The sequence below is a fragment of the Tissierella sp. P1 genome (assembly GCF_002266425.1).
Taxonomy (GTDB): Bacteria; Bacillota; Clostridia; order Tissierellales; family Tissierellaceae; genus Tissierella; species Tissierella carlieri.
The window spans coordinates 57,672-173,014 of sequence record NZ_NPMN01000004.1; the positions used below are offsets into that span (position 1 = coordinate 57,672).

At 32.3% G+C, this 115,343-nt stretch carries 101 protein-coding genes, 1 tRNA gene, 4 pseudogenes and 2 riboswitches (1 of these 108 only partly in view); of the genes and pseudogenes, 86 read left to right on the forward strand and 20 right to left on the reverse strand.

The window, feature by feature from the left end; all coding sequences use genetic code 11:
- Window positions 1–122 precede the first annotated feature (122 nt).
- The 4 genes from CIW83_RS03895 (at window position 123) to murJ (CIW83_RS03910) (ending at window position 4,866) form a co-directional block, all read left to right on the forward strand.
- Entirely contained in the window at window positions 123–617 is a 495-nt protein-coding gene (locus tag CIW83_RS03895; protein WP_094899564.1) for an S-layer homology domain-containing protein, read from the forward strand.
- Between the two features lie 35 nt (window positions 618–652).
- The gene (locus tag CIW83_RS03900; RefSeq protein ID WP_094899565.1) at window positions 653–994 is read left to right on the forward strand and encodes a protease complex subunit PrcB family protein; all 342 of its coding nucleotides are present in this window, start codon (window positions 653–655) and stop codon (window positions 992–994) included.
- A gap of 313 nt (window positions 995–1,307) precedes the next feature.
- The gene (locus CIW83_RS03905; protein ID WP_094899566.1) at window positions 1,308–3,344 is read left to right on the forward strand and encodes an EAL domain-containing protein; all 2,037 of its coding nucleotides are present in this window, start codon (window positions 1,308–1,310) and stop codon (window positions 3,342–3,344) included.
- Window positions 3,337–4,866, forward strand: a complete 1,530-nt coding sequence (gene murJ, locus CIW83_RS03910; protein WP_094899567.1) for a murein biosynthesis integral membrane protein MurJ — start codon at window positions 3,337–3,339, stop codon at window positions 4,864–4,866. The genes CIW83_RS03905 and murJ (CIW83_RS03910) overlap by 8 nt, the downstream gene beginning before the upstream one ends.
- Window positions 4,867–5,024: 158 nt before the next feature.
- Here the strand turns inward: murJ (CIW83_RS03910) and CIW83_RS03915 are convergent, their stop codons facing one another.
- The 13 genes and pseudogenes from CIW83_RS03915 to CIW83_RS03975 all read right to left on the reverse strand — a co-directional run bounded on the left by CIW83_RS03915 (window position 5,025) and on the right by CIW83_RS03975 (window position 20,530).
- Window positions 5,025–5,987, reverse strand: coding sequence for an ABC transporter ATP-binding protein (locus CIW83_RS03915; protein ID WP_094899568.1), 963 nt, complete (start codon window positions 5,985–5,987; stop codon window positions 5,025–5,027).
- Entirely contained in the window at window positions 5,987–6,988 is a 1,002-nt protein-coding gene (locus CIW83_RS03920) for an ABC transporter ATP-binding protein (protein WP_094899569.1), read from the reverse strand. The genes CIW83_RS03915 and CIW83_RS03920 overlap by 1 nt, the downstream gene beginning before the upstream one ends.
- A gap of 12 nt (window positions 6,989–7,000) precedes the next feature.
- Complete coding sequence (locus tag CIW83_RS03925; protein WP_094899570.1) at window positions 7,001–7,957, reverse strand: ABC transporter permease; 957 nt, start codon at window positions 7,955–7,957, stop codon at window positions 7,001–7,003.
- Window positions 7,957–8,886 carry an ABC transporter permease gene (locus CIW83_RS03930; protein ID WP_094899571.1) on the reverse strand — a complete coding sequence of 310 codons (930 nt, stop codon included), beginning with the start codon at window positions 8,884–8,886 and terminating at the stop codon, window positions 7,957–7,959. Before CIW83_RS03930 ends, CIW83_RS03925 begins: the two co-directional genes overlap by 1 nt.
- A 115-nt stretch (window positions 8,887–9,001) precedes the next feature.
- On the reverse strand, window positions 9,002–10,675 hold the full coding sequence (locus tag CIW83_RS03935) for a peptide ABC transporter substrate-binding protein (protein WP_094899572.1): 1,674 nt from the start codon (window positions 10,673–10,675) through the stop codon (window positions 9,002–9,004).
- 275 nt (window positions 10,676–10,950) lie between these two features.
- Window positions 10,951–11,922, reverse strand: coding sequence for an ABC transporter ATP-binding protein (locus tag CIW83_RS03940; RefSeq protein ID WP_094899573.1), 972 nt, complete (start codon window positions 11,920–11,922; stop codon window positions 10,951–10,953).
- Window positions 11,922–12,926 carry an ABC transporter ATP-binding protein gene (locus tag CIW83_RS03945; protein ID WP_094899574.1) on the reverse strand — a complete coding sequence of 335 codons (1,005 nt, stop codon included), beginning with the start codon at window positions 12,924–12,926 and terminating at the stop codon, window positions 11,922–11,924. The genes CIW83_RS03940 and CIW83_RS03945 overlap by 1 nt, the downstream gene beginning before the upstream one ends.
- A gap of 14 nt (window positions 12,927–12,940) precedes the next feature.
- Window positions 12,941–13,876 (reverse strand): ABC transporter permease, encoded by a 936-nt coding sequence (locus CIW83_RS03950; protein WP_094899575.1) that lies wholly within the window; start codon window positions 13,874–13,876, stop codon window positions 12,941–12,943.
- Window positions 13,876–14,804: pseudogene (locus CIW83_RS03955) on the reverse strand (ABC transporter permease). Before CIW83_RS03955 ends, CIW83_RS03950 begins: the two are co-directional and overlap by 1 nt.
- Before the next feature lie 107 nt (window positions 14,805–14,911).
- A complete protein-coding gene (locus CIW83_RS03960) occupies window positions 14,912–16,546 on the reverse strand; it encodes a peptide ABC transporter substrate-binding protein (protein ID WP_094899576.1) in 1,635 nt (544 codons plus the stop codon).
- A 242-nt stretch (window positions 16,547–16,788) separates the two neighbouring features.
- The gene (locus CIW83_RS03965; RefSeq protein WP_094899577.1) at window positions 16,789–17,865 is read right to left on the reverse strand and encodes an endospore germination permease; all 1,077 of its coding nucleotides are present in this window, start codon (window positions 17,863–17,865) and stop codon (window positions 16,789–16,791) included.
- A 30-nt stretch (window positions 17,866–17,895) separates the two neighbouring features.
- Window positions 17,896–19,047 carry a Ger(x)C family spore germination protein gene (locus tag CIW83_RS03970; RefSeq protein ID WP_158220006.1) on the reverse strand — a complete coding sequence of 384 codons (1,152 nt, stop codon included), beginning with the start codon at window positions 19,045–19,047 and terminating at the stop codon, window positions 17,896–17,898.
- Window positions 19,040–20,530, reverse strand: coding sequence for a spore germination protein (locus CIW83_RS03975; protein WP_094899579.1), 1,491 nt, complete (start codon window positions 20,528–20,530; stop codon window positions 19,040–19,042). The genes CIW83_RS03970 and CIW83_RS03975 overlap by 8 nt, the downstream gene beginning before the upstream one ends.
- Before the next feature lie 123 nt (window positions 20,531–20,653).
- Between CIW83_RS03975 and murJ (CIW83_RS03980) the strand changes: the two genes are divergently transcribed.
- The 10 genes and pseudogenes from murJ (CIW83_RS03980) (at window position 20,654) to CIW83_RS04025 (ending at window position 33,192) form a co-directional block, all read left to right on the forward strand.
- A complete protein-coding gene (gene murJ / locus CIW83_RS03980; RefSeq protein ID WP_094899580.1) occupies window positions 20,654–22,171 on the forward strand; it encodes a murein biosynthesis integral membrane protein MurJ in 1,518 nt (505 codons plus the stop codon).
- 143 nt (window positions 22,172–22,314) lie between these two features.
- Window positions 22,315–23,598 (forward strand): hypothetical protein, encoded by a 1,284-nt coding sequence (locus tag CIW83_RS03985; RefSeq protein WP_094899581.1) that lies wholly within the window; start codon window positions 22,315–22,317, stop codon window positions 23,596–23,598.
- A 440-nt stretch (window positions 23,599–24,038) separates the two neighbouring features.
- Entirely contained in the window at window positions 24,039–24,749 is a 711-nt protein-coding gene (locus tag CIW83_RS03990) for a DUF5058 family protein (protein ID WP_094899582.1), read from the forward strand.
- A gap of 20 nt (window positions 24,750–24,769) precedes the next feature.
- Entirely contained in the window at window positions 24,770–25,438 is a 669-nt protein-coding gene (locus CIW83_RS03995; RefSeq protein ID WP_094899583.1) for a hypothetical protein, read from the forward strand.
- Between the two features lie 44 nt (window positions 25,439–25,482).
- Entirely contained in the window at window positions 25,483–26,610 is a 1,128-nt protein-coding gene (locus tag CIW83_RS04000) for a M20/M25/M40 family metallo-hydrolase (RefSeq protein WP_094899584.1), read from the forward strand.
- Window position 26,611: 1 nt separating this feature from the next.
- Complete coding sequence (locus CIW83_RS04005; RefSeq protein ID WP_201259667.1) at window positions 26,612–27,952, forward strand: amidohydrolase; 1,341 nt, start codon at window positions 26,612–26,614, stop codon at window positions 27,950–27,952.
- 119 nt (window positions 27,953–28,071) lie between these two features.
- Window positions 28,072–28,653 carry a LysM peptidoglycan-binding domain-containing protein gene (locus tag CIW83_RS04010; protein WP_094899585.1) on the forward strand — a complete coding sequence of 194 codons (582 nt, stop codon included), beginning with the start codon at window positions 28,072–28,074 and terminating at the stop codon, window positions 28,651–28,653.
- 189 nt (window positions 28,654–28,842) lie between these two features.
- Window positions 28,843–30,437: pseudogene (locus CIW83_RS04015) on the forward strand (CTP synthase).
- Between the two features lie 261 nt (window positions 30,438–30,698).
- The gene (locus tag CIW83_RS04020; RefSeq protein WP_143598513.1) at window positions 30,699–32,624 is read left to right on the forward strand and encodes an S-layer homology domain-containing protein; all 1,926 of its coding nucleotides are present in this window, start codon (window positions 30,699–30,701) and stop codon (window positions 32,622–32,624) included.
- A 223-nt stretch (window positions 32,625–32,847) separates the two neighbouring features.
- Window positions 32,848–33,192, forward strand: a complete 345-nt coding sequence (locus tag CIW83_RS04025) for an FMN-binding protein (RefSeq protein WP_094899587.1) — start codon at window positions 32,848–32,850, stop codon at window positions 33,190–33,192.
- A 151-nt stretch (window positions 33,193–33,343) separates the two neighbouring features.
- On the opposite strand, the gene CIW83_RS04030 is transcribed toward CIW83_RS04025, so the two are convergent.
- The 3 genes from CIW83_RS04030 to CIW83_RS04040 are packed head-to-tail and all read right to left on the reverse strand — an operon-like array spanning window position 33,344 to window position 37,358.
- A complete protein-coding gene (locus CIW83_RS04030) occupies window positions 33,344–34,567 on the reverse strand; it encodes an ABC transporter permease (protein WP_094899588.1) in 1,224 nt (407 codons plus the stop codon).
- A complete protein-coding gene (locus tag CIW83_RS04035; RefSeq protein ID WP_094899589.1) occupies window positions 34,560–36,644 on the reverse strand; it encodes a COG1361 S-layer family protein in 2,085 nt (694 codons plus the stop codon). Before CIW83_RS04035 ends, CIW83_RS04030 begins: the two co-directional genes overlap by 8 nt.
- Window positions 36,645–37,358 (reverse strand): ABC transporter ATP-binding protein, encoded by a 714-nt coding sequence (locus tag CIW83_RS04040; protein ID WP_235601217.1) that lies wholly within the window; start codon window positions 37,356–37,358, stop codon window positions 36,645–36,647.
- A 237-nt stretch (window positions 37,359–37,595) separates the two neighbouring features.
- Between CIW83_RS04040 and CIW83_RS04045 the strand changes: the two genes are divergently transcribed.
- The 20 genes from CIW83_RS04045 (at window position 37,596) to prfA (ending at window position 60,174) form a co-directional block, all read left to right on the forward strand.
- Entirely contained in the window at window positions 37,596–40,298 is a 2,703-nt protein-coding gene (locus tag CIW83_RS04045; RefSeq protein ID WP_094899590.1) for a PD-(D/E)XK nuclease family protein, read from the forward strand.
- Window positions 40,288–43,809 carry an exodeoxyribonuclease V subunit beta gene (locus tag CIW83_RS04050; protein WP_094899591.1) on the forward strand — a complete coding sequence of 1,174 codons (3,522 nt, stop codon included), beginning with the start codon at window positions 40,288–40,290 and terminating at the stop codon, window positions 43,807–43,809. Before CIW83_RS04045 ends, CIW83_RS04050 begins: the two co-directional genes overlap by 11 nt.
- An 83-nt stretch (window positions 43,810–43,892) precedes the next feature.
- Window positions 43,893–44,276, forward strand: a complete 384-nt coding sequence (locus CIW83_RS04055; RefSeq protein ID WP_094899592.1) for a hotdog domain-containing protein — start codon at window positions 43,893–43,895, stop codon at window positions 44,274–44,276.
- Window positions 44,277–44,438: 162 nt separating this feature from the next.
- Complete coding sequence (locus CIW83_RS04060; RefSeq protein ID WP_094899593.1) at window positions 44,439–45,257, forward strand: 3-keto-5-aminohexanoate cleavage protein; 819 nt, start codon at window positions 44,439–44,441, stop codon at window positions 45,255–45,257.
- Window positions 45,258–45,456: 199 nt separating this feature from the next.
- Complete coding sequence (locus CIW83_RS04065) at window positions 45,457–45,567, forward strand: putative holin-like toxin (protein WP_201259668.1); 111 nt, start codon at window positions 45,457–45,459, stop codon at window positions 45,565–45,567.
- 171 nt (window positions 45,568–45,738) lie between these two features.
- The gene (locus CIW83_RS04070) at window positions 45,739–46,407 is read left to right on the forward strand and encodes a response regulator transcription factor (protein ID WP_094899595.1); all 669 of its coding nucleotides are present in this window, start codon (window positions 45,739–45,741) and stop codon (window positions 46,405–46,407) included.
- A complete protein-coding gene (locus CIW83_RS04075; protein WP_094899596.1) occupies window positions 46,404–47,021 on the forward strand; it encodes a sensor histidine kinase KdpD in 618 nt (205 codons plus the stop codon). Before CIW83_RS04070 ends, CIW83_RS04075 begins: the two co-directional genes overlap by 4 nt.
- Window positions 46,994–47,290 (forward strand): sensor histidine kinase KdpD, encoded by a 297-nt coding sequence (locus CIW83_RS04080; RefSeq protein WP_158220007.1) that lies wholly within the window; start codon window positions 46,994–46,996, stop codon window positions 47,288–47,290. The genes CIW83_RS04075 and CIW83_RS04080 overlap by 28 nt, the downstream gene beginning before the upstream one ends.
- Before the next feature lie 430 nt (window positions 47,291–47,720).
- Complete coding sequence (locus CIW83_RS04085; protein ID WP_094899670.1) at window positions 47,721–48,401, forward strand: ABC transporter ATP-binding protein; 681 nt, start codon at window positions 47,721–47,723, stop codon at window positions 48,399–48,401.
- Complete coding sequence (locus CIW83_RS04090; protein ID WP_094899598.1) at window positions 48,394–50,889, forward strand: ABC transporter permease; 2,496 nt, start codon at window positions 48,394–48,396, stop codon at window positions 50,887–50,889. Before CIW83_RS04085 ends, CIW83_RS04090 begins: the two co-directional genes overlap by 8 nt.
- A gap of 163 nt (window positions 50,890–51,052) precedes the next feature.
- Window positions 51,053–51,904, forward strand: coding sequence for a class II fructose-1,6-bisphosphate aldolase (locus CIW83_RS04095; RefSeq protein ID WP_094899599.1), 852 nt, complete (start codon window positions 51,053–51,055; stop codon window positions 51,902–51,904).
- Window positions 51,905–52,049: 145 nt separating this feature from the next.
- Window positions 52,050–52,697 (forward strand): fructose-6-phosphate aldolase, encoded by a 648-nt coding sequence (gene fsa / locus CIW83_RS04100; RefSeq protein ID WP_094899600.1) that lies wholly within the window; start codon window positions 52,050–52,052, stop codon window positions 52,695–52,697.
- Window positions 52,698–52,708: 11 nt separating this feature from the next.
- A complete protein-coding gene (glpX, locus tag CIW83_RS04105; protein WP_094899601.1) occupies window positions 52,709–53,677 on the forward strand; it encodes a class II fructose-bisphosphatase in 969 nt (322 codons plus the stop codon).
- 263 nt (window positions 53,678–53,940) lie between these two features.
- The gene (rho, locus tag CIW83_RS04110; RefSeq protein ID WP_094899602.1) at window positions 53,941–55,311 is read left to right on the forward strand and encodes a transcription termination factor Rho; all 1,371 of its coding nucleotides are present in this window, start codon (window positions 53,941–53,943) and stop codon (window positions 55,309–55,311) included.
- Between the two features lie 95 nt (window positions 55,312–55,406).
- Window positions 55,407–55,607, forward strand: a complete 201-nt coding sequence (gene rpmE, locus CIW83_RS04115; RefSeq protein WP_094899603.1) for a 50S ribosomal protein L31 — start codon at window positions 55,407–55,409, stop codon at window positions 55,605–55,607.
- A 505-nt stretch (window positions 55,608–56,112) separates the two neighbouring features.
- Window positions 56,113–56,985, forward strand: coding sequence for a DUF1385 domain-containing protein (locus tag CIW83_RS04120; RefSeq protein ID WP_235601218.1), 873 nt, complete (start codon window positions 56,113–56,115; stop codon window positions 56,983–56,985).
- Window positions 56,979–57,815 (forward strand): peptide chain release factor N(5)-glutamine methyltransferase, encoded by an 837-nt coding sequence (gene prmC / locus CIW83_RS04125; RefSeq protein ID WP_094899604.1) that lies wholly within the window; start codon window positions 56,979–56,981, stop codon window positions 57,813–57,815. The genes CIW83_RS04120 and prmC overlap by 7 nt, the downstream gene beginning before the upstream one ends.
- 19 nt (window positions 57,816–57,834) lie before the next feature.
- Window positions 57,835–58,377, forward strand: a complete 543-nt coding sequence (locus CIW83_RS04130; RefSeq protein ID WP_094899605.1) for a chromate transporter — start codon at window positions 57,835–57,837, stop codon at window positions 58,375–58,377.
- A complete protein-coding gene (locus tag CIW83_RS04135; protein WP_094899606.1) occupies window positions 58,374–58,904 on the forward strand; it encodes a chromate transporter in 531 nt (176 codons plus the stop codon). Before CIW83_RS04130 ends, CIW83_RS04135 begins: the two co-directional genes overlap by 4 nt.
- Before the next feature lie 202 nt (window positions 58,905–59,106).
- Window positions 59,107–60,174, forward strand: a complete 1,068-nt coding sequence (prfA, locus tag CIW83_RS04140) for a peptide chain release factor 1 (protein WP_094899607.1) — start codon at window positions 59,107–59,109, stop codon at window positions 60,172–60,174.
- A gap of 41 nt (window positions 60,175–60,215) precedes the next feature.
- Here the strand turns inward: prfA and CIW83_RS04145 are convergent, their stop codons facing one another.
- Window positions 60,216–60,926 (reverse strand): ZIP family metal transporter, encoded by a 711-nt coding sequence (locus CIW83_RS04145; protein WP_094899608.1) that lies wholly within the window; start codon window positions 60,924–60,926, stop codon window positions 60,216–60,218.
- A 446-nt stretch (window positions 60,927–61,372) separates the two neighbouring features.
- Between CIW83_RS04145 and CIW83_RS04150 the strand changes: the two genes are divergently transcribed.
- The 31 genes and pseudogenes from CIW83_RS04150 (at window position 61,373) to CIW83_RS04300 (ending at window position 90,057) form a co-directional block, all read left to right on the forward strand.
- Entirely contained in the window at window positions 61,373–62,422 is a 1,050-nt protein-coding gene (locus CIW83_RS04150) for an L-threonylcarbamoyladenylate synthase (RefSeq protein ID WP_094899609.1), read from the forward strand.
- A gap of 14 nt (window positions 62,423–62,436) precedes the next feature.
- A complete protein-coding gene (locus CIW83_RS04155; RefSeq protein WP_094899610.1) occupies window positions 62,437–62,892 on the forward strand; it encodes a low molecular weight protein arginine phosphatase in 456 nt (151 codons plus the stop codon).
- A gap of 17 nt (window positions 62,893–62,909) precedes the next feature.
- The gene (gene rpiB / locus CIW83_RS04160; RefSeq protein WP_094899611.1) at window positions 62,910–63,347 is read left to right on the forward strand and encodes a ribose 5-phosphate isomerase B; all 438 of its coding nucleotides are present in this window, start codon (window positions 62,910–62,912) and stop codon (window positions 63,345–63,347) included.
- 54 nt (window positions 63,348–63,401) lie between these two features.
- On the forward strand, window positions 63,402–64,031 hold the full coding sequence (upp, locus tag CIW83_RS04165; protein WP_094899612.1) for a uracil phosphoribosyltransferase: 630 nt from the start codon (window positions 63,402–63,404) through the stop codon (window positions 64,029–64,031).
- A gap of 17 nt (window positions 64,032–64,048) precedes the next feature.
- Window positions 64,049–65,080 carry a glycosyltransferase family 4 protein gene (locus tag CIW83_RS04170; RefSeq protein ID WP_094899613.1) on the forward strand — a complete coding sequence of 344 codons (1,032 nt, stop codon included), beginning with the start codon at window positions 64,049–64,051 and terminating at the stop codon, window positions 65,078–65,080.
- 142 nt (window positions 65,081–65,222) lie between these two features.
- Window positions 65,223–66,371, forward strand: a complete 1,149-nt coding sequence (gene wecB, locus CIW83_RS04175) for a non-hydrolyzing UDP-N-acetylglucosamine 2-epimerase (protein ID WP_094899614.1) — start codon at window positions 65,223–65,225, stop codon at window positions 66,369–66,371.
- Between the two features lie 144 nt (window positions 66,372–66,515).
- Window positions 66,516–67,378: pseudogene (locus CIW83_RS22635) on the forward strand (sigma-54 interaction domain-containing protein); the annotation flags it as partial.
- 282 nt (window positions 67,379–67,660) lie between these two features.
- Window positions 67,661–67,858, forward strand: a complete 198-nt coding sequence (locus CIW83_RS23545) for a helix-turn-helix domain-containing protein (protein ID WP_235601221.1) — start codon at window positions 67,661–67,663, stop codon at window positions 67,856–67,858.
- A gap of 296 nt (window positions 67,859–68,154) precedes the next feature.
- Window positions 68,155–69,333 carry an acetyl-CoA C-acetyltransferase gene (locus CIW83_RS04185; protein WP_094899615.1) on the forward strand — a complete coding sequence of 393 codons (1,179 nt, stop codon included), beginning with the start codon at window positions 68,155–68,157 and terminating at the stop codon, window positions 69,331–69,333.
- Window positions 69,334–69,514: 181 nt separating this feature from the next.
- A complete protein-coding gene (locus CIW83_RS04190) occupies window positions 69,515–70,171 on the forward strand; it encodes a CoA transferase subunit A (protein ID WP_094899616.1) in 657 nt (218 codons plus the stop codon).
- Entirely contained in the window at window positions 70,171–70,821 is a 651-nt protein-coding gene (locus tag CIW83_RS04195) for a CoA transferase subunit B (protein WP_094899617.1), read from the forward strand. Before CIW83_RS04190 ends, CIW83_RS04195 begins: the two co-directional genes overlap by 1 nt.
- 424 nt (window positions 70,822–71,245) lie before the next feature.
- Complete coding sequence (locus CIW83_RS04200) at window positions 71,246–71,473, forward strand: AtpZ/AtpI family protein (RefSeq protein WP_094899618.1); 228 nt, start codon at window positions 71,246–71,248, stop codon at window positions 71,471–71,473.
- 4 nt (window positions 71,474–71,477) lie between these two features.
- Entirely contained in the window at window positions 71,478–71,858 is a 381-nt protein-coding gene (locus CIW83_RS04205) for an ATP synthase subunit I (RefSeq protein ID WP_094899619.1), read from the forward strand.
- Between the two features lie 88 nt (window positions 71,859–71,946).
- Window positions 71,947–72,615 carry a F0F1 ATP synthase subunit A gene (gene atpB / locus CIW83_RS04210; RefSeq protein WP_235601219.1) on the forward strand — a complete coding sequence of 223 codons (669 nt, stop codon included), beginning with the start codon at window positions 71,947–71,949 and terminating at the stop codon, window positions 72,613–72,615.
- 34 nt (window positions 72,616–72,649) lie between these two features.
- On the forward strand, window positions 72,650–72,934 hold the full coding sequence (gene atpE / locus CIW83_RS04215) for an ATP synthase F0 subunit C (protein ID WP_094899621.1): 285 nt from the start codon (window positions 72,650–72,652) through the stop codon (window positions 72,932–72,934).
- 71 nt (window positions 72,935–73,005) lie between these two features.
- Window positions 73,006–73,515 carry a F0F1 ATP synthase subunit B gene (atpF, locus tag CIW83_RS04220; RefSeq protein WP_094899622.1) on the forward strand — a complete coding sequence of 170 codons (510 nt, stop codon included), beginning with the start codon at window positions 73,006–73,008 and terminating at the stop codon, window positions 73,513–73,515.
- A complete protein-coding gene (locus CIW83_RS04225; protein ID WP_094899623.1) occupies window positions 73,503–74,045 on the forward strand; it encodes a F0F1 ATP synthase subunit delta in 543 nt (180 codons plus the stop codon). Before atpF ends, CIW83_RS04225 begins: the two co-directional genes overlap by 13 nt.
- A 19-nt stretch (window positions 74,046–74,064) precedes the next feature.
- Complete coding sequence (gene atpA, locus CIW83_RS04230; protein ID WP_094899624.1) at window positions 74,065–75,570, forward strand: F0F1 ATP synthase subunit alpha; 1,506 nt, start codon at window positions 74,065–74,067, stop codon at window positions 75,568–75,570.
- Between the two features lie 70 nt (window positions 75,571–75,640).
- Window positions 75,641–76,498, forward strand: coding sequence for an ATP synthase F1 subunit gamma (gene atpG / locus CIW83_RS04235; protein ID WP_094899625.1), 858 nt, complete (start codon window positions 75,641–75,643; stop codon window positions 76,496–76,498).
- Window positions 76,499–76,517: 19 nt separating this feature from the next.
- Complete coding sequence (gene atpD / locus CIW83_RS04240; RefSeq protein ID WP_094899626.1) at window positions 76,518–77,915, forward strand: F0F1 ATP synthase subunit beta; 1,398 nt, start codon at window positions 76,518–76,520, stop codon at window positions 77,913–77,915.
- 2 nt (window positions 77,916–77,917) lie between these two features.
- Window positions 77,918–78,343, forward strand: a complete 426-nt coding sequence (locus CIW83_RS04245) for a F0F1 ATP synthase subunit epsilon (RefSeq protein ID WP_094899627.1) — start codon at window positions 77,918–77,920, stop codon at window positions 78,341–78,343.
- A gap of 454 nt (window positions 78,344–78,797) precedes the next feature.
- Window positions 78,798–79,264 (forward strand): annotated as a pseudogene (locus CIW83_RS24770) (YwmB family TATA-box binding protein).
- Between the two features lie 18 nt (window positions 79,265–79,282).
- The gene (gene murA / locus CIW83_RS04260; RefSeq protein WP_094899629.1) at window positions 79,283–80,545 is read left to right on the forward strand and encodes a UDP-N-acetylglucosamine 1-carboxyvinyltransferase; all 1,263 of its coding nucleotides are present in this window, start codon (window positions 79,283–79,285) and stop codon (window positions 80,543–80,545) included.
- Between the two features lie 179 nt (window positions 80,546–80,724).
- Window positions 80,725–81,765 (forward strand): stage II sporulation protein D, encoded by a 1,041-nt coding sequence (spoIID, locus tag CIW83_RS04265; RefSeq protein ID WP_094899630.1) that lies wholly within the window; start codon window positions 80,725–80,727, stop codon window positions 81,763–81,765.
- Between the two features lie 318 nt (window positions 81,766–82,083).
- Window positions 82,084–82,941: a M23 family metallopeptidase gene (locus CIW83_RS04270; RefSeq protein ID WP_158220008.1), complete on the forward strand. Its 858-nt coding sequence runs from the start codon at window positions 82,084–82,086 to the stop codon at window positions 82,939–82,941.
- Between the two features lie 48 nt (window positions 82,942–82,989).
- A complete protein-coding gene (spoIIID, locus tag CIW83_RS04275; protein ID WP_094899632.1) occupies window positions 82,990–83,244 on the forward strand; it encodes a sporulation transcriptional regulator SpoIIID in 255 nt (84 codons plus the stop codon).
- Window positions 83,245–83,371: 127 nt separating this feature from the next.
- Window positions 83,372–83,549, forward strand: a riboswitch (cobalamin riboswitch).
- 238 nt (window positions 83,550–83,787) lie between these two features.
- The gene (locus CIW83_RS04280; protein WP_158220009.1) at window positions 83,788–86,481 is read left to right on the forward strand and encodes a cobaltochelatase subunit CobN; all 2,694 of its coding nucleotides are present in this window, start codon (window positions 83,788–83,790) and stop codon (window positions 86,479–86,481) included.
- Between the two features lie 260 nt (window positions 86,482–86,741).
- Window positions 86,742–87,773: a rod shape-determining protein gene (locus CIW83_RS04285; RefSeq protein WP_094899634.1), complete on the forward strand. Its 1,032-nt coding sequence runs from the start codon at window positions 86,742–86,744 to the stop codon at window positions 87,771–87,773.
- 59 nt (window positions 87,774–87,832) lie between these two features.
- Window positions 87,833–88,873, forward strand: a complete 1,041-nt coding sequence (locus CIW83_RS04290) for a flagellar hook-basal body protein (RefSeq protein ID WP_094899672.1) — start codon at window positions 87,833–87,835, stop codon at window positions 88,871–88,873.
- A gap of 10 nt (window positions 88,874–88,883) precedes the next feature.
- Window positions 88,884–89,678 (forward strand): flagellar basal-body rod protein FlgG, encoded by a 795-nt coding sequence (gene flgG, locus CIW83_RS04295; RefSeq protein ID WP_094899635.1) that lies wholly within the window; start codon window positions 88,884–88,886, stop codon window positions 89,676–89,678.
- A 46-nt stretch (window positions 89,679–89,724) separates the two neighbouring features.
- Complete coding sequence (locus CIW83_RS04300) at window positions 89,725–90,057, forward strand: rod-binding protein (RefSeq protein WP_094899636.1); 333 nt, start codon at window positions 89,725–89,727, stop codon at window positions 90,055–90,057.
- Between the two features lie 35 nt (window positions 90,058–90,092).
- On the opposite strand, the gene CIW83_RS04305 is transcribed toward CIW83_RS04300, so the two are convergent.
- The 3 genes from CIW83_RS04305 to CIW83_RS22095 form a co-directional block, all read right to left on the reverse strand.
- A complete protein-coding gene (locus CIW83_RS04305) occupies window positions 90,093–92,960 on the reverse strand; it encodes a phosphodiester glycosidase family protein (RefSeq protein ID WP_094899637.1) in 2,868 nt (955 codons plus the stop codon).
- Between the two features lie 260 nt (window positions 92,961–93,220).
- Window positions 93,221–93,297: transfer RNA gene (locus tag CIW83_RS04310), tRNA-Pro, on the reverse strand.
- Between the two features lie 198 nt (window positions 93,298–93,495).
- Window positions 93,496–95,526: a methyl-accepting chemotaxis protein gene (locus tag CIW83_RS22095; RefSeq protein WP_158220010.1), complete on the reverse strand. Its 2,031-nt coding sequence runs from the start codon at window positions 95,524–95,526 to the stop codon at window positions 93,496–93,498.
- Window positions 95,527–95,835: 309 nt separating this feature from the next.
- On the opposite strand from CIW83_RS22095, the gene CIW83_RS04320 reads away from it, so the two are divergent.
- The 21 genes from CIW83_RS04320 to CIW83_RS24195 form a co-directional block, all read left to right on the forward strand.
- Window positions 95,836–96,306, forward strand: a complete 471-nt coding sequence (locus CIW83_RS04320; protein WP_094899639.1) for a small multi-drug export protein — start codon at window positions 95,836–95,838, stop codon at window positions 96,304–96,306.
- A gap of 71 nt (window positions 96,307–96,377) precedes the next feature.
- Window positions 96,378–96,479: riboswitch (SAM riboswitch) on the forward strand.
- Between the two features lie 410 nt (window positions 96,480–96,889).
- A complete protein-coding gene (metK, locus tag CIW83_RS04325; RefSeq protein WP_094899640.1) occupies window positions 96,890–98,062 on the forward strand; it encodes a methionine adenosyltransferase in 1,173 nt (390 codons plus the stop codon).
- A 261-nt stretch (window positions 98,063–98,323) separates the two neighbouring features.
- Complete coding sequence (locus CIW83_RS04330; RefSeq protein ID WP_094899641.1) at window positions 98,324–100,549, forward strand: ATP-dependent RecD-like DNA helicase; 2,226 nt, start codon at window positions 98,324–98,326, stop codon at window positions 100,547–100,549.
- A gap of 2 nt (window positions 100,550–100,551) precedes the next feature.
- Window positions 100,552–101,211: a ComF family protein gene (locus CIW83_RS04335; RefSeq protein WP_094899642.1), complete on the forward strand. Its 660-nt coding sequence runs from the start codon at window positions 100,552–100,554 to the stop codon at window positions 101,209–101,211.
- 13 nt (window positions 101,212–101,224) lie between these two features.
- Window positions 101,225–101,641, forward strand: a complete 417-nt coding sequence (locus tag CIW83_RS04340) for a TIGR03826 family flagellar region protein (protein ID WP_094899643.1) — start codon at window positions 101,225–101,227, stop codon at window positions 101,639–101,641.
- Between the two features lie 63 nt (window positions 101,642–101,704).
- Entirely contained in the window at window positions 101,705–102,016 is a 312-nt protein-coding gene (gene flgM, locus CIW83_RS04345) for a flagellar biosynthesis anti-sigma factor FlgM (RefSeq protein WP_094899644.1), read from the forward strand.
- The gene (flgN, locus tag CIW83_RS04350; protein WP_158220011.1) at window positions 102,006–102,473 is read left to right on the forward strand and encodes a flagellar export chaperone FlgN; all 468 of its coding nucleotides are present in this window, start codon (window positions 102,006–102,008) and stop codon (window positions 102,471–102,473) included. The genes flgM and flgN overlap by 11 nt, the downstream gene beginning before the upstream one ends.
- A gap of 2 nt (window positions 102,474–102,475) precedes the next feature.
- Window positions 102,476–103,867 carry a flagellar hook-associated protein FlgK gene (gene flgK, locus CIW83_RS04355; RefSeq protein WP_094899646.1) on the forward strand — a complete coding sequence of 464 codons (1,392 nt, stop codon included), beginning with the start codon at window positions 102,476–102,478 and terminating at the stop codon, window positions 103,865–103,867.
- A 37-nt stretch (window positions 103,868–103,904) separates the two neighbouring features.
- On the forward strand, window positions 103,905–104,261 hold the full coding sequence (locus tag CIW83_RS22645) for a hypothetical protein (RefSeq protein ID WP_201259671.1): 357 nt from the start codon (window positions 103,905–103,907) through the stop codon (window positions 104,259–104,261).
- A gap of 5 nt (window positions 104,262–104,266) precedes the next feature.
- A complete protein-coding gene (gene flgK / locus CIW83_RS04360) occupies window positions 104,267–105,346 on the forward strand; it encodes a flagellar hook-associated protein FlgK (protein WP_201259672.1) in 1,080 nt (359 codons plus the stop codon).
- 5 nt (window positions 105,347–105,351) lie between these two features.
- Window positions 105,352–106,317, forward strand: a complete 966-nt coding sequence (gene flgL, locus CIW83_RS04365) for a flagellar hook-associated protein FlgL (RefSeq protein WP_094899647.1) — start codon at window positions 105,352–105,354, stop codon at window positions 106,315–106,317.
- Window positions 106,318–106,586: 269 nt separating this feature from the next.
- Window positions 106,587–106,934 (forward strand): flagellar assembly protein FliW, encoded by a 348-nt coding sequence (gene fliW, locus CIW83_RS04370; protein WP_304440612.1) that lies wholly within the window; start codon window positions 106,587–106,589, stop codon window positions 106,932–106,934.
- A gap of 1 nt (window position 106,935) precedes the next feature.
- On the forward strand, window positions 106,936–107,160 hold the full coding sequence (gene csrA / locus CIW83_RS04375; protein ID WP_094899648.1) for a carbon storage regulator CsrA: 225 nt from the start codon (window positions 106,936–106,938) through the stop codon (window positions 107,158–107,160).
- 43 nt (window positions 107,161–107,203) lie between these two features.
- Complete coding sequence (locus CIW83_RS04380; protein WP_094899649.1) at window positions 107,204–108,769, forward strand: response regulator; 1,566 nt, start codon at window positions 107,204–107,206, stop codon at window positions 108,767–108,769.
- Between the two features lie 72 nt (window positions 108,770–108,841).
- Entirely contained in the window at window positions 108,842–109,657 is an 816-nt protein-coding gene (locus CIW83_RS04385; RefSeq protein ID WP_094899650.1) for a flagellin, read from the forward strand.
- Between the two features lie 169 nt (window positions 109,658–109,826).
- A complete protein-coding gene (locus CIW83_RS04390) occupies window positions 109,827–110,453 on the forward strand; it encodes a hypothetical protein (RefSeq protein WP_094899651.1) in 627 nt (208 codons plus the stop codon).
- Window positions 110,440–112,299 (forward strand): 6-hydroxymethylpterin diphosphokinase MptE-like protein, encoded by a 1,860-nt coding sequence (locus tag CIW83_RS04395; RefSeq protein ID WP_094899652.1) that lies wholly within the window; start codon window positions 110,440–110,442, stop codon window positions 112,297–112,299. Before CIW83_RS04390 ends, CIW83_RS04395 begins: the two co-directional genes overlap by 14 nt.
- Window positions 112,300–112,312: 13 nt before the next feature.
- On the forward strand, window positions 112,313–113,293 hold the full coding sequence (locus CIW83_RS04400; protein ID WP_094899653.1) for an NAD-dependent 4,6-dehydratase LegB: 981 nt from the start codon (window positions 112,313–112,315) through the stop codon (window positions 113,291–113,293).
- A gap of 11 nt (window positions 113,294–113,304) precedes the next feature.
- Complete coding sequence (locus CIW83_RS04405) at window positions 113,305–114,474, forward strand: LegC family aminotransferase (RefSeq protein ID WP_094899654.1); 1,170 nt, start codon at window positions 113,305–113,307, stop codon at window positions 114,472–114,474.
- An 11-nt stretch (window positions 114,475–114,485) separates the two neighbouring features.
- A complete protein-coding gene (locus CIW83_RS24190) occupies window positions 114,486–115,022 on the forward strand; it encodes a CBS domain-containing protein (protein ID WP_201259673.1) in 537 nt (178 codons plus the stop codon).
- Window positions 115,019–115,343, forward strand: the 5' portion of a protein-coding gene (locus tag CIW83_RS24195) for a sugar phosphate nucleotidyltransferase (RefSeq protein WP_201259674.1). Its footprint extends 191 nt past the window's final position; the window shows 325 of its 516 coding nt (coding positions 1–325); the start codon lies at window positions 115,019–115,021; its stop codon lies beyond the right edge, outside the window. Before CIW83_RS24190 ends, CIW83_RS24195 begins: the two co-directional genes overlap by 4 nt.

A 115,343-nucleotide genomic window follows, 5' to 3' on the forward strand; every position in this document is an offset into this window, starting at 1 on the left:
ATAATAACAATTAACAGGGAACAATTAACAAAGAACAATTATAACATTAATATATTAATTTGTTCTAAAGATTTTCAATTGTTAATTGTTAATTGTCAATTGATTACGAGGGGGATGATTATGTGAAAAAGTTGGTATCAGTAGTTTTAATAATATTGATTCTTTCAACAAATGTGGTTGCTTTTGCTAATATAGATGAAAAGCTAGCTAATCATTGGTCTAAGGATATTATTGAAAAAGGATTTCTAGCTTACTATTTTCCATATTTAGCAAAGGAGAGTTTTGAAAAATTTAATCCAGATGAATATATCTTGAAAAAGGACTTTGAATTATCCCTAGCTTCTTTATCTAAGGATTATGGCTTAGATACCAGTACGAATAATGTTGGCATATATGAAGTCCTAACTAGAGAAGAGATAGTAGAGCTTATTGGAAATAAATTAGTATCTATCGATACAATAAAATACGAAAATCAGGAACTTCCCTTTCAAGATATTAATACTATGAATAAAAATAGCATAGAATTACTAAGGATATTATTTAATTTGAAGATTATTAGTGGTGTTTCAAATACAAGTTTTGCACCAGATAAAAAACTCACTCAGGCTGAAGCATAATAATCTTGCAAAGATTGAAAGGAGTACTGGAGGCAATGAGAGGACTAAAGGAAATATCATTCAATATTACTGGGATTGTTCAATCTTATAATGCAGAAGAGTCAATAATAGTAAAAGAAGAAACAGACAATGTATTAGTAACTATTACTAAACAATTTCCAACACCTGGATATTCCTTGGATGTTGAAAAAATACTAAGAGATAAGTATGAATACAAGGTTTTTCTAAATATCAAATCACCTAAGGAAGGCAGCATATTGCCGCAAGTCATTACTTATAAAACCATGACTTTAGAAATCAATAAGAATCAATTGATGGGATCTTCGCCATATGTCTTTACTGTAGAAGGACTAGAAAGCAATCTATTGAATCAATAGATTGCTTTTTTTTATGACCTAACACAATGAACGATAGTGAGTTGATGTAGGTCAAACGCACCTACGCTGTCCGTTTTGTCTACAATTCGCTATGCTCATTGGACAAAAAGGCAACGAACGCCAACCTTAATATAGAATTTATCATTAGGAGTGTCCGCTAGGACCAAATTCATGCGGGCGGAGCGAGCAAATGAATTTGTGCAGTGAGACTGCAGAAAACTTAATAATAGTTCGACAAGATGAGATAATAGATGACACTAAGAAATAATTTTGGTACAATTACTATGAATACAAGATTATAGTAGGGTGATAAATGGTGAGAGCTGGGAAAAGAGATTTAAAGGATTTATTAAATTTAAAAGATTTGCTACCTAAGAAAGAAGCTCTAAGGACTTCTATTATATATTTCATATTAAGTTTTATTTGGATACAATTTCCGGATGAATTCTTTTATAAGATTATAGGAAATACAAGTAAGTACAAGGATATTCAGAAATATAAGGGGTGGACCTTTATATTTTTAACGACTGTTTTAATTTATTTTTCAATATATGAAAGATTAAAAAAGGTTAAGGATATGGGAATTGCATTACATAAAAGCATGGAAGAATTATCTGCTACAACAGAAGGGCTTCTAACTACTCAAGAAAAATTGAATAGAGAACAAATATTATCTGAGAATATATTTAAAAATTCTACATTAATAATTTTCACTTGGAATTTAGATGGTAGTATAATAAGTTTTAATCCTTATGGAGAAAAGGTTACAGGATATAAGGAAGAAGAGATAATAGGGGAATCTTGGATTGACTTATTTTTATATGAGGATGAGAAGCCAAAGGTAAAAGGATTAGTAGAATACCTTAAAAGTGGAAGGTCTATAAAGAACAGTATAGGAGATGTATGGAGATCTAAGGACAATAGAATTATTGAACTTATATGGACAGACTCTCCCATATACGATGAAGATGGAAATGTGACTCAGATAATTTCTTTTGGGACGGATATAACAGACCATAAGAAACTTTTGAGAAGGCTGAATGAACTAGCATACTACGATACCTTAACTGGACTTCCCAATAGGATTATGCTAAAAAATGAGGCGGGTAAATTAATAAAAGATGCGAAACTTAACAATATCAGATTAGGTTTTCTATATATAGATATAGACAACTTTACACAGATAAATGATACTTTAGGTCATGATGCAGGAGATGATTTTTTAATTCATTTGGCTAAGATATTAAAAGAAGAAAATAAAGATGGAAATATTTTAGCTAAACTAAGTGAGGATGAATATGCTATTATTCTATATAATGTAGAAGATAGAGATGATATAATTAGAAAGACAGAGTATATTCTAAAGGAAATTAGGAAACCGTGGTGCATTGATAAAGAGGAGTTTATTATATCAGCAAGTATAGGAATATCTATTTTTCCTCATAATGGAGATAATTACTCTGATCTAATGAGATCAGCCAATATGGCAATGTATAATATAAAGAGCAAAGGTAAAAACGGATATGCATTCTATGAGGCGGAAATGGGTAAGAGGATAGCTGATAATACCTTTATGATCAATCAAGTAAGAAGGGCTATTGAAGAGGAGCAATTTACTTTACATTATCAACCAGTTATTAATATGGAAGACAATACAATATATGGAGCAGAATGTTTAATTAGATGGTATCATCCAGAAAAGGGCTATATCCCACCAATGGATTATATACCTTTAATAGAAGAGACAGGTCAAATATTTGATGTTACATCATTGATTTTAAAAATGGCATTTAATCAAAAGAAGCTCTTAAATGAAAAAGGATATTCATACCTTAAGTTATCGGTGAATATTTCAAATAAATCTCTTATAAAAGGTGGTTTAGACAATGAAATAGTTAAACTTTTAGAGGAATATAAAATAAAACCTGAAGAAATTACAATAGAAATTACAGAAACATCTTTCATGGGAAATTTAGAGGGCTGTATTTATACTTTAACAAAATTAGAAGAATTAGGCATAGAAATAGCACTAGACGATTTTGGAACAGGTTATTCTTCTTTAGCACAATTAAAGAGACTTCCTATTCATAATGTAAAAATGGATCAAGAATTCATTAAGACTATGAAGAAGAATAGTGAAGAAGAGGTTGTGGTCAAATCCATAATAGAGCTAGCTCATACATTGGGACTAAAGATAATAGCAGAGGGTATAGAGACTAAGGAACAGCAAGAAATACTTTTAGAAAGTAAATGTGATTTGGGTCAAGGGTATTATCTCGGTAAGCCTATGAATGCAGAATCATTCCAAAATATGTTAATGATGAATAAAAGGGTGAATATAAATGAGTAAGAAACGAGAACTTGCGCAATCAGCAGCAATGATTTCCATATTTACACTATTATCAAAAGCTTTAGGATTTGTTAGAGAAGTCATGATAGCCAATAGATTTGGTTCTGGTAAGGAGACAGATACTTATTTCGTAGCTATTACAGCTACAGTGATTATAATGAGCACATTAGGTGCTGCCTTAAATACTACGTTAATACCTATATTTTCTGAAATAGGAGAAAAGTACGGGAAAAAGGGTAAACTAAAATATTTAAATAATATTTTCAATATAGTATTAATAATTACTATTCTTATAGTTATACTAGGATATATATTTTCTCCTATGGTAATTAAAATATTGGCTAAAGGTTTCCAAGATGAACAATTTGATTTAGCTGTGACACTAAATAGAATAGGACTTCCTATAGCAATACTCCTAGGATTTTATTGTGTATTTTCAGGAATACTTCATAGTAGCCAAATATTTGGACCACCAGCTATATCAGGGTTGCCATATAACTTTGTGTTTTTAATCTATTTATTTTTCTTTGCAAAGGATTCCAATGTAATTACCTTAATGATAATATCGGTAATAGCTGCATTTGCCCAATTCTTAATATTGGTACCAGCAGTTAATCATATGGGATATAAATATAAATTTGAAATAAATCTAAGGGATAAGTATTTAAAAAAGGCAATAGTTTTAACGCTACCAGTACTTATTGGATCAGCAGTTCAACAGATAAATGTAATTATAGATAAGACCCTTGCATCGAATCTAATAGAAGGTAGTATATCGGCTCTTAGCTATGCTTCAAAGATTAATGATATGGTCATAGCAGTATTTATTATGGCTATAACTACAGTAATATTTCCAATGTTATCTCAAGCATTTTCTCAAAATAATAATGAAAAGGTAAAGGAAATCTTGGGGCAAGGAATTAATATTATCCTAATTATAACAGTACCAGCTACAATAGGAATACTTGTACTGGCAGAACCAGCAGTGTATCTGTTTTTTCAAAGAAATGCATTTGATGAACTGGCAACATATATGACCAGTCAAGCTCTTATATATTATTCTGTAGGACTAATAGGTTCATCTTTGCGTTTAATGTTAAACAGGGTATATTATTCCTTACAAGACACAAAAACTCCTATGATAAATGGGATGATAGCAGTAGTCATAAATTTAGTATTAAATTTAATACTTGTAAAACCTATGGCGCATAGTGGTTTAGCCTTAGCTACTAGTATATCAGCAACTATAACGACCATTATGTTATTCCTAAGTCTAAGAAAGAAAATAGGAGCAATAGGTTTAACAAAATACTTAATTTGTTTTATAAAAACCCTCGCAGCTTCACTTATAATGGGGGTAGTAGTATTTCTAATATATTATAAACTAGGAGCAATTATAGCAACAACAAAGATTATGAAGATGTTGCTATTGCTAATATCAGTAGCTGTTGGAGTAGTAGTATATTTTGTTTTATGTGTTTTATTTAAAGTGAAAGAGTTAAGAATTATACTGAAAAGATAAAAGTCTAATTCACAATTCACAGTTCACAATTAAAAAACCAAGATCCTTCACTTTTCTCATGGTGACAAATACCTGTCATTCTGAACTCAGTGAAGAATCTTGGTTTTAATGTTTTTATTATTTTAATTGTGCATTGTGAATTGTGCACTGTGCATTGTTTATATTTTTCCCGCCCTATGGCATGCTGCAAAATGCCCTGGTCTTATTTCTTCAAAGGTAGGAGTTACTTCTCTACATTTGTCTATGGAATAAGAACATCTATCTACAAATCTACAGCCTTCTTTAGGATTGATTGGACTTGGTACGTCTCCTTCTAACATAATCCTTTTTCTATTTCTTTGAATATCTGGATCTGGTATTGGTATTGCCGAAAGTAATGCTCTTGTATATGGATGAATAGGATTTTCATAGAGCTCTTCAGATTTTGCTAACTCCATCATATGACCTAAATACATTACACCAACCCTATCAGAGATATACCTTACCATGGATAAGTCATGAGCTATAAACATATAGGTTAGACCAAGTTTTTCCTGCAATTCCTTTAATAGGTTAACTACTTGGGCTTGAATAGATACGTCTAGAGCTGAAATAGGCTCATCACATACAATGAATTTTGGATTTAAAGCTAATGCTCTTGCAATTCCAATTCTTTGTCTCTGTCCGCCAGAGAACTCATGAGGGAAACGCATAGCATGTTCTTCATTTAATCCTACTAACTTCAATAACTCTATTACTCTTTCTCTACGTTCAATTTTATCTTTATAGGCATGATGGATATCTAATGGTTCCGCAACTATTTCTTCTACGGTCATTCTTGGATTTAAGGAAGCATAGGGGTCTTGGAATATCATTTGAAAGTTTTTTCTAACCTCTTGCATCTTATGTCTAGAAAGTTCATAGATATTTTGCCCATTAAATATTAATTCTCCATCTGTAGGGTCATATAATCTTATTATAGTTCTACCAGCAGTAGATTTACCACAACCAGACTCTCCAACAAGACCAAAGGTTTCTCCTGGATATATATCAAAGCTAATACCGTCTACAGCCTTTAGCATTCCCTCGCCTACATCAAAATGTTTTTTAATATTTCTTACAGATATTAAAGGTTCTGCCATTATGCTTCACTCCCTTCAGCGACTTTAGCCATAGGATGGTTTAACCAACAACGGCTTTGGTGTGTACCACTATGATTATCAAACTCAGGTATATGATTTTTACAAACCTTCAGTGCATAATCACATCTATCATAGAAGGAGCAGCCTTTAGGCGGTATATATAAATCTGGTGGCGTTCCTTCAATTGAGTGAAGGGGTTCCTCTCTAGACATATTTAAACGAGGAACTGAAGCTAAAAGCTTCTTAGTATAAGGGTGTTTAGTATTTTTAAATATTTCTTCAGTAGTACCTTCTTCAACAATTTGTCCTGCGTACATAACGATTACTCTATCACTCATATCTGCTACAATTCCTAGGTCATGAGTAATTAGAATAATAGACATATCTAGTTTTTGTTGTATTTCTCTCATAAGTTCCAGAATTTGAGCTTGCACAGTAACATCAAGGGCAGTAGTAGGTTCATCAGCAATCAATAATTTAGGGGCAGATACCATTGCTAAGGCTATCATTACCCTTTGTCTCATACCACCGGAGAACTCATGGGGATATTGATTAATTCTTTTTTCTGGTTGAGGTACTGCTACTAGATTTAACATTTCAATAGCTTTTTTTCTTGCTTCTTCCTTTGATAACTTTCGATGTTTTACAAGACCTTCAACGATTTGTTTCCCAATTTTCATAGTTGGGTTTAGAGAGGTCATAGGGTCTTGGAATACCATGGAAATTTCATTGCCACGAATGGCTTGCATTTCTTTATCTGATTTTTTTAATAGGTTATTACCATCAAATATTATTTCTCCATTTTTAAAGAAAGCAGGTGGCATAGGTAATAACTGCATTATGGAGTTAGCAGTAACAGATTTGCCACAGCCAGACTCTCCAACTATAGCTACAGTTTCAGATTTACCTACATTAAAGCTAATATCACGAACGGCTTCAACCTCTCCAAAGAAAGTCTTAAAGGACACAGATAAATTCTTAACTTCTAATATTTTTTCCATTTTTCCACCTCTTTATTTACGTAGTCTTGGGTCTAATGAGTCACGAAGGCCATCTCCTAGTACGTTAAAAGCAAACATAATAAGAGAAATGAATATTGCTGGTATAATTATTTGATAAGCATTTCCAACCGCAAGTCCTGCCAATCCATCACTAGCTAAGGATCCTAGACTTGATTTTGGTGCTTGCAGACCTAGACCCAAAAAGCTAAGAGTTGCCTCTGCAAATATTGCTCTAGGAATAGTAAGGGTTACATTTACTAAAATAGGGCCTAAGGTATTTGGAATTATATGTTTTTGGAGTATCCATCCCTTTGATGCTCCTAAGGATTCAGCAGCTAATGAATATTCAGATTCTTTCAATTGAAGCACCTGACCCCTGACTAAAATTGCCATTGGTACCCAGTCTGTAAGGGTCATGGCCAATATTAGTACAAATAAAGATGTACCAGAACCTTCATTGGCGAAGACTACTGATAAAAGGATTACAATAAGTAAATAAGGTATGCTATAAACAATTTCTGCAATACGCATCATAATGGCATCTACACGTCTTGTAGCTATACCAGAGATTCCTCCATATAATACACCGACAGTAAAGTCTATGACTGCAGCTAATATTCCAATTATTAGAGAATACCTAGTTCCATACCAAGTTCTTGTAAATAGGTCTCTTCCTAGTTCGTCTGTACCAAACCAGTGGGTGCTATTAGGATGTAAATTAATCTTGTTGTAGTTCTGTTCAAAATAACTAAAACCGTTTATGAATGGTCCTACGATAGACATTAAAATCATAAGTACTATTATTATAAGGCCTGTCATTGCCAATTTATTTTGCTTTAATCTACGCCATACATCAGGCCAATATTTTATACTGGGACGCCTGATTTTTTCTGCATTCCTATCCTCATGGGATGCAGGTTCAAACATATCTGGAGTTAAATTTTTAGTTAAATTAGTTTGAGTTTCCATTAGCGTCCCTCCTGTGTAAGCTTGATACGTGGATCAATAAAGATATATGCAATGTCAACAAATAGAAGTAAAACTATTAGTATAATAGCATAGAAAATAGTGGTTCCCATTATAAGGGTATAATCTCTGTTATTAATAGATTGAACAAAGAATTTTCCAAGACCTGGGATACCAAATATCTTCTCGATAACAAAGCTACCTACTAAAAGGTTAGATATTAGAGTTCCAAGAACTGATATAATAGGAAGTATTGCATTTCTAACAGCATGTTTTAAGATTACTGCAGCTTTGGAAATTCCTTTAGATTTAGCAGTTCTGATGTAGTCTTGTCCTAGAATCTCTAGCATACTGGAACGCATAAGTCTTGCTATATAAGCAAGGGGCATTAGAGATAATGCAAATGCAGGAAGCAGAGTATGTTTAAATTCTCCCCAACCTCCAATAGGAAGCCAAGCTACATTTTTTGCAACAAACTGGATAAGTATAGTACCCATGATAAAGCTTGGTACAGAAATACCTATAATAGCAATTATCATAGAGATATAATCTGGAATTTTATTCTGATATAAGGCTGCCAAAGCGCCTAAGGCTGGACCAAATACTAATGCAATAAGCAGAGCTTCTAAACCTAAATAGGCTGAAACAGGGAATCCTCGTCGGATCATGTCGTTTACAGTCTCTACTTTTGATTTCATTGAATCGCCAAAATCTCCTTTTAGAAGATTTTTCAAATATATAATATATTGTTCTGACAGTGGTTTATCTAAACCATACTTTTTCATAAGATTTTCATAAACTGCTGCTGGCATTTTACCCTCTTTTCTAAAGGGGTTTCCAGGAATAGAGTGCATTAGAAAAAAAGTAATGGTTATAATAGCCCATAGGGTAATAACTGACATAATAAATCGTTTTAAAAGATACTTTTTCATATTCCCCCTCCTTTGCTGTTAATAGAAAGAAAATCGAGAGGGCTGTGTAGCCCACCGATCTTCTTTAATTTAAGCGAATTTCTCGCTTTGAAATCTTTAAATATTAGCTAAATAATTATTTATTTATATCAGCATAAGTTAGTTTTGGATAGTTAACTAGTGGTTTATATACACCTGTTACATATGGTTTTTGTGCATATGGTTGAGTATAGAAGTAAACAGGTACTACAGGCATATCTTCCATAACTATTTTTTCAGCTTTTCTCATAGCTTCGAAACGCTCTTTGGCATCTGGACTGGTCTTAGCTATAGCAACTAATTCATCATACTCAGGATTATTATATTTTGCATCATTGAAACTTGAACTACTTTGCCATAGTTCTATAAAGGTTATAGGGTCCATATAGTCACCAATCCATCCAGCACGAGAAATATGATAGTCACCAGCTTTTTCTCTATCAAGCTTAACTTGGAAGTCAACGTTTTCAAGTTGGATTTCAACTCCTAAATTAACTCTCCACATTTCTTGTGCAGCCTGTGCTATTTTCTTATGAGCTTCAGAAGTATTGTAAAGGATAACCATATTTTTGAAATCTTCAACCTTCATACCTTCTTCGGCTAAACCTTCTAAGAATAATTTCTTTCCTTCTTCAACATTATACTCTATTAAGTCACCAACAGCTTCACGATAATCTTTACCATTTTCGTCTGGAAGACCAAAAGGTACTACACCTACAGCTGCAATTTGCCCTCCTTGAGCAATTTTATCAACTATAGTTTGACGATCAAGGGTCATAGATAATCCTTTTCTAACCTTAGGATTATTAAATGGTTTAACCTTTGAGTTAAGATTATAGTAGTAAGTAGCTACATCTGCACCGATAATTAATTCAGGATTACTATTATCTTTCATTTGAGCTACTACAGCTTGTGGCAGTGGAGTCAAGAAATCATAGTCGCCACCTTCATATTTTTGCCATGCAGTATTTTCGTCATCGATAATGTCAAAATCAATCCCATCAAGCTTAACGCTAGCTACATCATAATAATTCTCATTTTTTCTGATTTTGATACTTGCATTATGTTCCCATTCAGTTAGAGTGAATGGACCATTAGATACATGGGTATTAGCATTTTTTGCCCAATCTGCATTTGATTCAGCCACTTTCTTGTTAACTGGATATAGAGTATAGAATGCAGTTAACTCTAGGAAGTAGGCAGTAGGTGCTTCTAGTGTTACTTCAAGAGTTTTATCATCTAGAGCCTTAACAGCTACATCATCAACTGAACCAGCACCTGTATTATATGCTTCTCCACCTTTGATATAATAGAGTTGATGAGCATAGTCTGATGCCATGTCTGGGTCTAATGCTCTTTTCCATGCGAATTCAAAGTCTTGAGCTGTTACTGGATCTCCATTTGACCATTTGATGTCATCACGTAAAGTAAAAGTATAAGTTAAGTTATCGTCTGATATCTTGTATTCTTTTGCCATACCTGGAACAACTTTCAGACTAGGATCTACTTTCATTAATCCTTCGAAAGTATGGTCAAGTATCCAAGATTCGTGGGTTCCTTGTGCCAAAGCAGGGTCTAAGGAACCTGGCTCACTAGAATTATTAGTTTTCAAAATCTTTGGCTCTGCTGGTGTAGGTGCTGGTGTAGTATCTGTTGTAGCCGGAGTACTTCCAGTATCCTTCGGTGCATCTCCGCCTTTTGGCACACAGCCAGTAAATATAATAGCTGTGATAAGTAATAGGCTTACCAACATTAAAAACTTTTTATTCATTTAAATCCCCCTTTTTAAAATATTATGAAAATTAAAACTGTTTAAATGATTTTACCACTTTCTTGCAGTAAATTCAACATAAATATTTTAGTAGAGTAATAGGATAGCAAAATATATGATTACATCATCCTAGAATTAATATATTTATTTTAGACAGAGAATAGAACTATGGACAATGCACAATTAAAAAACCGAGACCCTTAGCTGCAATCAGGTTGACAATATCTGTCGCTTTAAACGCAGTGAAGAATCTCGGTTTTAATTATTAATTGTTTTTATCTTTCTAATTGTGAATTGTAATTATGGCATGCTACAAAATGTCCTGATTTTACTTCTTCGAATTTAGGTGTTTCTTTCCTGCATTTGTCTGTAGCATAGGGACATCTATCCACAAATCTACATCCTGGCTTTGGATTGATTGGACTAGGGACATCACCTTCTAACATAATTCTCTTTTTATTTCTTTGAATATCTGGATCCGGTATTGGTATTGCTGAAAGAAGAGCCTTAGTATATGGATGGATAGGATTTTCATATAATTCTTCGGAATCAGCTAATTCCATCATATGGCCTAAATACATTACACCAACTCTATCGGAAATATATCTTACCATAGATAAGTCATGAGCTATAAATAAATAGGTAAGACCTAATTTATTTTGTAAATCCTTCAGTAGATTAACTACTTGCGCCTGAATAGATACGTCAAGGGCTGAAATAGGTTCGTCACATACAATGAATTTTGGGTTTAAAGCTAATGCCCTTGCGATGCCTATTCTTTGTCTTTGTCCGCCAGAGAACTCATGAGGGAAACGCATGGCATGTTCATCATTTAACCCTACTAGTTTTAACAATTCCACTATTCTATCTTTACGTTCATCATTATTTTTATAAGACTTGTGTATATCCAGTGGTTCTCCAATAATATCTTCTACAGTCATTCTTGGATTTAAAGAAGCATAGGGGTCTTGGAATATCATTTGAAAGTTTTTCCTAACTTCTTGCATTTCTTTTCTTGAAAGATCATAAACATTTTGTCCGTTAAATATAAGCTCACCTTCCGTTGGCTCATATAATCTTATTATAGTTCTACCAGCAGTAGATTTGCCACAACCAGATTCTCCAACAAGGCCAAAGGTTTCTCCTGGATATATATCAAAGCTAATGCCATCTACAGCCTTTAGCATTCCTGATCCCACATTAAAATGTTTTTTTATATTTTTTACAGATATTAGGGGATTTGCCATTACTTTTCCCTCCTTTCGTCTTTTCTTGCTGCCATAGGATGATTTAACCAACAACGACTACAATGAGTATCACTATGTGATGTATTATCAGGCATATGGTCTTTACATATTTTCATAGCAATATTACAACGGTCATAGAAAGCACATCCCTTTGGTGGTATATATAAATCTGGTGGCGTACCATCAATAGAATGAAGAGGTTCATCCTTCTTCATATCTAAACGAGGAACTGAAGCTAAAAGCTTCTTAGTATAAGGATGTTTAGGGTTTTTAAATATTTCGTCACGAGTTCCTTGTTCTAGGATTTGCCCTGCATACATTACAACAACTCTATCACTCATATCTGCCACAACTCCAAGGTCATGAGTAATTAATATAATTGACATATCAAACTGATCTTGTATTTTTTTCATTAAATCTAATATTTGTGCTTGCACAGTAACATCAAGGGCAGTAGTAGGCTCATCAGCTATAAGAAGCTGTGGATTGCATGCCATAGCCAAAGCTATCATTACCCTTTGTCTCATACCACCAGAGAATTCGTGAGGATATTGATTAATTCTTTTCTCTGGTTGAGGTACTGCTACTAGGTTTAACATCTCAATAGCTATTTTTTTTGCTTCTGCTTTAGTTAGACCTCTATGTTTCACTAGTCCTTCCACTATTTGATCCCCTATCTTCATAGTAGGGTTTAGAGATGTCATAGGATCTTGGAATACCATAGATATTTCATTTCCACGAATATGCTGCATTTCTTTTTCAGTTTTATCTAAAAGATTTTCACCTTTAAATATTATTTCTCCACCTTTGAAAAAAGCAGGAGGCATAGGAAGTAGCTGCATTATGGAGTTAGCAGTAACAGATTTACCACAGCCAGATTCTCCAACTATAGCCACTGTTTCTTTCTTGCCTACATGGAAGCTAATATCACGAACGGCTTCTACCTCTCCAAAGAAAGTTTTAAAAGATATTTGTAAATTTCTAACGTCTAGAATTTTATCCATTTTTTCACCTCTTTCTATTTACGAAGCCTTGGATCTAATGCATCACGAAGTCCATCGCCGAGTACATTAAAGGCAAACATAATAAGAGAAATAAATATGGCAGGTATTAAAATTTGATAAGCATTTCCTACTGCAAGACCTGCCAAACCATCATTAGCTAAAGATCCTAGACTTGATTTAGGTGGTTGAAGACCTAGACCTAAGAAACTAAGGGTTGCCTCAGCAAATATTGCTTGAGGAATAGCCAAAGTAATGTTTACTAAAATAGGTCCTAAGGTATTTGGTATAATATGTTTCTTCAATATCCAAGATTTAGCAGCACCTAAGGATTCGGCAGCTAAAGCATATTCAGATTCTTTTAGCTGTAGTACTTGACCTCTAACTAATATTGCCATAGGCACCCAACTAGTTATGGTCATGGCTAAAATCATTACGAATATACTACTACCTGATCCAGCCTTAGAAAATACAACAGATAATAGGATTACTACCAATAGATATGGAATACTATAGATGATTTCTGCAATACGCATCATAACAGCATCTACGCGACGAGAAGCCATTCCTGAAATTCCTCCATATAATACTCCAAGGACAAAATCTATAAAAGCAGCAGCAATACCTATAAATAAGGAATATCTTGCTCCGTACCAAACTCTTGTAAATAAATCTCGACCAAGCTCATCAGTACCGAACCAGTGAACACTGTCAGGCTTCATGTTAATTAGTGAATAATCTTGTTCATAATATTTAAATCCGTTGATCTTAGTACCCACAATAGCCATTATGACCATTGATATTATTAGAATTAGACCAGTCATGGCAAGTTTGTTTTGCTTTAATCTACGCCATACATCAGGCCAATACTTAATGCTAGGACGACGGATTTTATCTACATTTCTATCTTCACGAGATGCAGGCTCAAATAAATCTTTTGTTAGATTTTCCATTATCGTCCCTCCTTAGTAAGCTTGATGCGTGGATCAACAAACATATAAGCTATATCTACAATTAAAAGCATAATGATTAAAATGATTGAATAAAAAATAGTTGTCCCCATGATTAATGTATAGTCCCTGTTACTAATGGAGTTAACAAAGAACATTCCAAGACCAGGAATACCAAATATCTTTTCAATTACAAAGCTACCTACTAAAAGGTTGGAAACCAAAGTACCAAGTACAGAAATAATAGGTAGTATTGCATTTCTAAAGGCATGTTTTAAAACTACGACAGCCTTAGATATTCCCTTTGACTTAGCTGTTTTAATATAGTCTTGTCCTAGAACTTCTAACATACTAGAACGCATAAGTCTCGCAATATAAGCTAAAGGCATAAGGATAATGCTATAGATGGAAGTATGGTATGACTAAATGTACCCCATCCTCCAATCGGTAGCCAACTAACATTTTTAGCTATAAACTGTATAAAGACAGTACCCATTATAAAACTTGGTACGGAAATACCTAAGATGGCTATGACCATAGAAAAGTAATCAGGCCATTTATTTTGATTTAGAGCTGCAAGAGCTCCTAATGCTGGTCCAAATATCAATGCAATAAGTAGGGCTTGCGCTCCAATACGAGCAGAAACTGGGAATCCTCTATTAATCATATCATTAACAGTTTCAACCCTTGATTTCATTGAATCTCCAAAATCTCCTCTTACAACTTTTCCTAGATATATAAAATATTGTTCTGTTTTGGGCTTATCAAGACCATACTTTTGCTGCAAGTTTTCATAAACTACCTTGGGCATTTTACCTTCCTTCATAAAGGGATTACCTGGCACAGAGTGCATCAATAAAAAGGTAATAGTAATAATTGCCCAAAGTGTGATAAGTGACATAAAAAGTCTTTTTAAAAGATATTTTGCCATTTTATCCCTCTTTCTGTTTGAATATATAAACGAGTAAAGTTCATTTCCATAAATTATATATGCTAATATAAAGTATGGGCGAGCCCTGCTCGCCCGTAATTTATAATCTATTTATTCATATCTGCATAAATGAAATATGGATATCTATTAAGTGGTTTAAATACATCAGTCACATATGATTTTTGAGCATATGGCTGAGTATAGTGATAGATTGGCAATACTGGCATATTATCCATTAATATCTTCTCTGCTTGACGCATAGCTTCCATACGAACTTCTTGATCAGTAGTTGATTTTGCTTTAGCTACTAATGCATCATATTCAGCATTGTTAAATTTAGCATCGTTGAAGCTAGAACTACTTACCCAAAGATCTACGAAAGTCATAGGGTCAACATAGTCTCCAGTCCAACCTGCACGGGAGATTTGGAAATCTCCAGCTTTTTCTCTATCAAGTTTAACTTGGAAATCTACATTTTCAAGTTGAACTTCAATACCTAGATTAGCTCTCCACATTTCTTGAATTGCTTGAGCAATTTTTTTGTGACCTTCAGAAGTATTGTAAAGAATAGCAAATTGGCTGAAATCTTCTGCTTTATATCCAGATTCAGTTAATCCTTCTTGGAATAATTTTTTAGCTTCTGTTAGATTAAACTCAACTAGCTTACCAGCTGTATCTCTATATTCTTTGTTATTTTCATCAAGCATACCGAAAGGTACTACACCTTCAGCAGGGACTTGTCCGCCTTGAGCTATTTTATCAACTATTGTTTGTCTGTCTATAGCCATTGCTAGAGCTTTTCTAATTTTAACATTATCAAAAGGTTTAATCTTAGTATTGAAATTATAATAATAAGTTGCAACGTCTCCACCTATTACAAGCTCAGGATTATTTTGAGCTTTCATTTGTGCCACAACTGCTTGAGGTAGGGGAGTTAGAAAATCAAATTCTCCACCTTCATATTTTTGCCATGCTGTATTTTCATCATCTAATATAGCAAAATCGATACCGTCTAATTTAACATTTGCAGCATCATAATAATTTTCATTTTTCATTATAACAATCTTTGCATTGTGCACCCATTCAGTTAATTTGAAAGGTCCATTAGATACATAAGTTGAAGGACTTTTCGCCCAATTAGGATTAGCTTCTGCTACTTTTTGGTTAACTGGGAAATAGGTGTAGAAAGAAGTTAACTCTAAGAAATAAGCAGTAGGTGCTTCTAGTGTTACTTCAAAAGTTTTATCATCAAGAGCCTTTACCCCTACTTCGTCAACTGAACCGGCACCTGTATTATATGCTTCACCACCTTTTAAATAGTAGAATTGATAAGCATATTCTGCTGCCAAATTTGGATCTAATGCTCGTTTCCAAGAATATTCAAAGTCGTGAGCAGTTACAGGATCTCCATTAGACCATTTAATACCATCACGGAGTGTAAAAGTATAGGTAACTTCATCATCTGCTAAAGTATACTCTTTAGCCATGCCAGGTACCATGGTACCATCTGGAGAATGCTTAAATAGACCCTCAAATATATGGTCCAGAACCCAAGATTCATGTGTACCTTGTGCTAGTGCTGGGTCTAATGTACCAGGTTCACTAGAATTATTTGTTCTTAAAATCTTTTTCGTTGGTTTATTTCCAGTATCTTTAGGTGTATCTGCTGATTTAGAACAAGCAGTAAATACCATTACTGTTACAAGAAGTAAAGATACTAAAATTAAAAATTTCTTGTTCATTCAATTGCCTCCCTATTTAGTCATGTAAAGTAGTGAACTTTTATTTTAAATTTTAGCACATATTATGTAAACCATCAATGGAAATACATGGTATAAAGAGGTGAGAGACTAAAGTATGAAGGTGATAGGTCAAAACCTATCATAGTATGATTACATCATTATTTGATGGTTGTCCAGCAATGAAAAAGATATAAAGGGAAGAGCAATATGAGGAATAAAATAGATAGTTTTCCAAAAAGACATTAATAATGACCTTTTCTCATTGAACCTACAATCAGCGTCAATATAGGAATTACAAATTGGAAAGGTATAACATAATATTTGTATACATTGATGAATTTAAACATTTCCATAGTATCACTATAAATAAGCCTAGAAAAAATAATCATTAAAATACAGAGGATAATAGAGGTATTTCTAATATTTTTTAAATTAAAAAGTTTAATTATTCCAAGACAAGAAGCATATAGGCAAACTGCTATTTTGATAAAGCTACATAACAATAAATTTATTGAAATAATAATTTCTATTCTTTGAACAAAACCATTAATGTGTATCAGTGAAGTAGCATAATGGGAAGGAAAATAAATATTATATAGGTTAGGAAATCCAAGTAATAGAATATTTCTAAAAGTAGCGATCAGAAGTAGAAAACCACCTATGAGGATACCACTGATATAAATCTTAGTAGTATCTTTATTATTATTTAAAGTCCCCAAAAAAACCATAAACACAACAGTTTCAGCAAAAGGAAAAGTAAGTAGGGAATATCCATTGCTTATTACAGGCTTCCAGCCATTATATAGTATTGGCTGAATATATGAATAATTAAATTGAGGAATAGCTAGTATAAAAGTGGCAGAAATCATTATTACAATAAGTGGCAGAACTAATTTTGTCCATGTGGCTAGTACAGAAAATCCCGCATTAATAGCATATAAGGATAGAAGCCCTATAAAAATAGCTGGAATATATTGAGGGGTTTCTGGTAAAGAAACTACTTGAATATATTCAGTTGCATTTCTTATGTCAATAGCTCCAAGATGAAAAAAGTAAAATGTATAGACGAAAATAAAAAACTTTCCAAAAAAATTTCCATAGACCTTTGGCAATATATCTAATAACCCAGTGCCTGGAAAAATTAGAGCTAACTTTCCATAGATAAATGATAAGGGAATGGCCATGAACATAGCCATTAAAAGAGAGATCCAAGTATCTTCCATGGCTTCAGAGCTTCCGCTAATAAGCAGGGAAGTTCCAAGAACAAACATAACTATTGATGATATAAACTGAGAGTTTGAAATATTCTCTGTTTTCATTAACCTCACCGACCTTTGAATTAATTTAAGCTAGTGCATCCTGATAATATCGGATAAATGTCCACTGCTTCTAATATGAACGTCTACATCTATTTTTACATCTAAATCTTTAAAGATTTCACCCCAATTATCATCAATTTCCTTCCAAAGTTTGGGATTTTTTTTCTTTACTATACTTCCAAAACCAAATATATCTAATCCAAAATCTTTTTGCATATTATTTATTAGTTTTGAAATATTATTTTTTAGAAATTCTTCAGCAGTATATTTAATATGTTGAATATTAGATTCCTTCAAAATATTTATAGGAGTATCTGATTCTCCAATAGCTACTTCTGTTTTAATTTTTATATGCATAGAAAGTTTATCATTAGAAACAACAGGAGTAATTTTGGTCTTATTTTTGAAGATTTCTAAAGTTACATTGTCTAATGTAGTATTATCGGTTATGTCAATAGTAAGAAGACCACCTTCAATTTTGTCTCTTACAAATAGATAATATTTAACATCTTCTAAATCCATAAATCCAGCCAATTTATCTTTATTTAAAATAGCTCCTCCAGATAAGGCCATGGTTTGTTTTCCTTCATTAAATACCATATCCACAGTAGGAATTACTGCGCTAATTCCTTTATTAGAGATAGCATTTGTTAGCTCAGAAGCAAGAACATTAGGAACTTGAGATAATCTGTTGTTTGAAGTAATCATGTTTTCTATTTCAAAGGATCGTATTTTGGTAGATAAACTTTGTAAACTTAGTATCTCCTTCGCAGTGGGAGTTTTTGAAATTAGGAGATATAAAGTAAGTCTAGGCTCAGCATCTCTTACTATCCAGTCTAAAATAGGAATAATACCATCTTTAGCTACATCTTCACTAATTATCACAGTAGTGGCATGGCTCCAATATGGAGGCTTAGCAGAGATGTTAATCATATTTCTTACACATTCAAAAACACTTTCTCCATATGATTGCATTCTTATAGAGTCAAATTTTGGCTCTCTAATAGATGCAGATATATCTATTACTTCTGCTGTCATTTCGTATCCTTTACCTGAACTGACTTTATCAATGGCCATACCTGATATAAGAGCCAATTTTTCGATTTCCCTGTAGTTCCAGCATCCTGTAGTTAAAACTGCAATTAAAAGTATAAATAACGTAAACAGAAAAACTTTATTCATTTTTTTTACCTCCATTGCTTCGGATAGGGTCTTTATCTGCAATATGTTCAGGCCTAAATATCATATACCATCTAGGTGCTCTAACACCTGTGTCCTTCAGAGCTTGCATATTGAAAGTAGTCAAATTCGTCATAAATGGTATACCAAAAGATTTAAGTTTTAGTAAATGAATGAGGACAAATGCCATTCCTACTATGTAACCATATAATCCAAGTACTGCTGAAAGTAAGATTAGGGCTATTTTAATAAAGAGTGAAGCTGCTCCAAGGGCAGGAGTTATAAGACTAGTAATACCTGATAGTCCAACTACAATTACAATAGGAGCACTTACAAATCTTGCATCTACAGCTGCTGAACCAAGAACTAAAGCACCTACAATACTTAAAGCCTCGCCAATATAAGCAGGCATACGAGTTCCTGCTTCACGAAGTATTTCGAATACGATTAATAACCCAATAAGTTCAAAAACAGTAGGCAAAGGTACTCCTAACCTAGAAGCATATATACTCATAATTAGAGGTGTAGGGATCATTTCTTGATGATAAGTAACTAAGGCTAGATATATAGCAGGTATACTTATGGTTAAAATAAAACCTAATAAACGAATAATTCTATTTATAGAGGAAAAGTAATAGCTTAAATAATAATCATCACCAGATTGAAAAACCTCAATAAAAAGAAAAGGCAGAGTCATAACTACGGGGGAACCATCCACGAAAAGCAGTATTCTTCCCTCTAATAATTTTGCCATAGCTACATCAGGCTTTTCAGTTGTAGAGGTAGTTTCAAATAAAGAAAATGGTTGCTTATCAATATATTCTTGAATATACTTTACATCTAAAACACCGTCTATACTAATATTATTGAGCTGAGAATATAAGGTAGATAAAATTTCTTCGCTGGCCAGACCCTCAATATAACATATACAAAGCTTTGTATATGTTATTTCTCCAAGGGTCATAAATTTAAATTTTAAATTATTTGTTCTAGCTTTCCTTCTAATTAAAGACAGATTTATAATCAGAGACTCAGTAAAACCTTCCCTTGGACCACGGAGTACCTTTTCTACAGTAGGTTCTTGGATAGCACGAGTTCTCCATCCTTTGCTTCCAATAATAATTCCTTCTGAGAAGTTTTGTAAAAATAATATAGTATCTCCATCTATAATTGCGTTAATAAGATTTAAGACACTAGTGGTTTTTTCACATTGAGGTGAAATTATAACTTGGCTTTGTAAATAATCCACTAAATCTAGTTTAGAGGATTCAATAATGCTATTAGTAATAGGTTTAATTATACTTTCATTTATAATATTGTCATCTACCATACCATCAATGAAAAGAATACAGCATTCCACACTATGGTCATTCCTATTTTCAAATTTTCTTAGTCTGAGGGTATCATCGTCTTTAAATATTTCTTTTATTGTATTTATATTTTCATCCATAGAAGAAGACAGATGGTATTTTTCAAAACTATTCATAATTATTACACCCTTATAACAAAAATATTAAAATCAGTTCTAATTAGTTTTACCTAATAAGGGGTAAATATGCTATAATTAGCAAGAAAAAAAATTTAATATATAACAGCAAGGGTGAAAGATATGAAAAACATAGGCACTATGAAAAGCAGTACATTATATATTATCTATTTTGGAATAGTAACTAAGATATTGTTATTCATTAAAGATATTCTTACTGCATCAAAAATTGGAGTAAACTATAAAATGGATTCATATTTATTGGCTTTAAGTACTATTATGTTAATTACAAAGATAGTAGGGGATGGATTAATTGTAGCTATTATACCTGTACTACAAGAAATACAAGAAAAACACGGAGAGAAAAGAAGAATAGAATATACTAATAATTTAGTAAATGTTACAGTAATACTTTCGTTTATCCTTATTATCATGGGATATTTATTAGCGCCAAAGATAATCATGATATTTGGTCCAGGATTTAAAGGAGTAGAACTAGAAAAAACCATTTTTTTATATAGAGTGGGTTTACCTATTATAATGGTGTCATGGATAAGGTCAATAGGAGGAGGATTTTTACAGGCAGATCATGCTTTTAGGGCAGGTGCAAAGGGAGGAGTTTCCAATGTATTAGTGTATATTATTTATTTAATATTCTTTGCAGAGAAATTTAATTTAACAGGACTTATGATAGCTGGAATTATAGCAGTTATCTCTCAGATATATATTCTCCTAAGGACAATGGAAAAGCATGGTTATAAATATGCATGGAAACTGGATCTAAAGGATAAATATTTATTAAAGGTGGTTAAATTTTTATTGCCTATATTAATAGGGGTAGGAGTTAACGAGTTGAATAATTCAATAGATAATGCAATAGCTTCTACACTTCCAATTGGTAGTATTGCAGAATTAAGCTATGCCAATGAGATAGTCAATTTATTTTTAGGTTTATTTATAACAGCAATAGTTACAGTTATATTCCCAGTTTTATCCGAGAGCCATAGTAAAAAAGACATAGAAAATCTGAAGGCAGGAATAAACCATGGAATAGTTGTTTTATTAAAGATAGCAATCCCAGTATCTATTATATTAATGACAATGGCAGAGCCAATAGTCAAGATAGTTTTTGAAAGAGGGGCTTTTAATGCGGAGGCATCATTTTTTACGGCTGCTGCATTAGGATATTATGCTATGGGGCTTACAAGTATGGCACTTATACCTTTAATTACTAGAGCATATTATTCAATACACGATATGAAGACTCCAGTTGTTATTAGTATTTTGGCTCTTGTGGTGAATATAATTATAGATTTAACTTTAGCTCCAATTATGGGAGCAAGTGGTATAGCATTAGGAACTAGTGCTTCTGTTATATTATCCTCGATAATAGGAATATATGATTTAAATCGAAGGCTACAATTTACAGAAAGAAAAGATATTAGAGGAATATTAGTAAAGTTTTCAGTTGCAGCAGTTATTATGACAACTGGTATACTCCTTACCTATGGAGCCTTTGCAACATCTCTAGATAATGTTTTTTTACACAATGTAATTACCGTAGGACTTTCCATTGCAGTTGGATTAGGTTTATATATATTGGTATGTAAAGTTTTGGAACCCATGACCTTATATTATTAAAATTTAGGATATGTTCTATAAAATATCTCTTAATGGTACTTTTATAATATCTATGTTAGAATAAGCTTTAGAAAACATCTAATTGATAGATTTTAATTTCCTTTTTATATACTAGATAAATTCATTTGGGAGGATACAGAAGGATGAGAATTGCTATAATGGGAGCTTCGGATTCAGTAGAGAAAATATATAAAGTTCTATCTCAAGAGGAAAAGAATATAGAATTTATTAAATATGCCGAAGATGAAATAAAAAAACTTATAGAAATAGCAAGAAATATTGATACTGGAATAGATGGTATATTTTTGACTGGAATAGGTGTTTATTCGGAGCTTTCTTCACAAATAAGATTTGAACAGCCAGTCGTATATACAGAAAGAGGTATAATAGGTATTATTAAAGCTATGTGCGAATTTCGTATGGATTGGAAAGATATTAAAAATGCAAGAATTGCTTTAGATATAATTGAGGAAAAAGATTTACTTGATGTATTTAATGAGTTTAATATAGAAGTCAAAAGTTATGATATTCAAAAATATTTACCTTCTAAGAATGAAGAGGACTATATAAAATATTATCTAGAAAAGTATGAGGAGAAACAAATTGATTGTATCTTTACATCTTTTGGATATATATATAATTATTTAAAAAATCATGATATTCCTGTTTATAGAATACAAGCAACGAATATTGATATTAAAAATCGATTTACTGAATTAAAGAATAGTATCAGATTAAAAAATATGAATGAACGTGTAACTCAAATACAGGTTATTCAAGTAGTTGAGAAGAATGGTGAACTTTATAATAGTATAGAGGGACAGTTTCAATTAGAAGAAGAAATTCTAATGTATTCTAAAGAGATTGAAGGAATGATGCAGACTATTAATACAAATGAATATCTTATTATATCGAATAAAGGTGCCTTATTGAGCCGAGAGAATATAAATTCTTTATCTAAGATAGTAAATAATTGTAAGTTAAATAATATTATACTTGGCATAGGAATAGGTGAAGGTGTAACTCTTTATCAATCTGAAATAAATGCAAGAAATGCCTTAAGGAAGAGTATTTCTGAAAAACAAGGTAATATTTATTTTTATGATGGAGAAAACGTAGTAGGTCCAATTCTTAGAGAAAGTCAAATTAAATACAAAAATTTAGCAGATAAAAAAACTCTACAATTATCTAAAGAAATTGGAATTAGTTACCAATATATTGAAAAAATTAATGGTGTAATAAATAAGTTAGGTAGAGATGAATTTACAAGTCAAGAACTCTCTGAAATCCTTTCTATAAGTGAACGTAGTGCGAATCGTATTCTAAAAAATATCATAGATAAGGGATACGGTGAGGAATCAAACTTGGAGAATTCATTAGGTGCTGGTAGACCCCGTCGTAAGATTAAAATCAAGCTAAAGCCATAGGATATATTTAAAACTCTAATTATTTTATTGATTAGAGTTTTTATAATGTAAGAAATATAAAGGATTATTGACAATTATAAAAAAATGTAATACAATTTAGACAATTAAGGACCTATTTAGGACACGAATGATAAATAATTATCACTTGGTTTTTCATTAGTAGCTTATATTTTATAGAATACTCCTATGAAAAAACATTTTCATTTTCCAAACTAAAGAGTTGTTAAATATTATAAAAGGAAGTGATAAGAAACATAATATATTAAATGAAGATTTAATTGATTAACCAATTTTGCTAACAATGAATACAGAAATTTTATAAAATTGATACTGAATTATAGTAGTTTGGAATATTTAAATGTGTCAAAGAGTATTTCTAAAAATTAAGATATGATTTAAATTAAGTAATTCTACAATTAATGAAAAGGTGGAGGTAAAAGATGGGACAAACAAATCATTTATTTTATGCAAATCACCCTATTATGTGGATTGTATCAATAATTGGTATATCCATTATATTAATCCAATCTGTATTAATAACTAGAAAATCAATTAAAGCTGGTTTAGATATGGGAATGGATCATTCTAGGATAAAAAAAGGTATTAAAACAAGTGCTATTGGCAGTGTAGGTCCAGCACTAGGAGTTGTGGGAAGTCTATTAGCCTTATTAGTTACTATGGGATCCCCTGTATCTGCATTTAGATTAAGTATAATTGGTGGATCTAACTTTGAGGCAATGGCAGCTAATTTTGGGGCTCAAGCCTTAGGATCAGAACTTTCTACTAATATGACTCCTGTTGTATTTACAAATGCTTTATGGACAATGGCATTAGGATCAATTGGATGGATAATATTTGTATATTTATTTGCACATAGAATGGATAAGGTAAATAACCTGTTAACTAGCGGAAGAAAGGCATTATTGCCAGCAGTGAGTGTAGGTGCTATGCTTGGATCTTTTGCCTATTTTAATGTGGGTAATTATTTAAAAGTTAAGACAAATCCAGATATAACGGTTTCAGCAATTTCAGGTCTAATTATTATGATTATTTGTTTGAAGTTAGGAGAAAAGAAATTCACTTGGTTAAAAGAATGGGCTCTAACAATTGCAATGTTTGGAGGAGCAATTATTGGAACTTTAACATTTTAGAGTATAGGAGGACTATATAGATGAACATTTATGATGAATATATTAAAGATATTACAAAGATTGGTAGATTTACTATGCTTCTTGGGCTTGTTGTAAGTTTCCTTCCTCCAGCAGTTATGACTTGGGGATTTGGATTTAATCCTGGACTTGGAGCAATTATAGCTGGAGCAATTTCTCAGATATCGGTTTCGGGAGCTTTTTATTTTAGTGAACCTATTAGTTATTTTCCCATTGTAGGTAGAGCTGGATTATATATGGGATTTCTATCAGGGAATTTGGTAAACATGAGAATACCAGCAGCAGTATCAGCTTTAGAAGGATCAGGTTATAAATCTGGTACTGATGAAGGAGCAATTATGGGAACTATAGGAATCGGAGTTTCTATATGGGTTGGAATTGTATTTTTATTATTAGCTGTATTTGCTGGGCAAACTGTTTTATCTGCATTGCCTGAATCCTTTATGAAAATGTTATCGCTAATTATTCCTGCATTATTTGGTGGAGTTTTTGCTCAATTTGCAATAAAGTCACCAAAAACTGGTGCGTTTGCTCTTGCAATTGCTTTCATAATGACAAAAATTGTAGCTTTTATTCCAGGTCAGCCATCATTTATAGTTACTTTAGTAGCAGTATTTTCAACAATTGCGTTTGCTAAAAATCAATTAAGTAAGCAAATAGATAATAAATAAATCTAAGTAAGTTACTAATAAATAAATATTAGGAGGTCATAGTCTTGAATAAAGAAAGATTATTAAACAACCTAGTTGAGATGTTAAAGATTCATTCACCTTCAAAAAAAGAAGGAAAGTATGCAAGCTATCTTGTTGAACTGCTAGAGGGAATGGGGGCATCAATATACTTGGATGAAGGATATTTACAATATGGTGGAGACTCACCTTCAATCATAGCTAAGTTTTCTGGTGACATAGAAGGTGATGGAATTACACTTGCTGCCCATATGGATGTAATAGAACCTAATTTAGATGTAGAGCCAATAATAGAAGATAATATTATTAGAACTAATGGAACTACTACATTAGGTGGAGATGATAAAGGCGGAATAGCGAGCATTATAGAAGTTTTAAGGACTATTAAAGAAGAGAAGATATCACACAAAGACATTTATGTTGTTTTAACACCTTGTGAAGAAGTAGGTATGCTTGGTGCAAAACATTTTAATTGGGAAAAAGTTCCTAAAGACATGATGCCTTCAAAAAATATGGTAGTTGTAGATAATGCTGGAGCTGCTGGAATTATTGCACATTCTGCTCCAAGTAAGTATGATATTGAAATTAATTTTCAAGGTAGAAAGGCCCATGCCGGAATAGAGCCTGAAAAGGGTATAAATGCTATTAGCCTTGCGTCTTATGCTTTATCTCGTATGGATATAGGCAGAATAGATGATTTGACTACATCAAATATTTCCACAATAAGCTCTGAATTCCCTTCAAATGTAGTTCCGGATATGTGTAGAGTTACTGGGGAGGTAAGAAGTCATTCAGAAGAAAGAATTCTAGAAATTATTGAATCCTATAAAAAGATATGTGAAGATGCAGTCGAAAAATTAGGCGGAATATATAAATTTGACTATAAATGTGATTATCCGGTATTGAAACCAAAGGATGATTTGAGTTTTGCCAAAGAATTCTCTAAAATATATGAAGAAATTAATGTCCCTGCTGAACTTAAGGTGATTGGAGGAGGATCAGATAGCAATATATTTGCTAAACAAGGATTTAATTCAATTATTATTGGAGTTGGAATGTATAAGGTGCATACTGTTGATGAGTATTTAGAGATTGATGAGCTATTTAAAACAACAGAGGCGATTATTAGATATATAAAAAAGGATGAACAGTAAAATGGGCATTGAAAAAGAAAAAATGAAATCTAAAGTAATTTCTGCGATTGAGGAAAATCGAAACTTGATTTTCGATATAGGTAGAAAGATTTATCAAAATCCAGAACTTGGCTATAAGGAATTTGAAACTACAAAACTTGTTAAAGAATTTTTCAAGAATGAATTAAATCTTAATGTAGTTGATAATATTGCCTATACCGGTTGCAAAGCTCAAATAAATGAAGATAAATCTGGCCCAAAGATTGCAGTTTTAGGTGAACTAGATGGTATAGTTTGTAATGGTCATCAAGATGCTTTAGATTCAGGAGCTTCACACACTTGCGGACATAACATACAGATTGCAGGAATGTTGGCTGTGGCAATTGGACTTATAAAGTCAGATGTATATAAGGAATTAGATGGCAAAATTGATTTTATTGCAACACCTGCAGAAGAATTTGTAGAACTGGATTACAGAAATAAACTTAAGGAAAAAGGAATTATCAAATATTTTGGGGGAAAACAAGAATTAATAAGAAATGGCACCTTTGATGATGTTGATATTTCCATTATGTTTCATATTCTAGATACAGGAGATAAAAAGGTATTGGTTGGTCCAGTAAGTAACGGATTTATTGGAAAGGATGTTAGGTTTATTGGTAGAGAGGCTCATGCAGGTAATGCTCAGCACAAAGGAGTAAATGCACTGAATGCAGCATTATTAGCCATGAATAATATTAATGCTCAAAAAGAGACATTCCTAGATAGTGATAAAGTAAGGATTCATCCAATCATAACAAAGGGTGGAGACATTGTAAATGTAGTACCAGCAGATGTGCGAATGGAATCATATACAAGAGCGAGAACCGTACAAGCAATGATAGATGCCAATGAAAAGGTTAATAGGTCATTGATTGCTGGAGCCATGGCTGTAGGTGCAAATATTGAAATCAAGGAATTACCAGGATATTTGCCAATGCTAAAACATCAAAATATGGAAGTGATATTATTTAAGAATCTGTTAAGTCTTGGAATTCCCCAAGATGATATAATACAAGGAGGAGATTTTACAGGCTCCTTTGATTTAGGTGATGTATCCCATATTATGCCGACTTTACATCCTATGTTCGGTGGCATAAGGGGAGAACTTCATTCAAAAGAATATTGTATAGTTGATGAGGAGTACCTCTATCTGGAGCCAGCTAAGGCATTAGCTTTAACCATAATAGATTTGCTCTTTGATAATGCAAAAGAAGCTAAGAATATCCTTAAAGATTTTGTTCCCGCTATGACAAAAGAAGAATACCTTAGTTTTATGGATTCAAATGATAAGATCATAAAAAAGGAGTTTTTAGATAAATAGATTTACATTTTAAAAGGAGTTTTCCTTATTATTACACTCATTTCCTTCTCATTTGGAACCTATCGTTTTTATTTGAATATAATATATTGAGTTATAATTCAAATAAGGGAGGTTAAACCATGGAGATTAATCAAATAACATGCCCTATAGGATCAACACCATATATTATAAAAGCAGGAGATACATTCTTCCAAATAGCTAGAACCTTTGGAATATCTCTTAATGCTTTAATAGCAGCTAACCCTGGGGTGGATCCAAATAGATTGTTTATTGGTCAAGTAATTTGTGTACCAACAGCTGCTCCACCGCCACCTATATCTAGCTGTCCTACTTTAAGTATTGGCAGTAGAGGAGCTTCTGTAGCACAACTTCAAGAACTTCTAAGGAACGCAGGATTTAATCCAGGAGCTATAGATGGTATTTTCGGCACTGGAACACAGGCAGCCGTTATAGCATTCCAAAGAAGTAGAAATCTTGTACCTGATGGAATAGTGGGTAGAATGACATGGACTGCACTTGGTGTAAATTGTGCTCCGACTACAACCTGTCCTCCAGGAACATTTGCCTATACAGTTAGAGCTGGAGATACTTTCTTTACTCTTGCACAAAGATTTAACACTACAGTAGATGCTATTCAACGTGCTAATCCAACTGTGAATCCAAATAGCCTACAAATAGGTCAGGTAATTTGCATACCTTAATCTAAAATCTAAAAATTAATTAGATGATATAAGCTAGGGATATTCTCAAAACTGATGTTGAGAATATCCCTTTGTCTGTTTTATTCACCTTTTTGTAACCATCTAAATAATTGACATATTTTTTTATATAAGATAAACTAATAGGATAGAATATAATTGAAAGAGTTATTTTGAGGAGGTTTTGTTAAAGTGTCCACTAAGTATATATTCGTTACAGGTGGAGTAGTTTCATCCTTAGGTAAAGGTATTACAGCTGCTAGTTTAGGGCAGCTTTTAAAGAGCAGAGGACTTAAGGTTACTATTCAAAAATTTGATCCATATATAAATGTTGATCCAGGGACTATGAGCCTTATCAACATGGCGAAGTGTTTGTTACCGACGATGGTGCAGAAACAGATTTAGATTTAGGTCATTATGAGAGATTTATTGATGTAAATTTGAGTAAATATAGTTCGGTAACTTCTGGTAAGATCTATTGGTCTGTACTTAACAAAGAGAGAAAGGGGGAATACAACGGTAGAACTGTTCAGGTAATTCCTCATATTACAAATGAAATCAAAGAAAGAATTATAAGAGCATCTAAGGAAAGAGATGTAGATATTGTAATTACTGAGATAGGTGGAACTGTAGGAGATATAGAATCCTTACCTTTTTTGGAAGCTATTAGACAAATAAAATATGATGTAGGCAAAGAAAATGTAATGTATATCCATGTAACTCTAGTACCGTTTTTATCTAAGGCAGGAGAGTTAAAGACTAAGCCTACACAACATAGCGTGAAGGAGCTTAGAGGCCTTGGTATTCAGCCTGATGTACTTATTTGTAGGACAGAGGTTCCTCTAGCTAGGGATTTGAGAGAGAAAATTGCTTTATTCTGTGACTTAGCTCCATCAGAAGTCATCGAAAATAGCGATGCTTCTACTATATATGAGATTCCTCTAATGTTAGAGAGAGAAGGTCTTCCGCAATTAGTCATAGATCATCTTAATTTAAAATGCGGAGAACTAGATTTATCTGAGTGGAATGAAATCGTTGATAGAGTAAATAATCCACAAGGTAAGGTGAAAATTGCTTTAGTAGGTAAATATGTTGAATTAAAAGATGCTTATATTTCTGTATCCGAGTCCTTAAATCATGGTGCCATAGCAAATAATGTGGAAGTTGAGATTAAGTGGATACATGCTGAGGAAATAAACAATGATAATTGTAATGAGTTATTGTCTGATGTAGATGGAATTTTAGTTCCAGGTGGATTTGGTGATAGGGGAGTAGAAGGTAAGATATCAGCTATTAAATATGCAAGAGAAAATAAGATTCCTTATTTAGGCATATGTTTAGGTATGCAGTTAGCTGTTATAGAATTTGCTAGAAATGTAGCAAGTCTCAAAGGAGCTCACAGCTCTGAACTTAATTCAAGCACCGATTATCCAGTAATAGATTTGATGCCAGAGCAAAAGGATATAGATACTCTTGGCGGAACCATGAGATTAGGTTTATATCCATGTAAGATTAAAGAGGACACTAAGGCTTTTGAAATATATAATGATGAAATTATATATGAAAGACATAGGCATAGATATGAGTTTAATAATGAATATAGGGATAAGCTAGAGGAAGAAGGACTTGTTATAGCTGGAGTATCTCCTGATGAAAGATTAGTTGAGATGATTGAATTAAAAGATCATCCTTGGTTTGTAGCAGTTCAATATCATCCAGAATTTAAGTCTAGACCAACGAAAGCTCATCCATTGTTTAGAGAATTTATTAAAGCAGCGATAAAATAATGCACAATTCAAAATGAAAACAAATGCACAATTCACAATGCACTAGGTGAACAAACCCTAAAGGACTACCGAATTATACCCTGCGGGGCAAATATCAGTAGCTAAGCGATGTACACAAAATTGAAAATCACAATTTTGGTACCCTGCTTAAATGCACAATTAAAAAAGCGACCACAGGTCGGACAAAAGACCCAATAGCTAGACTTAAACAATTGTGAACTGTGAATTGTAAATTGTGAATTGATTAAAGGGGGGCTATATGTGAAAATTAGAAAAGGCTGGAAAAAGGGAGTTACTACAATTTTAGCTTCAGCAATATTAGTATCATCTATCCCAAGCTATGGTGCAGCACCTAGATTTAAAGACGTATCTGCTAGTCATTGGGCTTATACTTATATTGAAGAAATGGCAAGCTTAGGATATATAGCTGGAACAGGTGATGGAAAATTTTTGCCTGATGCACCTAAAGGTATATTAAACTTTGATGCAGCTATGTCGCTGATGGCAAGATTAACTAATCCTACAACAACAGAGAAAACTAATGCTTCCTATGCTTATAATGCGTTATTGAATGAACTTAAGATAGAAGATTGGGCTAAGGAAGGACTAGCTATTGCTTTATATAAAAATATAATTACAGAATCACAACTGAGAACTATCTCCAAGAATGGACAAATCAAAAAGCCAATTAGTAAAATAAATACATGTGAATATTTAGTTAAAGCTATGGGTTTAGAAGATACTGCTAAAAACAAACAAATAGTATCATTGACTTATAAAGATGTAATGAGTATGTCTGCTATTCAAACTAAATATGTATCTGTTTTAATAGATGCTGGAGTATTAGATCCTAAGGGACAGGGAGATGGTACATTTGGTCCTAATACTCAACTGACAAGAGCTGTAATGGCTAAGATGATGTCCACAGCTTATGATTATATGAAAGGCAATCCTACAACTCCAACAACTCCTACAACTCCCGAAACGCCGAAGAATGAGACTGAGACATTAAGAACTGTAATGATAAAGATTTCAGATGTAGGAGTATATAAATTCCTAATGGTAGAAGATACTAATGGTGGAGAAGTTGCTTATCAAGTAATGAATAACACATCTATAACTGTAGATGGAAAGGCAACTACTTATCTTGGATTGGCCGAGGGGCAAGAAGTAGAGTTGAGTATTAAGAAGGGGACTAAAGAACTTATATCAGTTAAAGCAACATCCCTTGAAGAAGAAATATCAGGTAAGATAAAATATTTAAACTCTACTGCATCTAAAATGACTGTGGAATATACAGAGGATAAGAAGACTATATCTAAAGACTTTACTGTAGACAAAGATGCAGATATATATTTAGATGGTAAGTCGGTATATTTGAAGAATTTAAAAGAAGGAGATTTAGTAGATTTAAAGATTAAAAATGCAGTAATATATGATATTGAAGCTGAGAGTAAGGAAAAGAAGGTAGAAGGTATCATAAAGGAAATAACTCCTGTTAAAGATAGTAGAGATAAAGAATATAATATTACTATAGTTGATTCTAAAGATAACACATATAAGTTTTTAATCGATAGTAAAACTTATATAACTAGGAACAGTAGAGTGGTAAAGCCAGAGGATTTAAAGTTAAAGGATGAAGCTTATATCATAGCTGAATACGATGTGGTTAAGGATATAGAGGCAAAAGTAGTTAAGAAGAACATTAAGGGTCAAATTCGAGGACTAAATATTGCATTTAATCAAAATACGGAAGTAACTATTTTAAATCAAGAAACTAAGAAGGAAGAAAGATACATTTTAGGCAAAGATGTGTATATTAGAGTTGACAGAGTAATTACAAATTCTCGTGACTTGAGTGTAGGCCATTATGTAGAAGTAGTGACAGAAGGCGATGAAATTGTTGAAATAGAGGCAGATTCTAAGGGCCTAGAAGCAAGTATGTTAGGTAAGATACAATATATTAATTCTAGAACTAGGGAGATAACTCTATTAATTGAAAATTTTGATTTAGATAGCTCAAAATATGGTGATGAAATAGCAGTCTATGTTAAATCAGATGTAGTAGTTGCTGATAGAAACCTAAAGTCAATATCTTTTTCAGATTTACGAAGAGGAGATAGGATAAATGTAATTGGTAGCTATGATGGTTTTTCATTTATAGCAAATACTATACAATTGAGATAATATTAAACTAATTAAAATAGTCCAGCAGGTTGTAGATTCAAACCACTGGACTATTCTTTATAGTGGATAGGAGTTCCAAGGAATCACCTCCTAATGCTTCTCTTGGAGGCTTTTTCTTATTATATTTAAAAGAAAATGGAAATTTTTCATAATTTGTTATATAATGATATATGTCTGGCATATCTTAAGATATGCTAAATATGCAAAAAAGGGGGTAGAGAAGATGAAGAAGTCAATATTGGCAGTTGCTCTAGTTTTAGCTATGATGCTTACTCTAGTTGGCTGTGGTGAAAAGGCTCCAGTATATAATGATAGTACATATGAAGGTACTGGACAGGGAAATAATGGAGATATCACAGTTTCAGTAGAAGTAAAGGATGGAAAGATTGCAAATGTAGAGGTATTATCTCATGAAGAGACAGAAGGAATCTGTGAGCCTGCAATAGAACAAGTACCTGCAAGTATAGTAGAGAAAAATTCAACGGAGGTTGATACAGTATCAGGAGCTACTAATACTAGTAACGGTATTATAGAAGCTGTAAAGGCTGCACTTGAAGGTGCAAAATAATAAATAGAATAAAAATGCTGCTTTTATATATGAAAGCAGCATTTTACAAAGGGAGACTAATTAGTCTCTTTTTTAGTCTATTCTGTTCTTATAGCTTCCAATGCGGATAAATTCATAGCACGTCTAGCTGGGAAGTATCCTGACATTATTCCTATAAGGCTGAGACTGCCAAGGCAGCAAAGATTAACCATATTGGGATTATAGATATCTTTGTAGCTCCATATGCACCTATAGCCTGACCAAATTGTCCACTAAATTTATTTATAAGGAAGGATATCAAATAGGAAAATCCTACTCCAAAAACACCTCCCGTAAGGCCTATAAGTGCCGATTCAAATAAGAATAGTCTCTTTATATCCTTAAGGGAAGCACCTATTACCTTCATTACTCCAATTTCTTTAGTTCTTTCATATATGCTCATTACCATGGTATTTGTAATACCTATAGCTGCTACTAAAAGTGATACTGCACCGATACCGCCTAGTACAGCTTGGATTACTGCAGCTTGTTTTTTCATGGATTCTAGCTCATCGTTCAAACTATAGGCTTCATATCCCATTTCTTTGATTTGTTTTTGAACTTCCTGAACATTTTTCATATCGTTGACTTTAACATCTACTTTATTGTATCCAGTTTCTTTTTTTCTGCCTGGCTGAGGTTTTTGATTTTCAGCTTTTTCTTTTTCTTTTAGAAGTTTTTGAACTTCTGTAATAGGCATATAGATTCCATATCCTGTTTGCCAATCACCCTCAGTTAATACACCTGCAACCTTAATTTTATATTCTTTATAGCTTGGTTTCTTCTCACCAGGACTAGACCAACCATAATTTGGGTCTAAGGTAAGGGTCATTCTATCCTTCATAAGGTTTATTTTTGGTTCTCTCCAAACCCTTGACTTCGGTTCATAGAAACTATCTTTCATTCGCCCGCCAAATACTACTGTTAACTCATCATTTTTACTTAGGAGTCTGCCTTCTGCTACTTCGAATCCAAAGGCTTCCATAGAATCAGGATCTATTCCTCTAATAGGAGCATTGGATAGGTATCTCCCATTAATTATGGAACCATAGGCTTCTAGCATTGGACTTACAGCTGCAACATTAGGTATTAATTTAAATGAGGCTACAGCTTTGTCATCTAAGACTGCTTGCTTTTGTCCAGGCTGTTCTACCCAACTCTTTTGAACATTTATAGTAGTCAAGCTGCCCCATTGAGCTATTTGCTCCTCAAAGGATTTACTCATTCCAAAGCCAAGGCTAAGCATTACTATGATGGAGCTAGCTCCTATGATTACTCCAAGGACTGTAAGAAAGGTTCTTAGTTTTCTTCTCCACAGATTTTTTATTCCCATTCTAAATAAGTCTAAATTACTCATCTAGGGCCATTTCCTTTTCTTTTTTCTTTTTCTTGTAGAAAATAAAACCTCCTACTCCAGCTCCTATGATTATTAAACTAATCCATAGCCATTTAGATTTGAGAATTCCCTTGATCCCACCAGGTTTCATATCATCTGGAGTTGGCATTTCACCAGGGAATTCCTCCATTGGAGGCATTTCTGTTACATTTAGTGTAAATTCTTTTCTTAGTTCTTGTTTTTGACCTGTGGAGTCTTCGTAGGTAAATAGTACAGCACCTGTTAATTCACCAGGCTGAGATGGTATTACCATTCCTTCAAAAAATTCACTACTACCACTATCGAAATTACCAACATAATAGCTTCCGTTTTCAGTTTGGAAATCTCCTTCTAATTTAACCATCATATTGTATAGAGTAACTTTACCGGTATTATAGAACTCCAATGATACTGGAAGTGGCTGACCTACCATTGCATCAGGATAAAGCTGTAATTCTGCAGTTTCTAGTCTTGATTGTTGGACTACAGGAACTCCAATTAACTCAATATCTTTTAATTCAGTACCTTCACTATCTTCATATTCAAAGTTTGCTGTTATAGTATGAGTCTTTGCAATGGCATCTGGTACAGTAAACATAGTAATAGTTTTTTCAACTCTACCTTTAGGTGGTATAGAGTCGATATAGAAAGTATTTGAGCTATCTACTGGTGTAAATGCAGAGTTACCAGCCTTTTCAGTATCCTTGGTAGCACCAGATTCTGCTGTTAAAAATATTTTTATGTTTTTTACAGCCTTGTTGCTAGAAGTATTATAGAAGGAAAGAGTCATCTCAAAATTTTCTCCAGCTTTAACAAGTTGTGGCTCGAAACTATATTTATCTATGATTAACTTTGGTTTGCCCTTAGTAGAATCTCCAGTTTCTGGTGCTACTACAAATACACCTACGAATTGTTCAACTGTATCTTCTTTTCCTAAATCATCTACATATTTTACTGTGATTTTAATAGGGTAGTTTTTAGTTTCAGAGGCTTTTGTAGTTAAAAATTTAAAATTAACTTTTTCTGTAGCACCCTTAGCTAAGGAATTAAGTTTTATAGTGCTTACTGTTTTAGGTACTACTCCACTTTGGTCTTCACTGCTAGCTGTGATGACCACATTCTTTGCATCTGCTTGCCCTTGATTTCTTATATCAAAACTTATATCTACTTCTTTATTTTGGCCAATGGAGCCTGTAGGGGAAACTAAGTTCTCTATTATTAGATTAGAAGATTGACCTTTATTTCCAGCAACAGTTATAAAGAAGTTACTTTTATCTTGTATAGCTTGATTTTTTACATCTTTATAGGATAAGTCTAATTTTAGCTCATAACTTCCGCCTGCTAATGTTTTTGAAGACTTCAATTCAAAATATATATAGGTTTTCTTACCAGCTTCTAGAGATTGAACTGTCTTATAGTTTACACCGTTTGCTAATGTAAATCCTTCATTGGTTAGACCTTCTAGAGTTACTCTTAGATCCTTTGCAATGGCACTGCCTATATTTCCTATCTCAAAGCCTACGGCAATAGTTTCCCCTGCATTAACAGTAGAAGAAGGCATGATATCTACTCTATTGACTACTAATTGTGGTGAAGTCTTATCTTGTGCCACTCTGATGTTGATATTTTCTGTTAATGTGAATTTCTGTGGTGGTACATATCCTTCTTCTCCAGGCCACCCATATTCTTCACTATAATAAGTTATATTTAGTGGTAATGAATAATTTTTACCATCAGCTGATTCATCTACTTTTACTCTAAAAGATAAGGTTCCTGTACTGCCATCCCTAAGATTTCTGATACTATCATGTGAAGAGCCATCGATATAGACTACTCCAGTGGATTCACCACTTAAGCTTCCAGAAATATTAGTTGCATAACCATTTCCAGTATTTGTAAGTTTCACTGATACAGAGACAGTTTCTCCTGCCTTTGCAGTATAGGTATTTGAATTACTGATTACTAAATTAGGATTTCCTTCACCATAGGCAAATCCTATATTTGGTACTTGAAGTATAACTAATAATACTGCTAAAAAAATACTTAAAACTCTTTTCATCTAATTTACTGCCCCCTTTATTATGTTTTCATTTTCTGTAATCTTTTCTATATGTCCATCCCTTAGATATACTACCCTATGTGCATAATCAGCGATCTCTACGTCGTGAGTTACTATAATTAGGGTTTGTTTAAATTCGTAAGCCATTCCAGTGATTAGATTCATAATCTCAAGTGTAGTTCTTGTATCTAGATTTCCTGTAGGCTCATCAGCAAATACTATTTGTGGCTTACCTACAAATGCTCTTGCAATACTTACCCTTTGCTGCTGTCCACCACTCATCTCGGAAGGTTTATGGTGAAGTCTCTTTTCTAGTCCTACATCAATTAACATTTGTTTTGCCATTTTCTCTCTATTAGCTTTTGGTATGCCTTGGAAAGTAAGACCTAGACTTACATTTTCTAAAGCTGAAAGAGTAGGGATTAGATTATAGGATTGAAATACAAAGCCCACATATTTCTGACGAAATTTAGTTACATCTCTTTCATTCATCTTGTGTATTGGATATTTACCTATGGTGATTTCACCCTTTGTGGGTTTTTCCAAACCTGCCATCATGTTCAATAATGTAGACTTACCAGATCCAGATGTGCCAAGTAAACATATAAATTCTTCTTTTTTAATGGACAGAGATACATTATCAAGGGCAATAATTTTTTCATCTCCCATTCTATATACCTTTCTTAAATTGCTTAATACAATTAGATCCTCCAAAAATTAGTTCACCCCCATGTAATTATTGCTAATTCCATTTTACCATAATATAGTTTATTAAATAGTTACAATATTATTAAAGTTTATATATCTATCTTACAGTTTTGTAAGAAGCGGTGAAGGCGCATATATGGCTAAAGTTGACTTTTAGGAGTCTATATTTTTGTTAAATTAAAGGATTTTTATTTTTTATGTCGAATATTTATATACCATAAGAAGATAAAAGAGGGTGAGGGTATGAAACTTATAGAATTAAGGGAATTTTGTAAAGAAAATATTTTAGATGAAAAGATATTTATAGTTCCAACAAGAACCATAGGAATGCAAATCGTAAATAAGATGGCTAGAGATGGCTATCCTTCTATAAATCTTAGGACAGTGACCCTAAAGGGTTTAGCTTTTGAGATGTGTGAAGAATATATTGCAAATAACAATAAATTGATAATTGACGATATTCTAGGAAACAATTTGATCATAGGCATACTTAAGGATTTATCTAAGTTAGATTCGGACAGTTTTTTCTTCAGACCAAATCTAATAGATTCAAAAACTGCTGAAGAAGTATATAAGGTAATAATGGAGTTAAAATACAGTGGATTAGAACATTTTCCAGAAGTAAAGAATCTAGACAAAATATATATGGAATACAAAGCCAGACTAAAGAAATTAAATGCTGTAGACTACTGTGACATAATTATTGAAGCATCAAATTCATCAAATATAAATCTATATCGGGAAAAGAAAATAGCTATAGCATCTAATATTGAATTTAATAATGCAGAAGAAATACTATTTAAGAAATTCAAAAATTGTACAAGGATTAAAATGCCTGTTAAATCAGTTGAAGGCCGTCCAAAGAATTATTATTATAAAGAGAATTCAGGGAAGACAGAATTTGAAAATAAAAATATTAAGTTTTATGAAGGCTATGGAACAAAGGAAGAAATAGGGATTATTTTAGAGGACATCAAGAGAAAAATAATCCCGCTTGATGAAGTGGTTATAGCATATACCAATAGTAAATATGTCAATTTAATTAATATTGAATTGGACATACATGGAATACCTGGAAACTTTGGCGGAGGTTTAGATATTGAATCCAGCAGTGTTTATAGATTTATAAATACTATTTTTACATGGGCTGTAAATTATTATAATGTGAAGGAAATAAAACCTATTTTTATCAATGATGACATTAAAATAGATAAATTTTCTGCTCCTGAAATGTATGAGGAACTAGTAGAATGTAAGATTGTATCCTTAAAGAAAAACTATGATAGAGTATTAAAATTACAAGATGATACTAATATAGCCATAGAAAGAGATAAGAATTTAAATAAATTTCAAGCAGAGAAAAGAATTTGGCTAAGAGAATTTTTTAGGGGGATATTTGAAGCTATACCAAGAGATGATTATATTAGATTTGATCAATGTATTCCAAAGTTTATGAGTTTAATAACAAGGTATGTAAAGAATGTAAAAAAATATGATGGAGCTGCGAAACAAGCAGTCTTAGAAATTCTGGATAAAATTGGAGATATTAATATGGAAGTTAGTAGGCATGAGTATTTTGATATAGTTCTATCCTATATTAAACAAAGTAAGATACTTAGATCCCAACCTCAGCCGGGAAGTATATTTATTACAAGTTTTAAAAACGCAGGATATACTGGAAGAAAGAATCTTTATTTAATAGGGTTAGATAGTACTAGTTTATCCAATAAGGCAGTAGAATCACCTATTCTGCTTGATATGATCAGAACTAAAATATCTGACAAGATTTCCTTTGCAAATGATAATTATGAATATAAAAAATATAAGGTAAGAGAATTATTAACGGCTGATTTTGAGAACATATCCATAGGTTATTCAAACTTCGATACGGTCAACATAAAAGTACAATCGCCATCTCAAATATATAATGAGTTAAAGGATATAATGGGAGAAAGAAAACAGGAAAAATATGAGGAAAAGAAAAGAGTAATTCAAGGGAGAGATATGGTTAAATCTGCAACCTCACTGGAGACCTTGGCTGAATGCCCTAGGAAATTTTATCTTAAAAATATAATGGGCTTAAGTGCTAAAGAAGATGCAGATATCAGAGTTGATAGATGGCTTGATGGAAAAACAAAGGGCATCATAGTACATGAAGTATTAGATAGTTATTTTAATTTAAATGAAGAAGAACAGACTAAAGAGAAAATAGTGGAATTAGTGGAGAAACAGTGTATTGAATCAGCAAGGGATAATGTCTGTCTGCTTCAAGAGGTATATCTAAGAGAAAAACAAAATTTAATAAATGCATGTGGAAATATAATAGATATTGCAGATAATGATAGTGAATGGACAGTACTGGTAAATGAATTATCCTTTGGAGATAAAAGGGGGAAGAATAATAAAATATTTGGTGTACTTCCTAAACAGAGGATAGATATTATGGGATTAGAATTAGATATATCAGGATCTATAGACAGGGTGGATATAAATAATATAGATAAGAATGTATTCAGAATTGTGGATTATAAAACAGGAAGTATGGATAACTTTGAAAAAAGATTAAGGTTTTCCACAGGTAGAGGTAAAAATAAAGACTACGATTATTCAAAAACACAAAAACTTCAGTATTATATTTATAAAAAAACATTAGAGAAAATATTAGAATCTAAAAAAGATATATTCTTAAGACCAGAAGTATACAAATTTACTTATATATTTGAAGGTCATGAAAAGAATGGGATTGTTGATTTAGATTTCAGTGAAGAATTTATAAATGTAATAGAAAATAGAATAAAGACTTTATTAGATATGGATATATTAGAGGAACAATCTCAAGTAATATTTGATTCAGAGGGTATATGCAGATATTGCGATTATAGTCCTATATGTATGGTGGACAAGAGGTTAACTAAAGTAGAAGAGGAGGGAGGATATGGTAAATAAAGAGGGACTGATAAGAGAAGAAATGAAAAAAAGAGAAGAAATAATAAACATCTTTGATAAAAATTATCTTTTAGAAGCGGGAGCCGGTGCAGGAAAGACTACCATAATTGTGCAACGGATTATCAATCATATTATTACATCAGAAATAAATCCTGCTAATTTAGTAGCAATTACATTTACTAAAGCAGCGGCAACTGAATTAGCAGAAAGGATTCAATTAAAGGCTCTGGAATATCTTAAAGGAGAAACTAATCCAGAAATAATTCAAAGGCTCAAAGCCGTAGATAAGATATTTATCGGAACTATACACTCCTTTTGTGAGTTAATTTTAAGAGAAATGCCCTTTGATGCTGACATCACTCCGGATTACCAAATAATAGAAGATGCTGAAGAGTTTCATAATGAAATATGGTATAGGTTTTTAAGGGATAGAGAAGAAGAATATAAAAAGATTATAGATTTACTGTCAAAGGTAAATATTGATTATAAAGAATTGAGAAGTAAGGCAATTTTAGCTCTTGAAAATCCAGACATTAGATTTAGTGGCTATGAAGATGATGATTATAAATTTGAGGAAATCGAAAAGGAATTTGAAGATATAAAGAAGGATTATGAGTATTTAAATATAGAGCCTTTTAAGAATAATTCTAATCTAGCGAAATTGTTTCGCTTCATATTAGAAGAAAAACAAAGTCTAATAAATTATCTAGATAGTATTCTAAAGGAATATGGTAAGGAAGAGTTTGATATAGAAGTGATATTTGAAAAAGTCATTGCTAAAAAGTATTGGAACTTAGATAATGCCTATGAATATAAGAATCTAATCGAAGGAATTTATGGTATATATTATAAACTAAATGCTATGGTATATAATTATTGCACAGAGTTTATCAATATGGCTGTAGATTATAAAAAAGAAAGATATCAAGGGAAACTTACCTTCAATGAGTTATTATATAGGGCTTCTAAATTAATTAGGGAATCTTCAACAGCTAGAAAACATTTTAAAAATAAATATAAGTATTTCTATATAGATGAGTTTCAAGATACAGATCCTATGCAGGCTGAATTAGTACTTCACTTAACTGATAAGGAAACGGAGTATAATGGTGTAAAGCGGTGGCAGGATTGTAAGCCCGTGGCAGGTTCTCTATTTGTAGTAGGTGATCCCAAACAGTCTATATATAGATTTAGAAGAGCAGATATTACAATATATAATCAAGTAAAAGAAATAATATCAAATAATGGAGAGGTAATACACTTAGATATTAATTTTAGGTCATCTGATGATATATGTAACTGGGTGGAATCTACATTTAGGAATAAAGATAATATTAGCTTCGGATTTGACGAATATTCTACTGATGTGCAGGCTGGATTCACAGGTATATTGAGCTTATGGAATAACGAGAATTTAGAAGAACGAACAGTAAGAGGAATTTATAAATACAATTATCCAGAAAAGGAAGATCAAGAATATGTAGCTAATATTGTAGGAGATATCTTAAGGAATTACTATATTACTGAAAAAGTTAGAAAAAGAAAAGAAGAAATAATAGATGGGGAGAAGGATTATTATAATATCAATAGAAAAGTAAAAGAAGGAGATATAATGATCCTCACAAAGACCAATGAGGAAACTGGATTTTATCTTAAATCATTGAAGGATAGAGGGATATCTGCTGTATTGGCAGGAGAGAAAAACCTTGGAGACACTAGAGAGGTTCTGAATCTATTTATTTTGATAGATTCCTTAGTTGATTATAGAGATAACATAAAAATAGTATCAGCTCTGAGAAATTCCTTTTATTTAGATTTAGAAACTATAGAATTGTTTATGGAGAATAATAAAAATTTATCACAATTTATTTTCTTAAAAAATAAGATTGATGAAATTAAACACCTGAGCGTTAAAAAGGCATTTACCCATATGAATGAAATTGTTGATTTATCAAGAGGACTTAGCCCAATAGCCTTTATTGAAAAAGTTGTAGAAAGTCAGATTGGTGTTTATGATATTCATAGACAATATGAGAGGTTGGAAAGAAGAGATGCAGATTCTGCTCTTAGGCAAACTATAGAAATTTTAAAGTCGAAAAACTGTGGCAGTATATATGAAATAAGAGAAGAATTAAAAAATTTAATAAGAGCTAAGGTAAATTATGAATTGCCTATAAGTAAAGAAGAAGCAGAAAATGCTGTAAGAATAATGAATATTCATAAATCAAAGGGGTTGGAAGCTAATATAGTTATACTAGTTGGTGCACACAAAAAAAGAACTGTTTCTTCTAGTACTCACTATGTTCAAAAGGATGAGAATAATAGAAGTATTGGATTCATAGTTTATGCAGGAAGTCATAATATCCTTGGACCAAAGGAAATGGAAAGAAAAGAGAAAGAAAAACTCTTTATGGAAGCAGAAGTTGATAGGATTTTATATGTAGCAGCTACTAGGGGAAAATCAGTATTGATTATAGCTGATGCTATTGATGAGAGAAGTTTCTTATATCCTCTATCTAAAAATATAAATAAGGAAATAAAGCTAGAAAATGAAATAGAAACTAAAATAAAAGATTTAATGATATCTGAAGAAAAGAAAAGAGAATTAGATATCACTAAGGATTCAAGAGTAATAAAAGAGATATCTAATCCTAGCTATTTAAAAGTTACTCCATCCCAGTTTGAATTAGCGGGAGATGATGTTAGAGAATCTGGCTACGAGAGGAGAAGAAAAATATATATAAGCCCTAGACTTAGAAATACTAGAATATTAAAACCGAAAGTTATGGGGCCTAGGGGGAAGATATATGGCAGTATTATACATAGAGCCATAGAAATTCTAATTAATAAAAGTAATAAATTAAATAATGTTAGTGAAGATATTATTGATTATGCTTTAGATATATCAATTAATGAAGGTATGGACAATTTAGAAATTAATAAAACAAATATTGGATTATTCTATTCTATTGCTAATAATAGAGTTGAAGAAATACTTAATATTGCAATTGAAAAAGGAAACAAAGGGGCTAGGGGTATAATTAAAAGAAGGATTTACAAATATGCCAGAAAAGTATTAAATAATTTTATAAACAATGAAGATATCTTAGAACTTTTTAGAAATGCAAAGAAAGTATTTCCTGAATTATCCTTCACCATAGCAATAGATGAGAAGAACGAAGCTGCTTTAAATAGGATATTAAGCTTTTTATTTAAAGATGAGACTAAACTTGCAGAGAAAGGTAATAAAACCATACTTATTAATGGAACAATGGATTTGGTAATTCAGTCTGAGAATGATAACTGGACAATCATTGATTATAAGACAGATATTTGCTTTAGTAAAGACATGGATAGAAAGCTGAGGAGAGACTATACTTCACAATTAGAGGGTTATAAAATATTATTTGAAGAGATCATGAGAGATAAAAATATAAAAGTAGATAATTTATTGTTTTATTCAACATTTAATGATAGAGTAATTGATATATATGGTAAGGTATTGATTTAATAAGAGTATAGATTCAATATCTTGTTACTATATTATCAATATGATATAATAAATCCAAATACATAAGCAATGGAGGGGACATTATGGAAAAGGCAATGATTAGACTTAGAATGAGTACTCAAGATGCTCATTATGGTGGGAATTTAGTAGACGGTGCTAGAATGTTGGCGTTATTTGGAGATGTAGCTACAGAATTACTTATTAGACATGACGGGGATGAAGGACTATTTGTAGCTTATGACAAGGTAGAGTTTACAGCTCCAGTATATGCAGGAGATTATATCGAGGCAGTAGGAGAAATTGTAAAGGTAGGGAATACTTCTAGAAAAATGGTATTTGAGGCTAGAAAGGTTATAATACCTAGACCAGATATTAGTCCATCAGCTTGTGATGTACTAGAAGAACCGGTAGTAGTTTGTAGAGCAGAGGGAACTTGCGTAGTTCCAAAGGATAAGATAAGGAAGTAATGCACAGTTCACAATTCACAATTGAAAAGATTAAAATCCAAATGTTTTATTCAGTGTGACAATTATCTTATCACTAGATAAACAAAATAGGCGAAGAATCTGAGAATTTAATTGTGCATCGTGCATTGTGAATTGTTAATTGAATAATAGGGGGGCGTTTATATGGAAAAATTAATTATCACTGCTGCTATTTGCGGTGCAGAAGTAACTAAGGAGCACAATCCAGCTGTTCCTTATACTGTAGAGGAAATTGGTAGAGAAGCAGAAGCAGCATATAAGGCTGGAGCAAGTATAATTCACCTTCATGTTAGAGAAGATGATGGTACTCCAACTCAAGATAAATCTAGATTTAAAGCTTGTATGGATGAAATCTATAAGAGATGTCCTGATGTTATTATCCAACCTTCTACAGGTGGAGCAGTTGGTATGACTGATGAAGAAAGACTTCAACCAACAGAGCTAGGGCCAGAAATGGCAACTTTAGATTGTGGTACTTGTAACTTTGGCGGGGATGAAGTATTTGTAAATACTGAAAATACTATTAAAAACTTTGGCAGACTTATGATTGAAAGAGGAGTTAAGCCAGAGGTAGAAGTATTTGATAAAGGTATGGTTGACTATGCAATCAAATATGCTAAGCAAGGCTTCATAAAAGAGCCAATGCACTTTGATTTTGTATTAGGCGTGCAAATGGCTGCAACTGTTAGAGACTTATCATTTATGGTAGATAGTATTCCAGCAGGATCTACTTGGACTGTAGCAGGAATAGGTAGACATGAATTCCCATTAGCAGCAGTTGCCATTACTATGGGTGGACATGTTAGAGTAGGTTTTGAAGATAATGTATATATAGAAAAGGGAGTATTAGCTAAGTCAAATGGTGAATTAGTTGAAAAGGTTGTAAGAATAGCTAAAGAACTAGGTAGAGAAATAGCTACTCCAGATGAAGCAAGAGAAATATTAGGATTAAAGAAGAGATAGATAATTGAGTAAGTATCAAAATTAGTGGCCGTTTTAGTTAATCAATATGCTAAGGGTTAAGGCTGTACTGATTTTGATACTTATTTTTATTTAATTAATATTGAAAGATAAATATCTTCTATGATATTATTAGGGCAAGGCAATCGATATGCAGGGTGTGATACCATCTCATTTCATAAAAGAAAGGAGGTGGTGTGATATGAGTACATTTCAAGCAATCTCTTTAATGATTTCGTTTGGTATGCTTATTATATCACTAATCTCCTTAGTAGTTATTCTAATAAAGGATAATGTTAAAGGAAAAAAATAATCACCCTGCACCGCCATACAGAGTGATTAGGCTTTAAAATCACTATGAGTGGCAATCACATCTTGTGATGTCGATTGCCTTATTTTATTTATATTATACCAAAACATAGATTAAAATAAACAGTGAAAGATCATATATTATGGCAATTTTTAAATTAGGCAGGTGATAGTATTGAAAAGCATTTTAATAATAGAAGATGACATAGCTTTAAATAAGGGGATTGCTCTATCATTAAAACATGAAGATTATAATTTTTATCAAGGATATAATTTAAGTGAGGGCAGAAAGATATTTTTGGAAAATGACATAGATTTAATTATTCTAGATCTAAATTTACCTGATGGAGATGGAATGGAATTTTGCAAAGAGATTCGCAGAATAAGTGAAGTCCCTATAGTAATGCTAACTGCTAAAGATATGGAGGTCGATATAGTTACAGGATTTGAACTTGGAGCTGATGACTATATTACTAAACCTTTTAGTCTTATGGTTTTAAGAGCTAGAGTTTTAGCACTTTTAAGGCGCTCATCGCAAAAAGTTGTAAATAAATTTGAAATAGATGACTATTCTTTTAATTTTGACGATATGGTTTTTCTGAAGGGTAATAGGGAAATTATTTTGAGTAAAACAGAATATAAGTTGCTAAATATACTAATACAGAATATTGGAAAGGTAGTGTCTAGAGATATATTGATTGATAAAATCTGGTCTGACGGTGCTGAATATGTAGATGAAAATGCTCTTTCTGTTAGTATAAATAGGCTGAGAAATAAATTAGATGCTCATGAATATATTAAAACCATATATGGAGTAGGTTATACTTGGGGGATTAATTCATGAAGATTTTTTTAACTGTGATCATTGTAGTTTTAATAATACATATTCTATATATAAGAAAAAATATGGAACTTATAACTATTAGAATTAATGAAATGTTAGACTTGGCTATAAAGGGGAATTTTACTGAAAAAAGCTTTGACGAATCAGAGTTATCCAAAATAGAATCAAAATTTTATAGATACCTATTGGATTCTCAAGCAACGGAAAAAAACTTATTTAACCAAAAGAAAAATATAGAAGTTTTGATTTCTGACATTTCACATCAATCTAAAACACCAATATCAAATATCATGCTTTATTCACAACTTTTAAAGGAAAATCAATCTATAGAATATGTTGATGAAATCGTCTTTCAAGCAAATAAATTAAGTTTTCTAATTCAAAATTTAATAAAGGCATCTAGATTAGAAACGGGAATAATAAAATTAAATTCTAGTTTGAATAGTGTTAATGATTTAATTAAAAATATCATTAATTCTAGTTTGAAAAATGCGGAGAAAAAGAATATTTATATAGATTTTATAGAAGAGGATGAGCACTTTGCTTCTTTGACTTTAAGTGGACGGAGGAAGCTATATATAATATTGTGGATAATGGGATTAAATATGGATTAGAGGACAGAAATATCCATATAAGAATTATAGAATATACTATTTTTCTTAGAGTTGATATTTTAAATGAGGGAATAGAAATTAAGGAAGAAGAAATCAACAAGATATTCCAAAGATTTTATAGAGGTGAAAATGTAAGAGATAAAGAAGGGTTAGGTATAGGGTTATACTTATCGAGAGAAATAATAGAAGGACAAGGTGGATATATTCAAGTGGAATCTTCCTCTAAACAAACTAGATTTTCTATATTTTTACCAAAGGATAAAAAATAAATATAATTCTTTCATAACTGTTAGAATCTAGAAAGGATTTTGAAAGAGTAGTTTGCTATAGTCTATATTATAAGTTATAGACTATTTTTATGACCTAACTTAGCGAACGATAGTGAGCTTTAGTAGGTCAAACGCAACGAACGCCAAATTCATGCGAATGACAATGAGCAAATGAATTTGTGCGGTGAGACTGCGGAAAATGACCTAACTTAGCGAACGATAGGTCCTAGCGGACACCACTGAATTATGCTACGGGGTAGATAAAGGTTGTGAGCTTTAGTAGGTCAAATGCAACATTCGTTTCGCTGTCCGTTTTGTCTGCGACTCCCGAGTACTCATTGGATAAAAAGGCAATGAGTACTAAATTTGTACGACCAACGGGGGGTGAATAGATTTGGGCTTTGAAATTGAGGAAGATGAGGTGATTTGTATGGAAATTTTGAAGGCTCTGGATTTAAAAAAATACTATGGTGATGATAAGAATTTGGTGAAGGCATTAGATGGAGCTAGTATAGAAGTAAAACGAGGAGAGTTTGTAGCTATTGTGGGAACTTCTGGATCAGGAAAATCTACCTTATTGCATATGCTAGGTGGATTAGACAAACCTACATCTGGAGAGGTTATAATTGATGACAAGAATATATTTAAACTAAAGGATGATGAACTCACTATATTCCGTAGAAGAAAGATTGGATTTATTTTTCAAAATTATAATTTAATCCCAGTTTTGAATGTATATGAAAACATTACACTTCCTATTTCTTTAGATGGAAATGAAATTGACAGGGAATATATTGAAGAGATATTTAAGACTTTGGGAATTGAAGATAAAAGGTATAATATGCCAAATCACCTTTCTGGTGGGCAGCAGCAAAGAGTTGCTATTGGTCGTGCATTGGCTACTAAACCGTCTATTATATTAGCTGATGAACCAACGGGTAACTTAGATAGCAAAACTAGCTTAGATGTCATGGGATTAATAAAGGTATCTAGTAAGAGGTTTAATCAAACAGTTATTATGATTACTCATAATGAAGAAATTGCTCAAATGGCAGACCGTATTATTAGAATTGAAGACGGTAAAATTCTTGGTGGTGAGATAAATGAATAAGGTTAGTAATAAAAAAATTATTAACAAAATCGCCACATCTAGTTTAAAAAACAATCGTAGAAGAAATATTATTGCCTTTATTGCCATTGCATTGACTACCTTATTATTTACAAGTCTTTTTACTATTGGATTTGGTATGAAAAATTCTATGGAACTTGAGACCATGAGAATGGTGGGGACTACATTTCATGGGGCATTTAAACGTATAAATATAGAGGATATAGATAGATTAAAGACTCATCCGTTAATTAAAGAGGCTGGAATAAGGCAAATGATTGGAGCAGTGATAAATGATGAATTTATCAAAGAGCAAGTAGAGATTTCTTATGGGGATGAAAATTATATTAAAAGAGGTTTTAATTATCCTACTACTGGGAGGCTACCCATAGAAAAAAATGAGATAATTACTGATACTTTAGTGCTAGATTTACTTAAAATTCCTCATAGAGTAGGAGAAAAGATTAGATTAAGATATACCATTGAAGAAAATGGAATAGTACTAGAAACTATAGAAGATGAGTTTATACTATCGGGATTCTACGATGCAGATGAGGCTATGATGGCAAGGATGGTGTTTACATCAAAAGAATATGCAGATTCCCTTAATTTGCCAGAAAATATATATTACTTAGATGTAATGTTTTCTAATTCAAAGAATATTGAAGAAAAATTAATTCAGGTTCAATCAGAAAGTGGATACGTTCCTGATGAAGAAGGTCCAGCTATTGATATTGGAGTTAATTGGGGATATATGTCAGGAAAACTGGAAGATGCTGACCCCATTACTATAGGTGGCATGGTATTGATTCTATTGATTATCATCTTTACAGGATATTTGATTATATATAATATATTTCAGATTTCTGTAGTTTCAGATATTAAATTCTATGGACTGTTAAAAACAGTAGGTACAACTAAAAAGCAGATTATGAGGATTATAAGAAGACAGGCCTTTTTTATATCTTTAATAGGAATCCCAATAGGATTAATATTAGGATATTTTGCAGGGAATTTGATTCTTCCTAGAATTGCCTCTACTACATCAATTGGAGGTCGAGTGGTGAAGAGTCCAACACCTTGGATTTTCTTGTTTTCCATATTATTCTCCTTAATTACAGTTTTTATATCCTGTAGGAAACCAGGAAAGATTGCAGGAAAAGTCTCACCTGTGGAAGCTGTAAAAATTACAGATATTGATAAGGTGAATTATGATCATATAAGAAAATCAGAAGCAAGGGTTAATATTAGTAAAATGGCAATGTCCAATTTATTTAGAAACAAAATTAGAACTGTTATTGTTCTTCTATCTATGTCTTTAAGTTTAATTCTCCTTAATTCTGTATATACAATGACAAATAGTTTTGATATGAATAAATATCTAAGTGAATTTATTAATTCTGATTTTGTATTAGGGTCAGCAAAATATTTTAAATCTGATTTTAGATTCAAAGAAGATAGTTTAACTGAGGATGTAATAGGGTTGATAAACAGTAAAAAGGGATTTGAAAATGGAGGTAGAATTTATTATACTCCAGCTGATTCTGTGGAATTTTTAGATGAAAAAGATTTAGAACCTCAAAATCAAACTCCTATTCAACTTTATGGATTAGATGATTATTTAATAGATAGACAAAAAATAATAAAAGGTCAAATCGACGTGGAAAAATTAAAGAGCGGAGATTATATTATCTATGGTGGGTATACCAATAATAATGGGACTCCAGTATGGGATAGGATTAAGTATGATGTGGGAGATAGCGTTAAATTAAATACAGAGAATGGAGTCAAAGAATTTGAAGTAATGGCTATTATATCCTATGACTATACAAACCATGCTAGATATGTAAACTTTATAAGTGATAAGAATGGAAAGGCGATCCATAGCCAATTATTATATTTACCTTCAAATGTTTATAAGGAAATAATAAAAGACCCATTTACTATGGTCTATCAATTTGATGTGGAGGGTGAAAATATAACTGATTATGAAAGTTTCCTAGAGGATTATACGAATAGCATTGACTATACCTTAGACTATGATTCTAGAGACAAACAAAAATCTGATTTTGATAATTATAAGAATATGTTTTTATTAGTTGGAGGTTCTTTAAGTTTTATTGTAGCCTTGGTGGGAATTGTTAATTTTATTAACTCAATAACAACAAGTATCATCACAAGAAAAAGAGAATTTGCATTACTTCAAAGTATAGGAATGACAAGAAAACAGTTAAATTCTATGCTTATAAGAGAAGGGATATTTTATTCTTTGGGAACTATGATTATATCTGCAATATTCTCCATAGTCATATCTATTACTATAATAAAGAAACTAACTAGGGAATCTTTTTTTGCTACTTATAATTTTACCTTAAAGCCACTTGCAATAGCTCTACCTATTATAATTATTCTAGGGATTATTTTACCATATATTATAAATAAATCTATGGTAAGGGAAAGTATAGTGGAAAGAATTAAAAGAGACGATTAAAGAGTTTATAAAACAAATAGGATGTATTATATATTCAATAAGTATCTTTTTTGGTGCTAGTCATCAAAAGATACTTATTGTTATGTTTTTATCCAAATTTCTTACTCTAATAGTTTTGAAATCTGATATAATAGTATATAATAAGAAAAATGGAGGGAATTAAATGTTAGTTACTGGAAGAGAATTGTTATTAGATGCTCAAAAAAATGGATATGCTGTTGGTGCTTTTAATGTAAACAATATGGAGATAGTGCAAGCTATTATTGAAGCTGCTGAAGAAACTAATTCACCAGTGATTCTTCAAGCTAGTCAAGGTGGAATTAAATATGCTGGTATAGAATATATTGCTGGTCTAGGAAAGATAGCTGCTAGAAATGCTAAGGTGCCAGTAGCTTTACACTTAGATCATGGTACTGATTTTGACCAAGTAATGTTATGTATTAGACATGGTTTTACTTCTGTAATGATTGACGGATCTAGATTTGCCCTAGATGAAAATATTGCATATACTAATAAGGTAATAGAGGTAGCTCATGCTGTAGGTGTTTCTGTTGAGGCAGAGTTAGGAAAGATTGGAGGTACTGAGGATCATATTACCGTAGATGAAAGAGATGCTACTTTTACAGATCCAGAGGAAGCATTAAGATTTGTAAAGGAGACTAATATAGACTTTTTAGCAATAGCAGTAGGTACTGCCCATGGTGTGTATAAGGGAGAACCAAAACTTGACTTCGATAGAATAAAGACTATAAGAGATAAGGTAGGAGTTCCCCTAGTGCTACATGGTTCTTCTGGAGTTCCTGAAGAGGCTCTGAGAAAAGCTATATCTTTAGGAATTTGTAAGATAAACATAGATACAGATCTTAGAATAGCATTTGCTGAAGGAGTAAAAGACTTCATTAAAGCTAATCCAGATAATATTGATCCAAGAAAGATATTAACTCCTGCAAAAACTCGAATGAAAGAAAAAATTAAAGAAAAAATGCATATATTCGGCTCAGTAGGTAGAGCGTAAAGCCAATTCACAATTCACGATGCACGATGCACAATTAAAGAAAGCGACCGAAGGTCGCTAAAAAGACCTTATAACTAGACTCCAGTAACTGTGAACTGTGAATTGTGAATTGTGCATTGTGCATTGGAAAAAAGGGGGGTATAGTATGAAGCTTTTTATTGATACTGCAAATATAGAAGAAATAAAAGAAATTAATGAATGGGGAGTTATCTGTGGAGTCACCACCAATCCTAGCTTAATCGCTAAGGAGGGTAGAGATTTCAAGGAAGTTGTTAAAGAAATTGCTGACATAGTAGATGGACCTATTAGTGCCGAGGTTATTTCTTTAGATAAGGAAGGAATGCTGAGGGAAGCTAGGGAGTTAGTTAAAATTCATCCGAATATTGTTATCAAGATTCCTATGACTAAAGAAGGACTAAAAGCTGTAAAGGTTTTAGCTGAAGAAGGAATCAAGACTAATGTGACTTTGATTTTTTCGGCTAACCAAGCTTTACTTGCAGCTCGTGCTGGGGCTACTTATGTAAGTCCTTTTGTAGGAAGACTAGATGATATTAGTAATGAAGGAATTTACATTATTGAAGATATAGTTCAAGTATTTAATATTCACAATATAAATACTGAAATAATTGCAGCAAGTATTAGACATCCTATTCATGTATTAGATGCTGCAAAAGCTGGAGCCCATATTTCAACTATACCATATAAAGTATTTGGACAAATGCTTGATCATCCATTGACTGATATAGGTATAGATAAATTTTTAAAGGATTGGGAAGGCTTACAAATTAAATAGGGAGTGTTAAGATGGATAGAAATTTGGCATTAAATTTAGCAAGAGTAACGGAAGCAGCTGCGTTAGCTAGTGCAAAATTTTTAGGTAGAGGAGACAAGAATGCTGCAGACCAGGCTGCCGTTGATGCTATGAGGCGTATGTTTGATACTGTAAATATAGACGGAGTCGTAGTTATTGGTGAAGGTGAGATTGACGAGGCACCTATGCTATATATTGGAGAACAAATAGGCATAGCAGGTCCAGATAGTTTAAAAATAGATATAGCAGTAGACCCTCTAGACGGAACAAGCTCCATTGCATATGGCCGTCCTGATGCTGTTTCTGTAGTAGCTATAGCTCCGAGGGGTTGCATGCTTCATGCTCCAGATACTTACATGAAAAAAATAGCTGTAGGACCAAAAGCGGCTGGAGTTATAGATATCAATGCTCCTATAGAGGACAATATAGCTCAAGTTGCTAAGGCTTTAGATAAAGATGTATCAGAAGTTACTATAACTATGCTTGATAGGCCAAGGCACAATGACTTGGTGGCAAGTATAAGAAAAGCTGGAGCAAGGATTAGAATGATTACTGATGGAGATGTGATTGCTGCCATAAATACATGTTTTGAAAATACAGGTGTGGATATGATGGTAGGTATAGGAGGAGCTCCTGAGGGAGTTATAACTGCGGCAGCCCTAAAATGTATGGGTGGTGAATTCCAAGGCATTTTACATCCTGTGACAGAAGAACAAAAAAGAAGATGTATAGAGATGGGCGTTGACTTAAATAAAGTATATAAGACAGATGACCTTGTAAAGGGAGATGAAATAGTTTTTGCAGCAACAGGTGTATCACATGGAGAACTACTTCAAGGAGTGAAGTATCTAGAAAATAATGTTGCTTCAACTCATACTCTAGTTTTGAGAGCGGAGACAGGCACTATAAGATTTATTGAGGCTACTCATAAATTAGATAAAAAACCAGAATACGCGAAATAGAAACAATGCACAATTCACGATGCACAATGCACGATTGAAAACATAAATAAAGAGATTGCTATTCTGGGCAAAGCGAGGAATCTAGTCTTTGAATCTTTTAATTGTGAACTAAAGTAGGGAACCAAAATCATGGTTTTTGATTTTGTGTTCATCACTTAGCTACTGATATTTGCCCCGCAGTATAATTCAGTAGTCCTTTAGGGTTTGTTTATCTAGTGAATTGTGAATTGTGAATTGTCAATTGATGAAAGGGGTGTTTATGTTTGACGGAACATGATCTGTCGGATAAAAAAATAGGCGAACTAAGAGAGATTGCAAAATCTCAAGGAATAGCCAGTCCTTATAAATATAAGAAGGACGAGTTAAAGGATATAATACTTCAAAACTTTGCTTCGGAAGAAAAAGAGAAATTGGAAGAAAAAGAGTTATCTGATGAAAATGAAGTAAAAATAAATATTAAAGATATTGAAACTGAGGATTTACCCGAAAAAGTCACGGAAGAATTGGAGAATATGGATAAGATAAACGGGGCTGAAGGAATCCTCGAGTTACATGCAGATGGTTATGGTTTTTTAAGATCTGATAATTATTTATCTGGTGATGAGGATATATACATTTCCCCGTCTCAAATCAGACGATTTAGATTAAGAACAGGAGATAAAATCTTTGGCGTTACTAGAGATCCAAATCCTGGAGAAAGATATAAAGCTCTTCTCTATATAAAATCTGTTAATGGAATGCATCCAGAAACCTGTACAAAAAGACCTAATTTCGATAGTTTGACTCCCATATACCCAACTAAAAGATTAAAACTTGAAACTAATTCCTCTGAGCTTGCTACTAGGATGATTGATTTAATCGCACCTATTGGCAAGGGACAAAGAGGTATGATTGTGTCTCCGCCAAAGGCTGGAAAAACATCTTTACTTAAAATGGTTGCGAATTCTATAGAAAAAAATCATCCTGAAGTAGAAGTGATTGTGCTTCTAATAGATGAAAGACCTGAAGAGGTAACTGATATGAAAAGATCAGTAAAGGGTGATGTAGTTTACTCAACATTTGATGAACTACCACAACATCATACAAAGGTTGCTGAAATTGTATTGGAAAGAGCAAAAAGGTTGGTAGAACATGGTAAAGATGTAGTGGTTTTACTAGATAGTATTACAAGGCTTGCTAGAGCATATAACTTAACGATACCAGCTACAGGCAGAACTCTTTCAGGAGGATTAGATCCAGGTGCATTACATAAACCTAAGAGATTTTTTGGTGCTGCAAGAAATTTAGAAGAAGGTGGCTCTTTAACTATTCTTGCTACGGCTTTAGTTGAGACTGGCAGCCGTATGGATGATGTTATATTTGAAGAATTTAAAGGAACGGGTAATATGGAAATTCATTTGGATAGAAAGTTATCTGAGAAGAGAATATTCCCAGCTGTTGATATTAATAAATCAGGAACTAGGAGAGAAGAATTACTTCTATCTCAAAAAGAACTTGAAACAATATGGGCTATAAGAAAAGCTATGGGAAATGCACCTACACAAGATGTGACTGAGAATTTAATAGAAAACTTAGTAAAAACTAGAAATAACGACCAATTCATAGATGAGATGAGAAATAAAATTTGGTTTTAGTTGAAAAGAAAAAAATTATATGCTATAATTTAATGGTTGAATTATGAAAGAATGTTTTTTTGCTATATATTAGCAGTTGAAGAGAGGTGAAAGGAATGAAGGCGGATATTCATCCAAATTATAAAGAAGCTACTGTAACTTGTGCCTGTGGAAATACATTTACAACAGGTTCTGTTAAAGATGAATTAAGAGTTGAAATCTGTTCAGAATGTCATCCATTCTTTACAGGTCGTCAAAAATTCGTTGAACGTGGTGGACGTGTTGAAAAATTCAAGAAGAAATACAATATGGACTAATTTCTTCAGAAAACTAGGTTAGATGCTTGGGCAACTAACCTTTATTTTTTATGACCTAACACAACGAACGACAGTGAGTTGATGTAGGTCAAACGTAACGAGCACCAAATCTATACGAGCGTAGTGAGTAAATAGATTTGAGTTGCGAGACTACGGGAAATGACCTAACACAACGAACGTTAGTGAGCTTTAGTAGGTCAAACGCACCTACGCTGTCCGTTTTGTCTACAATTCGCTACGCTTATTGGACAAAAAGGCAATGAGCACCAACCCTAATGTAGAATTTCTCATTAGGAGTGTCCGTTAGGACCAAATTTATGCGACCGATAGGGAGCAAATAAATTTGAGTTGCGAGATACCTAACATGACGAAACAAAGTAGTAACAACTCTGCTCAAGAGAAAAGACCAAAAATTCGGGGGTGAATATATGAAAATAAAGAATTTAGATAGAGTACCCAAACATATTACAAGCATTGGAGGACAGGCACTAATAGAAGGGTTATGATGCGTGGACCAAAGGATATAGCTATTGCTGTTAGAAAACCTGATGGAGAAATTGAAATAAAAATGGAAAAGTTAAACACTTTGGGTATGAGGTATAAAATATTCAAACTTCCATTTATCAGGGGAATAGTAGGACTTGTAGAGGCTTTAATGTTTGGTACTAGAGCATTGATGTATTCAGCGGAATTCTATGAAGAGGAAGAAGAAACCTCATCTAAAGAAAGTTTTACTCAAAAGATATTTAAAGATAAAGCAGGAGATATTGAGATGGTCTTTGCTGTAATCAGCTCTATCATACTTGCTGTAGGAATATTTATGATATTGCCTACTCTTTTAACCAATTTCTTTAAGGGTAGAATTAATAGCTCAATAGGTTTAAATCTTATAGAAGGCTTAGTTAGAATAATAATATTCTTAATATATATAATAGGAGTGTCTAAACTAGATGATATTAGAAGAGTATTTGAATATCATGGTGCTGAACATAAGACTATACATTGCTATGAAAATGAAGAAGAGCTTACAGTTGAAAATGTAAAGAAACATCCAATTCTTCATCCAAGATGTGGAACTAGCTTTTTATTTATGGTAATGATAATTAGTATATTGGTCTTATCATTCTTTGGCTGGCCGAATCCATTACAAAGATTTGTTGTGAGGATTTTGATGTTTCCTGTAATTGCAGGTATATCTTATGAAATAAATAGGCTTATTGGGAAAAGCAGTTCAAAATTAGCTTATCTTCTTTCTTATCCTGGCCTAATGATTCAAAAACTAGCTACAGTAAAAGAGCCTGATGGTGAGCAAATTCAAGTGGCCATAGAATCATTAAAAGCAGTTTTAACAGATAATAAGGATGAGGATAAATGGTAACAATAAATAATCTACTAAGGAAGTCGGAAAATTCCATCTTAGATTCAATTCTAATATTATGCAAATTATTAGATGTAGATAAATCCTATATATATACCTATGGAGATAGGGAAGTCTCAAAAGAAGTCGAGGAAAAGTTTTTGTATCTCATGGAAGAAAGAGCTAGGGGATATCCTATACAGTATATATTAGGAGAAAGAGAGTTTATGGGGCTAGATTTTTATTTAGAGGAAGGAGTTCTAGTCCCTAGACCAGATACTGAAATTTTAGTAGAGTATACTATAGACTATATAAATAAAAATTATGGGGATAGAAATATTAAAGTGTTAGATTTGGGCATTGGTAGTGGTGCTATTTCATTAAGTATAGCTCACTATTGTAAAAATGCCTTTGTCTACGGAGTCGATATTTCAGATACTGCAATTAAGGTAGCAAATATTAATAAAGAGAAATTAAATTTGTTCAATGTTAATTTTTATAAAGGTGATTTGTTTAAAGCACTAGAAGGGCTTGATTTAGATGGTGGATTCCAAATAATAGCATCTAATCCACCATATATTGCTTCTAAAGAAATTGAAAATTTAGATACGACAGTAAAGGATTTTGAACCAAGGCTTGCTTTAGATGGTGGATTAGATGGTTTAGACTTTTACAGGAAGATTACACCTGAAAGTAAACAATTTTTAGACGATAATGGACTTTTGATATATGAAATTGGTTACGATCAGGGAGAGGCTGTTGTAGAGATTTTACATTCGGAAGGATTTAATAAAGTATCAGTTTTAAAAGATCTACAAGGACTTGATAGAGTAGTTTTAGGTATTAAATAGTAAAGGAGTTGTGCTTTCAATGAAGTTGCTATTTAAATTATTTTCAACGTTTTTTAAAATAGGTGCATTTACTATTGGTGGGGGATATGCTATGCTTCCTTTAATTCAAAGGGAAGTTGTTGATGAAAACCAATGGCTTACCACAGAAGAATTTATGGATATATTGGCTATAGCTGAGGTAACTCCAGGACCTGTAGCTGTGAATACAAGTACTTATGTGGGATATAAAAAGGCAGGTTTAAAAGGAGCTCTATTTTGTACATTGGGGACTGTTCTTCCTTCTTTTGTGATTATACTCCTTATTGTTAAGTTTTTTTGGGGGTATAGAGGAAATCCTATTGTGGAGAAAATATTTCTAGGAATAAGACCTGCAGTAGCGGCATTAATATTTTCAGCAGTATATAAACTGGGATCAAAAATGAAACTTAGTGTTTCTATGATAGCAGGAGCTTTACTTACAGTTTTGGCTATAATAATATTGGATATTAGTCCTATAATAATAATTCTTATAGCTGCTTTTGGCTCAATTATCTATTTTAAAAATAAGGAGAAGAAAATATGAATGTATTGAAGCTTTTTATATCATTTTTAAAAATAGGGGCCTTTAGTTTTGGTGGCGGATATGCTATGCTACCATTGATAAGAAAAGAGATAATAGATGTCCATGGTTGGTTGACGACTAAGGAATTTATAGATATATTGGCTGTAGTAGAAATGACACCAGGGCCAGTTGCAATAAATTCTGCTACTTTCTTGGGATATAAGGTAGCGGGAATATTAGGATCTGTAGCGGCTACGATTGCTGTAGTTCTGCCATCTATAGTTATAATACTTATTATAGCTCATTTTCTGTCAAAGGTTAAGGATTCTCCTTATATTACTTGGGCATTTACAGGAATAAGACCAGTTGTATTAGGCCTTATTGCTTCTGCTAGTATAACTGTGGCCAAGGATGCTGTTATAGATATAAAGAGTTTGGTATTGATGGTTATCCTATTTTACTTAACCTCATTTAAAAAATTGCATCCTATACTTACAATTGTAATTGCTGGTACAGTGGGAGCGTTTTATTTTTTAATTGGAAATTAATAAAAAATAATTGACAATTGATAAAATAAAATTCATACTTAATAAGGTATGATTAAAGTTAAAAAATAAAATTAAATAGAAATTTTTCAATTAATAATTAAAAGATAAGAGAATAATATTTTTAACAAATTGATTTATTTCAATGTTTTTAATTGTTAACTGAATATTGTTAATCGTTAATTGAATATAGGGGAGTGAGAATATGCTAGATAAATTAGCTGCAATTGAAGAGAAATACATTGAATTAGGCGAAAAAGTAATGGATATGGAAGTAATAAATGACAGAGTATTGTTTCAAAAATTGATGAAGGAACATTCTGATATAGAGCCTATCGTATTTAAATATAGAGAATTTGTAGAAACTAGAGACAATCTTGAAGAAGCAAAAGAAATGCTTAGAGATAAATTAGATGATGAAATGAAAGAATTAGTTAAAGAGGAGATAAAAGACCTTGAAGCTTCTTTAGAAGCTATTGAGGAAGAATTGAGAGTATTATTAGTACCAAAGGATCCAAATGATCATAAGAATGTTATTGTAGAAATAAGAGGTGGAGCCGGAGGAGATGAAGCTGCTTTATTCTCAGGGGTTTTATTTAGAATGTACTCAAGATATGCAGAGAGAAATAGATGGAAAGTAGAAATAATGAGTACGAATGAAATAGGTATTGGTGGATTTAAAGAAGTAATATTTATGATAAAAGGTAAGGGTGCTTATAGTAGACTAAAATACGAATCTGGTGTACACAGAGTTCAAAGAGTACCTGAAACTGAAGCAAGCGGTAGAATACACACATCAACATCTACAGTTGCAGTGTTGCCTGAAGCGGAAGATGTTGATATAGATATACAAGAGAAGGATTTAAAAATAGATATTTATAGATCATCTGGGGCAGGTGGACAGCACGTAAATACTACTGATTCTGCTGTTAGAATCACTCATTTACCTACAGGAGTGGTAGTTGCCTGCCAAGACGAAAGAAGCCAAATCAAAAATAGAGAAAAGGCAATGAAAATATTAAAAACTAAATTATACGATAAGTTATTAACAGATCAAGCAGCAGAAATAGCTGAAGAGAGAAAGGGTCAAGTAGGTACAGGCGATAGATCAGAAAGAATTAGAACATATAATTTCCCGCAGGGTAGAGTTACAGACCATAGAATCAATCTAACGCTATATAAGTTAGATGCCTTTGTAGATGGTGATTTAGATGAGATGATAGATGCTTTAATTACCTCAGACCAAGCAGAAAAATTAAGTTCAGAAGAATAGATAACAAAAACGGTGACCTTTTACGGTTACCGTTTTTTTATTTATTTAAAATATAATACAATACCTAATATAAATCCAACAACAGTACCAATACTAGAAAACCTTCCTCTGTGGAGGGTTTTTCCCGTTGGGATTAATTCATCACAGACTATATATAACATGATACCTCCTGCACTAGCTAAGCAGAGGGAAATAACAGTATTAGAAATATTACCTAAATAAGCACCGATATATGCTCCTATTCCAGTAGTCATTCCCACTAGAACGCTAAATAGCATTATTTTCCAAGTCTTAATCTTATTCATACTTAGAGGTAGTGAGATAGACATCCCTTCAGGAATATTGTGTAAGAGCATTGCCATAGTAAGAACTAATCCAAAATCAGAGATGCCAACTAAGGTAGAGCCTAGAGCCATACCTTCTGGGATACTATGTATAGCCACACTTAATCCCAAAATTGCACCTGTCTTTATGCTCACAAAGCAAGATAACTTATCTAATAAAGTTTCCAATATAATAATAACCAATATACCTATTGTAACACCTAATATCACATTAAGTACCCCACCTATGTAAAATGCTTCAGGAAATAAGTGAAAGCTTACTATAAACATCATAAATCCACCAGTCAATCCTAATAAAAAACTTAACACTTTATCTGTTTTCTTTATATATATTCCAATTATACTTCCTAAACTAATGCCTATGACACCTACTAAAAGTCCAATAATACCTATAATCCATTCACTCATTTTAACCCCTCCCATTAATAAATATGAAAGGTTTCTAATAATTATTATTCTAATTGATGAATGAGTATAGATAAATACACAATAAAGAATTATTGAATTATACTTTGGATAGTAGGTATAAGTAGCTAAGCCAAATTGCTGTAATTATCAAAGTTTTTTGTATAATTACAGTACATAAAAGTTATGTTTTTGGGATTTCTATAGTTTGCAATTTTGGATTCTTACTTATGTGAATTGTGAATTGTTAATTTGTAGGTAATAATATATAATAATATAAAGCAAAAAAGTCAGTGAATAGTTAAAAGTTATAAAATTAGTGAATAGTGAAAAGTTAAAAGTGAATAGTTTTAAGAAGAAGTCCGTGTATTTTGATTTTCAGCTATTAATTATTGACTGTTAATTATTCACTGTTTCCCCATTATTTACAAATAAGGTGAGAGGTAAGTATGAAGACAAAAATAATAAAAATTGATAAAGACAATATAAACAGTGATTTAATAATTGATGCGGTAAATATAATTAAAAATAGTGGATTAGTTGCATTTCCAACTGAAACCGTATATGGACTTGGTGCAAATGGATTTGATGAAAATGCGGCAAAAAAAATATTTGCTGCAAAGGGAAGACCCGAAGATAATCCATTGATTCTTCACGTCTATTCAGTAGAGCAAGTTGAGGAGCTAGTGGAGGAAATTCCAGATATAGCTAAAAAATGCATGGAGGAATTTTGGCCTGGACCGTTAACAATCCTTCTGCCAAAATCCGATAAAGTACCAAATATAATTACTGCAGGATTAGATACTGTAGCAATTAGGATGCCGGAGAATAAAATAGCATTGGAGCTAATAAAAATGTCAAATGTTCCCATAGCTGCACCTTCTGCTAATATATCAGGAAGACCTAGTCCTACATCAGCTAAGCATGTAATAGATGACTTAATGGATAAAGTAGATATGATAGTAGATGGCGGAGAGACAGGAGTAGGATTAGAGTCAACGGTACTAGATTTATCAGGAGATTTACCTATGATTCTTCGTCCAGGAGGAGTAACTAAGGAAGATTTACAGAAAATAATCCCCAATGTAACTATAGACTTTGCTATAATAAAAGAGGATGCAAATATAATTCCTAAATCCCCTGGACAAAAATATAGACATTATGCTCCAAAATCAGAGATGCTTGTTTTTAGCGGTGATATTGATAAGATAACAGATGCTATTATGGCAAAGACTAAAGAATATATGGCTATTGGTAAAAGGGTAGGGGTTATTTGTACTGATGAAACAAAGGAAATTTATAAGGATGGGCTGATAATATCTATGGGCAGCAGGCGAAATAACGAAACCATTGCTCGTAATTTATTTAATACCCTTAGACTGTTTGATGAGGAGAATGTAGATATCATCTTAGCAGAGGGGGTTGAACCATCACATTTAGGAATAGCAATAATGAATAGAATGATGAAGGCTGCTGGCGGTAGAATTATTAAGGTTTAGAAGGAGAGAACTAAATGATAGTTTTGTTTGTATGTACTGGTAATACTTGTAGAAGTCCTATGGCAGAGGGGATTTTGAAATCTATAGCCAAAGAAAAAAAATTAAGCCTAGAAGTCAAATCTGCAGGAATCTCTGTATTCGATGGAGATAATGCATCTAGGAATTCTATAGAAGCTATGAAGAAAATCGGAATCGATATATCGAAGCATAAAGCGAGACAGCTTCATAGAGATTTAGTCGACGAGGCTGATTTGATTTTAACTATGTCTAGACCTCATAAGGAAATTATAATATCAAATTTTCCGTCGGCTAAGGATAAGATTTTTGCTTTATTAGAATATGTTTATAAAATAGATAAAGATATAGCAGATCCCTATGGTGGAAATCTTCTCTTATATGAACATACAAGAGAAGAAATTTATAAAGCAATAAAAAAGATAATTGACAATGGCCAATTGACAATTAATTAAAGAGAGGATGAATATAAATGAAAATAGGCATAGGCAGTGATCATGGTGGTTTTGAATTAAAGGAATATATTAAGGAGTATTTAGATAGAGAGGGAATTTCTTATATTGATTATGGCACAAATTCCATCGAATCAGTGGATTATCCAGATTATGGAAAAAAGGTATCTGAAGCTGTTGTATCCAAAGAAGTGGATAAGGCTATTGTCATCTGCGGCACAGGTATTGGTATTTCTATAGCTTGCAATAAGGTAAAGGGAATTAGATGTGCATTATGTGGAGATACCTACTCAGCCAGAATGAGCAGAGAACATAATGATGCTAATATTTTAGCTCTTGGAGGCAGGGTAATTGGAAGAGATTTGGCTTTAGAAATAGTTTCTATATGGTTAAAAACACAATTTGAAGGCGGAAGGCATGAAAAAAGAGTAGAAAAAATAAGTGAAATTGAAGGCTAGTTTATGATATAATTTTCAAGGAAAATAATTAATGTTGAGAAAGGAGTTTTTCATATGGGAAACGTAGTAGTATTTGACCATCCTCTTATTAAACATAAACTTACATTTATAAGAGATAAAAATACAGGATCTAAGGAGTTTAGAGAATTAGTTACAGAGGTTTCAATGCTTATGGGTTATGAGGTAACTAGAGATTTACCTTTAGAGGAGATTGAAATAGAAACCCCTCTTATGAAAATGAAATCACAAGTTATATCAGGTAAGAAGGTGGGACTTATACCAATACTTAGAGCAGGACTTGGTATGGTTGATGGTATGTTAAATCTTTTGCCAGCGGCTCGTGTAGGACATATTGGGCTTTATAGAGATCCAGAGACGTTAAAACCTGTAGAGTATTATTGTAAATTACCTCAAGATATTGAAGAAAGAGAATTGATAGTCTTAGACCCTATGCTTGCAACAGGAGGTTCGGCTGTAGCTGCAATAGATTTTTTAAAAAAGAGAGGTGCTACAAGCATAAAATTAGTTTGCTTGATAGCTGCTCCTGAGGGAGTGAAGGCTGTAACAGATTCTCATCCAGATGTAGATATTTATGTAGCTGCTTTAGATGAAAAACTAAATGATCACGCTTATATAGTCCCAGGTCTTGGAGATGCTGGTGACAGATTGTTCGGAACTAAATAAAAGGAGAGGGATTTGCTATGAAAAGCTTTATTGCACCATTTTTGCTAGCAACGGTTATTTCATATTTGTCTACTCCTTTGGTAAGGAAACTAGCATTTAAGGTAGGGGCCGTTGATATTCCAAAAGATGATAGAAGAGTGCACAAAGAGGCTATGCCACTTATTGGTGGTTTGGCTATATTTGTAGCAGTAATTGTGGTTACTTTAATATTTTTACCTTTAGAAAAAGAAATTATTTCAATAATAATAGGTGGAACTGTTATTGTAATAGGGGGCATAATAGACGATCTTAAGGAGCTAAAACCTAAAACTAAATTTATGTTTCAAATCATAGCAGGCTTGATACTTATATTTGGTGATGTGAAAGTTGATTTCATTACAAATCCCTTTACAAAAAACAGCTCACTGCTGTACTTAAATTGGTTATCTATACCTATTACTTTGTTTTGGGTAGTTGGTATTACTAATACATTAAACTTCATAGATGGATTAGATGGATTATCTGCGGGAGTTGCTATGATATCAAGTATAACCCTTATGATTGTAGCTAGTAAAGGGTATACTAGCAATTATATCAGTGTGATCATAATGTCAGCTGCTATAGCTGGTGCATGTTTAGGCTTTTTACCATTTAATTTTAACCCAGCGAAGATTTTCATGGGTGATACTGGTGCATTATTCTTAGGATTTATGTTAGCCGCCATAACAATAGAAGGTGTTATGAAGAGCGTAGCAACTATTGCTATTGTTGCACCTATACTTATATTATCTGTACCCATTTTTGATACTACTTTTGCAATATTTAGGAGATTATTAAATGGGCAATCTATATCAGCGGCAGATAAAGGACATTTACACCATAGGCTTTTAAGTAGAGGGTATTCTCAGAGAAAATCCGTGCTAATACTTTATGGCATATCTGCGATTTTTGGCTTATTTGCAATATTAGTATCTCAAGCCAATAGTAGACAGGCTGTATATTTATCTTTAGTGTTACTTATCGTATCAGTGCTAGTAGCCATAAAGCTGGGGATATTTGAAAAGAGATAGCGAATAGTTAAGAGTATTAAAAGCAGTGAATAGTGAAGAGTGAAAAGTGAATAGTTCAGGATAAGGATTTTTGGGGTCTTTTAGTCTTTTCAACTATTCACTATTAGTTATTCACTAAAGAGATGAAAGGATGATTTATCTTATGAAAATAATGACTGTCTTTGGTACAAGACCAGAGGGAATCAAGATGGCTCCAATAATTAAGGAGTTGGAGAAGAGAGAAGGTATTGAATCTGTTATATGCATTACTGCTCAACATAGACAGATGTTAGATCCGGTACTAAATATATTTAATATAAAACCGGATTATGATTTGAATATATTTAAACCTGGACAAACTCTAACAGAAATCACAACAAGGGCCTTAGAAGGTCTAGAGGAAGTAATTATAAAGGAGAAGCCTGACGTACTACTGGTTCAAGGTGATACTACTACAGTATTTGCAGGAGCTTTAGCTGCATTTTATCAAAAGGTAAAGGTTGGGCATGTAGAAGCAGGACTTCGTAGTGGAAATCTATATTCACCATATCCTGAGGAAGCTAATAGGAGATTAGCTGGTTTACTTGCAAATTTTCATTTTGCTCCAACAGAAAGGAATAGGCAAAACTTATTAAAAGAAGATTATTCAGATGAAAAAATATTTATTACAGGCAATACTGTAATAGATGCTTTAAAGTATGTTATCAAAGAAGATTACATATTTGATATTGATTTATTAAACAATCTAGATTATGAGAATAAAAGAGTAATTTTAATTACAGCCCATAGGAGTGAAAATATTGGTAAGCCTATGGAAAATATATTTACTGCAATTAAAGATATTATGGAAAAATATGAAGATGTAGAATTAGTTTTTCCTATGCATCTAAATCCTAAGGTACGAGAAATTGCTAATAAAGTTTTAACAAACAATGATAGGATACATTTGATAGAGCCTTTAGATTATGCACCTATGGCAAATCTTATGGCAAAAGCACATCTAATCGTTACAGATTCAGGTGGACTTCAAGAAGAAGGACCAACCTTTGGCAAGCCTGTACTTGTAGTTCGTGAAGAAACAGAAAGACCAGAAGGAATAGAGGCTGGAACAGCTAAACTAGTAGGTACTAAATATGAGAGTGTATTTAATGAGCTTAATCTTCTGTTATCAAATAAGGATGAATATAATAAGATGGCTAATGCTGTAAATCCATATGGAGATGGAAAGGCAAGTGAGAGAATAGTAGACATATTGATCAATTCACAATGCACGATGCACAACTTAAACAATGCACAATTGGGAAAGCGGTGAACTAGGGGCAAAAGGCCCCAAAAACGTTCTAAAGCAATTGTGAATTGTGAACTGTGAATTGTGAATTAGAGAAGTGAATTGTGCATTAAAAAAGGGGTTGAGATTTTGGTAGATAAATTAACCGAACTTAGGGATAGTTTTGAAATGTTAGAGGATATTTTAAATTATGCATATGAAGGCTATGTATTAGTTGATCCTGAAGGCAAAATAGTTAAGATGAATTATGAAAAGCTTTTAGGAATAAAAGAAGAAGACGCAATCGGAAAACCAGTAGAAGAAATTATCGAAAATACTCGTATGCATATTGTAGTAAAGACAGGGGCTAAGGAGTTAAGAGATGTACAGAGAATACAAGGTCATGATATGATTACAAACCGTATTCCCATAATAAAGCAGAACAAAGTAATTGGAGCCGTAGGCACAGTGCTTTTTAAAGATATCAGCGAAGTAAAGGAGTTGGCTCACCAGCTCCTTGATTTGCAATCAAAGATAAATAAATATAGAGGTGAAATTGAAAGAATAGAAGGGAGTAAGTACTCCTTTGATAGTATTATCACTAGAAATCCAAAGATGGAATATTTAAAAAAGGTTGGTAGGATGGCAGCAGAAACAAATTCAACTGTGCTTATTACAGGAGAATCTGGTACTGGTAAGGAGTTATTTGCACATGCAATTCATAGAGCAAGCTATAGAAAGGGAGAGGCCTTTATAGCTATTAATTGTGCTGCAATCCCCAAAGACTTATTAGAATCCGAGTTATTTGGATATGATAGTGGTGCATTTACTGGAGCTAGAAAAGAAGGTAAGGTTGGAAAATTTGAACTTGCTTCAGGAGGAACCATTTTTTAGATGAAATAGGAGATATGCCTTTAGAAATGCAGGCAAAAATTCTTAGGGTATTAGAATCTAAAGAATTTGAAAGAATTGGCAGTAACAAAAAAGTTTCATTCGATGCTAGAGTTATAGCAGCTACAAATGAAAATATAGAAGAAGCAATAAAAAAGGGTAAATTCAGGGAGGATTTATACTACAGATTAAATGTAATAACTATAGAAATTCCACCACTTCATGAAAGAATTGAGGATATAGAGCCTTTGAGTCAGGATATTCTTGCTTTTTTACTTAGGGAAATGAACCTAGGAGAAAAAGAGCTGGCTAGAGAAACTATAAAAATCCTTAAATCATATAGTTGGCCAGGAAATGTAAGAGAACTAAGAAATGTATTGGAAAGAGCAATTAATCTTTCTACAGGTAGGATTATTTTGCCAGAACATCTACCAGAAAGACTTATGAATAGGGCAAGCTATATAGTGGGAGACCCAGATGATATACCTTTATTAAAGGATGTTGTTTTAGTAGCTGAAAAAGAAGCCATAGAGAAAGCTCTTGTTTTGACCAAGGGAAATAAATCTCTAGCTGCCGAGAAATTGGGAATACACAGGACAGCTCTATATAAAAAGATTGATAAGTATAAAATAGAAAGTTGAAATGTAGCTAGAAATATACAAAATTATTGATGATGTATACTTTTTGCTACATGATTTTTATATAAATATAAGCAAACTGTATAATAAAACGTACACTCTATAAATATTACATCATATCAAAAAAATCATAATTTAATTTATACATCATATACATTAGTGAACTCAACAGTTTTAGTCAATAAAATACTTTTTATATAACTTGGCACAATAATTGCTATTATATTTATTATATGGATTTAATAAAAAATTACAAATAGATTGATTTAAAAAACAAATAAATTATAGGAGGTATAAAAATGAGAGAAGTTGTTATTGCTTCAGCAGTTAGAACACCTATTGGTGCATTTGGAGGTAAGTTTAAAGATGTTTCTGCAGTGCAACTTGGTACTATAGTAGCTAAGGAAGCCCTAAAAAGAGCAAAAGTAGATCCAAGTATGGTAGATGAAGTTATTTTTGGTAATGTATTACAAGCTGGATTAGGCCAAAACGTTGCTAGACAGGTATCAGTACATGCAGGTATTCCTGTAGAAGTACCTTCTTTTACAGTTAATAAAGTTTGTGGTTCTGGACTAAAGACAGTTGCTTGGCAGTCTCAGGCTATTTTAGCAGGAGAAGCAGATATAGTATTAGCAGGTGGTACAGAGAATATGAGTCAGGCTCCATATCTATTAAAATCTGCTAGATGGGGTCAAAGAATGGGTAATGGTCAAATAGAAGATTACATGGTACAAGATGGTCTAACTGATATTTTCAATAATTACCATATGGGAATTACAGCAGAAAATATTGTAGAAAAATATGGCCTTACTCGTGAGGAACAAGATCAATTATCATTAGGAAGCCAAAACAAAGCAGAAGAAGCTGTAAAGAGTGGAAGATTTAAAGAAGAAATTATTGCTGTTGAGATTCCTCAAAGAAAGGGAGATCCAATAGTTGTTGATACTGATGAATATCCAAAATTTGGTACTACCATAGAGACGTTAGGAAAACTTAGACCAGCATTTAAGAAAGATGGTAGTGTAACTGCAGGAAATGCTTCTGGTATCAATGATGGAGCAGCTGCTTTAGTTGTAATGAGTAAAGAAAAGGCTGACGAGCTAGGAATTACTCCATTAGCTACTATTGCATCCTATGCTTCAGCAGGGGTGGAGCCATCCTTAATGGGAACTGGACCTATTCCGGCTACAAGAAAAGCTTTAACTAAAGCTAATATGACAGTAGAAGATTTAGATTTAATAGAAGCAAACGAAGCTTTTGCAGCTCAAGCATTATCAGTTATAAAGGATCTTAACCTTGACACTGATAAAGTTAACGTAAATGGTGGAGCTATAGCTTTAGGTCATCCAATAGGCGCTTCAGGAGCTAGAATATTAGTTTCATTATTACATGAAATGGCAAAGAGAGATGCTAAAAATGGTTTAGCTACCCTATGTATAGGTGGAGGACAAGGAATAGCTATGATAGTTAAAAGATAGTGAATAATTAAAAGTGAATAGTGAATAACAGAAAGTAGTTATATATAATAGTGAATAAATAATAGTTTGAAAGGCTAAAAGAGATGGCTATCCTTATCTTTTAAACTATTGGATTTTCACTAATTCTAAAACTATTCACTATTCTCTCTTCACTATTGACTAAATAAAGGAGGTTGTATTTATGAATAAAGTTATATCTATTGATGCAGCTATAGATCATATTAAAGATGGTATGACTATTATGATCGGTGGATTCTTAGGATGTGGATCACCACACAGATTAATCGACGCTCTTGTGAAAAAGGGTGTTAAAGATTTAACATTAATTTGCAATGATTCTGGTTTTCCAGAAATAGGTGCGGGTAAATTGGTAGTAAATAAACAAATTAAAAAACTTATAGCTTCTCATGTTGGGACAAACCGTGAAACTGGAAATCAAATGAATTCTGGCGAAATGGAGGTAGTATTAGTACCACAAGGAACTCTTGCAGAGCAAGTAAGGGCAGGAGGAGCTGGACTTGGTGGATTTTTAACACCAACAGGAGTAGGTACAATAGTTGAAGAAGGTAAAGAAAAGATGATAATTGATGGAAAGACATATCTTCTTGAGAAACCACTTAGAGCAGACGTTGCTTTAATTGCTGGAGCAACTGTAGATAAATTTGGTAATATCGTATATCATGGTGCTACAAGAAATTTCAACACACTTATGGCTACTGCTGCAGATACAGTAATCGTTGAAGCTGAAAAGGTTTTAGAAATAGGAGAACTTGATCCTAATGATGTTGTTACTTCAGGAATATTTGTAGATTATATTGTTAATGGAGGTGACAAATAATGGATAAGAAAGAATTCATTGCTAGACGTGTAGCTAAAGAACTAAAAGACGGAGACGTAGTTAACCTTGGCATCGGATTGCCAACTATGGTAGCTAACCATGTACCTGAAAATATGACAGTGTTTTTCCAATCAGAAAATGGATTTATAGGCCTTGGACCTGCTCCAGAAGAAGGCAAAGAGGACCCTTATATAGTAAATGCAGGAGCTCAATGTGTAACTATTCTGCCTGGTGGAATATTCTTTGACTCCGCTACATCCTTTGGTATTATTCGTGGAGGTCATGTTGATATGACAGTACTTGGAGCACTTCAGGTAGATGAAAAAGGTAATCTTGCTAACTGGATGATACCAGGAAAAATGGTTCCAGGTATGGGAGGAGCTATGGATTTAGTAACAGGAGCTAAAAAGGTAATAGTAGCTATGGAACATACCATAAAAGGAAGTCATAAGATATTAAAGGAATGCAACCTTCCATTGACAGCTGCGGGAGAAGTAAATCTTATTATTACTGAAATGGGAGTTATAGAAGTAACTAAAGAAGGTTTAGTATTGAAGGAAATTAATCCAGAATTTACTGTAGAAGAAGTGCAAGCAGCTACAGAAGCTAAGTTAATAATTTCTGAAAACTTAATAAAGATGGAAATCTAAATTTTTCTGAAATAGCCCTTAGTACCTAAGGGCTATTTTTTATAACGAATAGGAAAGTTCTATTTTTTCTCTTTTCCATTTTAGAACTTGCTATGATCTAAATATGTTTTAAGCAGATTGCCGAAATCTTTGATTTTGTGTAAGTTGCTTATGTATTGTCCAAAAAAGACTTTCTTTTTCTTTAATATAAGCTTGAATTTAAATAGGTGTAGGAAATAGATTTCTTAATATATTAACGTCTCAATAGAAGTTTTTGTTATATTGTGATAGTCAAATTTTGCAATATTGCATTAAATTACTTGCATAATATTGTAAAATTTTATATAATTGCAATAGTATTTTAAAAATATTCTTTGCGTAATGTGACACGTTAATGTTATAATTATAACATACTAATGAAAAATGTTTACCATGGAGTGAGGAAATGAAGAATAAAAACTATAAGGATATCTTTCAAAACCTAACTTTGATTACTCAAGTTGGCCTCTCTGTTATTACACCTATTTTGCTCGGTGTTTTCTTGGGGCAATTTATAGATAATAAAGTTGGTACGAATGGTATCTTTTCTATTATCTTCATTATTTTTGGTGTTGGTGCAGGTTTTTTGAATATATTTAAATTAGCTGGCAATAAAGGAAACAAAAGGAAGTGAATATATGAATAATGATTTAGTGTTTAAAGTAACAAAACGAGTAAGTATAATTTCACTATTAATTATTGGAAGTGCTGCTTTTATATTTAAAAATTCTAAGCCAATTATACTTGGGTATATATTTGGAGCAATAATTAGTATATTAGGGTTTAAATTGCTTCATAATACTATAAATAAGGCTGTGGAAATGTCACCAGGTAAAGCTGCTGCTTATTCTACTGTACACTATATTTTAAGATATTTGATATATTTTATTGTACTTTCAGTAGCTGCCATAGCAGATTATCTTAATTTTCCTGCAGCTATTTTGGGGCTTTTAATGGTCAAAATTGTCATATTAGGTTCAGGGATATTTGACAAAGATTTTCAGAAATATCAGAAATAAATAATTAATAAATTATTAATTATTTATATATTACATTTAGGAAATAAGAATAAGTAATATATAGCAAAGTATGAAAGGAGGGATATATTTGGAATTATTATTAAAAATATTTGGGATGGAAATAATTGTACCTGACACTATTGTTAATATGTGGATAGTTACAATATTATTAATTATTTTTGCCTTTATAGTTAATAGTAAAATTAAAAAGGCTAATGTAGATGAAGTACCATCAAATTTCCTAAATGTTGTAGAACTAATAGTGGAATCTATAGAGAATCTAGTTAACACAACTATGGGCCCACAAAATATCAAATTTGCACCTTATATTTTAACTCTAGCATTATTTTTGGCAGTAGCTAATTTATTTGGGTTACTAGGATTTTCACCACCCACATCAGATTATTCTGTTACATTTTCTCTAGCTTTAATTACTTTTGCGTTAACGCAGTTTTGGAAATTTAGAAATTCTAGAGGCTTAGGTGGTTATTTAAAGAGTTTTACAGAACCTATGATTTTTTTAACTCCGCTAAATGTAATTGGTGAGTTAGCCAACCCAATTTCATTATCTTTCCGTCTTTTCGGAAATATTATGAGTGGTGGAATTATTATGGGCTTGCTATATCAGGCACTAGGATTAATTGCACCAGTTATTGCGGCACCATTGCATGCTTATTTTGATGTATTCTCTGGATTGTTGCAAACATTTATATTTATAATGCTATCTATGATATTCATAGGTGGGGCAGAAGAGTAAATTATTTTTCTAAAATTTGAGAGGAGGAAACAAAATGTTACAAGGAATTACAAGTGAGGCTTTTATATTAGGATGTTCAGCAATAGGTGCTGGTCTTGCAATGATCGCAGGTATAGGACCTGGAGTTGGTCAGGGTCATGCAGCGGGTCAAGCAGCAGCGGCAGTAGGTAGACAGCCAGAAGCTAAAGGTGATATTACTTCAACTATGCTTTTAGGTCAAGCGGTAGCAGAGACAACAGGTATTTACGGATTAGTTATAGCTATAATTTTACTATTCGTTAGACCACTATTAACAGCTTATATCAATCTAGGATTATAATATCTGATGTTTAATCCCTGGATGTGTTCTAATGGGACACTGGGGGTATCTCAGGCTAAGGAGGTTAGTTTATGTTTGTAGTTAGAGCCTTGCCAGAACTTTCATCTATGATTTTAGCTTGGGTGGCTTTGTTGTTACTCTATCTAATGCTTAGGCATTTCTTATATAAACCAGTTTCACAATATCTAAATGCTAGAAAAGAAAAAATTAAATCAGATATTGATGGAGCAAAGGTATTAAAGGAAGAGGCTATAGCCTTAAGAGATGATTATGAGTCAAGAATTAGCCTTGCCAAGAAGGAAAGTCAAGAAATTATTGAATCTGCTAGAAAGCGTGGAGAAGAATTGAAAGAAGGCATATTAGCAGAAGCTAAAAAAGAAGCTGAAGGCATAGTATCAAGAGCTAGAAAAGAAATAGCTCGTGAAAGAGAAGTAGCTTTTCAAGACATTAAATCCCAAGCTGGCGAAATTGCAATCTTAATTGCTTCTAGGATTATGGAAGAAGAAATTAAAATTGATAAACAAAAAAATTTAATCGATAAATTTATTGATGAGGTAGGTAGTTCAAAATGGCAGAGTTAATTAGTAATAGATATGCTTTAGCCCTTTTTGAAGCCGGATTGGATTTAGAAAAGACAGATGAATTTAATAAGGAATTAGATTTTTTAAAGGTAATATTTGAGGAAGAAAAGAAATTGCTTCAAATATTACATCACCCTAAAATTAGTAGGGTAGAAAAAAGAGATTTAATAGATAAACTTTTCAAAGATAGAATATCACAAGAGATGGTCAACTTTCTATATATTCTCATCGATAAAAGACGTGAAGGATATATTTTAGAGATAATAGACCAATATAAGGAATTATTCAATGAACATGAAAACATAGTTAAAGTTGTAGCTATAACAGCAGTACCTATGGAAGAAAAATCTAAAAATAAGCTTCAGACAGTTTTATCTAATAAGCTAGAGAAGAAAATTGAACTTACGAATGAAGTTGATGGTACAATTCTTGGTGGCGTACTGCTTAAGCTTCAAAACAAGCTTATAGATGGTACAGTAAAAGGTCAGCTAGAATCCATAGGAAAAGCTATTAGTGGTGCAACTAACTAGGGAAGAGTGAGGTGAGAAAATGGAGTTAAGACCAGAAGAAATAGGTTCCATTATTAAGGAACAAATTAAAAGATACGAAAAAACTTTAGATATGGTAGACGTAGGTACTGTTATTCAAGTAGGGGATGGTATTGCTAGAATCCATGGTCTAGAAGGATGTATGGCAGGAGAACTTATAGAGTTCCCAGGAGAAGTATTTGGTATGGCTATGAACTTGGAGGAAGATAATGTTGGATGTGTTCTTTTAGGTTCAGATGATAAGATAAAAGAGGGAGATACTGTAAAGAGAACTGGTAGAATTATAGAAGTTCCAGTAGGAGATGCTATGATAGGTAGAGTTGTTAATGCCCTTGGTCAACCAATTGATGGTAAGGGAGCTATAAACACTACTAAATTTAGTCCTATTGAGAAAATCGCTCCAGGAGTTATCACAAGAAAGAGTGTTAACCAACCTTTACAAACAGGTATCAAAGCAATAGACTCCATGATCCCAATTGGTAGAGGCCAAAGGGAGCTTATAATTGGAGATAGACAAACTGGAAAAACTGCTCTTGCTATCGATACTATTATTAACCAAAAGGATCAAAATATAATTTGTATCTATGTAGCCATAGGACAAAAAAGATCTACAGTAGCTCAAATAGTTGATACATTAGAGAAACGTGGTGCAATGGATTACACAATAATTGTCTCTTCTACGGCTAGTGAATTAGCGCCGTTACAATATATTGCTCCTTATGCTGGTGTAACAATAGGTGAGGAGTTCATGGATAATGGCAAAGATGTTTTAATTGTATATGACGATTTATCAAAACATGCTATTGCCTATAGAGCTATGTCACTATTATTAAGACGTCCACCTGGAAGGGAAGCTTTCCCAGGAGATGTATTTTATCTTCACTCAAGACTTCTTGAGAGAGCTGCAAAATTGGATGAAAAATATGGTGGAGGTTCTATTACTGCATTACCTATTATAGAAACATTGGCAGGAGATATATCTGCGTATATTCCAACAAATGTTATTTCTATTACAGATGGACAGATTTTCTTAGAGACAGATTTATTCTTTGCAGGACAAAGACCAGCTATAAACTCAGGACTTTCTGTTTCAAGAGTTGGAGGTTCTGCACAAATTAAGGCTATGAAAAAAGTTGCAGGTAGGATTAAATTGGAACTAGCTCAATATAGGGAGTTAGCTGCTTTTGCTCAATTTGGTTCCGAGTTAGATAAGGAAACGAAATCAATACTTGATCAAGGTGCTAGAATGCTTGAAATATTAAAGCAGCCTCAATACAGCCCAGTATCGGTTGAGCATCAAGTAATTATACTTTATGCTGCACTTAATAAACATCTTTCAGATATACCTGTAGATAAGGTATCTACTTTTGAAAAAGAATTTTTACAATTTGTGGATAATAATTATCCTGATATTATAGAAAGCATAAGAACAACAAAAGACTTAACTGATGAAAACACTGAAAGAATCGTAACAGCTATAAATGAATTTAAGAAAAGTTTTCAATAATTGTCAATTATCAATTACAATTGTGAATTGTGAATTGTAAATTGTGAATTGATTCAAGGTGGTGTAAATTTTGGCTGAAACAACAAGAGATATTAAAAGGCGAATAAGAGGAATTAGTAATACAAGACAAATTACCAAGGCCATGGAATTAGTTTCATCAGCAAAGTTAAAACGGGCTAGAGAAAGATTAGAAAAATCTAGACCATACTATAATACTGTTCTTAGTAATATTCAAGATATCCTAGCTACTACAGGAAATATGAAACATCCTTTATTAGATAATAGAGAAGTTAAGTCTTCTTTATATATTGTAGTATCTGCTGATAGAGGACTTGCAGGAGGATATAATGCAGGTGTAATCAGGTTAGCAGAGAATAAAATAAGAGAAGATAACATAGATGCTAAAATAATTGCTGTAGGAAGCAAGGCGAGAGATTACTTTAAGAAAAGAGGTTATGACCTAGTTGGTGATTTTGTGGGAATTAGTGAAGAACCAGAATTTGCTGATGCTAGGAAAGTTGGTAATATAGCACTTGAACTATATAAAAACAAGGATATAGATGAGATAAACATAGTCTACACTAAGTTTTTAGGTACTATTTCTCAGGAACCTACGATTTTAAAATTACTTCCATCTACGGAAGTTCACGAGGGATCGAGTGAAAGAAGAACAGTTACAGAGTTCGAGCCTTCTACTGAAGAGGTGCTTAGTTACTTGATTCCCAAATATATACAAAGTACTATCTATGGTGCTCTTATTGAAGCTTCTTCTAGCGAGCAGGCGGCTAGAAGGGTAGCCATGGAGGCTGCTACAGATAATGCTGATGAAATGATTGATGAGCTTAACATCAGCTATAACAGAGCAAGACAAGCGGCAATTACTATGGAAATAACTGAAATTGTCTCAGGTGCTGACGCTCTAAAGTAAGGATGAAAGGAGAGGGCAAATGGAAAAGAACATTGGTAAAATTGTTCAAGTTATAGGCCCCGTAGTTGATATTCGATTTAGTGAAGATAGTCTACCAGAGCTATTGAATGCTATTGAGATAGAGAGAGAAGGAAAAAAATTAGTTGTAGAGGTAGCTCAACATGTTGGTGATGACACTGTTAGGTGTGTTGCCATGGATTCAACTGATGGACTTGTAAGAGGAATGGAAGCTGTTAATACTGGAAAGTCTATAGCAGTTCCTGTAGGTAAGGAAACATTGGGAAGACTTTTCAACGTATTAGGTGAAGCTATTGATGGTAAAGGAGATGTTAATGCAGCACAAACTGCTCCTATTCATAGACCAGCTCCATCCTTTGAAGAACAAGAGACTTCTAAGGAAATATTTGAAACGGGGATTAAAGTAGTAGACCTTATAGCACCTTATTCAAAAGGTGGTAAGGTAGGCTTGTTTGGTGGTGCTGGAGTAGGTAAAACAGTACTTATACAAGAGTTAATAAATAATATTGCGACACAACATGGCGGTTTATCTGTTTTTACTGGTGTCGGAGAGAGAACTAGAGAAGGTAACGACTTATACTATGAAATGATTGAATCTGGAGTAATCGATAAGACTGCCTTAGTATTTGGACAGATGAATGAGCCACCTGGAGCCAGAATGAGAGTAGCTTTAACTGGTCTTACTATGGCGGAATATTTTAGAGATCAAGAAGGGCAAGATGTTTTACTATTCATAGATAATATATTTAGATTTACGCAAGCCGGATCAGAGGTATCTGCTCTATTAGGTAGAATGCCATCAGCAGTAGGTTATCAGCCGACTTTAGCTACTGAAATGGGTGCATTACAGGAAAGGATTACTTCAACTAAGAAGGGTTCCATTACATCAGTTCAAGCTGTATATGTGCCTGCAGATGACTTGACTGACCCAGCCCCTGCGACTACATTTGCTCACTTGGATGCTACTACAGTATTATCACGTCAAATTTCAGAGTTAGGAATTTATCCAGCAGTTGATCCATTAGATTCAACTTCTAGAATTTTGGACCCTGAAATCGTAGGTAAGGAACATTATGAAGTAGCAAGACAAGTACAAGAGATTCTTCAAAGATACAAGGATCTTCAAGATATTATAGCTATTCTAGGTATAGATGAGCTTTCAGATGAAGATAGATTAATAGTTGCACGAGCTAGAAAGATCCAAAGATTCTTATCCCAACCATTTACTGTAGCAGAACAATTTACAGGAATGAAAGGTAAGTATGTTCCAATTAAAGAAACCGTTAGAGGATTTAAGGAAATCCTTGAAGGAAAACATGATAATCTACCAGAGTCAGCCTTCCTATTTGTAGGTACTATTGATGAAGCAGTAGAAAAAGCTAAGGAGATGGAGGGTTAATTATGTCTAACTTTCATTTGGATATTGTAACCCCCGATAAACCATTTTTCTCAGATGAAGTAGAAATGGTTATAGTTAGAGGTATAGAAGGTGATATGGCCATCCTAAAGGGAAGAGCACCAGTTACAACACCTCTTAAGATTGGAAAGGTAAGGATATTCCAAAATGGGGAAGAAAAGGTAGCTGCTGTAGTGGATGGATATATTTCTGTAGTAGATGATAAGACAACTATAGTGACTGAGACTGCTGAATGGCCTCAAGAAATAGATGTAAAGAGAGCTGAGGAAGCTAAGGAGAGAGCTGAAGAGCTTTTAAAAAATAGAAGAGATAGCATTGACGTGAAAAGAGCTGAATTAGCCCTTCAACGTGCGATAAATAGATTGGAAGTTTCCAAATTAAAAAAATTTGATGAAAAATTTGATGAATAAATAGGTATAAAAAGTACCCACCCTTGGTAATACTTTTATCATAGGGAAAGGGTACTTTCTTTATGAAAATGTTTTGTCCCCCTTTACATTTTTTTAGAAAGTACCTACCCTTAAATTTTAAGGAGGGGTATAAGTGAAAAAGTTTATTCTATTTGCAATTATATTATCTTTACTAATTCCAACAATTACAATGGCAGGTAAGAAACATAGCGAGAAAGATGTTCTAGAAGGTATATTAAAAGACCTCAATGGTGAATTCTTTGAAGGTGACCTTAACATGGGAGGAGTACTCATAGATGAATTCATATCTCATGAAACTATGGAGGAATTAGGAGAACTGGTAAAAGAATCACTAGGTATTGTTGGAGAGGAAATAGACATTAATAGAGATATCACAGATGTGGAAGGACAATTTTATTGTAAGGAAATCATCTATGAAAAAGGGTTTAACCAAATGTCAATTTATGGATATGATGCAAATATAAATCCAATAACTATAGTTTTAGCATCCTATCTGAACCCTGAGCTAAATAATGGAGAAACTACTCTATTTATTAACTTAATAAAAAGAGAGCAAAATTTTAGTATTAATGGTATAATAGAGAAAATAGAAAGTATCTTTAAAGATTATGGTAAACCTTTAGAAATTACTACTTGCATTATTGGAACAATTGAGGGAAAATTTAGAGAAGAGGATTTAACTAAAAATGCAGTTAAGGCTATGAGAAGGTTCAAGGCAAAAGTTGTGAGGAGTATACAGACATATCTTTAGTAAGTTATACGGCCTATACACCTCTTATAGAAAGTTCTATATTCTCTGGTGAAAAAAAGGTTAACTTAAATCTAGCAATAAGGTATAATGAAAATGAAGATAAGACTTATATTTGGATAGGAACACCTATTATTACCACTGGATACTAAAATTAGGAGGAGATTTGCTTGGAAAAAATAATGGTGGAAAAAAGCCCCCCACTGAGAGGAAGAGTAAGGATATCTGGTGCTAAGAATTCAGCCCTTCCTATATTGGCAGCATCATTACTTGGAACAGAAGATATAATATTAGAAGATGTGCCGAGGCTTAAAGACGTGGAGGTAATGTGTGAGGTACTTACATCTCTTGGGGCTAAAGTAGAACAGCTAGATATAGGCAAAATAAAAATTAATTCTGCCAATATTAATAATTATGAAACTAAATATGAATTAATGAGTAAAATGAGAGCATCCTTTTTAGTCATGGGGCCATTACTTACAAGACTAGGTAAAACTAAAAATTCTTTACCTGGTGGATGTGCTATAGGCACTAGACCTATAGATTTACATTTAAAAGGTTTCAAAGCTCTAGGAGCTACTATAGATGTAGACCATGGAAATATTAGTGCTTATGCTGATAAATTAATAGGAGATAAAATTTACTTAGACTTTCCTTCTGTTGGTGCAACAGAGAATATAATGATGGCCGCAGTAATGGCGAAGGGTGAAACTATAATAGATAATGCTGCTATGGAACCAGAAATAGTAGACTTAGCTAGTTTTTTAAATAAGTTAGGAGCAGATATTAAGGGAGCTGGAACTTCAACTATTAGGGTTAGAGGAGTAGAAAAGCTAGGTGGAGGAATTCACTCGATTATCCCTGATAGAATTGAAGCAGGTACTTTTATGGTAGCAGCAGCTATAACTAAAGGAGATATAACTGTAGAAAATGTTATAACATCTCATATAAAACCGGTGATAGCAAAGCTTAAGGAGGTAGGCTGTGAAGTAATTGAAAATGGTGACTATGTTAGAGTCATTGGTACTGAGAATTTAAAGGCAATAGATATAAAGACTATGCCTTATCCAGGATTTCCTACAGATATGCAAGCACAGTTTATGGCACTTATGAGTCTCTGCAAAGGAACTTCTGTATGTATAGAAACAGTATTTGAAAATAGGTTCATGCATGTTGATGAACTAAAGAGAATGGGTGCAGATATAAAGATAGATGGTAGATCAGCAATTATACAAGGAGTAAGTAATTTAACTTCGGCACCAGTAAAGGCATCCGATTTGAGAGCAGGTGCAGCTTTAGTATTGGCAGGATTAGTATCTGAAGGAACTACTGAGATAGACAATATCTATCATATAGATAGAGGATATGATAGTATAGAAGAGAAATTTACAAGCCTAGGTGCAATTATATATAGAAAGACAATTGACAATTAATAGATAACAAAGAACAATTAAAACCAAGGTTCTTCGATTGAGAAGAATCTTGGTTTTTTTATCTTTAAATTGTTAATCGCTAATTGTTAACTGTTAATTATATAATATTCAAACTTATAGCATATTGCCTATAAGTTTTGAATATTATATCTTATACTAAAGGTAAAGAGGGGGAGAAGATGAAAAAACTAGGGATGTACATTTCCATGGTCTTGATAATAACTATATTGATACCTACAGTTATTGTTAAGACTTTTAATTTTGTACCTAAAGGTAATACTGCACAAGGGGAGTCTTTAGAACAAGAAGAACAAATAATTGAAAAAGTAGAAACACCAGTAACTATTGATTATACAGATATTACTGTAAAGATTTATAATACAAAGACTGGAATTGTAGATGAGATTAATATAGAAGATTATGTAAAGGGAGTAGTTGCAGCAGAAATGCCTGCTGAATTTCATATAGAAGCCCTAAAAGCTCAGGCAGTAGCTGCCAGAACTTATGCGATAAGTAGAACAATAAAATATAAAGATGGACATCCAGATCATCCATCAGCTCCCCTTTGTGATGGAATTCATTGCCAAGCTTATTTGTCTTTTTCTCAGCTTAGAGAGATAAAAGGAGAAAATTGGATAGAAAAGTATTGGTCTAAGATTGAGGAATCCGTAGATTCTACTAAAAATTTGGCAATTTTTTATAATGGAGAAATCATAGAACCTTTATATCATTCAACATCAGGAGGCAGAACAGAAGATATAAAAGATGTATTTGCTGGGGATGCACCTTATCTTAAATCCGTCTCAAGTCCATATGAAGAGGAGGCGCCAAAATATAGAAACACACTTACTATGACTACAGAGGAATTTATAAATAAGATTAAATCAAAGTATCCAGATGCCAAATTAACTAAAGATAATCTTCATGAAAAGCTTAAGTTAATAGAGAGAACGCTAACAGGCAGGGTAAAGAAAGCAGCTATAGATAAAATTATAATAGATGGTAGAGATTTAAGAGATTTATTTTCCTTGAATTCAACTAATTTTACTTTTTCATTAGATAAAAAATTGAATATTATAGAAATCGAGACCTATGGATACGGACACGGCGTAGGCATGAGTCAATGGGGGGCTAACGGCATGGGAAAACATGGTAGCACCTTTGAAGAAATACTTAAACATTATTATACAGGAGTGGAGATTAGAACAATTGAAAATTGACATAAATATATACCTAAAGAGTACTCTTCTAATTAGCAATTAAAAGAGTATAGGAATATTTGCAGGACATGAAAATAGTTATTAATGAATGAGAATTTAAAATCAGCTAAATAGGCCTTCCTAGCCTGAGATAGCTGATTTTATCTAGTTTTGCAAGGGGGATTGGATCATTAGTAAGTGGTGGATATTCTAGCCAAATGAACTCTAGGGTTTTATGGTATATTTCTATTATTTTTTATATTATTATTTTTTATTTTTTGTATGTTTCACTGTATGTATTTCTTCAATCTGGAAATACTAGGTAATGGAGGTGGAGATATGAAAAATAAATTAATCAAGTTAATAGAAAAGGAAGGATTTATTCTATTTTTATTTGTTTGTGTGTGTGTAGTGGCTGGTGGAACCTTGTTTATATCCATGAAAAATATGAATGTAAACAAAAATATAAGCTCTAAGATAGACAATGATGACCTTATAATCTTAGATGATGAGGTAGCTAAAAAGTCTAGCATTTACGATGAAAATCTTCATGAGGCAAATGTAACTGATGCAGAAATAATTGCTGCAAATGCAGTGGATAATGAAGAGGATATTACAAAAGCAAATTCAGATGAACAAGATATTGCAGAAATAAATTCAGATGAAGAAGATAGTGGAGAAATAAGTTCGGATGAACAAGATATTGCAGAAGAAAATACTGATAAATTAGAATTTGAAGAAGAAGATGAGGAAGAAAAATATATGGAGGATTCTGATTTAGTACAAGAAGCTAAGAACATTTTTCTTCCAATAGATGGGCCAATAATTACAGAATATACTTCTGATTCATTAATTTATTCAGAGACTCTAGATTCATGGGTAGGTCATGGTGCTATAGATATTGAGGCTTCAGAAGGTACTATAGTTAAAGCAGCTGCAGATGGAGTTGTTAAGGAAGTATATGAAGACGAATTATGGGGAATAGTAATAGTGATAGACCATGGAAATGATTTACAAACTAAATATTCAGGTCTTGGGACTAAAGAGATGGTAAAGGTAGGGCTCAATGTCAAAAAAGGAGACCATATATCTAAAGTTGGTAACACAGCAAAAATTGAAATGCTAATGAAACCACATCTTCATTTTGAAGTCATAAAAAATGGAAAATTAGTAGATCCACGTTCTATTAACAATTAAAAAAGCATAAGTATTTAGTGAATACAAAATGTCAGGGGGGTTGATTAAGTGAAAGATTATATAGAAGAACGAACATTAGAAGTTGCAAAATACATAATTTCTAATAAAAGTACTGTTCGAGACACAGCTAAAGTTTTTGGGTGTAGCAAATCAACGATTCATAAAGATTTGACGGAAAGATTACCAAAGATAAATCCAAATTTAGCTCATATGGTAAAAGAACTTCTAGACTTCAATAAAGCGGAAAGGCATATAAGAGGTGGAAGAGCAACTAAACTAAAGTATAGTGCATCTAATGAGTAAAAAGGTCCCGTAATAGGGACTTTTTAGTTTTTGTAAAAATCATATTAGAACTATTAATAAGTAATGGTAAACAGTAAACTATTGACAATGTAAGTAAACTAATATAACATAAAATTAAAATAAATATTAAATATATAAGCATGATTTATCTCTTTGAGACATTAGGGAAATCGGTGAAAATCCGATACAGCCCCCGCTACTGTGAACATGGACGAAGCCTATTAATAAGCCACTTGATTTTTATCTGGGAAGGCAGGATAAGGAAGAAATGTGAGTCAGGATACCTAATTTATGCTTAGCATAGTTTTCGGTGGGAAAATTTTGTGCGTCAATAGTCTTGATTTGTTTTTTACGCATCAAAAAAATAAACAATACATGATAATCAAAACCCTAAAAAGTGGGTTTTGTTTTGCTATTGATTTAAATATAAATCCATTGATAACTATACTGAATTCGGTATAGTTTTTATTTTTATATCCACAAACTGAAAACTATAAATCCATAAGAGAAATGTTTGAAAATATAGACAGAGAGGTGAGTAAGTTGAGGGAAACTAAAAATATAATTAAGAAATATGAACACTTTATAGCAGTAAATAGATTGGATAAATGTAAAGCAAAATATCATTCCCCCGCCTATGGAAAAGCATTAAATGTTATGAAAGACAGGAGAAATATGAGGAATAAGGTATGCAATTTTAATCAGTCAATATATGAAGAATTAAAACAAGTTCATTGTTTAGAAGTTAGGGTTGAAAACCCAAGAAGACTAGATAATTCAAAAAAGAAAATAGCTATAATATTTCATAATCACTTATCAGGAGATTCGGATATAGATAATGTATATGGATTTGATTCTATAGAATCTCTTGTGATTCTTTTAAGTAAAATGAAGATAGAAGGATATGATGTAGAATATTTACCTAAGGATGGAAAAGAATTAATTGATAGACTTCTTAGATATAGCACTAATGAAATAGAATTATCAATAGATGGAAAAAAAGTTTTAATACCAGGGGTTATAAATGGAAATATATTTATAGGTATTCAATATTCAAAGGATCTTGGAGATGAATTACTTGAGGAATATTATAGTTCTGATAAATTAGGTAATGATAAATGCTCCCAAGGAATATTTAAAGCAGATGCAGTGATACATGTAGGAAGTCATGATATCTCAGAATTGCTGCTAGAGAAATCTGGATTATGCAGTGGATATTACCCGAACATAGTATTAGGAATGATTCCTAGGTCTCACTATTATGTTATAAAAAATGAAGGAGATGAGGTTCAATCTAGAGGAAAAAGTTATATATCGATGATAGAATGTATGGTACCACCTTTAAATTTTGTTGGTAGTTATGATGATATTGAAGAGGTTTACAATTTGCTTAGAATGTACTATGATGCGAAACTAAATGGTATGAAGAATTTATATCTTTATAAAAAAATGTTATGGAAAGAAGTATGCAAATTAAACATCCAAGATGATATTGAATATAGTAAGGAACATGCTTTTAAAGATTTTGATAAATTTTGTGAAATTCTAAGCAGTTATCTTAATGAAATAAAATTCAGCTATATTAAAGAAGGATTTCACGTTTTGGGAAGAAGTCTTTATGGTGAAGATCTAGTTAATATGATACTGGTAACAATGAGTAGTAGAAATGATAGTATACCATCTTTACATGAAGTAATATGTGAAGTCTTTGGATATGATTATGAATTTATGCTAAATAATAAGGGAATGATTGTGGAAGGCACATCAAAAACCTATGGTGACTTATTAGGAGAAGTAAGCACTGTTGCAAAAAAGATTATAATTCATTTCTATGATTTTAATTTCAAAACAAAGTATATTGATGGAGTTATACAAAAATATCTAGGAAGTACGAATGATAAGATGGCAGCTATTCTTAGATATATTGCTGAGGAATTGGTACCTAAATTTCATGGAGCAAAATATGAAATATACAATCTTATGAAATTACTTAATGGACAATTTGTACCAGCTGTAAAAAGTGAAAATGTATTTATGGGTGATGTGGATACTTTGCCTCTTGGTAGAAATTTCTATACCTTAAATTCAAGGATTATACTGTCTTCTCTGGCTTGGGAAAAGGGTAAAAAACTTGGTGATGAGGTGCTAAAAGATTATGTAAGTAACAATGGGAGATATCCTAAGAGTATTGCTTTGGTTCCATGCTTAGACCCTACTATTAGAAACAGAGAAGAAGATGTAGCAGAGATACTTTATTTAATGGGATTAAGACCAGTTTGGAATAAGAAAAATTGCGAAGTAGTAGATTTAGAGTTTATATCTATGGAGGAGTTAGGCAGACCAAGAATTGATGTAATCGTAAAAATCTCTGGATCATTTAGAGATACATTTCAAGGTATTATAGATCTGCTTGATAAAGCGTTTGAGAAAGTATCTGAGTTGGAAGAAAATGAAAACTATATATATCAACATGTCAAGGCAGATATAGAGAAGGAAATAAAATTGGGATATAGAGAAGAAGATGCAAAAGACAATGCGCTTCTAAGAATATTTGGATCTAAGGCAGGAACTTATGGAACTGGGATAGACAAAGCTATTGATATTGAGAGATGGAATAATGGAGAAGATTTATCAGAGATATACTTAAATTCTCAAGGGTATGCCTACGGTAGAGGAAAGAATGGTAAATTTGAGAAAGAGCAGCTTATAGAAAAATTGAGAAGAGTAGATGTAACTGTTCAAAATATAATTAGCAGAGAAATTGATATTTTAGATAGTAGTGATTATTATCAATATCATGGTGGACTTGCCTGTGCTGTTAAAGCAATTTCTGGAAAGCAACCTAAGATGTATTATGGAGATAGCAGCAATCCAATTGATATAAAAGCAAGAAATATAGCTACAGAATTAAAATATATATATAGGATTAGAGTACTAAATTCGAACTGGATTAAATCTATGAAGAAACATGGTTATAAATCAGCAGGATATATTTATAATACCATAAGTAACTCCTTTGGATGGGATGCTACTTCTCATATTATGGAAAATTGGATGTATGAAGAATTAGCAGAAAAGTACGTGTTCAGTGAAGATATAAAAGAATGGTTTGAAGAAAATAATCCTATGGCCCTGTATAATATTGTGGAAAAACTTTTAGAGGCCTATAGAAGAAAAATGTGGGACCCAAAGGAGGGTACTTTAGAAAAATTTGTAATGTATATATCTAAAATATAGACACTCTTAAGATGATAAATAACTAGAAGATTATGATTATAGACTTTTATATTACTTAAAAAGGAATTCTAGAAATTAAAGTATGATGAAATGTCTATTGTATAAAATATAACATTATATTTTATGTGATTAGTAAAAAGGTCCCATAATAGGGAGCTTCAGTTTTTGTAAAATTTTGAAGAAATTGCCAAAAAAAGAAGGAGTTTTGGAATTTATGTAGAATATAATATGGGATAAGGATAATTAAGGAGGAATTTTCTATGTGTGGTTTGAGAGCGGATATAGGGATAGATTTAGGAACAGCCAGCGTATTAGTATACGTGAAAGGAAAAGGAATAGTTTTAAAGGAACCCTCTGTTGTTGCTATAGATCAAAATACAAATAAGTTTTTAGCTGTTGGTGAAGAAGCAAGAAAAATGCTAGGCAGAACTCCCGGAAATATTATAGCTATTAGACCTATGAGAGATGGAGTTATATCTGATTATGATATAACTGAAAGAATGTTGAAGTACTTTATACAGAAGGCTGTAGGTAGGTATTTACTTAAACCTAGAGTTATAGTATGTGTACCTAGCGGAATAACCGAAGTAGAAAAAAGAGCAGTTATGGAAGCTAGCAATCAAGCAGGGGCTATAAAGACATATTTGATTGAGGAACCTATAGCTGCAGCAATTGGAGCAGGGATAGATATCACTGAACCAAGCGGTAATATGATAGTTGATATCGGCGGGGGAACTACAGATGTAGCTATCATTTCTTTAGGAGGCATAGTAGTCAGCCGATCTATAAAGATAGCAGGAGATGAATGTGACGAAGCCATATCTAAGTATATTAGAAAAAAATATAATATGATGATCGGAGAGAGATCTGCTGAAGAATTGAAGCTTAGTATTGGATCTGCATATAGAAGAGAAGAAGAGGAATTTAAGGAAGTAAGAGGAAGAAATTTGCTCACAGGACTGCCTATAACTGTAAATGTATCTTCTACTGATATGCTTGAAGCTCTCAAGGACCCTATACAAGAGATTGTAGATACAGTTCATATAGTTTTAGAAAGAACTCCGCCAGAGTTAGCTGCTGATATTAGTAATAAGGGAATATTAATGACTGGAGGAGGAGCTTTACTTTATGGAATGGATAAGCTAATCACGGAAAAAACAGGTATTTCAGTACATGTAGCAAATGAACCAATATCTTGTGTTGCTAGAGGAACTGGAAAGGCTTTAGAGTGGGTACAGTATTTAGATAGTAATATAGTAGAAGATAATACAACAAAAAAATATAGAGGCTAAAGTTTTGATTAGAGTAGCCGATAATATATTAGATATCGATTATTAGGATGTGATAAAAGATGAACAGAAGTCTATATATTGGAGCTACTTCTTTAGTAGCTAATCAAAAGAAGTTAGATGTTCTCTCAAATAATTTAGCCAATATAAATACTGCAGGATTTAAAAGGGATATTTCTCTAACAGAATCCTTTCCAGAGAAATTACTGGCAAAAATGAGTAGAACTCCAGAGTTAAGAAATATAGCAGGAGAGAATAATATTACCTATGAAACTAATGGACAAGTACACACTGCACGAACTCAAGAAGGATATTTTGTGGTAAACACTTCTAGGGGAAAATCTTATGTTAAGGAAATAGAATTTGTAGTAGATGAAGAAGGTTACTTAAAAACTTCTTACAAGAATCTAGAGGATGAGCATAAAACTGATTATGAAAACTATATAATTAATAACAATGGAAACAGGGTACAACAAGCTGGAGATATGGAAAATCTTCTACAGGGTTTAGTTTATAATCCGCCATCATATATTATAGGAACTATGAGTGGAGGAGTTAGATTTCAAAAGCTGTTTACAGATTTTACAAATGGTGGACTTATTGATACTGGTGGGACATTAGATGTTGCCATAAAGGGCAATGGATTCTTTAAAATTCAAGGGGAAAATGGAGAGACTCTATATACCAGAAATGGATCCTTTGCAATAACAGAAGGATATCTAACAGACCTAGACGGAAGAAGAGTATTAGGAAGAAATGGAACAATCTTTTTAGGAAATGGTACTATAGATATTTTATCTGATGGAGAGATTCAGATTGATGGCAATCCAGTTGATACTTTAGATATAGTGGATATTAATAATAAGGAATTCCTAAGAAAACGTGGAGATAATATTTTCTATATGGCAGATAATACCGTAGCAGAAGAGAATATATTTGACGGTGAAATATTACAAGGTTATCTTGAGGGTTCTAATATGAATCCTATATCTGGTATGGTTGAAATGATAAATTTGTTAAGAGAGTTTGAAGCAAATCAAAAAGTAATTAAGATGCAAGATGAAATGTTAGAAAAAGCAGCTAATGAAATAGGAAGAGTGTAGGAGGTATAATATGAGATCATTATGGACTGCAGCTACAGGAATGAAGGCACAGCAATTTAATATAGATACTATATCTAATAACTTAGCAAATGTAAATACGACTAGTTATAAAGTGCAAAGAGCTGAATTTAAAGACTTATTTTATGCAAATATAAAAAGAGCTAATATAAATGATGATCAAGGAAGGCCGGTAAATCTTGAAGTAGGCCATGGTGTTATGCCAGTAGCTACTAAGAGAGATTTTAGGACAAGTAGTTTTATGGAGACTCAAGGAACTTATGATTTTGCTATAAATGGAGAAGGGTTCTTTGCAGTGGAATTGCCAAATGGAGATATAAGATATACTAGAGATGGAAGCTTCAAGTTAAGTATCGACGGAGATGAGGCCACTTTAGTTACTTCGGAAGGATATTTTGTACTTAGTGAAGACGACGATTTAATTACTATAGAGACAGGAATTAAAGATATTACAGTTGATGAACTGGGATATATTTATGGTAAAGATGAAGATGATGAAACAGTTGAGATTGGAAGACTTATGTTGGTTAACTTTATGAATCCAGAAGGTCTTCAATCTGAGGGTCAAAATCTATATAGGGCAACTGCAGCTTCTGGCGAAGAAATACTTTTAGAGGCTGAAGAAATGAGTACTAGGGTAATACAAGGATATTTAGAAGCGTCAAATGTTCAAGTAGTAGATGAAATGGTAAAGATGATTACTGCACAAAGAGCGTATGAAATCAATTCAAAGACAATTACTACCTCTGATGAAATGTTGCAATTAGCCAATAATTTAAAAAGATAATTAATAATTATAGTATAATAATTTAAAAGAATAATGAGGTGAACTAATGGAAATATCACCAACTAATAATATTATAAATACGGATAGAGATCCTTCTTTAGTTCAGAAAAAAATTGAGAATTTGAAACATACTGAAGATGATAAAAAATTGATGGATGTATGTCGTGAATTCGAAAGCATATTTATTTATATGATGCTAAAGGAAATGAAAAAAACCGTTCCTGATGATAATGGTTTAATAGAGAAATCTCAGGGGACACGTATATTTGAAGAAATGCATCTAGAAGAATTATCTAAGGAAATGACTAAAGGAGATAATAGCGTAGGTATAGCTAAGATGCTGTATAATCAATTTAAAAATGGTTATGTAAGATTATAAAATGACTTAGGAATGTATTCCTAAGTCATTTTCATTTACTTACCTACTTTAACTCCTGGCTTCTCAAATAATGGAGAAACGGTGTAAGTTACATCAGAGCCATTTACTGTAAACTCTATAATAGATAAATCATAAATATCTTCTGGTTTTCCTAAAGTTTTAGTATTTAATCCAATATATCTTATGCCATCTTTTAAATCTGAAGTATTGGAATTACCTCCGTGGACAACGAATATATTCTTACCTTTTTCTCTAGTTTCAACTAAATGCTTATGAAGAAGGTCTGCTTCTAAAGTATCTGTAAATCCATTGGAACCGAATATCGGTGTAGGGAATAAAAGAACGATATTGTTTTCAGTTGTTCCATTTAAATCAGCCTTTAATTTATTCCATTGTTCAGCATTAGTTTCCCTAATACCATTCTTCCCAGTATTTACATTTATAAAAGCGACATCTTGATGTTTGTTTCTTTTATAAGCTCCAGATGCATCAATCCTTGCATAATTAGTTAAGCCCTTTACAAACTCATTTGACATACCGTTTAAAGAAATAGCTATTTTGTGAGTATTAATCTTAGATTTAATTTTAGAGCTAGCATCATATTTTACTAATTGATTTAATCCCTTTGGCTCCATGAATACAGCAAAGGAAAAGCCATCTTTATTAACATTAGTTTTAATATTTTTGCTATCCTTTAATGTACTTGGAGTAGGCAATACTATATTACCTAGTGTAGGAGGATAGAATGCTGTAAGACCATCAAATAATAGTTCTCCTGATTGTTTCTTTAGATTATCAGTTTCAACAGGATAAATTTTTTCTAAAACTATAGGGTATGAAACATTTGATGGAATATTAGTTGTTACAAACTGCCATCCAGTCCAATCAATAGTTTTTACAAAGTCAATTGTATGTGAATTACCTTTATTGTCTTTTATAGTTCCTCTTAACCAGCTGCCACTATTATCTCCATTGACCCATAGGCCCAATTTTCTTGGTACACCTTGTATAGGTAGCCCAATATTTTCACCATTCATTAGAGTTAGATATGCTGCTCTAGTGTTTTCTCCTTGAGAGAAATCGTATTTTAATGATATGGATGAATTCCCTTCCTTTGCATCACTACTAAGACCTATTCCACCTATTACTGTTTCTGGATATGCAGAAAATCTTAAATTATCAAGGGACTCAAATCTCTCTACTAATTTACCTTCACTACCAATAGATACTAAGATATTTTCAATTCCTTCGCCTAGTTTAGCAGTAAGAACACCTGCTACAGATGTATCAGCGCTATAAAATATTCCGTTAGTTACGCTTCCGATATTATTTATAGTTGTAAACGTAATATCCTCAGGATATATCTTAGCTTGATATCCATTTTCATCTTTACCATAGAATATAGGTAAGGTTTTTTCACTATTTATATCTATATTGAAGTTAGACATATCAGTAGTTAAATCTTTTACATTGCCTAATACATTGATGTCTATTGAATTAGTTATATTATCATAATTGGCAGTGATTTTTGCTTTTCCTTGGGAAAGAGCTTTGAAACTATTGCCAGCTATGTTACCATTTACTCCCTCTTGAGTAAATACAAGTTTAGATTCATCAATAGTTACAGGATTATGATACTGGTCATATCCCTTTACTGTAAATTCTCTTGTAGTGTTTATAAACATATTGCTATCATCAGTAGACACCTTAATATATGATAATTCGCCTACAGGAGCATTAGAGAATACTCCTACACCATTTACAACAGGTCTCTCAGCACCTTCAGATGGTTTATTTACTATTACGGCTTTTTGAGAATCAACAGGTTTTATAGCCATGGCAGTAGAACCACCACCATCTAAATTTAAGGCATTGTACGCTCCAAGCTCTTTAAAGATTGCTCCAAACATTTCTTGAGTAACTCCCTTAAAGGAAGTATCTCTACCATCTATAGTCACTAAAATTACCTCTGTACCGTCTTTATTAATTCCAATCCCAGTTCTAGGAGCATTTCCAGGAGAATCAAGATCGGGGCGGTTTAATTCGCCATTTTTAAGTATATAACTTCCTCCACCTATGGAAAACTTGATATTGTTAATATCTGGAGTACTGGATATATTAAGCTCTATAGAATCACCTACAGAAAAGGTTTGAAGTTCCTGTGATTTTTGATAACCCCTTACTATCAATACATAACCATCTTCAGGAATATCTATAGCCTCTTGACCGACCCTTACATCTGTTACTATATCATTTTTTACAACTACCTCTACTAAATCATTATGGAATTTAGTTCCTATGGATTTAGGGCCCCAGTGTTTATTTAGAAGAGTTACAGCATCGAAATATGTCGACACATTATTTACGGCATTTATGTTGATTTTATTTCCTTTTGTAAGATTAGTAGCTTCCATTGTCCTCTGGAAATAGTCAATATTAGCATTATTTAAAAAATCTACAAAGAATCCGGGAAGCAAAGGTTTAGCATCATCCCGACGGGCAGTTAAAAGCTCACCATTTTCTATTAATGCACCCAAAGTTGATGGCATGGGGCTGTAATTGAAAAAATCTCCATTTATTCCAGCTACAGCATTATGTTTTTCTACCATGGAACTAACCTTGTCCCTACTTGGCATACCATTTGGATTTATTAGACTTTTTATCTCAGTATGTGGGTCTAATAGATTGATTCTAAGAACATTTATATTCCACCATCCAGCAGTAGTGAAACGCATTATTTTCTCATGGACTACTCCAGAGGAAATATTATTCTTTTCAATATTTTGATATATGGAATATGGCATGTTTACAGTAATTTTATTTGCTAAGACTGGTCCAGTAGATGTAAAAATCGTAGTAGCAGTTAGCAAAGATACAAAAACTTTCTTTAAATTTTTTTTCATAATCTCACCTCGTAATATTTTATGTAATTTTTTGGTAGAAACTTTCAATTCTCCCTTTTTTCCCTGTGATTACTTGTCCATTCTATTATATAATTTAAATATATCAATTAGGTTACAAACATATTACAAGTTGAGGACAATAACAATTGAAAGCTGATAAAGAATGAAATAACAAAGTGTAGGAAACTAATAGAAGAGTTATAGATATTAAAACAAAAAAATAAAAAAATGACTAAAGATTTCTTTAGTCATTTTGTCGATGGTCGGGGTGAGAGGATTTGAACCCCCGGCCCCATGGTCCCAAACCACGTGCGCTACCAAACTGCGCTACACCCCGTCGCTCACTCAACTATTATAGTATACGACGGATTTGGAGAAAATGCAATAGTATAAAATTGGTAGTATTCGACTAAAATAAGATGAATATAAGATATAATGTAAAAAAACGCACTATATTAAAAATAATCTATAAATATCTCTATATATCTCTTGTTTTTCATATGAATCAAAAATAAATAATTTGAATAATACTATTTTAATATTTAAGTTTTGAAATGCTATCATACATTTCTTCTGCTAATTCTAATAAAATTCTAGATGCATTTTCTATTTCTAGCATAGATGCCATTTGTTCTTCTATAGATGCTGAGGTTTCTTCTGTTCCAGCAGCATTTTCTTCTGAGATCGCAGATAGATTTTCAATGATTACTATTATTTCTTCTTTTTTATTTCTCATTTCTTCACCAGAATGATTGACATCTATTATTGCATTTTTCATTTTTTCTATGGCTAAAGCAATACCATCAAATTTTTCGTGAGTTGTTTCTACGCTTTTTACCTGAATTTCTGTGGATTCTTCAACCTTTTTAATATTATCTACTGCATACTCTGTTTTAGTAGTTAATTCCTTTATTATTGTAACTATTTCTTCTGTAAATTCATTAGATCTTTCAGCCAGCTTTCTAACTTCATCAGCTACAACAGCAAACCCCTTTCCAGCGTCTCCAGCTCTTGCTGCTTCTATAGCAGCATTTAATGCCAATAGATTAGTTTGTTCTGCAATACTTTGAATCATATGACTGGCAAGTTCAATTTTTTCTGCACTTTCATTTGTATTTGTAATTATTTCATTTATTTCCTTTACAGAGGACTGATTCATTTTTGTCTTTAATACCAATTCTCTTATAGTATTAATACCTTCATCTTTTAAAATATTCACTTCTTGTGTAGACATATTTAATTCTTCAATGAAATTCTGATTTCTTTCTACTAAATCACCGAGGATATTAACATTTATTGCACCTTGCTCCGTATCATGAGCTTGATCATTGGCTCCTTTTGCTATTTCTTGAACTGTATTTGCTATTTCTTCTGATACTATAGCTGACTGTTGACTAGCATATGTTAGCTTTTGTGACGCTAATTTTAATCTCTCTGAAGAGTCCGCTATATTTTTTGTTGTATCCCTGATAAAATTTTGAACATTTTTCATAGCATTTGCAATTTCACCAAATTCATCGTTTTGGGCAATAAATTTATCGGGAATCTTCGCAGTAAAGTCTCCTGATGTCATAATGTTTAAATGCTCTTTTGTAATATTAAGATTCTTTGCTATACCTCTAGATATAGAATACAATATGATTCCTAATATAGTAAATACTAAAACCCCTATGGTTATAATAATAAAAACATTTCTATTAATTGCTTTATAAGTTTCTTCCATAGAGAAGGCGAGTTCTAATGTTCCTAAATATTTATTGTTCATATTAATAGGCATTAGAACCTCATATACTTCAGTGCCTTCATTATCATATACATAAGAATAAGGCTCTTGGCTGGTAATGGCATTGATAATGTATTCCTTACTTTCTTCCGATCCTACCTTACTTATATCACTGTTGGCTAAAACTTTAGCATTAGGGTCAATAAATCCTGCATAGACTATATTATCTGCTTCGGATAAATCTTCAACAAGATTTTGGTATCCATATTGTTCTGTTAATTGCTGAACCTTATTAGCAAGAATAGCAATTTGCACAAATTCACCATCTTTAGCCTTTATTGCCCCAAATTTAAAATAATTCCCATTTTCTGATGCACCATCTTGTCTAATATCCTCCATTATCTCATTATCATTACTTTCCATAAACCTAGTCAGCGGATGATCTGCAGGTACTTGCCATCCGATATCTCCTCGCACTGTAGAGTAGATGATTTCCATATCTTTATTGTACCAATAGATGGCGTCTACAGTGGAGTTCTCTACAATACTATCGAGTAGCTCGTTACTTAAATTTCCTTGGTTATTAATAGTAGTTTTTGCTGCGGTTCTCATATTTTCTTCTAGGATTTCGTTGATATTTTTAATTGCATTTGAATTATCTTCTATTCTGTCAACTACTTGACTTGCCAGCTCAAAACCACTCACTTTTTTTGCATCTAATAAATTTTTCTTAAATAAACCTGAAGTAATTATAGCTATACTTAGAATTCCAATAAGTACTAATATTAAGGGAATTACAATCAGTTTAAATTTAATTGTTTCTTTGTTGTTTAATTTTATCATTTTTTTCATCTCCTAAGTTATTGATTTAAAAATTAATTGTATAGTTATCTTTATAGGCTTGCAAATAATATGCCATATGGGTTTTATTTCCTTATGAGGCTTTATCATCCATTTTGTATTATTCAGTTTGTATTACTTATAAATATTTATAATACGAAAGACCTATGAAATAAATTCATAGTATGAATTTATTCATAGGTCATATTGTGTGTAGTTTAAATATGTGGGGAATAGTTTTAAATTAAACATAAGTTAATTGAATAAGGCTAAAAAATACCTTATAATTATAGTAAGATTGGAGGAATCTTTATGCTGGAATTATTAGAAGAGTTACAAACAGAGCTAATAGTAATATTTTTTGCAATGCTGCCTATAATAGAACTTAGAGGGGCAGTGCCTTTAGGCATATCTCTAGGACTTAGTCCAATACATAGTACAATCCTTAGTATAATAGGAAATATGATAATAGTACCTTTTTTATTAAAATTACTTCACCCAATCATGGCATACTTTGAAAAGACTGTAATATTTTCAAAAACTGTAGGATGGGTAAAAAGGAGATCTATGAGTAAAGCAGCTATTATAAAGAAATATAGTTTACTAGGACTTTTTATATTTGTAGCCATACCAATGCCAGGTACTGGTGCATGGACAGGGTCAGTTATAGCATCCTTGTTAAAAATGAATTTTAGAAAAGCACTGCTATCTATATCCTTGGGTATAATAACATCGGGAATTATCGTGGCTACTATATCCTATAAGGTATTTTCAATATTTTGATTATTTTTATCATTATTGACTAGAAATTTTCATTGTGATAAAATCTTTGTTAGATAAAAAATCAATATAGTTCCTTATCAAGAGCGATGGAGGGTATGGGCCCGATGAAATCCGGCAACCAGTATTTATACAAGGTGCTAAATCCCACAGAACTATGTTCTGAGAGATGAGGTAAAGCGAATGCTAAAACCTTTTCTCGAGAAGGTTTTTTTTATGACCTAACTTAGCGAACGATAGTGAGCTTTAGTAGGTCAAACGCAACGAGAACCAAATCTATGCGAGCGCAGCGAGCAAATAGATTTGTGTTTCGAGACTGTGGAAAATGACCTAACTTAGCGAACGATAGTGAGCTTTAGTAGGTCAAACGCACCTACGCTGTCCGTTTTGTCTACAACTCGCGAATGCTCGTTGGACAAAAAGGCAACGAACGCAAAATTCATGCGAATGATAATGAGCAAATGAATTTGTGCAGTGAGACTGCGTAATATGACTTAACACAGAGAAGAATATTTTCTCTTTTACATTAAAATTGGAAAATATAAAAGTGCACCTAATAGAAAAATTTAAGGAGGAAGGAAAGCGAATGAAAAAATGGTTATTTACTTCTGAATCAGTAACAGAAGGGCATCCAGATAAAGTATGCGACCAAATCTCAGATTCAATACTGGATGCAATACTTGAAAAAGACCCCAATGCGAGGGTGGCATGTGAGACAACTGTAACTACTGGAATGGTACTAGTAGTAGGGGAAATCACTACTAATTGTTATGTTGACATACCAAAGATTGCGAGACAAACGATAGAAGAAATAGGGTATACAAGGGCAAAATATGGATTTGACTCAGATACATGTGCTGTGCTTACTTCTATAAACGAACAATCAGGGGATATAGCTATGGGAGTAGACAAAGCACTAGAGCAAAAAACCAACTCTAATGATGAACTAGATTTAATTGGTGCAGGAGATCAAGGGATGATGTTTGGTTATGCATGTAATGAAACACCAGAACTAATGCCATTGCCTATATCATTAGCTCATAAATTAGCTAAGAGATTATCAGATGTAAGGAAAGATGGTACATTAGAATATTTAAGACCAGACGGAAAGACTCAAGTAACTGTAGAGTATCTTGACGATAAACCTGTAAGAATAGAAAATGTTGTAGTATCTACCCAACATAGTCCGGATGTGACCTTAGAGACTATTAAAGAAGATATAATAAAACATGTAGTAATGCCAATAATACCTAAAGAGTTATTAGATGAAAATACAAAATACTACGTAAATCCTACAGGAAGATTTGTTGTGGGTGGTCCTATGGGAGATGCTGGATTAACTGGAAGAAAGATAATAGTAGATACTTACGGTGGATATGGAAGACATGGTGGAGGAGCAGTCTCAGGAAAAGATCCAACAAAGGTAGATAGATCAGCTGCATACGCTGCAAGATATGTAGCAAAAAACATAGTAGCTGCAGGATTAGCAGACAAGTGTGAAGTAGGGCTGGCATATGCTATAGGTGTAGCAAGACCTTTATCAATATATGTAGATACTTTTGGAACTGGAAAGATATCCAATACGGAAATTCAAGAACTAGTTAATAAACATTTTGATCTTAGACCAGCAGCTATTATTAGAGGTTTAGACTTAAGAAGACCGATTTATAGACAATTAGCTGCATATGGACATTTTGGCAGACCAGATTTAGATTTGCCATGGGAAAAGATAGATAAGGTTGAATTATTAAGGAGTTAGCAAATTCACAATTCACAATGCACTAGATGAACAAACCCTAAAGGACTACCGAATTATACCCTGCGGGCAAATATCAGTAGCTAAGCGATGAACACAAAATCAAAAACCATGATTTTGGTTCTCTACTTAAGTTCACAATTAAGGAAGCGACCGCTGGTCGCAAAAAATACTGCAAAGCTAGACCTTAACAATTGTGCATTGTGAACTGTAAATTGCGTAAGTGGCCTATGGCTATGAATTGAATAAACAGGAGTGAAATGAATGTTGATTCTAGAGGGTGTAATAGAAGAAATAAGATTTAGAAATGAAGCCAATGGTTATACAGTTGCAAAACTTAATACATCCGATGGACCAGTTACTATAGTAGGTAATACCCCTTTTATAAATCTAGAAGAGACTGTAAAGGTAGAGGGAGAATGGATATATCATCCTACCTATGGTGAACAATTATCATTTACAAGTATATCAACAGTAGTGCCATCTACATTAAAAGGAATAGAAAACTACCTTTCATCGGGTCTAATTCCCCATATTGGTCCTAAGACCGCTAAGAGAATAGTGGAGAAATTTGGTCTGGATTCATTGGAAATCATACAATATAATCCAGAAAGATTAAAGGAAATAAGTGGCATAGGTGAGAAAAAACTTGAAATAATAGTAGAGGCTTATGCTGAGCAAAGAGAACTTAGAGATATAATGGTATTTTTGCAGCAGTACGGTATCACAGTTAACTACGGTATAAAAATATATAAAAATTATGGCAAAGATACAATAAATATAATTAGTGAAAATCCTTATAGACTATCAGAGGATATTTACGGTATAGGATTTAAAACTGCTGATAAGATAGCAGCAAAAATGGGTATAAATAAAGAGTCACCATATAGAATAGAAGCTGGAATTAAATATATAATAATGGAATTCGCAGGAAATGGCCATTGCTATGTGCCTAAGAACGAGCTAATATCTAATGTTTCTAGGCTATTAGATGCAGAAAACAGTTTAATAGAAGAAGGTATAAGGAATCTGGGACTTAGGGGAAATATTCATTTAATTGCAGATAATGAAGATACTCTTGTATACTATACTCCATTTCATATGGCAGAAAATAATGTAAGCAGAAAACTCGTAGAATTATCTCAGGTCAAATTGGAAGAATTAGAGATAGATGTGGAAAAGGAAATTAAAAGAATAGAAGAACAAGAAAACATTCTATTCGCTAAAAAACAAATTGTGGCAATAAGAGAAGCTTTAGAAAATGGATTAGTAGTTATTACAGGAGGGCCAGGTACAGGTAAAACTACTACAATTAATGCTATAATAAAGATTTGTGAAGATATGGATCTATCAGTGATTCTTGCAGCGCCAACAGGAAGAGCAGCTAAAAGGATGACGGAAACTACAGGAATAGAGGCAAAGACAATACATCGACTATTGGAATACTCCTTTATGGAAGAGGAATCTATGGCATTTGGAAAAGATGAGGACAGTCCTATAGATGTAGATTTAATTATTATAGATGAATCTTCTATGATAGATATACTTCTCATGAACTCACTTTTAAAGGCTTTGAAACCGGGAACCCGTGTGGTTCTAGTAGGAGATACAGATCAGCTGCCATCAGTGGGGGCTGGAAACGTGCTCGGAGATATTATTGAGTCGGGAGTAATTAAGGTTGTAAGGTTAGATGAAATATTTAGACAATCAGAAGAGAGTATGATAATAGTTAATGCCCATAAGATAAATAAAGGAGAAGAACCTATTCTAAATGAAAAGGATAAAGACTTCTTTTTTTTAACTAGAAACAGTACTGATGGAATATTAGAGACTATATTAGAACTTTGTCATGAAAGACTTCCTAATTTTTATGGAGTAGATAAAGTAAGAGATATTCAAGTTCTAACTCCGATGAAAAAAGGGGATGTAGGCATCAATTCACTAAATAAACATTTACAGTCCGTCCTAAATCCTAAAGATAAGTCCAAAGCAGAAAAACAAATTGGAGATGAACTGTTTCGAGTTGGTGATAAGGTGATGCAAATAAAAAACAACTATACAACTGAATGGAAAACAGTAAGAGATGGATTAGAAGTAGATACTGGTGAAGGCGTATTCAATGGAGATTTTGGCTTTATAATTGATATAGATGAAGAAGATAGGACAATGAAAGTTTTATTCGACGATGAAAAGGAAGTAGAATATGAATTTAATCAATTAGATGAGTTAAGATTAGCCTATGCAACAACAGTACATAAATCTCAGGGCTCAGAGTTTCCAGTGGTGGTAATGCCAATTAGTTGGGGACCACCGATGCTTTTAACTCGTAACTTATTATATACAGCCATTACTAGGGCTAAAAATTTAGTAGTATTAGTAGGAGAAGAAAAATATTTATCTATGATGATAAAAAATAATAGAATAACAAAGAGATACTCAGCATTAGATAAAAAGATTAGAAATTATGTATCTATTTTCATGGAGGGATAAACTTGCTTCAAACCTTAAATAGTTTACTTTTTCCAACAAAACATATTTGTCTTTTTTGCAAAGAGAAAAATGGAAGCATTAAAGGATATATCTGTAAAGAGTGTTATGAGAACTTGGAAGTATTAAATAGAGAAGTGCAAATAGATTCCATATATATCAATAAGGTGTATTACTCGCTTTCATATAATAGATTTATTAGAGAGATGATGAAGAACTATAAGTATAATGGAAAGAACTATTTATATAAACCATTTGGAGAAATTATGATTAGGACTATTGAAAATAAAAAAATAGCCGAAGATATAGATATAATTATTTATGTCCCCACCCATAAAAGAAAAGAAGCATTAAGAGGTTATAATCAAGCAGAGTTATTGGCAGTTTACATATCAAAAAATCTTGAAAAACCTTTATTAAGGGAGAATCTAATAAAGACTAAATGGACAAAAGAGCAAAGTCATTCAAATAAAATTGATAGAATCATAAATCTAAAGGGCTCATTTCAAATAAAAGATTCTAGTGAAATAGAAAGAAAAAAGATACTTTTAGTAGATGATATTATAACAACTGGAGTAACTATGGATGAGTGCAGTAGAGTGCTTATAAATAATGGTGCTAAGGAAGTAATAGGTATAGCCTTGACATCAAGCAAAAATAACTAAAGGATGTGAAAGTATGGATATAAGAAATTGTGCTAAGTGTGGAAAAATTTATCAATATGATGGATTTAGAATCTGCCATAGTTGCAGAAAGACTGGTGAGGATGAATTTCAAAAGGTAAAGGAGTATCTATATGATAATCCAGGAGCAACTATTTCGGAGGTTGAAGAAGCTACGGGAGTGGATTCAAGGAAGATAATAGTATTTTTAAGGGAAGGAAGACTAGAAATAGGAGAAGGCAGTAATTTAATATTAGAATGTGAAAAATGTGGTGTAAGTATTAGAACAGGAAGGTTTTGTGATAAATGCAAGAATAACCTTCAAAGAGAGTTGGGACAAGTAGTAGATTCTGCAAGATCAACTAAAAGAACAATAGATAAAAAAGTAGAAGAAAAATTTAGAGTAATAGATAGATATGAAAAAAGAAAATAATATGCTAAAGAAACACCCCATCTTACCGATAATAATAATAGAAAGTTAAGTGGGGTGTTTTTTATGAGAATAAATAAAATAGATAATATTTTTCAAGTGTATAACAAAAATTCGGGGGTCAAGAAAGTTAATTCGGATAAAGGATCAAAGGATATTGATCAAATTAAAATATCTGAAAAAGCTATAGAATTTCAATATGCATTGCAAAAAATTAAAGACGTAGAAGAAATACGTATGGATAAGGTTGAAGATATAAAAAATCAAATTCAATCAGGAACATATCATATAGAAGGGAAAAAGATAGCTGAAAAAATGCTTGAAAGTATTAATTTTGACAAAAAAAATTTAATGGCCGGTGATGAAAATGACTTTTAGGGAAGAGCTAGAAGCGGTGATGGAAAAGGAATTGACTGTTTTAACAGAATTAAAAGAACTTTCATTTAAAAAGGCAGATATGATTATAAACAATCATATGCGAGAATTAGAAGAAACTACAAAAAAAGAAGAAACTCTAATAAATGAAATGGCTCTTTTAGAGGAAGAAAGAGAAAAATTATTAGATACTTGGGGGCTAGCTGTAAACACTCCTATTTCTAATGTAATAGAAAGAATACCAGAAGACAACAGTAGATTAATATATATTAGAGATAAGATGAAGGAAGTCATGGCAGAACTTTCATTGAGAAATAAATTAAACAATGATCTTATACAAGATAATCTAGATTGGATTGATTTTAATATGAACTTAATTACAAATACTCATATAGATCCAGGATATGGAAAAGAAAACAAGAAATCCAGTGGAAATAGTATTTTTGATAGGAAGGTGTAGGAATGGGATTCGGAGGATTATATATATCAATATCAGGATTGCAAGCTTCAAGAAAATCTTTAGACACAGTATCACATAATATATCAAATGCAAATAATCCAAATTATGTAAGACAATCTGCAATACATGCAAGTAATTCATATACCAAATCTGCTGATGGTAGATTTCAAACAGGTACAGGTGTTAATGTTATCCAAATAAGGCAGATAAGAGATGAGTTCCTAGATTTGAAACTTCGACGTGAAAATGCCAGTTTTGGATACCACTATGCAAAAGCACAAATACTTGAAGATATAGAGGGAGTATTTAATGAAATAACAGATAGTGGATTACAAAAAGTAATGGATGGTTTATGGAAAAATTGGGATGAGCTTTCTAAAGAAGCAGATAGCTTAACTATTAGGGGATTAGTACATGAATCTTCCGTTGCATTTGCAGAAACTGTTAATCATATATCAAGGCAGCTTAATGATATAAGACATAACTTAAACAAACAGATGCTTACTAAAGTTGATGAAGTCAATAATATATTGGATAAAATAGGAGAATTAAATAAAAGTGTTAAGCTAGTAGAAGGCGAGAATAGTAGAATGAAAGCCAATGACTTTAGAGATGAAAGAAATGCACTTATAGATAGATTATCAGAATTATTGCCGATTACATCCTATGAAAATACCTTTGGAGAAACAATAATATCTTTACAAGGAAGAGATATAGTTAATGGAAGTTTTATCAGCAGAATAGATATAAAAAATGATAACAATGGGTTAGGACATATATACTGGGAAAAATCCAATGAAAAAATAGATTTAAATGGATTAGGTGAATTGGCAGGATTCATAGATGTAAGGGATAAATCTATGGTTGAATATATGAATAGATTAGATACATTTGTACAAAACCTTGCAAATGAAATAAATGCTTTACATTCCACGGGAATAGATTTAGAAGGCAATAAGGGAGGGGATTTCTTCGTAGGTTCAGGTGGAGTAATTAATGCTTCCAATATCAAAGTTAATCCAGAACTTTCGAATTACAATAAAATAGCAATATCCATAACTGGTGGAATTAGTGATGGAGATATAGCTAAGGGTATATATGAATTGAGAAATAAGACTATCTTTGGAGAAATGAGTACAGATGATTATTATAGAGATATAATCTTTTCTTTGGGAGAAGAGAGAAAGTCTTCACGACTTATAGCGGAAAATCAGGGTTTTCTAATAAATACCATAGATGAAAGAAGACAAAGTATATCGGCTGTATCCTTGGATGAAGAAATGGCCGATATGATAAAATTCCAACATTCATATACAGCAAACTCTAGGGTAATAAACGCTATTGATGAGATGATAGAGACAGTTGTAAATAGGGTTGGATTAGTTGGAAGATAGATTTACTAATCAAAATTTTTATGAAGGGACTGAGTAAATGTTTTTTGGATTTAATTCAGCGGTGAGAGGACTTCTTGCGTCACAAAGAGCCTTATATACCACAAATCATAATATAGATAATGCAAACACGAAGGGATACTCAAGACAACAAGTGGAGCAACGAGCTACTAATCCATTTAAAATGCCAGGTATAGGATTTTTAGGTACTGGCACAGAGATTTACAATGTTAAAAGAGTAAGAGATTCCTTTGTAGATTTTAAATACTGGAGTGAAATGGCTCCATTGGGAGAATGGGAAATAAAGAAAAATTCTTTGACAGAAATAGAAAAACTAATGGGTGAACCTTCTAAGAGTAGTTTTACACAATATATGAATGACTTTATAAAAGTTTAGATGAAATGAGTAAAAACTCATCGGATATATCCTTTAGAGAACCAGTAAGAGAAAATGCCTTAGCATTTACGAAACATATCAATGAAACAACACAAAGATTAATGAATATGAAAACAGAAACAGAACATGAAATAGATGCAAAAATAAAGACTGTAAATAGCTTAAGTGAACGAATAGCAGGATTAAATAGACAAATTTATTCCTTAGAAATAGATGGGAAACAAGTTAATGATTTAAGAGATAGAAGAGAGCTGTTAGTAGATGAATTATCTAAAATTGTAAATATAAAAGTAAATGAATCACCAGATGGAAAATATAATATTTCTCTTAGTGGAATATCCATAGTAGACCATTTATCTACAAATAAACTTTCACTTAAAGCCACAGATACTGGAACTGAAAAAGAATATAAATTAATCTGGGAAAACGGCGGTGAAGTAAACCTAAGATCAGGTGAACTAAAAGGGTTATTGGATATGCTTACAGGAAATGGAGAAGGAAATACTTATAGAGGTATACCATATTTTCAAAAACAATTAAATGAATTTGCCAAAGGGTTTGCAGATAAGTTTAATGATTTGCATAGTAAAGGTTATACGTTAAAAGATGAAAATGGAAATAGTGTAACGGGAATTAATTTCTTTAAATATGACCCAAATAGCCCAGCAGCAACTTTAACCTTAGATAAAAGCATATTAGAAGATGTAAAAAACATAGCAGCAGCAGGAAATCCTGGCGGCTCAGCAGATGATAATATAAACCTTCTAGCACTGATAAAACAAAGGGAAGATAAGACATTTTTTACAGGAGATATATCACAAGGAACTCCGGATGATTTTATTAAATCTATGCTTTCTTCCATGGCAGTAGATAGTTTACAGGCCAAAAGGTTTTATGAAACCCAAGGACTAATGCAAAAAAACATAGACTCAAAACGTCAATCTATATCTGGAGTAAATCTAGATGAAGAAATGGCAGATATGATAAGATTTCAACACGCATATATAGCTTCATCAAAGATGATATCAACTATGGATATGATAATAGATGTTACTGTAAATAGATTGGGAATGGTTGGGAGGTAGTATAATTGAGAATAACAAATAATATGCTTGTAAGTAATATGACATATAATCTAAATAGCACATTACAAAGACTAGAGAGATTGCAATATGAAATGACTGAAGGGAAGAAATTTAGAGTACCGTCAGATGACCCAATAGGTGCAAGTAAATCTTTGAAATTTAATACAGATATATCAAAGGTAGAACAGTATCTCAGAAACACAAAAGATGCAGCCTCTTGGATGAAAGAAACTGAATCAGCACTAAAGGAAATAAATTCTGTACTTCATAGAGTGAACGAATTAACGGTACAAGCTGCCAATGGAACTAATTCCGAAGACTTAGATAAGATAAAAGAAGAGATAAAAGAATTAAAGGGACATTTGATTCAAATAGGTAATACTACCTATGCAGGAAGATCCATATTTACAGGATTTAAAACCGATAAGCCTCTATTGGATGAGAATGGAAATTATTTAGTAGATTTAAAGAAATATGATGTTTTAGATGAAAATGGAAATCCTACAGGAGAAAAAAAGGACGAGATATTTGTATATAATGTAGGAGTTGCAGAAAGAGTATCCGTAAATACTTTAGGAAATAAGATATTTGGTAGTGGAAATAAGGATTATACATCAGATGTTAGTGTTGGTGACAAAGCATATTTATTCGATATGTTTGAGAAATTAGAAGCAGCACTAAATACAAATAACAACGATGACCTTCAATCGGCATTAACAGACATAAAAGATGCCATGAGCAATGTCCTATCTGTTACAGCAGAGATAGGAGCAAAATCCAATAGATTAGACTTAACAAAGAATAAAATAGAAAATCAAATAGTGAATCTAAAAGAGTTATTATCTTTCAATGAAGATGTTAGCTTACCAGAAGCTTATATGAATCTAGCTATAGCAGAAAATGCATATAGAGCAAGCCTAGCAGTAGGGTCTAGAATAATACAGCCGAGTTTAATGGATTTTCTAAGATAAAATAAAGAGGACAAAAGTCCTCTTTTTAAGTTTTTGGGTACAAATGCTCATAGAAGAAGGCTCAAAATTAATGTATAATAATTCCACATTTTGTATTATAATGGAATTAGTGTCGAGATATTTCTTTTAATTGATTATTATCAATTAAGAATAAAGGAGGTAATACAAATGAAGATAAAAACTAGAAATTTTGGAGAAATAGAGATAGAAAAGGAAAAATAATTATTTTTGAAGAAGGAATTCCAGCATTTGAAGAAGAAAAGGAATTTATAATTATATTGAATGAAGATAAGGAAAGCCCTTTTCACTGGCTACAATCAATTAATAACCAAAACTTGTCATTTATTGTCATAAATCCTTTTGAAATATTCAGTGACTATGATATATTACTTCCGCAGACAGCAATTAATAAATTAAAGATAGAAAAAGAAGAAGATATAAACATATATACAATAGTAGTTATACCAACAGATATGAAGAAAATGACAACTAATCTTTTAGGCCCAATAGTAATTAATACAAAGGAAAGGTTAGGTAAACAAGTAATTCTAGATGATGAAAGATACACTACAAAACATTTTATCTTCAATCAAGACTCCAAAGTAGGAGGCGAATAATATGCTGATACTTACTAGAAAAAAAGATGAATCCATAATTATAGATGGAAAAATTGAAATAAAAATAATAGAAATAGAAGAAGGTAAGGTCAAGATTGGTATCGAAGCACCAAAAGACATTGATATAATACGTAATGAGTTATATAAAAAAATGGAAGAAGAAAATCTGGCAGCCCTTAATAATATTTCTAAACTAGAAGATGTAAAAAAATTTTTCAATAAATAAGGCAATTAAATTTGCGACTACTCAAGGAGGAGTAATAGCTACCATGGAAGGTACAGAAAGATTTTGTATTAATAAAAGTGGATTCTGGAAAGTATTGATAGTAGATGATGATAATTTTATACATAGGATGCTGAAAGAAATCAATAAAGATCTTACCTTCGAGGATAAAGGTATAGAGTTTTATAGTGCTTATACATCTCAAGAAGCAGTTAATATATTAAAAAGGAATGAGGATATAGCCTTAGTATTATTGGATGTATTTTTAGAAGAAAAAGACTCGGGTCTAGGCTTGGCAAAATATATTAGAGAAGATCTGAAAAATACGGATATTAGAATTGTTTTAATGACAGGGAAAGGTTCTAGTAGTTTACAAGATGAAATCATATTGAACTATGATATAAATGGCTATGAAAACAAAACAGATTTATTTTCTAAAAAAATGAATACAGTTATTTTATCATCCCTAAGATCCTTTAGGGATATTAATCGCATAAAAAACAATAGAGAGTCAATGGAAAAAGTAGTATCATCCATATCTAAACTATATGAAAAGGACGCGTTAAATGATTTTTTAATATCTAGTCTATGTCATCTTAGTTCATTAATCAATCAATGTAAAGGTAGAGATGAATGCAATATTAACTCCTTTGCAGCAGTTAGGCAAGGTGAAACTCACATATTTAATATAGTTGGCGGAACTGGTAAGTATAAGGATTCTATCAATAAAAAAATAAGAGAAACTGTCTCAGAAACTGATTTAATAAAAGCAAATAAAATATATAATGGTGGAGACCATGAACTCTTTGATAATTGTTATATAGCTAGATATAGAAGTACAGCAGGAAATGAAGCTATTATATTTATAGAGAATGATGACAATGTTGATTATGTGGATATGGAATTATTAGATGTATTTCACAAAAGTATATCTGCAACTTTCGATAACCTATGTCTAAATTTAGAAATAGAAGCAACTCAGAAAGAAATATTATACACATTAGGAGAAGTTACAGAAGCAAGATCAGAAGAAACAGGCTCACATGTAAAGAGAGTCTCTAAATATTGTAAGTTACTAGCAGAAGAATATGGATTATCACAGAGAGATACTATGCTCCTTACCCATGCTTCACCAATACATGACATAGGCAAGGTTGCAGTTCCTGATAATATATTGCTTAAACCTAGTAAATTAACGTTAGAGGAATTTAATGTAGTAAAAACACACACAACAATAGGATATAATCTACTAAAGAATTCAAAAAGAGAAATCCTAAAGGCAGCATCCATAGTGGCTCATGAACATCACGAAAGATACGATGGGAAAGGTTATCCAAGAGGATTAAAAGGAGAAGAAATACATATCTATGGAAGGATAGCAGCAATAGCTGATGTATTTGATGCATTAGGATCTCCTAGAGTATATAAAAAAGCTTGGGTGATAAATGATATACTAAAATATTTTAAAGAAGAAAGTGGAAAACACTTTGATCCGAACCTAGTGGACATACTATTTGACAATTTAGATAAATTTTTGCAGATAAAAGAAAAATATTCTGATGAAAATGCTAAAGTTATTGGACAAGCGTCCGATAATAATAATGAAAGTTAAAAAACCTTTTGGCCAAAGGTACTAAAATATTTTGGCAAGGATGCCAACAAACAAAATCAAGGAGGAATAAAAATGAGAATTAATAACAACTTAATGGCAATGAACACTCACAGACAATTAGGTATATCAACAAATGCTGGTGCTAAATCTATGGAGAAATTATCATCTGGTTACAGAATTAACAGAGCAGGAGACGATGCAGCTGGATTATCAATCTCCGAAAAAATGAGAGGTCAAATTAGAGGACTTAATCAAGCATCAAGAAACTCTCAAGATGGTATCTCACTTATTCAAACAGCAGAAGGTGCATTAGATGAAGTTCATTCAATGTTACAAAGAATAAGAGAATTAGCAGTACAATCAGCTAACGATACAAATGATGATACTGTTGATAGGGCAGCTCTTCAAGAAGAGGTAAAAGCTTTACAAGATGAAATTACTGCTATTGGAACTAGAGCAGAATTTAATGGTATGAAATTATTAGATGGTAATTTCACAGACAAACAATTCCAAATCGGAGCTAATAGTGGTCAAAATATGAAGGTGTCAATTAGTGGATTGACAGCTGTTGTTGCAAGTGGATTAGCTGCTGACGTTAGTTCTAGAGTTAAAGCAGAATCTGGAATTACAAGAGCTAATGGTTCAATTAAGGCATTATCTACACAAAGATCAAAATTAGGTGCTCTTCAAAACAGACTAGAACATACAATCAAAAACTTAGACAACTCAGCAGAAAACTTACAAGCTGCAGAATCAAGAATCAGAGACGTAGACATGGCAAAAGAAATGATGGAGCAAACAAGACAAAACATATTACAACAAGCAAGTACAGCTATGTTAGCTCAAGCAAACCAGGCTCCTCAAACAGTATTACAATTATTAAGATAATTGAACAAATTTCAAGAGGCGAACTAAAACCAGAGGATTTTCCTCTGGTTTTTTGTGCGTAGATAAATCTTATAATTTATTTGTGACAATATACCAAAATGAGGTATTATATAAATATATATCTAATTTTGTCGATAATATATACATAGAAAAGAATGGGGGTATTATGTTGAAAATTTATATAGAAGATCAAACTCTGGAGGTTGAAAATAGCAAGGATGTAATTGATAAGATATTGAATGAAATAGATACTATAATAGTTAATTCATCAAAGATACTAAGTCATATGATAATAGATGGACTTGAAGTATATGAAAACTATTATGATTACTTTTTAGACAATATTAGAGTAATAGAAAAGGTAGAAATAGTTGCCTTGACTTATAAGGAACTAGTGGATGATATATTAGCCTCTACTTTAAGTTACCTTGAAAGAACGCCAGACATAATAGAAAGTCTAGCAGATAAATTTTATAAAAATTCAGATACTGACGCATGGAATGATTTAAATGATTTGCTTGGTGGTATAAGTTGGATAGTAAATACATCTTCCTCCATAGATCAGGATGAAAGGTTAAAGGATATAGTATCAAGATATGAGGATTGGAATTTATATGTAAAAGAATTATTCTCATTACAAAAGATATTGCCAGATTTTGAAAATGCATTATCAAGCGGTGATAATGTTACAATAGCGGATATACTATCTTATGAAATTATAGCCATCTTTAAAGAAATGGCAGGTCGATTATCAAGTTTAGTAAGTGTGGAGGCAAATTTATATGATCTTAACTGATAATATAAATATATTAAAAGAATCAGACCCTCAAATTTGGGATAAGCTAAAGCAATATGAGGATGAGAAAAATAGGCTTTTATTTCAAATAGAAGAAACAAGAAAAGGAGATAAAACCTTAATTATAACTAAGGACAATAATAAAATCTATCTCCATAGCAAATATGATCCTATAAGAGAAGCCAATACAATAGTAGAATCCTATGAAGATATAGATGAGAACTCAAATATTATTTTCTATGGCACAGGATTAGGCTACCATATAAAATTAATTTTAGAGAAATATCCAAATATAAAATATTATATATTTGAGCCTATACCAGAATTGATGTATAATTTTCTATCAAATATAAATCTAGGAGATTTCTCTAAAGGAAGATTGATGGGAATAAACCTAGGAGAAGGTAATAATATAGAAAAACTAGATAGATTTATTGACCAGAATAGGGGAGAACTAGAGATTATAAACCTACCTTCACATAAACAAAACTTTGTTGATGAATTTGATAGATTTAATGAAATGTTCAGGACACTTATTAAAGATAAAAGATCTCAATTAGCCACGAACTATTCATTCCAGAAAAGATGGATAATAAATAGTATGAAAAACTTTGGAGAAGTATTATCCACTCCAAATATTTTAATTGAAAAAAAAGGGGAATTTAAAGGGAAAACTGCCATACTAGTAGCAGCAGGACCTTCATTAAACGAAGAAATAGAAAATCTTAGATATATTAAGGAAAATGGGTTGGCCTATATATTTAGTGTAGGATCGTCAATAAATACCTTAATTCATCATAATATTTATCCAGATGCTGCATGTACCTATGATCCTACAGAAAAGAATCAAATAGTATTTCAAATGGCTAAGGAAAGAGATATAAAAGAAATTCCTATGATATTTGGTTCATCTGTTGGATTTGAGACACTTGAAAATTATCTAGGAGATAAATACCATATGATAACATCCCAAGATACTGTATCAAATTATTATTTAAAAGTTGAAGATGAGGATGCCATAAATATAGTTCATGACGCATCTTCCATTGCAGTGATTACGATTCAATTGTTGTATCAATTAGGATTTAGTTCTATTATCTTAGTAGGACAAAATCTAGGATATAGAGGAAAAGAACATTACTCTGAAGGAATATCCTATAGCAATGGTTTATCAGGAGAAGAAATAGAAAAGGGAATAAAGGTAAAAGATGTTTATGGAAATGAAATATTAAGCAATGAAGGATTTAATTCTATGAGGCAACAAATAGAACACTATATAGAACAACTCCCAAATATAAAAGTAATAAATACTACAAAAGGTGGAGCTCATATAAAAGGAACAACCTTTATAGAACTTAATGATATAATAGATAAGGATTTAAAAGAAAATATAGTTAAAGAAAATTGGTTAGAAGGAAGCAAAACAAAATATGACAAAGAATACTTACAATTAAGACTTAAAGCCATGGATAAATCCTATGATAATGCTATAAAGGTAAATAAAGAATATAATAGCGTATTAAATAGAATAGAAAAAACCATAAACAATAGAAATTATTATCAAGCAGAAAACCTATATATTAAATTAGATAAGGAATTGAGAAAGATAGAGAACAATGATTTTTATAAAACATTCATATTGCCTATGAATAGAGTCCAATATAAAATATTGGTTGATAGTATAGATAGTTTAAATGAAATAAAAGATCCCTATGAAAAAGGTAGAAAGATAGCAGAAAGCTTTAGAAATTTTATAGATGTATGCACTAAAGATATAGAAACTATAGTTCCTACTTATAATGAAATGAAGGAATCTATATCAAAATACAGTCAATCGTCTTTATAGGAAGGTGAGTAATATGCAGAAAGTTTTAATTACAGGAGCAGACGGATTCATTGGTAGTCATTTAGTTGAAAAGTTGGTAGAAGAAGGTTATAAGGTAAGAGCCTTTGCCTACTATAATTCCTTTAATTCATGGGGCTGGTTAGATACATTATCTAAAGATATTCTAAATGAAATAGAAGTATTTACGGGGGATATAAGAGATCCAAATGGAGTTAAGGAAGCTATGAAAGGTATAGGGGAAGTTTTTCATTTAGCTGCTTTAGTAGCCATACCATTTAGTTATCATTCACCAGACTCCTATGTGGATACAAATATCAAAGGGACATTAAATGTATTACAGGCTGCAAGGGATTTAGGGACAAGTAGAATATTAGTTACTTCAACATCAGAAGTATATGGTACAGCAAAATATGTCCCTATAGATGAAGAACATCCATATCAGGGACAATCACCATATTCCGCAACTAAAATAGGTGCTGATAGAGTAGCAGAGTCATTTTATAGAAGCTTTGATATGCCTATTACCATAGTTAGACCATTTAACACCTATGGTCCAAGGCAATCAGCAAGAGCAGTTATACCTACTATAATTACACAGCTGTTAGCAGGAAAAGAAGAGATTAAACTAGGTTCATTAACTCCTACTAGAGATTTTAATTATGTAAAAGATACAGTACAAGGATTTATTGAGATTGCAAAAGCTATTAATACAATAGGTGAAGAAATAAATATTGCAACACAGCAAGAGATATCAATAGGTAAACTTGCACAAGAAATGATTAATCAAATTAACTCTAGTGCAAGAATAATATGTGAAGAAGAAAGATTAAGACCAGAAAAGTCTGAAGTAAATAGGTTGTTAGGGTCCAATGAAAAGATAAAAAGAATGACAAATTGGAGACCAAACTATACTTTAGAACAAGGATTGGCTGAAACTATAGAATGGATAAAAAACAACTTAGATAAATATAAAATTGATATATATAATATTTAGGGGCGATAGAAATGAGTAGATTTATTCCATTATCAGTACCGAATTTAAAAGGAAAAGAATTAGAATATGTAACAAAAGTAGTAGAAACAGAATGGGTGTCTACAGGTGGAGGATATATTAATGAATTTGAGAAAAATATTGCAAGATATCTCAAGGTTGAAAGAGCTGTTGCATGTCAATCTGGTACAGCTGGGCTTCATTTAGCATTGAAGCTTTCAGGTATAGAATATGGTGACGAAGTAATAGTACCTACTCTTACATTTATTGCAGCAGTTAATCCAGTTAGATACCTAGGAGCAGAACCAATATTTATGGATTGTGATGATACTCTAAATATGGATTTGGATAAGCTTGAAGAATTTTGTATAGAAAAATGTAGTTTGACAAAAGAAGGACTAATCAATAAGAAAACAGGAAAAACAATTAAAGCTTTAGTTATAGTCCATATATTTGGTAATATGGCAAATGTGGAAAGGCTTATAGATATAGCCGAAAAATATAAGTTAAAGGTAGTAGAAGACTCAACAGAAGCACTAGGAACATATTCTACTGAAGGTAGATATAAAGGTAAATTTGCAGGAACTATAGGGGATTTTGGAGTATATTCGTTTAATGGCAATAAGATAATAACTACTGGTGGAGGTGGAATATTAGTATCTAAAAGTAGTGAATTATCTGATAAGGCTAAATACCTATCCACTCAAGCCAAAGATGATGAACTATATTATATTCATGACGAAATAGGATTTAATTATAGAATGACAAATTTACAAGCGGCACTTGGAGTTGCACAATTAGAGCAATTAGAAGATTTTATTAAAATAAAGATAGAAAACTATAATCTATATAAACAAGAAATTGATAAAATACAAGGGTTATCAGTTCTAGATTTTAATAAAAATACAAGAGCTAACCATTGGTTTTATTCACTATTAATTGATAAAGAGAATTATGGGATTAGTAGAGATGATTTACTAATGAAATTAAATGAAAACAATATTCAAACAAGGCCAATATGGGGATTAGTTCATGAGCAAAAACCATATAGACACAATCAATCACACCGAATAGAAAAAGCAAAATATTATATAGAGAGAATTATTAATATTCCGTGTAGTACAAGCCTTACAAAAGAAAATGCAAAATATGTTTGTGATATTTTACGAGAATTACAAAGATAGGGGGAATCCCTTTGAATATACAAGAGTTGTTTATAAATGAAGATTTATCAATTAAAGAAGCAATTAAAAAGTTAGATGAAACAGCAAAGAAAATATTATTAGTAGTTGAAGATAATAAGCTAATAGGTGTACTTACAGATGGAGATATTAGAAGATGGATACTTAAAAGTGGAAGTTTAAGTGATCCTGTTAGCTTAATTATGATAAAAACACCGATAAGTATATCTGAAGAGGATAGAAAAGATGCAAAGAAAATTCTTAAAGAATATAGTATAGAAGCTATACCAGTTCTAAATAAGAAAAAAGAAGTAATAGATATTATTTTCTGGAATGATAATTTTAATAGAAAGTTTAAATTTAATAAGATGGACAATCCAGTGGTAATAATGGCTGGTGGAAAAGGTACTAGACTTGACCCGTATACAAAAATATTACCAAAACCCCTCATACCCATAGGAGATATTCCAATAGTAGAAAGGATTATAAACAGATTTAATGAATATGGATGTAATAATTTTTATATGGCAGTTAATTATAAAAAAATATGATAAAGGCATATTTTAATGAAATTCAAAAGTCATATTTAATTGATTATATAGAAGAAGAAAAACCACTAGGCACAGCAGGAGGGCTATATTTATTAAAAGATAAAATAAAGGACACTTTTTTTCTAATAAACTGTGATATCCTAATTGAAGGAAATTATTCAGATATGTTGAAATATCATAAAGAGAATAAGGCCAAAATTACCTTAATTACTTCACTTAAGCATTATACAATTCCTTATGGAGTAATTCAAATAAATGGTGATAGCGATGTAAAAAAAATGATAGAAAAACCTGAATATGATTTCTTAGTGAATACTGGCA

Excerpts from the sequence above, each read along its gene's own strand:
- CIW83_RS03900 (WP_094899565.1), top strand. The coding sequence starts at position 653 with ATGAGAGGACTAAAGGAAATATCATTCAATATTACTGGGATTGTTCAA.
- CIW83_RS03905 (WP_094899566.1), top strand. The coding sequence starts at position 1,308 with ATGGTGAGAGCTGGGAAAAGAGATTTAAAGGATTTATTAAATTTAAAA.
- murJ (WP_094899567.1), top strand. The coding sequence starts at position 3,337 with ATGAGTAAGAAACGAGAACTTGCGCAATCAGCAGCAATGATTTCCATA.
- CIW83_RS03915 (WP_094899568.1), bottom strand. The coding sequence starts at position 5,987 with ATGGCAGAACCTTTAATATCTGTAAGAAATATTAAAAAACATTTTGAT.
- CIW83_RS03920 (WP_094899569.1), bottom strand. The coding sequence starts at position 6,988 with ATGGAAAAAATATTAGAAGTTAAGAATTTATCTGTGTCCTTTAAGACT.
- CIW83_RS03925 (WP_094899570.1), bottom strand. The coding sequence starts at position 7,957 with ATGGAAACTCAAACTAATTTAACTAAAAATTTAACTCCAGATATGTTT.
- CIW83_RS03930 (WP_094899571.1), bottom strand. The coding sequence starts at position 8,886 with ATGAAAAAGTATCTTTTAAAACGATTTATTATGTCAGTTATTACCCTA.
- CIW83_RS03935 (WP_094899572.1), bottom strand. The coding sequence starts at position 10,675 with ATGAATAAAAAGTTTTTAATGTTGGTAAGCCTATTACTTATCACAGCT.
- CIW83_RS03940 (WP_094899573.1), bottom strand. The coding sequence starts at position 11,922 with ATGGCAAATCCCCTAATATCTGTAAAAAATATAAAAAAACATTTTAAT.
- CIW83_RS03945 (WP_094899574.1), bottom strand. The coding sequence starts at position 12,926 with ATGGATAAAATTCTAGACGTTAGAAATTTACAAATATCTTTTAAAACT.
- CIW83_RS03950 (WP_094899575.1), bottom strand. The coding sequence starts at position 13,876 with ATGGAAAATCTAACAAAAGATTTATTTGAGCCTGCATCTCGTGAAGAT.
- CIW83_RS03960 (WP_094899576.1), bottom strand. The coding sequence starts at position 16,546 with ATGAACAAGAAATTTTTAATTTTAGTATCTTTACTTCTTGTAACAGTA.
- CIW83_RS03965 (WP_094899577.1), bottom strand. The coding sequence starts at position 17,865 with ATGAAAACAGAGAATATTTCAAACTCTCAGTTTATATCATCAATAGTT.
- CIW83_RS03970 (WP_158220006.1), bottom strand. The coding sequence starts at position 19,047 with ATGAATAAAGTTTTTCTGTTTACGTTATTTATACTTTTAATTGCAGTT.
- CIW83_RS03975 (WP_094899579.1), bottom strand. The coding sequence starts at position 20,530 with ATGAATAGTTTTGAAAAATACCATCTGTCTTCTTCTATGGATGAAAAT.
- murJ (WP_094899580.1), top strand. The coding sequence starts at position 20,654 with ATGAAAAACATAGGCACTATGAAAAGCAGTACATTATATATTATCTAT.
- CIW83_RS03985 (WP_094899581.1), top strand. The coding sequence starts at position 22,315 with ATGAGAATTGCTATAATGGGAGCTTCGGATTCAGTAGAGAAAATATAT.
- CIW83_RS03990 (WP_094899582.1), top strand. The coding sequence starts at position 24,039 with ATGGGACAAACAAATCATTTATTTTATGCAAATCACCCTATTATGTGG.
- CIW83_RS03995 (WP_094899583.1), top strand. The coding sequence starts at position 24,770 with ATGAACATTTATGATGAATATATTAAAGATATTACAAAGATTGGTAGA.
- CIW83_RS04005 (WP_201259667.1), top strand. The coding sequence starts at position 26,612 with ATGGGCATTGAAAAAGAAAAAATGAAATCTAAAGTAATTTCTGCGATT.
- CIW83_RS04010 (WP_094899585.1), top strand. The coding sequence starts at position 28,072 with ATGGAGATTAATCAAATAACATGCCCTATAGGATCAACACCATATATT.
- CIW83_RS04025 (WP_094899587.1), top strand. The coding sequence starts at position 32,848 with ATGAAGAAGTCAATATTGGCAGTTGCTCTAGTTTTAGCTATGATGCTT.
- CIW83_RS04030 (WP_094899588.1), bottom strand. The coding sequence starts at position 34,567 with ATGAGTAATTTAGACTTATTTAGAATGGGAATAAAAAATCTGTGGAGA.
- CIW83_RS04035 (WP_094899589.1), bottom strand. The coding sequence starts at position 36,644 with ATGAAAAGAGTTTTAAGTATTTTTTTAGCAGTATTATTAGTTATACTT.
- CIW83_RS04045 (WP_094899590.1), top strand. The coding sequence starts at position 37,596 with ATGAAACTTATAGAATTAAGGGAATTTTGTAAAGAAAATATTTTAGAT.
- CIW83_RS04050 (WP_094899591.1), top strand. The coding sequence starts at position 40,288 with ATGGTAAATAAAGAGGGACTGATAAGAGAAGAAATGAAAAAAAGAGAA.
- CIW83_RS04055 (WP_094899592.1), top strand. The coding sequence starts at position 43,893 with ATGGAAAAGGCAATGATTAGACTTAGAATGAGTACTCAAGATGCTCAT.
- CIW83_RS04060 (WP_094899593.1), top strand. The coding sequence starts at position 44,439 with ATGGAAAAATTAATTATCACTGCTGCTATTTGCGGTGCAGAAGTAACT.
- CIW83_RS04065 (WP_201259668.1), top strand. The coding sequence starts at position 45,457 with ATGAGTACATTTCAAGCAATCTCTTTAATGATTTCGTTTGGTATGCTT.
- CIW83_RS04075 (WP_094899596.1), top strand. The coding sequence starts at position 46,404 with ATGAAGATTTTTTTAACTGTGATCATTGTAGTTTTAATAATACATATT.
- CIW83_RS04085 (WP_094899670.1), top strand. The coding sequence starts at position 47,721 with ATGGAAATTTTGAAGGCTCTGGATTTAAAAAAATACTATGGTGATGAT.
- CIW83_RS04090 (WP_094899598.1), top strand. The coding sequence starts at position 48,394 with ATGAATAAGGTTAGTAATAAAAAAATTATTAACAAAATCGCCACATCT.
- CIW83_RS04095 (WP_094899599.1), top strand. The coding sequence starts at position 51,053 with ATGTTAGTTACTGGAAGAGAATTGTTATTAGATGCTCAAAAAAATGGA.
- fsa (WP_094899600.1), top strand. The coding sequence starts at position 52,050 with ATGAAGCTTTTTATTGATACTGCAAATATAGAAGAAATAAAAGAAATT.
- glpX (WP_094899601.1), top strand. The coding sequence starts at position 52,709 with ATGGATAGAAATTTGGCATTAAATTTAGCAAGAGTAACGGAAGCAGCT.
- rpmE (WP_094899603.1), top strand. The coding sequence starts at position 55,407 with ATGAAGGCGGATATTCATCCAAATTATAAAGAAGCTACTGTAACTTGT.
- CIW83_RS04120 (WP_235601218.1), top strand. The coding sequence starts at position 56,113 with ATGCGTGGACCAAAGGATATAGCTATTGCTGTTAGAAAACCTGATGGA.
- prmC (WP_094899604.1), top strand. The coding sequence starts at position 56,979 with ATGGTAACAATAAATAATCTACTAAGGAAGTCGGAAAATTCCATCTTA.
- CIW83_RS04130 (WP_094899605.1), top strand. The coding sequence starts at position 57,835 with ATGAAGTTGCTATTTAAATTATTTTCAACGTTTTTTAAAATAGGTGCA.
- CIW83_RS04135 (WP_094899606.1), top strand. The coding sequence starts at position 58,374 with ATGAATGTATTGAAGCTTTTTATATCATTTTTAAAAATAGGGGCCTTT.
- prfA (WP_094899607.1), top strand. The coding sequence starts at position 59,107 with ATGCTAGATAAATTAGCTGCAATTGAAGAGAAATACATTGAATTAGGC.
- CIW83_RS04145 (WP_094899608.1), bottom strand. The coding sequence starts at position 60,926 with ATGAGTGAATGGATTATAGGTATTATTGGACTTTTAGTAGGTGTCATA.
- CIW83_RS04150 (WP_094899609.1), top strand. The coding sequence starts at position 61,373 with ATGAAGACAAAAATAATAAAAATTGATAAAGACAATATAAACAGTGAT.
- CIW83_RS04155 (WP_094899610.1), top strand. The coding sequence starts at position 62,437 with ATGATAGTTTTGTTTGTATGTACTGGTAATACTTGTAGAAGTCCTATG.
- rpiB (WP_094899611.1), top strand. The coding sequence starts at position 62,910 with ATGAAAATAGGCATAGGCAGTGATCATGGTGGTTTTGAATTAAAGGAA.
- upp (WP_094899612.1), top strand. The coding sequence starts at position 63,402 with ATGGGAAACGTAGTAGTATTTGACCATCCTCTTATTAAACATAAACTT.
- CIW83_RS04170 (WP_094899613.1), top strand. The coding sequence starts at position 64,049 with ATGAAAAGCTTTATTGCACCATTTTTGCTAGCAACGGTTATTTCATAT.
- wecB (WP_094899614.1), top strand. The coding sequence starts at position 65,223 with ATGAAAATAATGACTGTCTTTGGTACAAGACCAGAGGGAATCAAGATG.
- CIW83_RS23545 (WP_235601221.1), top strand. The coding sequence starts at position 67,661 with ATGAATAGGGCAAGCTATATAGTGGGAGACCCAGATGATATACCTTTA.
- CIW83_RS04185 (WP_094899615.1), top strand. The coding sequence starts at position 68,155 with ATGAGAGAAGTTGTTATTGCTTCAGCAGTTAGAACACCTATTGGTGCA.
- CIW83_RS04190 (WP_094899616.1), top strand. The coding sequence starts at position 69,515 with ATGAATAAAGTTATATCTATTGATGCAGCTATAGATCATATTAAAGAT.
- CIW83_RS04195 (WP_094899617.1), top strand. The coding sequence starts at position 70,171 with ATGGATAAGAAAGAATTCATTGCTAGACGTGTAGCTAAAGAACTAAAA.
- CIW83_RS04200 (WP_094899618.1), top strand. The coding sequence starts at position 71,246 with ATGAAGAATAAAAACTATAAGGATATCTTTCAAAACCTAACTTTGATT.
- CIW83_RS04205 (WP_094899619.1), top strand. The coding sequence starts at position 71,478 with ATGAATAATGATTTAGTGTTTAAAGTAACAAAACGAGTAAGTATAATT.
- atpE (WP_094899621.1), top strand. The coding sequence starts at position 72,650 with ATGTTACAAGGAATTACAAGTGAGGCTTTTATATTAGGATGTTCAGCA.
- atpF (WP_094899622.1), top strand. The coding sequence starts at position 73,006 with ATGTTTGTAGTTAGAGCCTTGCCAGAACTTTCATCTATGATTTTAGCT.
- CIW83_RS04225 (WP_094899623.1), top strand. The coding sequence starts at position 73,503 with ATGGCAGAGTTAATTAGTAATAGATATGCTTTAGCCCTTTTTGAAGCC.
- atpA (WP_094899624.1), top strand. The coding sequence starts at position 74,065 with ATGGAGTTAAGACCAGAAGAAATAGGTTCCATTATTAAGGAACAAATT.
- atpD (WP_094899626.1), top strand. The coding sequence starts at position 76,518 with ATGGAAAAGAACATTGGTAAAATTGTTCAAGTTATAGGCCCCGTAGTT.
- CIW83_RS04245 (WP_094899627.1), top strand. The coding sequence starts at position 77,918 with ATGTCTAACTTTCATTTGGATATTGTAACCCCCGATAAACCATTTTTC.
- spoIID (WP_094899630.1), top strand. The coding sequence starts at position 80,725 with ATGAAAAAACTAGGGATGTACATTTCCATGGTCTTGATAATAACTATA.
- CIW83_RS04270 (WP_158220008.1), top strand. The coding sequence starts at position 82,084 with ATGAAAAATAAATTAATCAAGTTAATAGAAAAGGAAGGATTTATTCTA.
- CIW83_RS04285 (WP_094899634.1), top strand. The coding sequence starts at position 86,742 with ATGTGTGGTTTGAGAGCGGATATAGGGATAGATTTAGGAACAGCCAGC.
- CIW83_RS04290 (WP_094899672.1), top strand. The coding sequence starts at position 87,833 with ATGAACAGAAGTCTATATATTGGAGCTACTTCTTTAGTAGCTAATCAA.
- flgG (WP_094899635.1), top strand. The coding sequence starts at position 88,884 with ATGAGATCATTATGGACTGCAGCTACAGGAATGAAGGCACAGCAATTT.
- CIW83_RS04300 (WP_094899636.1), top strand. The coding sequence starts at position 89,725 with ATGGAAATATCACCAACTAATAATATTATAAATACGGATAGAGATCCT.
- CIW83_RS04305 (WP_094899637.1), bottom strand. The coding sequence starts at position 92,960 with ATGAAAAAAAATTTAAAGAAAGTTTTTGTATCTTTGCTAACTGCTACT.
- CIW83_RS22095 (WP_158220010.1), bottom strand. The coding sequence starts at position 95,526 with ATGATAAAATTAAACAACAAAGAAACAATTAAATTTAAACTGATTGTA.
- CIW83_RS04320 (WP_094899639.1), top strand. The coding sequence starts at position 95,836 with ATGCTGGAATTATTAGAAGAGTTACAAACAGAGCTAATAGTAATATTT.
- metK (WP_094899640.1), top strand. The coding sequence starts at position 96,890 with ATGAAAAAATGGTTATTTACTTCTGAATCAGTAACAGAAGGGCATCCA.
- CIW83_RS04330 (WP_094899641.1), top strand. The coding sequence starts at position 98,324 with ATGTTGATTCTAGAGGGTGTAATAGAAGAAATAAGATTTAGAAATGAA.
- CIW83_RS04340 (WP_094899643.1), top strand. The coding sequence starts at position 101,225 with ATGGATATAAGAAATTGTGCTAAGTGTGGAAAAATTTATCAATATGAT.
- flgM (WP_094899644.1), top strand. The coding sequence starts at position 101,705 with ATGAGAATAAATAAAATAGATAATATTTTTCAAGTGTATAACAAAAAT.
- flgN (WP_158220011.1), top strand. The coding sequence starts at position 102,006 with ATGACTTTTAGGGAAGAGCTAGAAGCGGTGATGGAAAAGGAATTGACT.
- flgK (WP_094899646.1), top strand. The coding sequence starts at position 102,476 with ATGGGATTCGGAGGATTATATATATCAATATCAGGATTGCAAGCTTCA.
- CIW83_RS22645 (WP_201259671.1), top strand. The coding sequence starts at position 103,905 with ATGTTTTTTGGATTTAATTCAGCGGTGAGAGGACTTCTTGCGTCACAA.
- flgK (WP_201259672.1), top strand. The coding sequence starts at position 104,267 with ATGAGTAAAAACTCATCGGATATATCCTTTAGAGAACCAGTAAGAGAA.
- csrA (WP_094899648.1), top strand. The coding sequence starts at position 106,936 with ATGCTGATACTTACTAGAAAAAAAGATGAATCCATAATTATAGATGGA.
- CIW83_RS04380 (WP_094899649.1), top strand. The coding sequence starts at position 107,204 with ATGGAAGGTACAGAAAGATTTTGTATTAATAAAAGTGGATTCTGGAAA.
- CIW83_RS04385 (WP_094899650.1), top strand. The coding sequence starts at position 108,842 with ATGAGAATTAATAACAACTTAATGGCAATGAACACTCACAGACAATTA.
- CIW83_RS04395 (WP_094899652.1), top strand. The coding sequence starts at position 110,440 with ATGATCTTAACTGATAATATAAATATATTAAAAGAATCAGACCCTCAA.
- CIW83_RS04400 (WP_094899653.1), top strand. The coding sequence starts at position 112,313 with ATGCAGAAAGTTTTAATTACAGGAGCAGACGGATTCATTGGTAGTCAT.
- CIW83_RS04405 (WP_094899654.1), top strand. The coding sequence starts at position 113,305 with ATGAGTAGATTTATTCCATTATCAGTACCGAATTTAAAAGGAAAAGAA.